Source organism: Streptomyces rimosus subsp. rimosus, from assembly GCF_000720725.1.
Lineage (GTDB): Bacteria > Actinomycetota > Actinomycetes > Streptomycetales > Streptomycetaceae > Streptomyces > Streptomyces rimosus_A.
Map to the genome: position 1 here is coordinate 1 of NZ_JOCQ01000010.1, position 115343 is coordinate 115343.

Here is a 115343-nt window from a genome sequence, read left to right on the forward strand (position 1 = left end):
CCGCTGCACCACCCCACCCGACACCAGCCCTCCGCTGCCCCTCGCCCACTCCCCGTTGCTCCTCCCCCGTTGCCCCGGGTGCCGGCGCCACTATCCCTACCGCACACCCCCACCGCGGGCAGCCCTCCGACTCCGCGTCCGGTCACCGTGCAACGGGCCCCGAACTCGGCCACCGGCGCGCTCACCGCCATGGCCGCGGCCACGGTGGCGGACACGCTGCCCCGGCTCCGGCCCCCGCGCCGGCCGGCCGCCCCCGGTGAGCCCCCGCCTGCCTACGAGCCCCCTCCCGCGTACGAGCCATCACCTGCGTACGAGCCGCCGCCTGCGTACCAGCCACCCCACCGGCAACAACTCCCGGCCAACCAGCGCATCCAGTCCGCGCAATCCGCCCAGCCCAACCAGACGCACCAGACGCACCAGCCCAACCAGTCCACCCAGCCGCCCCCACCCGCCTACACAGAAACCCCCGCCGGCGGATTCGACCCGCGCGCCCTCTCCGACTTCCAGCTCGACGAACTGGTCCACCGGATCATCGGCCGCGTCACCCGGCTCATCCGCACCGAACTGCGGCTGGACCGCGAGCGGATCGGCAGGCTCCGCGACCCCCGTCAGTAACCGGCCGACGGCCTCCCGCACCAGCCACCCGACACCACACCTCGGACCACCTCCAACCACCTCGAACCACCTCCAACCACCCAGCGCAGAAAGGCCTCCCGATGCCCCGCCAGGACCCGGGTTCCTCCCTCTGGTTCACCCTCTCCATCGACGGTGAGAGCCTCGGCTATTTCAACGGGTGCGACGGGCTGTCGTCGCAGGTGGAGACGGAGCAGCGGCAGGAGGGCGGCAACAACGGGTTCGTGTGGCAGCTGCCGACCCGGGTCACGTTCTCCACCATCCGGCTGACGCGGCCGCTCACTCCGGACACCGCGAAGGTCGCCAAGTGGATCTCTTCGGTCCAGACGGGCATCGAGCGGCCCACCGCCCAGATCACGGCGCTGCGCGCGGACGGTTCGCAGGTTGCGCGCTGGGGGCTGATCGATGTGCTGCCGGTCAGCTGGCAGGGGCCCTCGCTCGATCCGGCCAGTCCGGCCGTCGCCACGGAGGTCCTGGAGATCGCCCATCACGGGTTCACCGACTGAAGACCGCCGACCGCAGAACGACAGAGACGATCTCCATGCCCAAGAGCAGCAGCAAAGGCGCCGGCAAGAGCCTGGTCCGTGCCACCCTCGCCATCCACGAGCCCCCGCTCGGTACGGGCACCAGCCCGGGCGCGCTCATGAAGACGTTCGACTTCGACTTCAACCCGGCGCAGCTGTCCATCAGCCGTTCCGCGCAGTGGAAGGTGACGCCGACCGTCGCCGTACGCAAGGGCGCGCGGCCGGAGTTCATGGGGTCGGAGCCGCGTGCGATGGCGCTGGAGGTGTTCCTGGACTCCTCCGACCGGCCGACCGGCAACACGGTGCTCAAGAAGGTGGAGGCGCTGATGCGCTGCTGTGTGGTGACGGCCAGGAGCCTGGCGGCCAAGCAACCGTCGCCGCCCTGGGTGATCTTCCAGTGGGGGTCCTTCTCCACGGCCCGGTTCGCCGCGTACGTCGCCTCGGTCGACGCCTCGTACACACTGTTCGGGACCACCGGCGTCCCCCTGCGTGCCACCTGCCGGCTGCGGCTGCACGAGATCCCCCGTAAGACCAAGCGGCAGAACCCGACGTCGGGCGCGCTGACGGCGCAGCGGGTGCACCAGGTCGTCGCCGGTGACTCGCTCCAGTCCCTGGCCTGGCGGGAGTACGGGGACGCGGCCGCGTGGCGGGCGATCGCCGAGGCGAACGGCATCGACGACCCGTCCCGGCTGACCACGGGCACGGAACTCGTCCTGCCCGCCGCCGAGGAGGTGCGTCACTGATGCTCGGTCCCGCCACCTCCGCCGTCATCCAGGTGTCCATCGGCAGCGACCAGTTGCCGGACGACGCCCTGCACGCCCTGGTCGACGGCTGGGTCGACCAGGGCGCCGGGGTCCCCGCCGCCTTCCAGCTCACCTTCCGGGACCCCGAGCGGCTGCTGCTCGGCCGGCTGGGCGCCACGTTCGGCACCCCGGTCACCATCGCGACCGTGACCGACGGCCAGGGCGCCGGCGACACGCTGCTGACGGGTGAGATCACCGGTCTTGAGGCCGATTACGACGGCACCGGCACGTTCGCCGTCATCCGGGGCTACGACTTCGGGCACCGGCTGATGCGCCGGCGCCGGGTGGCGGCGTACCGGAACCAGACCGCTTCCGACATCGCCGGGAAGCTGGCCGCGGCGGACGGGGTGCCGATCGGCAGGATCCAGCCGACGAAGACGGTGTACGAGTTCATCAGCCAGTCCAACGTCAGCGACTGGGACTTCCTGGCGCGCCTGGCCGACGAGAACGAGACCGTCATGTCCATCGACGCCGAGGGACGGTTCCAGTTCGTCCGGCCGAAGCCGGCCTCGGGGGCGCCTCCGACGAGCGCGGAGGGCGAGCAGAATCCGCTCGCCCTCCAGGCCGGCGTCAACATTCTGCGGCTGCGGGCCGCCGTCACCGCCGCCGACCAGGTCGGCAAGGTGGAGACGCGCGGCTGGGACGTCACGCAGAAGAAGGCGCTCAGCTCCGTCTCGCCCGCCACGGACAACCCTGGTTTCGTGATCGGTGAGACGCCGGGCCGGGCCGCGGGGAAGTTCAAGGCGGGCAAACTGGTCGAGACCGCGGTCCCGTATGACAAGTCGGCCGAGGTGCGGCACGCCTCCGACGCCCTCGCCGAGGACGTGACCGGGGCCTTCGCCGAGGTGGAGGTCGTGGCGCTGGGCAACACGGAACTGCGGCCGGGGGTGCCGGTGACGCTCACCGGCACCGGCGCGCCCTTCGAGGGCAAGTACACGGCCACTTCCGTACGGCATGTCTTCGGCGACGGGAAGCACTACGAGTCGTGGGTGACGGTCAGCGGCCGGCAGTGGCGCTCGCTGTTCGGGCTGGCCTCCGGCGGAGGCGGGGCGGGCACCGGCACCACGCTGCCGAGCGTGGCCAACGCGCTGGTCACCGACGTGAACGATCCGCTCAAACAGGGCCGGGTGCGGCTGCGGTTCCCGTGGCTGGACGACAAGTACGTCAGCGACTGGACGCGGACGGTGCAGATGGGCGGCCTCGGCGGCGGCGGGGTGTTCCCGATGGACGTCAACGACGAGGTGCTGGTCGGGTTCGACCGGGGCGCCCTCGACCACCCGTTCGTGATCGGCGGTCTGTACAACGGCAAGGACAAACCGACCGTGGTCGGTGATGTGCCGCTGCACGACACCGTACGGAAGAAGGCCAGCCGGCACACCGTCTCCGACCGGGACGGCAACCGGATGGACCTGCTCAGTCAGAAGACCGGCGGCCGCAAGCAGGGTGTCCGGCTGACGTCCGGCGACAAGCAGCTGACCATCAGCCTGGACCGGACGAACACCGAGATCGTCGTGGACAGCAAGGGGTCGGTGACCATCAAGGGCAGCCGGTCGGTGTCCGTGCAGGCCGGTACCGACCTCACACTGCGGGCCCGGCGCCGGCTGTCCCTGGAGAGCGGCGGCCCGCTCAGCGTCAGGAGCGGCGGCCCGCTCACCGCCGACAGTGCCAGTGTGATCAACCTGAAGGCGCTGGGGCAGGCCGGAATCGTGGCGGGGGGCGCCCTGAACCTGTCCGCCGGCGGGGTGGCGACCCTTACCGCGGGCGGCAGCCTCCAGCTCACCTCGGTCGCGAACATGCTCAACGGCGCCAAGACCACCGTCACGTCACCGCTCTTCTTCTCCGTCACACCGCCCGTACCGCCGGTGGGGTGAGGGTCGCGTCCCGCCCCTGTCTCCGTACCTCTGCCGATTGTCCCTGCCCCTGTCCCCCTACTCCTGTCCGTGGAAAGCGGGTGTGTTCCGATGGCCGAACAGTTCGTCGGCTCCGGCTGGTCGTTCCCGCTGCGTATCGGGCCGACCGGCGGTATTGCGCTGGTCAGCGGCGAGCGGGAGGTCGAGGAGGCGATCCGGCTGGTCCTGGCGACCGCGCCGGGCGAGCGGCCGATGCGGCCGGAGTTCGGCTGCGCCATCCACGACCTGGTGTTTGCCCCGGTCAACGAGCAGACCGCGGGCCGCATCCAGCACGAGGTGTACGCCACCCTGGACCGCTGGGAGCCGCGCATCGAGGTCACCGACGTCCAGGTGACCACCGGCAGCGACCGCAGCGTCCTGTACATCGACATCCGCTACCAGATCCGCGGCACCAACAACCCGCGCAGCCTTGTCTTTCCCTTCTACGTCATCCCCTCCCACGAGTCCCCCGAGTCCCCCGAGGAGGACGGCCCCGGCGGCGGCCCCTTCGACGACGGCTCCGGCACTTCCTTCGAAAGCGACCGCTGATGTCCCTGCCCTCCCCCAACCTCGACGACCGCCGCTTCCAGCAGTTCGTCGACGACGCCAAGCGCTACATCCAGCAGCGCGCGCCGGAGTGGACCGACCACAACGTCTCCGATCCGGGCGTCACCCTCGTCGAGACCGTCGCCCACATGGCCGACCAGATCGTCTACCGCCTCAACCGGGTGCCCGAGAAGAACCACCTGGCGTTCCTCGATCTCGTCGGGGTCACCCTCTTCCCGCCGTCGGCGGCCCGTACGGAGGTCACCTTCTGGCTGTCCGCGCCCCAGGAGGAAGCCATACCGGTGCCGGCCGGTACCGAGGTGGCCACCTTGCGCACGGAGCAGGAGGAGGCGGTGGTCTTCGCCACCGAGCGCGAACTGGCCGTCGTACCCTGCACGTTGTGCCGCCTGGTGGTGCAGCACCGGGGCGCGCCCGTCACCGACCGTACCGACGCGCTGGCCGAGGGCACCGACATCCGGTGCTTCGCCGAGGCCCCCGCCCCCGGCGACTGCATGCTGATCGGCCTGACGGCGGCCGTCCCGCACTGCGCCGTCGCCCTGGAGCTCGACAGCCGGGTGGACGGTGTCGGCGTCGACCCGAGGCAGCCGCCGCTGGTGTGGGAGGCGTGGACCGAGGACGGCTGGCAGGCCTGCGAGGTCGACCGGGACGGCACCGGTGGCCTCAACCGGGCCGGCGATGTGGTCCTGCACGTCCCCGGCGGTCACGTGCTGTCCCGCAACAGCGGCCACGAGGCGGGCTGGCTGCGCTGCCGGGTCACCGATCCCCTGCCCGGCCAGCCCTTCTACACCACGTCACCGACCGTACGGTCCGCCGACGCCTGCACCATCGGCGGCACCACGCGCGCCGTCCACGCCGCCGCCGTGTACGACGAGGCGCTCGGCGAATCCAGCGGCCTGCCCGGGCAGCGGCGCCGGCTCGCCCACGCGCCCGTCGTCGGCGACGCCCCGCCCCTGCTCCTCCAGACCGCCGAACACGACGGCTGGCAGGACTGGCAGGTGGTCCCGCACTTCGCGGCGTCCCGGGCGGACGACCGCCACATCACCCTCGATGCCACGACCGGCGAGGTCGCCTTCGGCCCCGCCGTCCGCGAAGCCGACGGCACCCTGCGGCAGTACGGCATGGTCGCCCCCAAGGGCGCCGTCATCCGCGCCCGCCGGTACCGCACCGGCGGCGGCCGCACCGGCAACGTCACCCGGGGCTCCGTACGGGTGCTGCGTACGTCCATCCCGTACGTCTCCGAAGTCGTCAACCGGGAGGCCGCGCGCGGCGGCGTCGACGGGGAGACCGTCGAGGAGGCCAAGGTCCGGGCCCCGATCACGCTGCGCGCCCAGGAGCGCGCGGTCACCTTGCGCGACTACGAGGAACTCGCCCGCCGGGCCGCGCCCGAGACCGCCCGCATCACCTGCCTGGAAGGCGACCGGGACGAGCACGGGGCCTACGCGGTACGGGTGCTGGTCGTACCGCAGGCCGTGCCCGACCCCGGCGGCCGGCTGCGCTTCGAACAGCTCGTCCCCGGCGACCGGCTGCTGGACCGCATCACCCGCCACCTCGACGAGCGTCGGCTGATCGGCACCCGGCTCGCGGTCGGGCCGCCGTACTACCAGGGCGTCACGGTCGTCGCCACCGTCCACGCCTTCCGCGGTACGGACACCGACCGGGTACGCCGCCGGGCCCACGACGCGCTGTACCGGCACCTGGACCCGCTCACCGGCGGCGCGGAGGGCCGCGGCTGGCCCTTCGGCCGCCCGGTCCAGGCCGGTGAGATCTTCGCCGTGCTGCAACGCGTGCCCGGTGTGGAGCTGGTCGACGAGGTCGTGCTGCACCCCGCCGACCCGCTGACCGGCCGGCGCGGCGACCCGACCGACCGCATCGACCTGGAGCCGCCGGCCCTGGTCTTCTCCTTCGACCACCGTGTACGGGTGATCGGGGAGGGGACGTGACGCGCCCGCCCCACCCGGGGGGCCGCTCATGAGGGGCTCCGTCGACAACCTGGGCTCCTCCTCGCCCATCGGGATGATGCTCCCGGCCGTCTTCGCGGACGACGACCTCGCCCAGCGCTTCGTCGCGGGACTGGACGACGTGCTCGCGCCGATCCTGTGCGTCCTCGACTGCCTGGACACCTATTTCGACCCCGCGCTCACCCCGGCCGACTTCGCCCGGTGGCTCGGCACCTGGGTGGGCGCCGAGACCGACGGCACCGAACCCGAGCCGCGGCTGCGCGCCGCCGTGGCCGCCGCGGCCGGTCTGCACCGGGTCCGGGGGACCCGGCGCGGTCTGTCGGAAGCCGTACGCCTCGCGTTCGGCGTCGAACCGGAGATCACGGAGAGCGGCGGCGCCGCCTGGAGCGCGCGTCCACGCGGCGCCTTCCCCGGCGATGCCCGTCCCCACCTGCACGTCGTCCTGCGGCTGCCCGAGCCCACCACGGCCGACACCTACCGTCTCGACACGCTCGTGGCCGCGGCCCGTCCCGCGCACATGCCTTACACCGTCACTGTGACCACCACCGAAAGGACCTCGGAGAGATGACCACGCCGGACTGCGGTGAGTGCGGCACCCGCGCGGAACCGGGGCAGTCGTTCTGCGACGCCTGCGGAGCCGTCCTCCGCTGGGATGCTGCCGGAGGCCGTAGCGGCTCCCCCGCGGCTTCCTCCAACGCCGGTTCCGGCCGGGGTGTTTCCGCCCGCGCCGACGGTTCCGGCCCGGCCCGGAGCGCGTACGGCCCTCAGGGCGCGGAACCTGCCCGGGCATCGGCGCGGGGAACCGATACCGACGTGCACGGGAGCGGCCCGGCCCCAGGGCCTGACGTATCGGCGGTTCCTTCCGCCCCCGGCGGGCACCCCCTTTCGGGGACGGCCCCGGAGCACACCGAAAACCGCGAAGGCGCCGGAAACCGCGAGGGTGCCGCAACGACCGGCGCATCCCGCCCCGCGTCCGGCGCCCCGGACCTGGAGGACACCGACCCCCGCATCCCGCTGCCCACGCGGCAGGACGGGCCCCCTTCCGACGGCAGCACCACGACCGACCGCGCCCGCTCCCTCCTCGTGCCCGTCCCGGAGCAGCAGGCCGCCCCAGCCGTGGCCGCACCCGCCGTGGCCCCGGTGCTGCCCGGCCGCCCCGACACCGAACGGCCGCACGTACGCGTCCCGGGCCTCCAGGGGGCGATGCACGGCCCGCCCTGCTCCTGGTGCGCCAGGCCGAACCTCCCGGACCGCCACTTCTGCAACCACTGCGCAATGCCCCTCGCCGAGAGCAGCAGCTCCACGGCGCCCGGACCCCGCCCCTGGTGGCGCCGGCTCCTGGGTCCCGGCGGCCAGGAGGCCCCCTGGGCCGGCGACCGCCCGCGCCTGCGCCGCGCGTTCGACCGTATCGGCACCTGGATCACCCTGGCCGTCGTCGTGACGCTGGTCGTCTTCGGCGTGGTGTACCTCCCCGACGGCATCGACGCCACCCGCGACCACTTCGCCAAGCGGGCCCCGGTCGAGCCGGACGATATCCGGGCCTCGCGCTCCTATCCCGGCCACGAGCCGAAGCTGGCCTTCGACAAGCTCAGCAACACCTGGTGGGGGCCGGGGGTGGCGCAGTCGGGCCAGGGCGAGTGGGTCGAGGTGCGGTTCGCCCGCCCGGCGCGGCTGCTCGACGTGATCATCACGCCGGGGGTGTCCGCCCGCGCCGACCAGCTCGACAAGTCCGCGCTGCCGCACCGGGTCAAGGCGACGATCACGGGGAGGGACGGACGGATCACCACCCGCGAACTGACCCTGGACCCGGGAGCGGGCGGCCAGCGCCGGGCCTTCCGTGTCGGTGAGGCCACCGCGGTCCGCTTCACCATCGAGTCGGCGCACGCCGCGTCCGCCGAGAAGCAGGTGGCCATCGCCGAGATCGAGCTGTTCGGCCGGTCCGGTGAGGACCGGTCCTGATGCGCCCGGGGTGCACCAACTCATCGCCGGGGGCAGGGTGTTGACGTACCCCGGCGCCGGATCGTCACAGCGGCATCTCCCGCAGCTGGCGGCGCGAGGAGATGCCCAGCTTGCGGTACACGTTGCGCAGGTGGGTGTCGATGGTGCGGGGGCTGAGGAACAGCATCACGCCCACTTCCTTGGACGTCGCCCCGGCGGCGACCTTCCCGGCGATGAGCCGTTCCTGCGCGGTGAGCCGGCCCAGTGGGTCCTCGCCGTGCCGGCGGGGCTGTTCGCCGGTGGCGCGCAGTTCCCGGGCGGCGCGCTCGGCGAAGGCGCGGGCACCGACGCGCGACAGCATGTCGTGCGCCGCCCGCAGTTCGTCACGGGCCTCGGCCCGCCGGTTCTCGCGGCGCAGCCACTCCCCGTACGTCAGCCGGGCGCGCGCGTGCAGCACCCTGACCCGCGTCCGGGCGAAATGGTCGATGGCCTGCCGGTACAGCGCTTCGCAGTCCTCGCCCCACTCAAGAAGAGCCTGTGCCTGAAACCATTCGGCGACGGCCCACGGCACGGGATGCGTACGGGCCAGCGCCTCCAGGTGTTCCATGGCCGCGGCCGCGTCCGCACCGCGCCCGGCACGCGCGGCGGCTTCGATGAGCTCGGTGTAGACGGCCCAGATCGAGTACGAGCCGGCCTGGTGCCTGCGCTGGGCCGTCAGCGCGGCGTCCAGCGCCTCTTCGTAGTTGCCGAGCCCGTTGTGCAGGACCGCCCTGGCGTAGTGCTCGCCGGCGGCTTCGAACGGCCGCCCGTCACGGCCCAGGAGTTCCCGCAGTTCGGCGAACCGGTCCCGGTCACCGCGGAAGCCGGTGAGGACCAGCTCGGGCCCCAGGAGCGGCACCGTACCCGCCGCTTCGTCGAGGGCGCGGGCCTCGCTGAGGCTGACGGCCGCCTCGTCGAACCGGCCGACCGCGACCCTGGCGACCGCCTGGTAGCGCAGGGCCTGCGGCAGCGAGGCGAGGGAGCCCTGGCGGCGCGCCACCTCCACCTGGCGGTCCGCGATCTCCTCCATCGCCTCGTCGTCCCGCAGGTCGATGACGACCTGACAGAGCAGGTTCATCCGCCAGCTGCCCGACGAGCGGGCGTCCGTACGGCATGCCGTCACCGCGTCGCGCATCGCGGGCACCGCCCGCTCGACCGGCAGCACGGCCTGATCGAGCAGCGCGTCGAGCAGCAGATCAGCCGGGCGGACGGACGCCCGCCGTGGCGCCAGCTTGCGGATCCGGGCACCGAGCTCCTGGAGGCCGCCGTCCTGGTTGTCGTTGTACATGAACGACGCGAGGGCCTCCAGATAGGTCTCCCTCGCCTGCTCGGGAGCCAGCTCCGTGACGACGTCGACGAGCCTGGCGGTGGCCTGCGGGCTGTGCGAGATCTGGTAGTCGATCCGGGCCCGCAGCAGGCGTGCCGTGGCGCGGCCCTCGTCGTCCATCGGGCGCCGCTCCGCCCGGTGGACGAGTGCGCGAGCCTCGTTGGGCGCCCCGGCCTGCAACCGCAACTGGGCCGCGACGAGCAGCCGCCCGGCCTGGCGGTCGGGAGCGGGGGTCAGCTGCCCGGCCCGCTCCATGAACGCGGCGGCCGCGGCGAACCCGCCGCGCAGACGTGCCCGGTCGGCGGACCGTTCCAGCTCCGCGGCGACGTTCTCGTCGGCCTCGATGACCGCGTGGGCCCGGTGCCACGCCCGGCGGTCGAGGTCGGTCTCCGGGTCGGTCGCCGCCGCGAGAGCGCCGTGCACGCCGCGGCGCTTTTCCGGGGTGGCCGACGCGTAGACCGCGGAACGCACCAGCGGGTGCCGGAAGCGCAGCCGCGGCCCGAGGGTCAGCAGCCCGGCGTTCTCCGCGAGGGTGAGGTCCGCGGCCTCCAGCCCGAGGAGCTGCGCCGCGCGGCGCAGCATGTCGAGGTCGCCGACCGGCTCCGCCGCGGCGAGCACCACCAGCGGCCGTACCGCGTCCGGCAGCCGCTCGAAGCGGCGGACGAACTGCTCCTCCAGCGCGTCCACCACACTGGCCCGGAACCGCCGTGGGCCGAGGACCCCGAACGGTTCCGCGTGGTGGGCGAACTCCAGCAGGGCCAGGGGATTTCCGTGCGCCTCGGCCAGGATCCGGTCGACCACCTCGGCGTCCAGCCCCGCGTGCGTCGCCGCTCCCAGCAGGGCTCGGGCGTCCTCGTCGCCCAGGCCCGTGAGGGGCACGCGCGCGAACCCGGCGAGTCCGGACGGCGGGCCGACGTCGCGCGCGGCGAACACCATCGTGATCCGCTCGGCGGACACCCGCCGGGCCACGAACACCAGCACCCGCCGCGAAGCGTCGTCGATCCACTGGGCGTCGTCCACCACGCAGCAGACGGGCCCGTCCTTCGCCACCTCGTGCAGCAGCCCCAGGACGGCGAGGCCGACCGTCAGCGGATCGGGCGAGGGTTCCGCGCCGAGGCCGAACACCGCCTCCAGCGTCCGCTGCTGCACCGTGGGCAGTCTTCGCCGGTGGCCGAGGACCGGCGCGCACAGCTGGTGCAGCGTCGCGTAGAGAAGGTCCCGCTCGAACTCCGTACCGGCGGCCCGCAGCACCTCGAACCCGTCCAGCGTCCCCACCACGGCGTCGATGAGCGCGGACTTGCCGATCCCCGCCTCCCCCGCCACCACAACGGCCCCACCACGCCCGTCGGCCGTCGAGGTCACTAACCGATCGAACGCACGCCGCTCTGCGTGCCGGGCCACGAGCTGCACCGGAATCGTCCTCCGAGTCATTGCTAGAGGTCTTTCACGATCTTCTTCGTACGGAGCCGGAGTCAGGCCCGGGCCCTCCCCCACGGCGGGCACCGAGCAGGGCGGAGGAGCGGCTGTGGGCCGCCCGCTCACGAGATCACCGCAACCGGCGCCCTCCTGACCGATCTCACGTCAGGAGACGGTCGGTACGGCCGACAGGTTCTTCGCCGGAAGGGACATTTGGCAGCCGTGTGAACTCCTGAGGCTGCCGCGAGACGGCGGAAGCACCCGCTCCACCGCGTACTTCCTTCTCCGTACCCGCTGCCGTCGGCCGCCCGCGACGCTTCCTCTTGTGCACGCGGCCCGCGAGTAGCAAGCCGCGCACCACAGTTGGCATCTCAGAGCTACGGGGTGACCGGTGCCCGGTCGCCCCGCCCGCGCCGTCAGTCCATCCCTGCCACCGTCGGAGCAGGCGGTACCCAACGCTCGTTGCGGCGCTGCTGTGAGCGCACCCCGAAGTCGTTCTTGAGTTCCTCCGGGATCGCGTACTGCATGACCCGGCCGCGGGTGAGGGAGCCCAGTTCGAAGGCGGTGAGGAGGTTGCCCGCCTTGTCGAGGGCCCACTCGCCCAGCGGGCTGCTGTCCTCGATGGTCTCCAGTACGCCGAGGAGGACGGGTACGGCCTTGGCCGCCGTGTCCCAGGGGCTGTGGGGGATCTGCAGCCAGTCGGCGATGGTCGGGCCGACCAGGAAGCGGATGGTGGCGGGCACGATCGGGTCGAAGAGGGTGCCGGGGACGACGTCCTCGTACATCCGCATCAGCTGGTTGTTCAGCCGTACCCCGTCCTCGGACGGCCCCAGGTTACGGGTGAGGTAGACATCGGCGTACGCGCGGGCCTCGGTGAGGTTTTCCGGGGCCGCCTCCATGTCGCAGCCGAGAATCGACCCGACGACACGCCAGGCGTAGTAATACGCCTCCGCTCCCTCCTCGCTCATGTGGATGCCGAGGCGGTGCATCGCGTCCAGTACCAGGATCGAGAAGCAGATCTGCCCGCCGATCATGTCTTCCTGGCACAGCGGCGTGCCGTCGCGCTCCGCGTCCCAGCGGCCCGACGCGGTCAGGTGGTGGCGCACCGCGGCGTGCAGCAGACGGACCTTCTGGGCGGCCGGGATGAATTTGCTGCCTTCTTCGAAGGCGTTGGTCTGCATCAGGTACGTGACGAACTGGCCCGTATTCGCCATCCGGCGCGAGGGGTAGTCCATGGAGTGCGTCGAGGCGAGCAGTTTCGCGACGCGCGGTACGGCGTAGGTGGCGGGCATGGCCGCGAAGGAGAGCCCGGTGTTGATGTGTGCGGCGTTGTCCATGAAGAACAGCCGCGCCCGCTCCATGATGTCCCAGTCCACCCACTTGGGCGGCATGCCGGTCGCCTCCAGGTAGGAGGCCGCCGAGGACGGCAGGCCTTGCGGCAGTTTGTTGCCCGCGGTGGTGAAGAAGCGCATGAGGGTGTTGAAGTCGCGCACCTCTCCACGCTCGAACATCGCCGCGACGGTTGCGTCGGCGAGCGGATCGCCTTGCCTGCGCAGCTCGTCCAGCATCGTGTCGGTGTACCGCGCGGAGGTTTTGGTAGTGGTCTCAGTGGTCTCAGTGGTCTCAGTGGTCTCAGTGGTCTCAGTGGTCACGGGCTCCTCGTTTCTCTTGCTGTCACAGGGGCCGGCTGTCCGTGCCGTCACGGGGCCGGTCGCCCGTGCTGTCACAGGGACCGGTTGGTTGCCGAGTCCGCCAGCGTGCCGAGCGCCGTGCGGGCCTCCGGCGGCATCGCCACGGAGTCCAGTGCCGCGCGGGCCCGTGCGATCCGCTCCTGGATCATGTCCTCGATGCGCCGGCGGGCGCCGCTGTGCTCCATCCACCGGCGTACGAGGGCGGCGTCGGCCTCGTCCAGCGCGGGTTTGCCCAGCGCCTCGCGCAGCTGCCGTCCCTGGTCGGCGGACAGCAGCGAGGCGGTCACCGCCAGCAGCGCGGTGGGCTTCTTGTCCCGCAGGTCGTCGAGGTTCGACTTTCCCGTCTCGGCCGGGTCGCCGAAGACGCCCAGCAGGTCGTCGCGGAGCTGGAACGCCTCGCCCAGCGGCATCCCGTACCCGGTGAAGGCGGCGAGCACCCTCGGGGAGGCGCCGCCGAGCGTCGCTCCCATGTGGAGGGGCCGCTCCACGGTGTACTTGGCCGTTTTGTACCGGGCCACCTCCAGCGACTCGGCGACCTTCGGTACGACGCCTCCGGTCCGCAGCACCTCCAGGAATTCACCCGCGATGGTTTCGCGCAGCAGCGATGACCACAGGGGCACCGTCCGCGCCACGAAGGCCCCCGGCAGGCCGCAGGTGGCGAAGACCTGGCCCGCGTAGCCCATCAGCAGGTCGCCGAGCATCATGGCGAGCGCGGCGGAGCGTTCCTGGCGCCTCTCGTCGGAGCCACCGGCCGCGGTGCCCCAGGCGCCGGCGCCGCTCTCCGCGAAGGCGACATGGGCCGTCGGTGCGCCGTGCCGCAGGCGGCTGTCGTCGATGATGTCGTCGTGGGTGCACGCGGCCGCGTGCACCAGTTCCATGGCGGCCGCGGCCTTGATCACGCCCGCGCAGTCCGGCTGGCCGGCGGCGCGCCAGCCCCAGTACAGGAAGGCGGCGCGCAGCCGCTTGCCGCGCGTCAGCGACGCGCGCAACTGCACGCACAGCGGAGCCAGTTCGTCCGATACGCGGAGCAGTTCGGCCTCTTCCTCGTCGACCAGCCGGTGCAGGCACGCATCGATTCTGTTCTTCAGCTCATCGGTGTCACTCATGCGGCCTGCCGGACCGCTGCACGGCGCGGCAGGCCATCAGCTCCAGGTAGTTGTCGGTCTCCGGGGCGACGCGCCGGGTGGCCAGCTCGCCGCGGGTACGCAGTTCGCCGGCCCCGTCGGCGAGCAGCTCGCGCAGGTCGGAGCGGCGCAGCAGGCCCTGGCCGCGCTCGGCGGCCTGACGTACGTGGTCGAGCACGAGATCGGCGACGCCGACCGCGAGCAGAAGAGCCTGTTCCAGTCCGGCCGCGGCGTTTCGTCCGGCTGCGCCGACGGGGTCGGTGTCGTGTTGGTGTCCCTGTTCAGACATGTCCGGTGCTCCTGTGCGGATGGAGTCCTGCGGGGAGCTTTCAGTGAATCGGCGCGTTGCCGGAGCGCGGGGGCCTTTGGGCGCCCCATCCCCCCTGCGGGATCATCGTTTCCTGCGAAAGAGTGATGATCGGCTCACTGTTCGGTCATCATCGATGTGCCGCCGAGGCCCGCCGACTGCGGCGATCGGTGCCACGGCCGTCCCGGCGCGGTGCCCGCGCGGGCGGGAAGCGGGCAGCGGCTCGGGCAGGGCGGACACCGGTCCGCGCACTCCGGGCACCGCCACGCGCGCCCGGCCCGCCGTACGACACGTCGGCGTACGAAGCGGGCGCGGGCGGCCGCGCCAACTCGGGCACGCTGTCCGCCCACACGGACACCCCGGTCGTACTCCCGCGGCGTTACAACGTCTTCAGTGGCGCGTCCCGCGCGTGCCCAGGGCGAACGCCCCAGCTCACAGCACGTGATCGTGAGGAGTCACACCGTGGAGACACCGCTGCCGCTGATCGGGCGCGCCATGGATTCCCGTACCGTGCCGGCCCATTCGGCGCGGCAGGCCGAGGAGTTCCTCGACGCCCTCTACGAACGGCACGGGTCGGCCCTGCTGGGCTTCGCGGCCCGGCTGCTGGACGGCGACCGGCACCGTGCGGAGGACGTCTTGCAGGAGGTGGCGTTCCGCGCCTGGCAGCGCGCCGACGACCTCGATCCCACGACGAACGCGGTGCGCCCCTGGCTGTTCACCGTGGTCCGCAACCTGGTCATCGACGGCTACCGCTCGCGCAAAGCCCGGCCCGCCGAGGCCGGTGCCGCGGAGGTGCCCGTCACGTCCGTACCCGACGGGGTGGACCGTACTCTGACCCGGCGGGTGGTGGTCGAAGCCATACGGGAGCTGGCACCGAATCACCGCGAGGTCCTGGTCCACGTGTACTTCATGGGCCGCAGCCTCTCGCAGACGGCGGAGGTGCTGGGGGTGCCGACCGGTACGGTCAAGTCGCGCGTGTATTACGCGATGCGCGCGCTGCGCGACGGGCTCAGCAGCCGCGGACTGACCGCCGCCTGACGACCGGCCCTGTTCGCCGCCCCCGCCGGCCGGTCTCGTGGCGCGCCGTCACACGCGCAGAACCTGCGGGCCCAGCAGCGCGTAGCGGTGTGCTTCGCCCTGCGGCAGCCGGGTGTCGGTGACGATGGCCTCGAAGTCCGCCGGCTCGGCGAAGCGGCACAGGCTGACCGCCCCGAACTTGGTGTACACACCGGAGAAGATCCGTCGCCGGGATGCCCGTACGGCCTGCTGTTTGACCTGGCTGACCGCCGGGTCGGGGGTGGTGAGGCCGTACTCCCGGGAGATGCCGTTGGCGCCGATGTACGCCAGGTCGACGACGAATTCGGACAGCATGCCCGCCGCCCAGTGGTCGGCCGTGGCCACGGTGCCGCCGCGCACCCGACCGCCCAGCAGCACCACGGTGACGCTGGGCCGGGCGGCCAGCAGCGCCGCGGTGGCCAGGGAGGCCGTGATCACGGTGAGCGGGCGGTCGGCCGGCAGCGCCGCGGCGATGAGCTGCGGGGTGTAGCCCTCGTCGACGAAGACGCTCTCCGCGTCGCTGAGCATCGACGCCGCGGCGGCCGCGATCCGCGTCTTCTCCGGCAGGTGCATGGTGGTCCGGAAGGCCAGGGTGGACTCGTAGCCCGCGCTCTCCACCGGATACGCGCCGCCGTGCGTACGCCGTACCAGTCCGTGCTCCTCCAGCACCCGCAGGTCGCGCCGTACGGTCTCCTTGGCCACCCCGAGGTCGGCGGCGAGCTTGCCGACGTCCACCGATCCCGCCTCGCGGGCGGCCTCCACGATGCGGCGCCGGCGTTCCTCGGCCTCCACTGCGCACCCCCGGTCCCGGGCGCCGGCGACCGGGCGTTCTCCGCTCGCGCCGACTGCTCAACTGGTCTCTGGCATCCCGCCGTTCGCTTCCCCCGTACGGTCCTGGCCCCCACTTCTTACCGGCATACGAGCCGACCGGTCACGCCCGCCGCACCACTCATCATGCCCGTATGCGCCCGTTCTCGATCGGGCAGGGCCCGCTGTTGGCCCCGGACCGGGCACGGCCGGTCTGTACCGGGCGTGCCCGATTGCCCCGGGTGGGCGGCCGCTTGCTGCCCGACGGAGGCGAGCCGTCCGGCGCCCCCGTGGCGGGCCGGGGCGGCCGTCAGGCGGCGCGGCAGCGCAGCATCTCCAGTGGGCGGTTGGCGAGGAAGTCCGCCCAGTAGTCGGTGCCGAATGCGCGGACGCCGGCGTCGGACACCTCCAGCGGGACCCAGGTCACGTCGTCGAATCCGGCCGCCCGCAGGCACGTCTCGTAGACCTCGCGGCGCGGGCAGGTGCTGATGAACGAGATCGGCGGGTCGAGCAGCGCCGTGGTCCGCACTCGCGGCCCGGCCTCGGCCTCCTCACCGGTCAGTTCGGTGAGGAAGCCGTATGCGCGCGGGGACGGGCCGTCGAAGCGGTAGTCGGGTGTCTGGGCGAGGACGAAGAACTCGGCTCCGGGCGCCAGGCTGCGGTGCACGTTGCGGCACATCCGTTCCATGGCGGCGATGTCCTCGGCGTAGTTGAGCAGCTGGACCGCCGTGGCGACGTCGAAACGCTGCCCGAGGGGGCGCAGCCCGGAGACATCGCCCACCTCGTAGCGCACCCCCAGCGGATCGCGCTCCTCCGCCTTCCGGGCCGCGGCGACCATTTCCCCGGAGATGTCGATGCCCAGCACCTCCGTGGCGCCGCGCCGCTTGAACTCCCTGCTGTAGAAGCCGGTGCCGCAGGCCAGGTCGAGGACCGACTTTCCGCGTACGTCCCCGACCATGGCCAGGAACCCGGGCACCTCGGCGTAGTGCGCCAGCGGAAGGGACTTGAAGCCCTCGAACGCCTCGCCGATCTCGTCGTATTGCTGCACGCCCACCGTGTTGTCCTCTCGTGCGCTCCGTCATGTCCGCGGCCTCGGCCTTCGGGACGGGCCGCGGCCCGTGGCGGGCAGTCTTTCCGCACCCCGGCGAGCGGCCGTACTGGCAAAAGCCACGAAGATTCGGCCGGGCTCTCGGGCTCCTGTACGGCGGGCGTGCGCGATGTGGTGTCCCCACCGCGCTGAGCCGGGTTCGTCACACCCCTTGAGGAGGGCGGCGGACCAGGCATACCGTTTGAGGCCAAACAATGCACCGCGCCATCCCGATACCGCACCGAACGACACCCTCGAACACGGCCGGGAGCCCGGATGACCAAGCCCCACCCCCGTATGACGCTCGTACTGACCGAGAACTGGACCATGACGGGCGGGCGTTGCGACCTCGACGCCATGGTGCGCTGGGCCCGCGAGGCGGAGGACGCCGGGTTCGACTCGGTCATGCTCAGCGAGCACATCGTGCTCGGCCCGGATTCCTGGGCCGGCGGCCCGATGCCCAACCCGCGCGAGTACGCCGCGCCGGGCAATCAGGCCCCGGACACCCCGTGGCCCAGCTCCGTCGTCCTGCTCGCCGCCATGGCCGCCGTCACCGAACGGGTCCGGCTGGCCGCCGCTGCCGTGCTGGCGCCGCTGCGCCATCCGCTCCTGCTGGCCAAGGAGCTGGCCACACTGGACCTGCTGAGCAAGGGGCGCCTCGTCGTCCTTCCGACGGTGAGCTGGAGCGCGGACGAGTACGCCGCGCTCCAGGTGCCTTTCGCGCGGCGTGGCAGGCTGCTCGACGAGCATCTGGCCGCCTGGAAGCTGCTCTGGCGGCCCGGCCCCGCCGCCTTCGAGGGCGAGCACTACCGTTTCCGCGACGTCTGGCTGGAGCCGAAGCCGTACCGGCCGGGCGGTCCCGAGCTGTGGTTCGGCGGCTCGACGCTGCACGATGCGGTACTGCGGCGCCTGGTGACGTACGGCCACGGCTTCAACCCGCTGGGGCGGCCCGCGCCGGGCGAGCTGGAGAAGCTGCGCGCGGCGATGGCGGAGGCCGGGCGCGAGATGTCCGGCCTGGAAATGATCGGCGGCACGCGCGCCGCCTTCCCCGACGAGAGGTCGGTGGCCTGCCTGGAGCAGGCGCTGGAGGCCGTGCCGGAGCAGCTGGAGCAGGGCTTCACGACGTTCTGCATCAAACCGTCGCAGTTCACGGACGATTCGGACGGGGTCGGGGACTTCTGCCGCGAGGTGATGCGGCGGGTGGAGCGGCTGACCGGGTGAGGCGACGGCGACGCGGCGGCCACGGCTCGCGGCGGTGGGCGACCCGCGCCGGGAATTGCCGCAGCCCCCTTGCGCCGAGGACGGATTCCCAGCATAAGTTTGGGCCCAAACGACAACGGAGAGGGGTGGCGCTCCATGCCCAGGCCCGCAGACCTCGTGCTGGTCAACGGCACCGTGCTGACCGTTGACGCCGCGTTCCGCCGCACACAGGCCGTCGCCGTACGCGACGGCCTGATCGCGGCGACCGGGAGCACCGGCGAGATCCGCGCGCTCATCGGTCCCGGTACCGAGGTCGTCGACCTCGAAGGGCGCACCGCGCTCCCCGGGATCAACGACTCGCATCTGCACGCCGCCGCCTTCGGCGCCACCCGCCCGCCGCTCGCCCTCGACGTCGCCCCGCCCGCCGTGACGTCGATCGCCGGCGTACGCGAGGCGGTGCGCCGCAAGGCCGCCGGCCTGCCGCCCGGATCCTGGATCTTCGGCAACGGGTGGGACACCGGCTACCTCAAGGAGTGCCTGGCCGAGCCGGGCCGCACCCCGCGGCGCCAGGACCTGGACGAGGTGGCGCCGGAGCACCCGGTGCTGCTGTACGAGTTCTCCGGGCACACCTCCTGGCTCAACTCCCGCGCCCTGGAGATCGCGGGCATCACCGCCGCCACACCCGTCCCGCCCGGCGGTGTCATCGAGACCGGCGCCGACGGCGCCCCGACGGGCATCCTCCGGGAGGGCGCGCAGGATCTGGTGAACGCCGTGGTCCCGCTGATGGACGACCACGCGCGCGAGGCCGCCGTCCGCTCCGCCGTCGCCGTCTGCCACACCGAGGGAATCACCAGCTTCACCGAGCCGGGCCTCGGGCCCGGCGGCACCTCCCTCTTCCTGGGGGTGGCGGACACCGAAACGCTCAACGTGTACGCGCGGCTGGAGGCGGCCGGTGAACTCCGGGCGCGGGTCGGTGTGCTGCTGCTCCCCCTGGAGATGGGCGGCGCGGCGCGGCACCTGCCCGACCGGCTGGCGCAGCTGGAAGGGGTGTGCGCGGCGGCCGATCCGCGGCGGCTGCGCATCCTCGGCGTCAAGCTGTTCGCCGACGGCATCCCGCCGAGCCGTACGGCCTGGATGCACGAGGAGTACGAGGGCGGCGGACACGGCAGCCTCTGTCTGCACGGCCACAGCGACGCCCAGCGCGTCGAGGAGCTGAACACGATCGTGCGGTACGCCCACGCCGCGGGCCACCAGCTCGGTGTGCACATCACCGGGGACCACGGCATCGACGCGGTCGTGGAGGCCTTCGAGGCGGCGCAGGCCGAGACCCCGCGCCCCGACGCCCGCCACTACGTCATCCACGGCGACTTCGCCTCGGCCCGCTCCCTGGCCACGCTCGCCAGGCACGGCTGGGGCATCAACATGAACCCGGGGGTCAAGGACGCCACCGCGGACGCGATGGACGCGATCGTGGGGCCCGAGCGCTCCGCCTACCAGTGGCCCGTACGCAGCGCCGTGGAGGCCGGGATCCCGGTGACCGCCAGCTCGGACGCGCCCATCACCTATCCCGACTGGCGGCGGGGCGTGGCCTCGATGATGCTGCGGGAGGCGAAGGCGAGCGGACGGCAGAGCGGCCCCGAGCAGTGCGTCGACCTGGAGACCGCGATCCGCGCGTACACCTCGCACGCCGCGTGGCAGGACTTCGCGGAGAGCTGGAAGGGGTCGCTGGAGGCCGGCAAGGCGGCCGACATCTGCGTGGTGGACGGCGATCTCGCGCACGCGGACCCGCACGAGATCGCGGCGATGCCGGTGGCGATGACGGTCTTCGACGGGGAGGTCGTCCATGATGCCCGGTGACGGGCGGCCGGGCCCCGGGCCCGGGCGCTTCGCCCGCTGGGCCGTCGCCCTCTCCCCGCGGCGGAAGTGGGCGCTGTTCGGCTCCTGGTTCGCGCTCGATGCCGTACTGGCGCTGGCGCCGCCGGTGTACTGGGCCGCGGGTGATCCGCGGCTCCAGGGCGGATTCCCGTTCTCCGTCGGCTATTTCATCGTGCTCGGCGCGCACATCTCGGCAGGCGTCATCGCGCTGTACGGCGTCGAGGCGGCCCGCGGCGAGATCGACTGACACCTCCTCGCAACGGAGAGGGGCTTGCCCCAGTGAATCGCCAGTGAATGTGTTCCTCGGCTACGGCATGGTGGTGCTCTTCTTCGCCGGAGTGCTCCTCACGCTGTACGTGCACCGCCGGCGCGACGCCGACTTCACCGACTACGCCGTGGGCGGGCGCAGCTTCGGCAGCGGCTACCAGACCATGTCGATCCTCAACACCTGGTTCCCCGGCTCGGTCTTCATCGCCGACGCCGGCCTGGCGGCGGGCAGCGGGGTGATCGGCTTCCATCTGCTGATCTACGGCCTGTTCGCCTACGTGCTGATGTACCTGATGTCCCGGCGGGTGTGGATGTGGGGGGACCGGTACGGGCTGCGGACCCAGTCCGACCTGTTCGGGCTGCGGTACGGCGGCACGTCGTCGCGCACCGTGCCCGCGCTGATCCAGGCCCTGGTCAACTTCCCGATGACGGTGCTCGGGATGCAGGCCATGGGCCTGATCTTCTACTACATCTCCTTCGGGCACCTGAGCTACTCGCAGTCGGTGCTCGCGGGCGTGCTGGTCCTGGTGGCCCGCCAGTTCTGGACGGTGCGCATGGGCATGCGCGGCGTGGTCGTCACGGACTTCTACCAGGGCATGATCGCGTATGTCTTCGGTTCCATCCTGCTGGTGGGGCTCATCGTCCACCTCGCCGTGCACGGCCACGGGTTCGCGCGGCTGCCCCTGGAGCGGCTGACGCTGCCCGTGGACGGCGGCGGCAGCGGCGGGCTCTATCTCTTCGCGCTGACCTTCACCGGCTCGGTGGGCGGCTGGTGCCTGTCGGGCATGTTCGTCCGGCTCTTCACCGCGGACGGGGTACGCAGCGTCAAGCGCTCCGCCGTGTTCGTCATGCCGGCCTCGCTCGTCTTCTCGGGGCTGCTGCTGACCGCGGCCCTGCTGTCCGGGACGCTGCCCGGCGTCTCCGACAATCCCGACCGCGCCCTGTTCACCCTCGGTCAGCACATCGGCGGCCCGTGGATCGTCATCGCGATCGCCCTGTGCGTCCTGGCCGCGCAGATCGGCATGGCCGACGGGGTGCTCCAGTCCGTGGGCACGCTCATCTCGAACGACCTGGTGGCGGTGTACCGGCCGTTGGACGACAAGGGGCGGCTGCTGGCGGCGAAGGTCTCCATCGGCGTCTACACGGTGGCGTCCGCGCTGGTCGCCAACGTCGGGCTGAGCAACCTCATCACGCTGTCGATCATGGCGTACCAGGGAGTGGTACAGCTCGCCGTACCCCAGTTCCTCGGCCTCTTCTGGAAGCGCGGCAACCGGACCGGCACGGTCGCCGGGACCGTGGCGGGCTTCTGCACCGCCGCCGGGCTCTCGGCGGCCTACCCCACCTCCATCCCCTGGCTGGCCGGGCTCACCTCGGGCATCGTGGGCATGGCCCTCAACCTCGCGGTGTACGTCGCCTGCGCGTACCTCTTCCCGCAAGGCGCGGAGGAGAAGCGGCGGGTCTCCGAGCTGTTCGCCGCCACGGCCGTGTCCGGCACGCGGGCCGCGCCCGGGCGGACCGCGGCGGCGCCACCCGGGCCGACGCAGGCGTGACCGACGCAGACGTGATCGACACAGGCGAGATCGACATGACCTGACCGGACCTCAGCCCCGAGGAGGCGGCAGCAGATCAGCGTGCCGGACGGCGTACCCGCCCTTGGTGACAGAGACGTACGGGGCAGGCGCCATGCAGGTGCCCACCTCGGCCTCCGGCGGCTCGCCGGCGCCGCCCGGCCGCAGGTTCACCATCTCCCACGGGAATCCCACCCGGTCGCGGGAGCCGCCCTTGTCCGTGCCGCCGTCGTGGACGCTGAACCCCAGCCGCTTGCCCGCCCAGGGCGGTCCGCCAGGGCCGACCTTCTTGATGACGGCGGTCAGGGTCGCGGTGTTCGGGCCCGTGACCAGGCAGTCCACTGCGCCGCATCATCGTTGCTGGTCGGCGGCCGTCTCCCCATCCACCTGGAGTCGCGGCCACCGCGCACGCGTCTCCCCCGCCGGGCGCCACGCGATCATCCGCGGGTAGCACTCCGACGTCCGCGAAGCATCGGGAGGAGCTAGGACCGGCGAGGCGGGCGGACGCCGCGGTACTCCCAGTCGCCTCCGAAGGCCGTGGACAGGACCTCCTCCGAGGCCGTCGGCTGGGCCCCGCAGTCGTCCCGTACGGGCGTCGGGCCCGCCACGATGTGGTTGGTCAGCCGTCCCAGGCCCTCCACCTCGACGTCCACGACGTCGCCCGGCTGGACGGGGCGCGAGTTCGCGGGCGTGCCCGTGAGGAGGACGTCGCCGGGGACGAGGGTGATGGTGCGGGCGATGTCGGCGACGAGGTAGTGCATGTCCCAGGTCATCTCGTCGGTCGAACCGTCCTGTACGAGCCGGCCGTTGACGTACGTACGCAGGTATTTGCCGCGGAAGTCCCAGCCCGTCACCAGCCCGGGCCCCAGCGGGCAGAGCGTGTCGGAGCCCTTGACGCGCAGCATCGAACCGGCGTCGGTGTCGCGGAAGTCGTGCAGGCCGTAGTCGTTGGCGACGGTGTATCCGGCGATGTGGTGCCCGGCGTCGCGCGGCGCGACGTTGCGGCACACGCGGCCGATGACGAGCGCGATCTCGCCCTCGTAGTTGAGGTACCGGCAGCCCTCGGGGCGCACCACCGCTCCCCCGTGCGCGTTGAGCGCGGAAACGGGTTTGTGGAAGTAGGTGGGCGCGGACGGCAGGGAGGTGCGGAACTCCTCGACCCTGCTGCGGTGGTTGAGGTGTACGGCGATCACCTTGGAGGGCTGTACGGGCGGCAGGTGCGGTGCGGTGGCCGCCCGGGTGCGGCGGCCGTCGTCCGCCACGAGGTGGTCGCCGTCCCGTACGACGTGCACGGCGGTGCCGTCGAGGAGGATGCGGCGGTATTCACGGGTGCCGCCCGCGCCGGTGGAACCGGTCGTGTTCATGGCGCCTCCGTTTCGGTCCAGCCCCCCGCCGGCCGGTCGAACCACAGATGGATCTGCCCCGTCCCGACCGAGTTCTCGTACGCGCTGTAGGCGCGTGCGGGTGCGGTCAGGCGCTCCTCGCCCAGGGCGCCCGCCATCATGAGGTAGTGGCCGAAGCCCGCTTCGGGGCGGTGGGCGGCGAACTCCGGCATGGTGCGCAGCACGCGTGCGTGGTCGCCGTGCAGGAACCACTCGATCCGCTCCTCGTCGGCGGCGCGCGCCTCTGGGGTGCGCAGGTGTACGGGGTCGCTCGCTTCGTGGTCGCGCAGTTCGCGCAGGGGCCAGAAGGTGTGGGAGAGCGCGCCGGAGGCGATCAGCAGCACCTTGCGGTCCGGCAGTGCGGCGATGCCGTCGGCCAGCGCGCGGCCGAGCCGTCGGTGGTCCTCGGCGTCACCGGTCTGGCACACCCCGATCGAGAGCCAGCGTTTGCCGGGCAGCCCTTGCCCCAGGTACGTCCAGAGGTTGACGGTGGCGTAGTGGATGGGCAGGTACGGGTCGTCGATCGGTGTGATCCAGGAGCCGTGCTGCGCGGCGAACGCGGCGACGGACCGGGCGAGTTCGGGGTCGCCGGGGAAGTCGTACGGCATCCGGCACATACCGCGCGGCAGTTCGTCGGAGGTGAACAGCCCGGCCCGCCTGGACTGCGCGGCGACGACGAACTCGACGGTGGTCGCCCAGTGCGAGTCCAGGACGACGACCGTGTCGTAGTCGAGCGTTTCGAAGACGTCCCGGCGCAGCCTGCGCAGTCCCGGCACGAGGCTCACCTCCCGTCCCCCGTTCAGCGCCCGCCGGTCCGCCTCGGGCAGGACGATGGTGGGGACGTGGGCGAGGAGGCCGGCTCCGACGATCTCACCCATGGTGCTGCCACCCCTTCGGGGCCGTGACCGTGTTCTTGAGATCGCAGTAGAAATCGAAGCTCCAGTCGCCGCCCTCGCGCCCCGTGCCGGACTCGCGCGAGCCGCCGAAGGGCGCGGCGAGGTCGCGGACGAAGAAGCAGTTGATCCAGACCGTCCCGGCGACGAGCCGCGCGCCGACACGGGCCGCGCGCTCGCGGTCCCCGGTGGCGAGGGTGGCGGCCAGTCCGTAGCGGGTGTCGTTGGCCAGGGCGACGGCCTCGTCCTCGGTGGTGAAGGTCTGGAGGGTGAGGACGGGGCCGAAGACCTCCTCCTGCACGATTTCCGAGTCCTGTGCTACGTCGGTCAGCAGCGTCGGCCGGTAGTAGGTGCCGCCGGTCCGTTCATTCAGCTCGGTGTTCGGACCGCCTCCTAGGAGCGCGGTGGCGCCGTCCGCCAGCGCGCGCTGGACGAAGCCGTCGACCCGCGCCAGGTGCCGGGGGTGGATGGTGGGGCCGATGCCGGTGGACTCCTCGCGCGGGTCGCCCTGGACGAGAGCACGGGCGCGGCCCAGAAAGCGCTCCAGGAAGGCATCCCGTACGGAGTCCTCGACGAGCAGCCGGGTCGCGGCCAGACACACCTGCCCCGCGTTGTCGTACTGCTCGACGGCGAGGTCGGCGGCCAGGTCGAGGTCGGCGTCCGCGAAGACGAGCAGCGGCGACTTGCCGCCGAGTTCGAAGCTGGTGGGCACCAGGTGCGCGGCCGCCGCCCGGGCGATCCGCCGCGCCGTGGGCACGGACCCCGTGAAGCTGATGCGGCGTACGTCCGCGTCGGCCACCAGGGGCGCGCCGGCCTCGTCCCCGTACCCCTGGAGGACGTTGAGGACCCCTGGAGGCAGCCCCGCCCCGGCGGCGATGTCCGCGAAGAGCGAGGCGGTGAGCGGGGACCACTCGGCGGGCTTGAGGATCACCGGATCCCCGGCGGCCAGCGCGGGGCCGATCTTCCAGGTGGCCAGCATCAGCGGCGCGTTCCACGGTGTGATGAGCGCGGCGGGTCCTGCCGGGTCCCAGGTCACGTGGTGGGTGTGGCCGCGGGTCGTGAAGTCGTCGTGGCCGAGGGCGAGCAGGCGGTCGGCGAAGAAGCGGAGGTTGTGTGCCGCGCGGGGCATGACGCCGTGCCGGTGGGAGCGCAGCAGCGCGCCGTTGTCCGCCGTCTCGACGGCGGCGAGGTCTTCCAGGCGCGCCTCGACGCCGTCCGCGATGGCGTGCAGCAGCCGGGCGCGCTCCCGGTGCGGCGTCGCGGCCCAGCCGGGGAAGGCGGCGCGGGCCGCGGCGACGGCCGCCCGGGCCTCTTCGGCGCCGCCCCGGGCGATCTCGGCGAGCGGCGCCCCGTCGATCGGCGAGCGGTCGGTGAAGGTGACGGCGGAGGCGATGCGTTCGCCGCCGATCCAGTGGCGGGTGTCGACCGGGACGCCGGCCACCGTGGCGGTGTCAGGACGGTCCCGGCGCTCGCGCGCCGGGGCTGCCGGATGCGCCGGAGGGCCTGGTGCGGGCGCGGGGGGAGCCATCACAGCCTCCATTTCGTTTGAGGCCAAACAAAGTAGGCGGCCGCGCTCCAGGCGGTCAACCCCCTCCCCGCACAACGCCCCACGGCTATCATTTGGCCCCAAACGCAATCCCGGAGACGGACGCGCGCGGGAACGCACCGGACGCAGCAGCCCGTGCAGACGCAGGAGACACGCCCATGCCGGACAGCGACAGTGACAGCGACCACGCCGCGTGGCTGCGCCGGGCGGACCGGTGGGTGCCGCCCGCCCGCCACCGCATCGCGGGCGCGGACGGCTCCGGCGCGTCCTTCCGCGTCGTGCCACCGCGCGACGGCCGGGAGCCGGCGGCCGTCGCGGACGGGCCCTGCTCCGGCTCGCCGAGCTGATCGAGGAGCACCGGGCGGAACTCGCCCTGGCCGTCAGCCTGGGGAACGGCAAGCCGATCAGCGAGGCGTACGGCATCGAACTGCGCGCCGTGATAGCCGCGTTCCGCTGGTACGGACAGCTCGCGGACAAGCTGCACGACTGATGCATTCCTCGGTGGCGGAACGGGTCGTGGACACGGTGACGGAAGAGGAGGCGGTGGCCCCGGCCTCCGGCCCGGCGCCCGCGTCCGCCCCCTCAGCTCCGCGAAGGGCGGCGACCGCTGCGCCGCGGGCGGGGGTCGGCGCCGTCGAGGAGGGCGACCCGCCGCTCCTCCCCGTTCTCCTCCGTCTGCATCACGATCTTCCGCAGCAGATCGGCCAGCGTCCCGCACTCCTCGTCGGTCAGCCGCTCGGCGACGAACACCTCCTCCGCGTTGAACGCGGGGAAGACCTCGGCCATCAGCTGCTCGCCCTTGTCCGTCAGCCGCAGCAGCACCAGGCGGCCGTCGGAGGGGTGGCTGTTGCGTTCGAGGAGGCCCCGGCTCTGGAGCGTGCGGGAGACCCCCGTCAGGGTGCCCTTGGAGATGCCCGCCTCCTCCGCCACGTGGCGGGTCTCCATCTCGCCCCAGATCCATACGACCCACAGCACGACGAACGAGGTCCAGGTCAGTTCGGCGCCCCGCAGCACGGAGTTCTCGAAGTGCTGCCGCACCGCGGCGGCGGCGCGGTAGATGTTCGCCACCGCGACCATCTGCGCGTGCCGGATCGGTGTGTCGCCCAGTTTGGCCTGTACGGCCTTCTCGGTCTCCCGGATGGAACGGTGCACCGTCACGTCGTGTTCTCCCGCGTCTCTCGCCGTTTCCCGCAATCCCCCGCCGGGTTCCGTCCGCTCCCGTACGGCCGTTGCCGTTCGCGACCTTACGGACTCAAACGATAACCCGCCCCTCGCAGCTCCTCCCGATCTCCCCAGCGAAAGGAACCTCCGCATGAACCGGCCCACCCGGCCCGACCACTCCGCCGCCCCCGGACACCCCTCCGCCCCCGACCGCCCCGTCGTCCTCATAGCCGGGGCCAGCAGCGGCATCGGCGCGGCCATCGCCGTGCGCGGTGCGGACGAAGGGGCCCGCGTCGCCGTGTGCGCCCGGCGCGCCGACGCGCTGCGCAAGGTCGCGGACGCCTGCGGCGCGACGCCCTACGTCGCCGACGTGACCGTACGGAGCGAGGTCGACGACCTGATCGCGGCCGTGGTAAGCGACCACGGCCGTCTGGACGGCGTGGTCGCCAACGCCGGAGTCATTCGCCCCGGCGGCCTGCTCGAACTCAGCGACGAGGACTGGGACGCCACCCTGCGCACCAACCTCACCTCCGTCTTCCTGCTCGCCCGCGCTGCTCTGCCCCATCTGGCCGCCACGCGCGGCGCGTTCGTCACGGTGGGTTCCGTCGCCGGGCTGCGCGCGGCCGCGGGAGCGGGCGCGTACGCCGCGTCCAAGGCGGGCGCCGCCATGCTGACGAGCGTCATCGCCGCGGAGTTCGGCCCGCGCGGGGTACGCGCCAATACGGTGTGTCCGGGCTGGACGCGCACGGAGATGGCCGACGAGGAGATGCGGGAGTTCGGCGGCGAGCTCTCCCTGGACCTGGACGCGGCGTACGCGCGGGCCACGGCGCTGGTGCCGCAGCGGCGCGCGGCGACGGCCGAGGAGGTCGCGGACGCCGTGCTGTGGCTCCTCGGGCCGCGGTCGTCCTACGTCAACGGGGCGACGCTGACCGTGGACGGCGGCCTGACCTCGGTCGACGCGGGGCGCGTGCCCTTCGATTTCACGCTGACGCCGCGGTGACAGCGCGGTGCCCCCGCGGGCGTACGGCACGTACCGCTAAGCGCCCGCGCTCCGCTCCAGCACCGTACCGCCGTCCCAGCACACCCCCACCTGCCGGTAGTAGGCCGCGATCGGCTCCTCGACGGCGAGGGCCGCCAGCTCCTCCGTGGGGGACTCGAAGAGCTCCAGCTCCACGTCCGCCGCCCACGCCTGGCCTGCCTCGAAGGAGGCGGCTCCGCTCTCGACCAGTTCGTCCAGCGCGGGGCCGGTTCCGTCGATCGAGGGCATCCAGCGGTGGTGGGCCATCGGGTGGCCGTTGACGAAGCCGCCCGTCGCCGACGGCTCGCGCAGCGTGGCGACCGCCTGCGCCAGCCGCCGGTCCCCCGCCGCGAGCGTCGCGCCGAAGACGGCGCCGGGCTCGATGCGGGGCGCGGGGCCGTACGGATGAGGCCGGGTCAAGTGGATGGAGCCGAGCTTCTTCGGGTAGCCCTGGTGGATTCCGCGGGCGAGGGCGAAGTCCTTGTCGACCCAGATGTGGACGCACCGCGAGTACGTACGGCCGCGGTAGCCGCAGCGTACGACCGCGAAGCACTCCTTGTACTGGCCGCGCACCGGATCGAGCAGCTCCTCCTTCCCCGCGCCGCAGGACTGCCAGTCGGCCCAGATCAGCGCGACGGCGCCCGGGTCCTCGGCCGCCGGAACGAGCGGCGCGGGCAGGAGTGCGCGGACCCGCGCGGGGTCGGTGCGGTATTCGATGGTGAGCAGGTCGCCCGAGTAGTACCAGGGCGGGGCCGGGATCAGGGCGGCCCGCCCCGTGGCGGTCCTGGGCGGAAAGAAACCTCGGACGGTGGGCACGGTCGGCGCGGTCGGCACGGTGGGCACAGCGGACTCCTCGGATGCCTCGCTCGACAGTTCGTTTGGGCCCGTACGTTATGCCCTCACTGCCGCGTTGTCACGGGCGAGCCGAGCCCGCCGCCGACCCGCCGCCACGCCACCGGCACCGCGCCCCATCCGCCGCCAACCCGCCACCGATCCGCCACGACCCCTTGCACGGCCCGTACCCCCTTCCTATTGTTCGACCCCAAACGACATTCGGAGCGGCAGCCGGAGCGGCCCCGGAACGCCACCCCGAATGAGCCCCCAACAGGCCCCGCAGGAAGGCTGGACAGGGTGAGCGAAGAGAGCCCGGCACTCGCCGGCCAGGACCAGCAACAGGCCCAGGCCCAGGTGCAGCAGGCCGTCGCGGCGCTGCTGGCGCAGCACATCGATGTGGTCCGCGTCGTCTACCCCGATCTGACGGGTGCCGACCGCGCCCGCGACATCCTCGTCGACCACCTGCCGGCCGCCGCGCGCCACGGCCTCGCGTTCTGCCGCGCCGTCTACCACACCAGCCCGCAGAGCGACACCATTCCCATGCCCGGGGGTCTGGCCGCGGGCATGCCGGACATCTCCGTCCGTCCCGACCTGGACACCCTGCACCGGCTGCCGTGGGAACCTGGTGTCGCCTGGTGCCTGGGCGACGCCCTGGACCCGGCGACCGGGAACCCGGCTCCCGAATCCCCGCGCGACCTGCTGCGTGGCGTCCTCGGCCGGACCGGTGAAGAGCTGCACCCGGTGATCGGCCCGGAGCTGGAGTACTACCTGTGCGAACGGGACGAGGGCACGGTCACCGGCTGGTCGCCGTACGGGCAAGGGCCGGGCAACGTCTACAGCGCGGGGCTGCGCGGCGACCCCGACGGTCATCTGCTGCGCACCCTGCGGCACCTGAAGGAGCTGGAGATCGGGGTGACGGCCGGGAACCGGGAGTTCGGCAGCGGCCAGTTCGAGATCAACCTCGATCACTCCCCGGCGCTCGACGCCGCCGACCGCGCGTTCCGCTTCAAGTCGGCCGTCAAGGAGATCGCGCGCGCGGAAGGGCGGCTGGCGACCTTCATGGCCAGGCCCTTCAACGAGGAGGGCGGCTCCGGCTTCCATCTGCACCTGTCGCTGCTGGACGCGGACGGGCGCAACGTCTTCGCGGGCCGCGGCGGGGGCGACCCGTACGGCCTGTCCGCCGCCGCGCGGCACGCGATCGCCGGTGTCCTCGGCCACGCGCCCGCGCTCACCGCGCTGCTGAACCCGACCGTCAACTCCTACAAGCGCTTCGGCCCGGACAGCCTCGCCCCGTGGCTGATCGACTGGGGGCTGGACAACCGCAGCGCGATGGTGCGCATACCGCCCGAGCGCGGCGACGGCACCCGCCTGGAACTGCGCCTCGGCGACGCCACGGCCAATCCGTATCTCGCCGTCGCGGGCACGGTCGCCGCCGTGGGGCTCGGCCTGCGGGACAAGCGGGATCCGCCCGAGCCGCTGGAGGGTTACGGCTACCGGGAGGGCGCCGCCGCGCGGCTGCCGGGCACGCTCGGCGAGGCGCTGCACGCGCTGGAGACCGATACGGACCTGACCGACGTGCTGGGAGCCGGCTTCACCCGCTCCTTCCTCGCGTACAAGCGCAACGAGATCGAGCGGTTCCAGCAGTACGTCACCGACTGGGAGTTCAGGGAGTACGCCTTCCTCCTGTGACGGCCCAGAGCAGCGCTCTTTCTTCGCGCCCGCCACCCGCCCCCTCCCGAGGACAGCCCCATGACCCTCACCAGCCCCGCACGCAAACCGCTGCCCCTCGACGCGGTCGACCTCACCGACCACGACAACTTCACCGACGGCGAGCTGCCGTGGCGGATGTTCGACACGCTGCGCCGCGAGGACCCCGTCCACTGGCAGCCGGAGCCCGCGCCCGGCAGCGGCTTCTGGGCCGTCACCCGGCACGCCGACATCGTGCGCGCCGGCCGCGATCCCGAGACGTTCACCTCCACGGAGTTCACCAACCTCGAAGAGGTCGACGCGGAGCACCGCGAGATCCGCCGCTCCCTCCTGGAGACCGACGGCCCGCGCCACCGGGCCCTGCGCCGGCTTCTCCAGCAGCGGTTCACCCCGCGCGCCGTCGCCACGTACGAGGTGTTCCTGCGCGGCCTGACCGCGCGGACCCTCGACGCGGCGCTGGCCAAGGGCAGCTTCGACTTCGTACGCGAGATCGCGGCCGACTTCCCGATCAACGTCCTCGCCCGCATGCTCGGCGTCCCCGAGCACGACACCCGGCGGCTCATCGACTGGGGCAGCCGCCTCATCGGCAACACCGACCCCGACTACGCGGACGTCCTGCTCGGCACCGAGGCCAGCGAACGCTACCGCGACCTGCCCTTCCGCAGCCCCGCGGCGCTGGAGGTCTTCGCGTACGGGCGGGAGCTGGCGGCGCGGCGCAAGGGCGCCGGCGGCGGCGACCTCGTCAGCCGGCTCGTCAACCAGCCGCCGTCCGACGGAGTGCCCCTGTCCTCCCGGGACTTCGACAACTACTTCCTGCTCCTGGTCGTCGCGGGCAACGAGACCACCCGGCACGCCATCACCCACACCGTGCTCGCCCTGATCGACCACCCGGACCAGCGGGAGCGGCTGCGCCGGAACCCGTCCCTGATACCGGGCGCCGTCGAGGAGTTCCTGCGCTGGTCCTCCCCCGTCCACCACTTCCGCCGCACCGCCACCCGCGACACCGAACTGGGCGGCAGGCGCATATCCCGGGGCGAGAAGGTCGTCCTCTGGTTCTCCTCGGGCAACCGCGACGAGACGGTCTTCGACGCCCCCCACCGTTTCGACGTCACCCGCACCCCCAACGACCACCTCACCTTCGGCAAGGGCGGCCCCCACTTCTGCCTGGGCAGCTCCCTGGCCCGCCTCGAACTGCGCGTGCTGTTCGAAGAGCTCCTCCCCCGGCTCTCCGACATCCGCCGCACGTCCGAGCCCCGCTATGTCCGCTCCAACTTCGTCAACGGGGTCAAGGAGTTGGGGGTGGAGGTCACGTTGGCGTAGCCCCTGTGGCGCTGCCGGAGCGGATGCTTCAGGCCGCCGCGGCCGATACACCGTCAGCGGAAGACGCGCCCGGCCGCCTCCCGGATCTCCGCGGCCACTTCCTCGGGAGCGGTGAGGTGAGCCGTGTGCCCGTGCCCGGCGAGCGTGACGGTCCGCGCGTCGGGCAGGGCGGCCGCCAGGTCGGCCAGGCGCTCCCGCAGGTGGGCCGGGCTTCTGTCGCCCTGTACCAGGGTGGCCGGTACGTCGAGCCGCTGGAAGCGCTCGACGCCGACCCCCAGCGCGTCGAGCGCGCCGATGTCGGCGAACCCCGCCGCCGCCTTCGCGGTGAACGCGGCCAGCGCCTTCGGGTCCGCGGTCATCGTCTCGGCCAGGTCCGGAGGTTCGCGGACGATGTCCCGCAGATGGATCCGCATCGCCGCACGGGAATCCCCCGCGGCGAACGCCTCGCGAGCGCGCCGCGCCGCATCCCCTCCGGCCAAGGCCCTGGTGGCCACCGGCGGTTCGTAGAGGAACAGGCCCGCCGGTGTCCCGGGGGCGCGGACCGCGGCTTCGAGCGCGGCGACCGCTCCCGAGGAGTGCCCGACCAGCAGCGGGGGTGAGCCGAGGAGCCCGGCGATCGCCAGGATGTCCGCCGTTTCGACGGCCATCGAGTAGTGCGGCGGGACCGTCGCCCCGGGGACATAGATACGGCGGGCGATCCTGACCACCCGGAATTCGTCGGCCAGCGACCGCGTGACGCCGTCCCAGGACGCGGTGCCGCCACCGCCCCCGTGCACGAGGAGCAGCGCCGGCCCTTCCCCGTCGTCGAGAGCTGTGATCGGCATGCCGTCGGCGGACGTCGCAACAAGCTCGGTCATGCGTACCAGTCTGCGCTACGGCACGGCCCGTGCGCACCCTACGCTGACGGCATGGCGATCACATACGAGTGGCGGGGCGGCTTCGAGAACGCGGATGTCAACAGGCTGCACGCGGAAGGGTTCGGCCACCGGGTCCTGGACATCGACTGGTCGGCGCAGCTCCACCGGCACAGTCTCGGCTGGGTGTGCGCCCGGCGTGACCGTGACGGCGCACTCGTCGGCTTCGTCAACGTCGCGTGGGACGGCGGTGTCCACGCGTTCGTCCTGGACACCGTGGTCTCGGAGGATTCGCGCCGCTCCGGTGTCGGGGCCAGGCTCGTCGCGGCGGCCGTCCGGGGTGCCCGGGCGGCGCGGTGCGAATGGCTGCACGTCGACTTCGACGACGAACTGCGGGGGTTCTACTTCGACGCCTGTGGATTCCGGCCCACGCCCGCGGGTCTCATCGCGCTTTGAGAACGCCCGGCCGGGCGGAAAGACGCCCGGAGGAATGCGTTTTCCGGAAGACGGGATTCGGCGCGTGCCGCTTCGTCCGCGGGCTTACCGGCGGGAACACTAGGCGTTCTTCTAGAGCCTTCCGGTCATGATTGGCCCGTCTTTCCGTGCTCCCGCGGGGCGGGTTTTCCGGGGTTCTCCCCAGGGGCGCTCAAAGGGATTACGGGGAGGCAGTGACTCCTCACGCACGGAAATGGTGATCCAGCGGCCGGAGTCGCCTCGCCCATACCGCTGCATGTGCCGACCCGCCTTTTCCGGAGGCCCCCGTGAAGGAAATACTGACCGCGATTCAGGCGCCGGATGCCACGGCCGCCGACTTCGCCGCGCTGCCGCTGCCCGAGTCGTACCGCGCGATCACCGTCCACAAGGACGAGACCGACCTGTTCGAGGGGCTCGCGGGGTGCGACAAGGACCCCCGCAAGTCGCTGCACCTCGACGAGGTGGCCGTACCCGAACTCGGTCCGGGCGAGGCCCTGGTGGCCGTCATGGCCTCCTCGGTGAACTACAACAGCGTCTGGACCTCGATCTTCGAGCCGCTGCCGACGTTCGCGTTCCTGGAGCGGTACGGCAAGCGCAACGAACTCGCCAAGCGGCACGACCTGCCGTATCACGTCATCGGCTCCGATCTGTCGGGCGTCGTGCTGCGCACCGGTCCCGGCGTCAACGCCTGGAAGCCCGGTGACGAGGTCGTCGCGCACTGCCTGTCCGTCGAGCTGGAGAGCGCGGACGGCCACGACGACACGATGCTCGACCCCGAGCAGCGCATCTGGGGTTTCGAGACCAATTTCGGCGGTCTCGCCGAGCTCGCGCTGGTGAAGTCGAATCAGCTGATGCCCAAGCCCGGTCACCTCACCTGGGAGGAGGCGGCGGCCTCCGGTCTGGTGAATTCCACCGCGTACCGTCAGCTCGTGTCCCGCAACGGCGCGGGCATGAAGGTCGGTGACAATGTGCTGATCTGGGGCGCGAGCGGCGGACTCGGTTCGTACGCGACGCAGTTGGTGCTGGCCGGTGGCGGCACTCCCGTCTGCGTGGTTTCCAATGAGCAGAAGGCGGAGATCTGCCGTTCCATGGGCGCGGAAGCGGTCATCGACCGTAACGCCGAGGGTTACACGTTCTGGAAGGACGAGCACACGCAGGACCCCCGGGAGTGGAAGCGGTTCGGCAAGCGCATTCGCGAGCTGACCGGCGGCGAGGACGTGGACATCGTCTTCGAGCACCCGGGCCGCGAGACGTTCGGCGCGAGCGTGTACGTCACGCGCAAGGGCGGCACCGTCGTCACCTGCGCCTCCACCTCGGGTTACCAGCACCAGTACGACAACCGCTATCTGTGGATGTCCCTCAAGCGCATCGTGGGCTCGCACTTCGCCAACTACCGCGAGGCCTGGGAGGCCAACCGCCTGATCGCCAAGGGCAAGATCCACCCCACGCTGTCCCGGACCTACCCCCTGGCGGAGACCGGGCAGGCGGCGTACGACGTGCACCGCAACCTCCACCAGGGCAAGGTCGGCATTCTGGCGCTCGCTCCCGAGGAGGGCCTCGGTGTACGGGACGCCGAGTTCCGGGCGCGGCACGTCGACGCCCTCAACCGCTTCCGCGGGGTGCAGGAGGACTGATCCGCACCACGACTGACGCGACTGTGGGGCCGGTCCGCGGACCGGCCCCACAGTCGTGTCTCCGGACAACGGGTGGGTGCGGGTGCTCCGGAACGCACCCGCACCCGCCCGTCAGTGCTCCGCGTCCATCAGCCGGAACAGGTCCTCGTCGCTGGCCGACGTGAGGTCCAGGGGGCCGTCGGAACCGCTGTCCGTACCGCCGTCCCGCCCCGCCGTCATCGCCTTCAGCCGTGCCACCGCCTCCGCCGGGACCTCCGCGCCCGCCGTGAGCAGCGACTCCAGTTCGGCGACGACCGCGTTCACATCGCGTGCGGCGGTGGCGGGCCGCGCGAGGCGTTCGCGTACGAGGCGGACGACCGCGTTCGGCGTGGGGTGGTCGTAGACGAGCGTGGCGGGGAGCCGCAGGTCCGTGGCCGCGATGAGGCGGTTGCGGAGTTCGACGGCGTTCACCGAGTTGATGCCCATCTCCTTGAACGTGTGGCCGCCCTCGCCGTCGAGCGGTTCCCGGCCGCCGAGTACGGCCGAGGTCTCGGCGAGCACCAGGGACCGTACGTACGCGTCCTGTTCGGCGTCTTCGAGGCCGGACAGACGGGTCTCCAGCCCGGACGGCTCCTCGTCGGCCGCCGGCGCGCCCGCGTCGATCGCCGCACCCGCGAAACCGCCCCCGGCCGCCGCTCCCGCGCCCACCGGCCCCGCCGCAAGCCAGAACCGCCGCCGCTGGAACGCGTACGTCGGCAGGTCGGCGGGCCGGGCCCCGGGCAGTACCGCGTCCCAGTCGACGGGGGCGCCGTGGGCGTGCACCCGGGCGGCCGCGGTGAGCAGGGCCTGCCGGTCCGGCGTCCCGGTGCGCAGGCTCGGCACCACGGCGGTCCCGGGCTGCGGGCCGGCCGCCTCCAGGCACTCGTCGATCATGGGGGTGAGCGTCGGCTCGGCGCCCAGCTCCAGGAAGCCGGTGACGCGCTCGTCCCGGAGCCGGCCGATCGCGTCCTTGAACCGTACGGGCTGCCGCACGTGCCGTACCCAGTAATCCGGGTCGCGCGCCTCCTCGTCGGTCAGCGGGAGGCCGGTGACAGTGGAGACGAGGGGGATGGCGGGCGTGCCGTAGGACAGCGTACGGACGACCGCGCGGAACTCCTCCAGGATGGGCTCCATCAGCGGGGAGTGGGCCGCGACGCTCACCGGGATCCGGTGGGTCTTGTGACCGGCGGCCCGGAGGCGGTCCGTGAGGTCGATGAGCGGGGCCTCGACGCCGGACAGTACGAGGGAGTGCGGCCCGTTGACGGCCGCGACCGCCATGGAGCCCGTCGTCTCCTCCGTGAGCCACTCCCGTACCTCGTCCTCCGAGATGCGCACCGCCACCGTCGCGCCGCCGGGCGGCAGCGTGCCCATCAGCCGGCCCCGGGCGGCCACCAGGGTGGAGGCGTCCTGGAGAGAGAGGATGCCGGTCACATGCGCGGCGGCGATCTCGCCGGCCGAGTGGCCGGCCAGGAAGTCCGGGGCCATGCCCCAGGACTCGAACAGCCGGTACAGGGCGACCTGTAGGGCGAACAGCGCGGGCTGCGAGTAGACGATGTCGTTCAGGAGCGCCGCGTCCTCGGAATCGGGTTCCGCCCAGATCACCGAGGTCAGCGGACGGGCCAGCAGCGGGTCCAGTGCGGCGCAGACCTCGCGCAGGGCCTTGCCGAAGACCGGGAACGTCTCGGCCGCCGCGCGCCCCATGCCGGGGCGCTGGCCGCCCTGCCCGGAGAAGACGAAGGCCAGCCCGCCCGGCGCGGAGTCGTACGGGGTGACCTCCGCGGTCCGCTCCCCGCGCCCGAACGCGGCCAGCATCCGCGCCCGGTCGGAGCCGCTGACGACGGCCCGGTGCCGGTGCCGGGTACGGGTGGTGGCCAGGGCGTGGGCGATGTCCTGCGTACGCAGGCCGGGGTGGGCGGTCACGTGCTCGGCCAGACGGCGGGCCTGTCCGCGCAGCGCCGTCCGGCTCCGGGCGGACAGCACCCACGGTACGGCCGTGTCGTCGGCCGCTTCCGGGGCCGGAGCCGCCGTTGCGGGCGGGAGCTGCGCCTCGTCCGGGGCCTCCTCCAGGATCACGTGCGCGTTGGTGCCGGTGAGCCCGAAGGACGACACTCCCGCCCGGCGCGTGCGTCCGCTCTCCCGTGGCCAGGAGCGCGCCTCGGTCAGCAGCCGTACCGTTCCGGCGGACCAGTCCACCTTGGTCGAGGGGGCCTCCACGTGCAGCGTCCTGGGCAGGACGCCGCGGCCCAGCGCGAGGACCATCTTGATGACCCCGACGACCCCGGCGGCGGCCTGCGTGTGCCCGAGGTTCGACTTCACCGACCCCAGCCACAGCGGCCGTCCCTCCGGCCGCTCCCGGCCGTAGGTGGCCATCAGGGCCTGGGCCTCGATCGGGTCGCCGAGCGGAGTGCCGGTGCCGTGGCCCTCCACCGCGTCCACGTCCCGCGGCGTCAGCCGGGCGTCGGCCAGGGCCTGGCGGATGACGCGCTGCTGCGCGGGGCCGCTCGGAGCGGTGAGCCCGTTGGAGGCGCCGTCCTGGTTGACGGCGGAGCCGCGGACGAGCGCCAGCACGCGGTGTCCGTTGCGGCGGGCATCGCTCAGCCGCTCCAGCAGCAGCAGTCCCGCTCCTTCCGCCCACGCGGAGCCGTTGGCGGTGTCCGCGTACGCCTTGGAGCGCGAGTCGGGGGCGAGCGCGCGCAGCCGGGCGAAGTGGGTGAAGGGCGCCGGGGTCGCCATGACGGTGACGCCGCCGGCCAGTGCCAGGTCGGTCTCGCCCGACCGCAGGGAGCGGCAGGCCAGGTGCAGGGCGACGAGGGAGGACGAGGAGGCGGTGTCGACCGTGAGGGCGGGGCCTTCGAGCCCGTAGGTGTAGGCGATGCGCCCGGAGATCGCGCTGTTGGCGGCCCCGGTGCCGAGCATGCTCTCCCACTCGCTGGGCACGGCGGACGCGGTGGCGCCGTAACCGCGCTCCATCGCGCCGGTGAACACGCCCGTGCGGGTGCCCTTCAGGGACGCCGGGTCGATGCCCGCGCGCTCGAAGGTCTCCCAGGCCGCCTCCAGGAGCAGGCGCTGCTGCGGGTCGGTGGCCGTCGCCTCGTGGTCGGACAGGCCGAAGAAGCCCGCGTCGAAGTCGCCCGCGTCGGGCAGGAAGCCGCCTTCGCGTGCGTAGCAGGTGCCCGGGCGGTCGGGGTCCTCGTCGAAGAGGCGGTCCAGGTCCCAGCCGCGGTCGTCCGGGAAGGCGCGCATCGCGTCGGTCCCGTCGGCCAGCAGCTGCCACAGGGCGTCGGGAGAGTCGGCACCGCCCGGCAGCCGGCAGGCCATGCCGACGATCGCCACCGGGTCGGCCTCGCCGGCCGGGGACATCCGCGGCTCCTCCATCGTCCCCGGCGCCTCCGTCCTTCCCGACGCCTGCGCCGAGGACGGCTCGTCCTGGTCGGCCAGTACGTGCGCGACGGCCCGCGGGGTCGGGAAGTCGAAGGCCAGCGTGACCGGGAGGGACAGTCCGGTCTCCTCCCGCAGCAGGTTCCGCAGCCGTACCGCGAGGACGGAGTCGAGGCCGAGCCGGCGGAATTCGGTGTCGGGGAATTCGGTGTCGGGCAAAGGCGCGTCGGGAAGGGCGGGGCCGGTCGGGCCACCGCTGCTGCCGAGGACCTGGCCGACGCAGTCGCGTACGAGTTCCAGCGCGTCCTCCGCCGTGTCCGGCGGGACCGCGCCGAGGCGGGCCGCGACGGGCGCCGCCTCCAGGCCGGTGAGCAGCCGTTCCTTGAGCCCCCGGCGGTCGAGCTTCCCGGCGGGGGTGTGGGGCAGCTCGCGCACGGTGACCAGTTCGAGGGGGATCTTGTGGTCGGCGAGGCCCAGCCGGCGCAGGTAGGCGGTGACCTCGGTCAGCCCGATCGTGCGGTCGGCGCGGTCGGTCACGACCAGGCACGGGTACTCCCCGAGCCGGTCGTCCGGCGCGCCCGCCACGGCCAGCGGGCCCAGGCCCGCGAGGTCCGCGAGCAGGCTCTCGACCTCGGTGGCGCTGAACTTCCGGCCCCCGGTGTCGATCACCTCGGCCGCCCGGCCGTGCAGGACGACCACGCCGTCCGCGCCGATGGCCGCGATGTCGCCGGTCTTCAGCCAGCCGTCCCCGGTGAGGGCCGAGCGGGTCAGCTCCGGCTCGCGGAAATAGCCGCGGAACATCGCAGGACCCCGGTACTGGAGATCGCCCGTCTCCCCCGCCACACGCTCCTCGCCGTGCTCGTCCACCACCCGTACGCGCACGCCGCCGACCGGTTCTCCCACGCTGCCGTCGGGGTGGTGGGCCCGGGTGTGGGTGCCGGTGCCGATCTCGGACATGCCCCACACCACGACGAGTTCGCAGGCGAGGGCGGCGCGTACCTGTGCGGCGAGCGCGGGCGCGAGGGCGGCGCCCGCCGTGCGCACCTGGTGCGGCGCGAAGCCCGCCGGCTCGTCCGTCCGGGCGAGCCGCGCGACGATTTCCCGCAGTTGGGCGGGTACGGCGAAGACGACGCGGGGGTTGTGCTGCCGCGCCAGTGCCAGGAAGCGGTCCGCGTCCCAGCCGGTGAGCAGTACCTGCGTCCGGGCGGCGAACAGCGCCGTGTGCAGGGACTGGAGCCCGAACAGGTGGGTCATCGGGCAGGTGGTGAGGACCGTGCCGTCGAAGGCGTCGGCGGACTCGGCCACGACGGCCGCGGTGTTCGCCAGCAGGCCGTCGTGGGTGTGCACGCACAGCTTGGGCCGCGCCGAGGTGGTGCCCGAGGAGGGGATCAGGGCGAGTGGCATGTCGGGGGTGAGATGTACCTGCCGGGGCTCGCTGCCCGTCCAGGCCGTCAGCAGCCCGTGCAGCGTTCCGGTCTCCGGCTCTTCGGCCTCGTCCTCCGACGCCCCGGCCAGCAGCACGCCGCGCAGCGTCGGCACGCTCTCCAGCAGCGAGCGGGCCGTTGCCGTGCTCTCGCTGCCGGAGGCCGACAGGACGAGGAGTACGGGCTCCGCGCGGGTCAGCAGCGCCTGGACCTCCGCGGGCGGGGTGCCCTGGTGGACGGGCAGCAGTACTGCGCCGACGGCCGCGACGGCCAGGTGCAGGGTCTGGAACTCCCAGCTGTTCGGCAGCCGCGCCGCCACCACGTCACCGGGTCCGACGCCCGATTCCTGGAGGCCGCGGGCCAGCGCGCCGACATCCGCCCGCCACTGCGCCCACGTCCACGAACGGTCCCCGTCGACGACGGCCACCGCGCCGGGATCGGCCTCCGCGGCGGCCTCGAACACCTCGGGCAGCGTGTGGCCGCCCCGTACCTCCGTCGCGTCGGTGGGCGGCTGGATCACATAGTCAGCTGTGTGGACGGGCACCATCACTCCCGGATCGCTCTGAGCGCTTTCGTCTGTCGTGGGGGCGGGCCGGGGTTCACACGCGAGCTCCTGCCCGGTCGGGGGTCAGCCCTCGTGCACGGTGATGGCCCGGGACGGGCACAGGCCGCCGGCCAGCCGGGCGGCGGCCTCCTGGTCGGCGCCGGGCTCGGCGAGCAGGGTGACGATGCCGTCCTCGTCCTGGTCGAAGATCGCGGGCGCGTTCAGCACGCACTGGCCCGCCCCGACGCAGCGGTCGGAGTCAACGGTGATACGCATGTCGGGTTCTCTCCTGCGGTGGATGGGGGACGCCCGGCGGCCGGTGGTGCCGGGCCGCCGGGCGGGTGGGGCCGGGTCCGCTCACCAGCGGACGGGCAGCTCGTGCAGGCCGTAGAGCACGCCGTCGTACTTGATGTTCAGCCCGTCGTCGGGAAGGTCGAGCCGCAGATTCGGAATGCGCTCGAAGAGCTTGCGGTAAGCGACCTCCATCTCGACCCGCACCAGGTTCTGCCCCAGGCACTGGTGGACGCCGTAGCCGAAGGCCACATGGCCGCGGGCGGAGCGGGAAGGGTCGAAGGCGTGCGGGCACGCGAAGAGGTTCTCGTCGTAATTGGCCGCGGCGACCAGCGGCACGATGCCCTCGCCCGCCTTGATGCGCTGCCCGGCGATCTCCACGTCCTCGACGGCCACGCGCAGGGACACCAGGTCGGCGACCGAGTGGAAACGCAGGGTCTCCTCCACGGCCCGCTCGTCACCGATCCACTGGGGGTTCTTCAGCAGGGTGACGATGCCGAGCGCGATGTTGTTGGCCGTGGTCTCGTGGCCGGCGATGAGCAGCAGCATCAGCACGCCGGACATTTCATGGGCACCGATGGCGCCGGTGGCCAGCAGCCGGGTGACGATGTCGTCGCCGCCCCACTTCTGCTTGATGTCGATCAGCCGGTTGATGTACCGCAGGAGGTCCTTGGCGGCGGCCGAACGTTCCTCGTCGGAGAAGGCACGGAACGAGACCAGGACCCGGGTGCGGGACTCGAAGAATTCCCGGTCGGCGGGCGGCACGCCGAGCAGTGCCGAAATCACCAGGGACGGAATGGGCAGGGTGAAGTCGGCGACGAGATCGGCGGTGTTGCCGGCGGCCAGCATCGCGTCCAGCTGCGCGTCCACCGTGCGCTCGATCGCGGGCTTCATCGCGCGGACGCGCCGGACGGTGAACTCCGGGATGAGGGCCTTGCGGAACCGGTCGTGTTCGGGCGAGTCCATGCCCACGAACCAGCCGGGAACCTGGCTCTGCTTGGGTACGCCGATCGTCTCCCCGACATTGGGGAAGCCCGCGTGCTCGGGGTTGGAGCTGATACCCGGGTTGGTCAGGACGGCGCGTACGTCCTCGTGCCGGGTGACCAGCCATACCCGTTTGCCGTCGGGCAGATGCGAGAGCACCAGCCCTTTCCGGTCGCGGTAGTCGGCGTATTCGGGCGGCGGGAACGGTATGCCGGGAGCGCGCAGCGGGAAGTCGACGACCAGCGGGTCCGTGTCGGTGGCCGCGGCCGTCGCTCCCGTGACCGGGCAGGTGGCCTGCGTGGCCGGTTCGGTGTGCGTCATGGGTGGGAATCCCCTTTCGGACCGGCCGTCAGCCGGCGCCGTAGAACGCGCGGACCCGGTCGATGATGACGTCCTGGTCGGCGGCGGTCAGTCCGGTGTGGGTGGGCAGGTACAGGCCGTCCTCGGCGAAGGTGTTCGCCTTGAGCGAGGGCCAGTCGGGGTGGAAATACATGGGCTGCCGGCTCATCGGCTTGAAGAACAGCCGGGTCTCGATGGACTCCCCGGCCAGGAATTCCCGCAGCGCCTCGCGGCGTTCGGCACGCAGGTCGTACATCCACAGCACGTCCCGGGGCGGCATCAGCGTGATACCGGGGACATCGGCCAGCCCCTCGTCGTAGCGCTTCTCGATTCCGCGGCGCACTTCGAGGATCTCGTCCAGGCGCTCGGTCTGGGCGAGCGCGACGGCGGCCTGCATGGCCGTCATGCGGTAGTTGTACGCCACCTTCTTGTGCAGGAAGCTGTGGTCCTTGGTGAACGCCATGGCCCGCAGGTGCGCCATCTGCCCGGCGAGTTTCGGGTCGTCGGTGAGGCAGATGCCGCCCTCCCCCGCCGTGATGATTTTGTTGGCGAACAGCGAGTAGCAGGCGATGTCACCGACCGGGCGGATGCCGTGCGCTTCGGCGCTGTCCTCCACGACCCGCAGGTTGTACTGGTACGCGATGTCCATCACCGCGTCCATGTCGCACCGCCGGCCGTAGATGTGCACCGGCATCACGGCCTTCGTGCGCGCCGTGATCTTCTCCTCGATACGGGTGACATCGATGTTGAGGTCGTCACCGCAGTCCACGAACACGGGCGTGGCGCCGGTGTACGTGACCGCCCACGCCGAGGCGATCATCGTGAACTCCGGGACGATCACCTCGTCGCCCGGGCCGATGCCCAGCGCCCGCAGCGCGAGGGTGAGCGCCGCCGTTCCCGAGGAACAGGAAACGCCGTGCGCGATGCCGTTGTAGTCGGCGAAGGCACGCTCGAACCGCCCGACCATCGGGCCCTGGGACGAAATCCATCCGTCCTCGACGGCGCCGGTCAGATACGCCAGCTCGTTGCCCTCCAGAGCGGGCCTGGACACGGGATACTTGAACGACATCCGCTGTCTCTTCCTTGCCTTTTCATGGTCCACGGACAGATATGCGTGCGGTGTTACGCGCGGGCCAGGGCCGGATGCCCGAGGATCACCTCGGCAGCGGTCTCACGGCCGCCCGCCGCACGCTGCAGGGCGCCGAGCCGCTCCGCGTTCTCGCGGAAGGAGGGGGTGTCGAGCACCCGCGTGAGCTTGTCGACCACATCCTCGACATTGAGGTCCCGCGGCCGGTCGAGCGTCAGGCTGATGCCGAAGTCCCGGCCGCGCACGGCCTGGTCGTAGCAGTCCACCCACAGCGGCCGTACCACGAGCGGCTTGCCGAAATACACGCCTTCGTTGTAGCCGTTGCCGCCGGCGTGGGTGAAGAACAGCTTCACGTTCGGGTGCGCGAGGACATCGAGCTGGGACGGTACCCAGTTCTCGATACGGAGATTGTCCGGCAGGGATTCCTTCGGCGGCAGCAGATGCTGCTGTCCCGAGGGCAGTTTCCACAGCACCTGGTGCCGTCCCTGGAGGCGGCGGGTCACTTCCACCATGGAATGGACCTGCTCGCGGGTGAGCCGGGTGATGGTGCCGAATCCCACGTAGACGACGGAGGACTGGGCGTCCAGCCATCGCGAGAGTTCGTCCTCCTGGGAAACCTCCGGGAGGGGCGGCACCATCGTGCCGACCATCCGGAACTTCTCCGGAATGTCGAAGGGGTAGTCCAGCTCGGCGATCGAATTGCACAGCACCAGGTCGGCGTGGTCGATCCGGGCCATCGGGCTGAGCTGCCCGAGGCCGTGCGCCTTGCGCCGCCGGCTGTCCTCGGCCAGCACCCTGCTCATCGTGGGCGTGCAGAACATCGCGAAAGTCCGCAGCTTGAAGAGGATGTTGCGCACCCGCTGCGGAAGGTTCATCGGATACGGCAGCCCGGTGTGCGGTACGGGGAAGTCCCGCGGTGTGTAGCCCTTGGCGAAGGGGGTGAACGCCGTCAGCACGTTGCTCGGGGTGAACGGCACGCTGAGCACGTACGGGATCTTCCGCGCCATGGCCAGTTCGACGCCGAACGAGCTGATGCAGTCGACGACGATCAAAGCGGGCTCGACCTCGTCGACAATGGCCGCGAGCTTCTGGAACTTCTCCTCCTGCGCGCCGGGCACGAACGAATGCCGGATCACCGCGCGGTGCGCCTTGAACCGCGACGACTGGGTGACTTCCCGGTACACCTTGTCTTCCCAGGTCACGGCCGACAGTTCGGAGACGACCTCGCCCAGGGAGGCGAATTCCACCGGGGATCCCACCGAGATCTTCTTCACGTCCTCGCGCCGCGGCTCGTCGGTGGCGAACCAGAGATCCGGCACGTCCCGGCGGGAGAGCTCCTCGGCCAGGACGAGCAGCGGATTGGCCAGCCCGGCCTCCGGAAGACTGACGAAGAGGATCGGCCGTCGGGCGGATTCCATGGATTCCCTTTCACGATGATGAACGGGGTTCGGCGAGCACACCCCGTGCGGATCGACCGGCCGCACCGTCCATTGATCTCACGCCGTGCACCGGAAAATCCTTAGAGCCTGCGCGGTGGTTTCCGGGGCAGCGCGAACCGGCCCTCCGCACGGGTGGAGGGCCGGGATCGCGGGTGCGCGCCGGGGCGGGCCGTCACCGGAGCACGGTTACGCGGCCTTGACGTCCTCGGCGATGATCCGCTCGATGTTGCGCTCGGCCAGCGCCGTGATGGTCACGAAGGGGTTGACGCCGATGGAGCCCGGCACCAGCGAGCCGTCCATGACGTAGAGGTTGGGATAGCCCGCGACGCGGCCGTAGAGGTCGGTGGCCTTGCCCAGGACACAGCCGCCGAGCGGGTGGTAGCTGAAGTCGTCGGAGAAGTTCTTCAGCTGCGACCCGAACAGGTCGTAGCGGTACATCGTGGTGTTGGCCTTGTTGATGCGGTCGAAGAGCGACTTCGCGGCCTCGACGGCGGGTGTGTTCTGGTCCCGGGTCCAGCGCAGTTTCGCGCGGTCGGTGGCCTTGTCGTAGACGAAGGTGCCGCGTTCGGGGTTCTTGGTGATCGCCAGGTAGAGGCTGACCCAGGTCTCCAGGCCGGCCGGCATCGGCGCGATCTCCGCGAAGACCGGGGCGGCGGGGTTGTCCCAGTCGTCGATGCCCAGGGCGGGGATGGAGGACTGGTTGGCCCCGGTGGGGTTCCAGATGTGGTTGGCGCGGCCGGTCATGATGTTGCCGTTGGGGCCCCAGCCCGCGCCGACCTCGGCGTTCAGGTCGGGCAGGGTGCCGGTGTCGCGGGCGCGCACCAGCAGTTCGGTGGAGCCGAGACTGCCCGCGCCGAGGAACAGGTGGCGGCAGCCGATCTCCTTCTGGGCGACGGTCTTGCCGTCGGCGTCGATCTGGGCCACGGACAGCACATAGCTGCCGTCCGGCTGCCGGCGGATCGCCTTGACCTGGTGCAGCGTCTCGATGGTGACCTTGCCGGTGCCCAGCGCGGCGGCCAGGTAGGTCTTGTCCAGGCTCTGCTTGCCGTGGTTGTTGCCGTAGATCACCTCGCCGGCCAGCGCCGACTTGGGCGCCGTGCCGTCGGCCTCGCGCCGCATGTGGTCGAAGTCGTAGACGTTGGGGACGAAGGTGGTGCTCAGCCCGGCCTTGCCCGCCTGGTCGCGCGAGACCCGCGCGTACTTGTACCACTCCGTGTCCTCGAACCACTTCTTGTCGATGTGGTTCACCTTGAGCATGGAGTTGGCGCGCGGGAAGTACCGGTCGTACATCTGGGCGGCGTCCACCCGCGGCAGGACCTCTTCGAAGTACGAGCGCTTCGGTACGACGGCCATGCCGCCGTTGACCAGCGAGCCGCCGCCGACGCCCCGGCCCACGTACACCGACATCTCGTCGAAGTGCACCTTGTCGAGCACGCCCGCGTACGGGTCGATGTTCCGGTTGATGACATCCAGCCACAGGAACGAGCCCAGCGGTGCCTCGGTGCGCGACTTGAACCAGCTGGACCGGCGGTCGGGCTTGAGCATTCCGCAGAAGATGTTGCCGTCGTCGGCCGGCTTGTTCCACAGCTGGCCCATTTCGAGCATGAGCGTGGGAATTCCCGCCTCGCCGAGCCGCAGCGCGGAAACGGCGGCGCCGTAACCGGTGCCGATCACCACCGCCGGTACGAATGAGCCGTCAGCGGCCCGCGGGCTCGTCCGATCGGCGGCCGCGGCGCGCGGGGCGGCGGAAATCGTGGTCATTCCGGCGACGGCGGCGCCGCCGAGGGCGGCCAGTCCGAGCAGACGGCGCCGTGACAGATGCTGGTTCTCGATCACGCTGGTAATACCCAACCTTCGCCACAGGATTTTTCCCCGCAGGGCTGTTCGCGGCGCCGTCCGCGAAGGAATGCGGGCCTGGTCCACCGGCCCCGGGCAGCCGCGCGCCCCCATCTTGATCGCGAAAAACTAAGGGAAATGTTAGAGGTACGGCCCGCGCGGGTTGCCCTGCGGCCCCGGCGCGGTCCGCCTCGCCCGCTCTAGGTGATTCCGCGCTGTTTCCGGCCGTACGGTCCCGGCTATGAACTCACCATCCACGGCGGCCGTGCTGACCGCCCGCCGCATCGCCGTGTCGTTCGTCGCCACCGTTTCGGCCGTGGGGGTCACCGCGTCCTTCGCCTCGGCCGAGCCGCTTGCCGCGCCGGGCCCCGAGGCGGGCCGGCACGCGGCGCGGCCGGCGCCGGCCGCGCGCGGGATTCCGTTCACCCACGCCACGGTGGTCCAGCAGCAGGACGGTTCTTCCACCGTGTCCTGGAAGGCTCCCGGCGCCGGTTCGGTGACCGTCTACGCCGACGGCAAGGTCGTGGCGTACGGCGGGTCAGAGGCCACCGTCACCGTACGCCGGCTGCCCGCCGCCGACCGCCGGTGGTTCCGCCTGGTGCCGGACGAGGGCGACCCGCTCACCCTCGCCGACCGCTCGCTGCACCTGGAGGGCGCCGCCAACTTCCGTGACGCGGGCGGCTACCGCACCGCGGACGGCCGGTGGGTGAAGATGGGCGTGCTGTACCGCGCCGACGCCCTGCACGCGCTCACCGACGCCGACCTGGCCAAGCTGCGACGGCTGGGCATCCGCACGGACTTCGACCTGCGCACGCCGGGCGAGCGGGCCAAGGCCCCGGACCGGGTACCGGCGGGCGCGCGCTATGTCGTCGCCAATGTCATCGGCGAGGAGAACTCCGCCGAACTGCCCCCCACGGCCGAGGCGTCCGAGCGGCTGATGGCCGAATCCTACCGGCAGTTCATCATCAGGCCCGCGGCCGCCAAGGCCTACCGTTCACTGTTCCGCACGGCCGCCGAGCCCGGCTCGTACGCGCTGGTCCATCACTGCTCCAGCGGCAAGGACCGCACGGGCTGGGCAACGGCCGTCCTTCTCACGGCCCTCGGCGTGGACCGCGATACGGTCATGCGCGACTACCTGGCCAGCAACGACTACCTCGCCGCGCGCAACGCCGCCGAACTCGCCCAGCAGCCGCCCGAGGTCGCCGCCCGGCTCAAGCCGGTCCTGGACACCAGGGTCCCGTATCTGAACGCCGCCTTCGACGAGGTCGAGGCGCGCTTCGGCACCTTCGGCGCCTATCTGCGGGAGGGGCTGGGGCTGAGCGGACAGGAACTGGAGCGGCTGCGGGCGGAGCTGCTCACCGACTGACCGGCCGGTCGGCTGCCGGAACAGAAACGCCCCCTCCCCGACACCTCGTCGGGGAGGGGGCGTTCTCTCAGTTCAGACCGAGCTCGTTGTCGAGGAGATCGAAGACCTCATCGTCGGAGGCGGACTCGAAGTCGAAGTCCTCCTCGGCCGGGGATCCGTCGCGCCCGGCCGCCGGGGCGGTGTCCCGCAGGGCGTGCCACTTCGCCCTGAGGACTTCCAGGCGGCCGGCTATCTGTTCGTGCACCTCCTCGGTGACGGCAAGTCCGCCGAAGCTCTTCTCCAGCCTTTCGAGTTCGCCCAGGAGCGCTTCCGGGCCGGAGGACGGCTCGGGTGCGATGCGGGCGTGCAGGTGGTCGACGAGTTCCGCCGGGGTCGGGTAGTCGAAGAGCAGGGTCGCCGGAAGGCGGATTCCGGTGAGGGCGCTCAGGCGGTTGCGGAGTTCGACCGCGGTGAGGGAGTCGAAGCCGATGTCCAGGAAGGCGCGGTCCTCGTCGATCTCCGTGGCTCCGCTGTGCCCGAGGACGGCCGCGACCTGGCCGCGTACGGCGTCGAGTACGACCTCGCGGCCCTCCGCCGCCGACAGGCCGGTCAGACGCTGGGCGAAGGCGGCCGTGGTGTCGCCGTCGGTCGCGGTTGCCGCCGTACGCCGGCCCGAGGTCCTGATCAGACCGCGCAGCAGCGGGGGCACCTCGCCCTGCCGGCGCAGGGCCGCGAGGTCGAGGCGGGCGGGGACGGTCGTGGGTTCGGTACTGGCGAGGGCGGCGTCGAAGAGGGCCACGCCCTCCTCGGCCGACAGGGGCGGCATGCCCGAACGGGTCATGCGCTGGACATCGGCGTCGGTGAGGGTGCCGGTCATGCCGCTGTCCTGGGACCAGGGGCCCCAGGCCAGGGACACGGCCGGGAGACCTGCCGTGCGACGGTGGTGGGCCAGCGCGTCCAGGAAGGCGTTGCCCGCCGCGTAGTTGGCCTGCCCCGCGCTGCCGAAGGTTCCGGCCACGGACGAGAAGACGACAAACGCGTTCAGGTCCAGTCCCTTGGTGGCTTCGTGCAGGTTCCAGGCCGCGTCCACCTTCGGACGCAGTACGGCCGCCAGCCGCTCCGGGGACAGGGACTCCACCACACCGTCATCCAGCACGCCTGCCGTGTGCACGACAGCGGCCGGCGCATGACGCGCAACCAGCTCGGCCACGGCAGCCGCGTCGGTCACATCGCACGCCTCGACCACCGCCTGCGCACCCGACTGCTCCAGTTCGGCCACCAACTCCTTGGCGCCATCGGCGGCCGGGCCCCGGCGGCTGACCAGCAGCAGGCTCCGTACGCCGTGCTCCGCCACCAGATGCCGGGCCACGATCCGGCCGAGACCGCCCGTACCACCGGTGATCAACACCGTGCTCCACATCCAGCAGCCCGAAACGACCCGGATGCTCCGACTGTGCCGACCGCACCAGGCCCCACACGGCAGCACCCGCGAGATCCGTACCCGACACCGCGCCCCGCGTCACGAACACCAGGCGCGAAGCGGCGAACCGGTCGTCCGCCAGCCACGACTGGACCATGTCCAGCGCCTCGGCCGCCGCGGCGTGCACGGACTCCACCGTCCCGGCGGCCCCGGTCGTCGGCGGGACGAGCACGGTGTCGTGGCCGCCTGCCTCCGCGAGGTCGTCGAGATCGGTGCGGGGCTGGAGCGCGAGTCCGTCGAGGAGGGCCGCGGTGTCCTTGCCGAGCAGGGCGAGGGAGTCCGCGGGCTCGCCCGTGCGGGGCACGCCGGTCCAGTCGACCTTGAAGAGGGCGTCGCGGTCGCCGGTCCGGAGCTGTCCGGTGGTGATCGGGCGTACGGTCAGGGACCGTACGGAGGCCACCGGGGCGCCGGCCGGGTCCGCGACGGCGATCGAGCTGCCGTCCTCGGTGGGGCGGATGCGTACCCGCACCCGGGAGGCGCCGGTGGCGTGGAGTGTCACGCCATTCCATGAGAAGGGGACGGCTCCTTCGTCCGCTCCCCCGGCGCTCACCAGTGACGCGTGCAGCGCGGCGTCGAAGAGGGCGGGGTGCAGGCCGTACGCGTCGCCGTCGGTGCCCTCGGGGAGCGCCACCTCGGCGTAGATGTCCTCGCCCGCCGCCCTGCGGGGGCCACACGGCGGCATCGAACGGCACCGCCTCGGCGGGGGCCGGGGTCAGGGCGCCATTGGCATGCAGCGTCCACGGGCCTTCCCCTTCGCGCGAATGGACCGACACCGGTCGGCGTCCGTCGTCGTCGGGTTCGCCCACCCATACCTGTACCTGGACCGCGCCACCCGAGGCAGGCAGCACCAAGGGCGCAGCGAGCGTCAGCTCCTCCACCGCACCGCAGTCCACCTCGTCGGCCGCCCGCAGCACCAGTTCGACCAGCGCCGTACCGGGGACCAGGACAGACCCCAGCACCACATGATCCGCCAGCCACGGATGCGACGACGCTGGAACGCATACGTCGGCAGATCCACCCACCGCGCACCCGAACCCGCGAAGACGGCCGACCAGTCGACCGGCTTGCCGCAGGCGTGCAGTCGCGCCAGGGCCGTGAGGAGTGCCGGTGCCTCGGGCCGGTCCTTGCGCAGGACGGGGGCCAGCACCGATTCGTCCGCCGCGGACTCCGCGGCCAGCCCGGAGAGGGCTCCGTCGGGGCCGAGCTCCAGGAAGGCCCCGACGCCCTGCGCGTGCAGCGTGCCGATTCCGTCGGCGAACCGTACGGCCTCGCGGACATGGCGGACCCAGTACCGCGCGGAGCACAGCTGTTCCGCGGTGGCGGGTTCGCCGGTGACGTTGGAGATCACGGGGATGCGTGGCGTTCCGTACGTCATGCCGTCGGCGACGGCCTGGAAGTCGGCCAGCATCGGTTCCATGAGGGGCGAGTGGAAGGCGTGCGAGACCCGCAGGCGGGTGGTCTTGCGGCCCTCGTTCTCGAAGTGCTGCGCGATGGCGAGTACGGCGTCCTCCGCGCCCGAGACCACGACCGACGACGGACCGTTGATGGCCGCGATCGACACGCCTTCCGCCAGGTGCGGAAGGACTTCGTCCTCCGTGGCACGGATCGCCACCATCGCCCCGCCGCCGGGCAGCGCCTGCATCAGCCGGCCGCGTGCCGTCACCAGCGCACAGGCGTCGCCCAGCGAGAACACTCCGGCAACGTGTGCCGCGGCGATCTCGCCGATGGAGTGCCCCAGCAGCTGGTCCGGGTGTACGCCCCACGACTCCAGCAGGCGGAACAGGGCCACCTCGATGGCGAACAGGGACGTCTGGGTGTAGGCGGTCTGGTTCAGCAGTTCCGTGTCCTCGCCCCAGACGACCTCCCGCAGGGGACGGTCCAGGTGCTCGTTCGACGCGGCGCACACCGCGTCGAACGCCTCCGCGAAGGCCGGGTAACGGCCGTACAACTCCCGCCCCATGCCCAGGCGTTGCGAGCCCTGTCCCGAGAACAGGAACGCCAGCTTGCCCGTGCGGGCCCGGTCCTGTGCGACGACGGCCGCTTCGTCGTGGCCCTCGGCCAGGGCGGACAGCGAGCGCAGCAGTTCCTCCCGGTCCGCGGCCAGGATCACCGCGCGGTGCTGGAACGCCGAGCGGCCGGTCGCGAGCGAGTAGGCGACATCCGTGACCCGCGGGCCCGGCTCGCCGTCCAGACGGGACAGCAGCCGTGCTGCCTGGGCCCGCAGGGCCGGTTCGCTCCGGCCGGACAGGAGCACCGGCACCGGTGCCTCGAAGCCGATCGTCCGGTTTTCGGCGTTGTCCGGTTCGGCGTTGTCCGATTCGGTGACGGGCGTGACCGGTTCGGGCTGCTCCAGGATCACGTGCGCGTTCGTCCCGCTGATCCCGAAGGAGGAGACACCCGCACGGCGCGGCCCGTCGCCCTGCGGCCACTCGGCCGCGGAGGTCAGCAGCTCGACGGCGCCGGCGCTCCAGTCCACGTGCGTCGAGGGCGCATCGACGTGCAGCGTCCGGGGAAGGACGCCGTGGCGCATGGCCTGCACCATCTTCACGATGCCCGCGACACCGGCGGCCGCCTGCGCATGGCCGATGTTGGACTTCACCGACCCCAGCAGCAGGGGACGGCCCTCGGGCCGCTCCTGGCCGTAGGTGGCCATCAGCGCCTGCGCCTCGATCGGGTCGCCGAGCGTCGTTCCCGTACCGTGCGCTTCCACCGCGTCGACATCCGCCGCGGACAGTCCCGCGCTGGCCAGCGCCTGCCGGATCACCCGCTGCTGCGACGGGCCGTTGGGCGCCGTCAGGCCGTTGGACGCGCCGTCCTGGTTCACGGCGGAACCGCGGACGACGGCCAGGACCTGATGCCCGTTGCGGCGCGCGTCCGACAGTCGCTCCAGCACCAGGAATCCGGCGCCTTCGGCCCAGCCGACGCCGTCGGCGGCGTCGGCGAACGCCTTGCAGCGCCCGTCCGGGGAGAGCCCGCCCTGGCGGGTGAATTCCACGAAGGTCAGCGGCGTCGACATCACCGTCACACCGCCCGCGAGCGCCAGCGAGCACTCCCCCTGGCGCAGCGACTGCGCGGCCAGGTGCAGCGCCACCAGCGACGACGAGCACGCCGTGTCCACGGTGACCGCGGGTCCTTCGAACCCGAAGGTGTACGACACCCGGCCCGAGGCGACGCTGCCCGCGCTGCCGCTGCCCTGGTAGCCCTCGAACTCGCGCCCGGAGAGCAGCGTCGAGTAGTCGTGGTACATGACGCCCGCGAAGACGCCCGTACGGCTGCCGCGCAGCGTGGCCGGGTCCATACCCGCGCGCTCCAGCGCCTCCCAGGACGTCTCCAGCAGCAGCCGCTGCTGGGCGTCGGTGGTCAGCGCCTCGCGGGGGCTCATGCCGAAGAACTCGGGGTCGAAGTCCGCCGCGTCGTGGAGGAATCCGCCGGAGCGGGTGGCGATGGCGCCCTCGCGGTCGGGGTCGTAGGTGTCGTCCACCTCCCAGCCGCGGTCGGTGGGGAAGCCGGAGACCGCGTCCGTCCCTTCGGACACCAGGTTCCACAGGTCCTCGGGCGAGGTGACGCCGCCGGGGAAGCGGCAGCTCATGCCGACGATCACGACCGGGTCGTCCGTCAGGGACGGGAGGGCGGACACCGGCAGCGGCGTCCCGGCCTCCGCGCCGAACAGCTCGTCCAGGAGGTGGTCCGCCAGGGCCCCGGCCGTCGGGTAGTCGAACACGGTCGTCGCCGGGAGCCGCAGGCCGGTGGCCTTGCCCAGCAGGTTGCGGAGTTCGATCGCGGTCAGGGAGTCGAATCCGAGGTCCTGGAAGGCCCGGTCCGGGGCGACCGTCTGCGGGCTCGCGTGGCCCAGGACGGTCGCGATCTGCGTCCGTACGACATCGAGTAGCGCCTCGCGCCGCTCCGCCGGGGTCAGCCCGTTCAGGCGCTGCGCGATGCCGGAGGCCGCGACGGCGCCGGTACGGCGGGTCCTCGTACGGATCAGGCCGCGCAGCAGCGGGAGCACCTCGCCCTGCTCGCGCAGGACCGCCAGGTCCAGGCGGACGGGGAGCGCCAAGGGCTCCGGGCCGGCGAGGGCGGCGTCGAAGAGCGCCACGCCCTCCTCGGCCGACAACGGGGGCATGCCCTGACGGGCGATGCGCTGCACGTCGGCGTCGGTGAGAGTGCCGGTCATGCCGCTGTCCTGCGCCCAGGGGCCCCAGGCCAGGGACACCGCAGGAAGACCTTCCGTACGGCGGTGGCGGGCCAGCGCGTCCAAGAAGGAGTTACCGGCCGCGTAGTTCGCCTGCCCCGCACTGCCGAAGGTTCCGGCCACGGACGAGAAGACCACGAACGCTTCCAGGTCCAGAGCCTTGGTGGCTTCGTGCAGGTTCCACGCCGCGTCCACCTTCGGACGCAGTACGGCCGCCAGCCGCTCCGGGGTCAGCGACTCCACCACGCCGTCGTCCAGCACACCTGCCGTATGCACGACGGCGGTAGGCACATGACGGGCCATCAGGTGCGTCACGGCAGCCGCGTCGGTCACGTCGCACGCCTCGACCACCGCCTCGGCACCCAGGTCCCGCAGTTCGGCCACGAGATCCTGTACGCCATCGGCGGCCGGGCCCCGGCGGCTGACCAGCAGCAGACTCCGTACGCCGTGCTCCGCCACCAGGTGCCGGGCGATGACCTGGCCCAGACCACCCGTGCCTCCAGTGATCAGCACCGTGCCGGACGGGTCCCACGCCATCGCCTGCCGCTGCGTCTGCGACCGGACCAGCCGTGCCGCCAGCACCTCTCCCTCGCGCACCAGCAGGTCGGGCTCGTCGGTCGCCAGCGCCTGCGGCAAGTCCGTCACATCGGCGTCGTCCGCCAGGTCCACCAGGCCGAAGCGGCCCGGGTTCTCCGACTGCGCCGACCGCACCAGACCGCGTACGGCGGCGCCCGCGAGATCCGCGCCGGCGACCGCCCCGCGCGTCACGAACACCAGGCGCGAGGTGGCGAACCGGTCGTCGGCCAGCCACGACCGGACCATGTCCAGCGCCCATGCGGCCGCCGCGTGGACGGCGTCCACCGTCGCGGCGGTGCCGGCGGGCGGCGCGACCAGGACGGTCCCGGGCACGGCCGTGCCGGTCAGGGACTCCAGGTCCGCGTACGTCCGCAGCGGCTCGCCCTCCGGGCCGGTGCCCGGCTCGACGCGCTCGTCCGTGAGCACGACGGGGGCCCATTCGACCGTGAAGAGGGCGTCACGGTCCGCGGTCCGCAGTTGCTCGGTCGAGAGCGGACGTATCACCAGCGAATCCACGGAGGCGACCGGCGCGCCGGAGGTGTCCGCGATCGCGACCGACATCGCGCCGGCCGCGCCGCGGATGCGGACGCGCAGGTGGGAGGCGCCGGTGGCGTGCAGCGTCACGCCGTTCCACGAGAACGGGACGGCGCCCGCCTCGCCACCGCCCAGGGCCGCCGCGTGCAGCGCGGCGTCGAAGAGGGCGGGGTGCAGGCCGTACGCGTCGCCGTCGGTGCCCTCGGGGAGCGCCACCTCGGCGTAGATGTCCTCGCCCGCCGGAGGCCATACGGCAGCGTCGAAGGAGGCCGTGGTGGTACCGGTGGTGACCGCGCCCTCGGCGTGCAGCGTCCAGGGGGCCTCGCCCTCGCGGGAATGCACCGACACCGGTCGGCGTCCGTCGTCGTCTGGCTCGCCCACCCATACCTGTACCTGGACCGCGCCGCCTGAAGCAGGCAGCACCAAGGGCGCGGCCAGGGTCAGCTCCTCCAGCAGGTCGCAGCCAACCTCGTCGGCCGCCCGCAGCACCAGTTCGACCAGCGCCGTACCGGGGACCAGGACAGACCCCAGCACCACATGATCCGCCAGCCACGGATGCGACGACCGCCAGCTCCACCGCCGCACCCAGCAACGGATGCCCCGCCGAACCCAGCCCCGCCGACCGCACATCACCCGCACGCGCCGCACCACCCGACGGCCAGAACCGCTCATGCTGGAACGCATACGTCGGCAGATCCACCCACCGCGCACCCGAACCCGCGAACTGCACCGTCCAGTCCACGTCGGCGCCCCGGACGTACAGCTGGGCCAGGGCGCCCAGCAGCGTCGTTTCCTCGGGCCGGTCCTTGCGCAGGACGGGGGCGAGTACGGCCTCGTCCGGTGCCGACTCCCGGGCCATCGCCGTCAGCACACTGTCGGGGCCGAGTTCCAGGAACCGCGTCGCCCCTGCCGCCCACAGCGCCCCGATCCCGTCCGCGAAGCGCACTGCCTCGCGGACGTGCCGGACCCAGTAGTCGGCGTGGGCGAGCTGGCCGGGTTCGGCGAGTTCACCCGTCAGGTTGGAGACGACGGGGATCGCCGGCGTGCCGAACGACAGCCGTGCCACGACCGTACGGAAGTCCTCCAGCATCGGCTCCATGAGGGGCGAGTGGAAGGCGTGCGAGACCCGCAGGCGGGTGGCTTTGCGGCCCTCGTTCTCGAAGTGCTGAGCGATGGTGAGTACGGCGTCCTCCGCGCCCGAGACCACGACCGACGACGGACCGTTGATGGCCGCGATCGACACGCCCTCCGTCAGGTACGGAAGAATCTCGTCCTCCGTCGCCCGGATCGCCACCATCGCCCCGCCGCCGGGCAGCGCCTGCATCAGCCGGCCACGTGCCGCCACCAGCGCACAGGCGTCGCCCAACGAGAACACCCCGGCGACATGCGCCGCCGCGACCTCACCGATCGAATGCCCGGCCACGAAATCCGCGTGGACGCCCCACGATTCCGCCAGCCGGTACAGCGCCACCTCGATGGCGAACAGTCCCGCCTGCGCGTACGCGGTCTGGTTCAGCAGCTCCGCGTCCTCGCCCCAGACGACCTCCCGCAGGGGACGGTCCAGGTGCTCGTCCAACGCGGCGCACACCGCGTCGAACGCCTCCGCGAAGACGGGGTAACGGCCGTACAACTCCTGCCCCATGCCCAGGCGTTGCGAGCCCTGGCCGGAGAACAGGAAGGCCGTCTTCCCCACACCGGCCGGGCCTTCCGCCAGGCCGGGGTCGGTCTCGCCCACCACGAGTGCGGACAGGGCCCGCACCAGTGCGTCGCGGTCCTGGCCCCACACCACGGCACGGTGGGAGAACTTCGTCCGTCCCGTCACCAGCGAGTGGCCGATGTCCCGGGTGGACAGCGAGTCGTGGCCGGTGACCAGGGGCAGCAGGCGTGCCGCCTGGCCGCGCAGCGCGGCCTCGTTCCTCCCGGACAGCACCCACGCCAGCGCGCCGGGCTCGGTCAACGGGATGTCCGTTCCGGCGTCGGCCGGGACCAGCTCGGGCTGTTCCAGGATGACGTGCGCGTTGGTGCCGCTGATGCCGAAGGAGGAGACACCCGCACGGCGCGGCCCGTCGCCCTGCGGCCACTCGGCCGCGGAGGTCAGCAGCTCAACGGCGCCCGCGCCCCAGTCCACATGGGTCGAGGGCGCATCGACGTGCAGCGTCTGCGGGAGTACGCCGTGGTGCATGGCCTGCACCATCTTGATCACGCCCGCGACGCCCGCGGCCGCCTGCGAGTGGCCGATGTTGGACTTCACCGAGCCCAGCAGCAGGGGGCGGTCCTCGGGCCGCTCCTGGCCGTACGTGGCCAGCAGCGCCTGGGCCTCGATCGGGTCGCCCAGGGCCGTCCCCGTACCGTGGCCCTCGACCACGTCCACATCCGCCGCGGACAGTCCCGCGCTCGCCAGCGCCTGCCGGATGACCCGCTGCTGCGACGGGCCGTTGGGCGCCGTCAGGCCGTTGGACGCGCCGTCCTGGTTCACCGCGGAACCCCGTACCACCGCGAGCACCCGGTGGCCGTTGCGGCGCGCGTCCGACAGTCGCTCCAGCACCAGCATGCCGACACCCTCGCCCCAGCCGACACCGTCGGCCGCCTCGGCGAACGCCTTGCAGCGGCCGTCCGCCGACAGGCCCCGCTGCCGCGAGAAGTCCACGAACGTCGTGGGCGTCGACATCACCGTCACACCGCCCGCCATGGCCAGCGAGCACTCACCGGAGCGCAGCGCCTGTGCGGCCAGGTGCAGGGCGACCAGCGACGACGAGCACGCCGTGTCGACCGTGACCGCGGGGCCTTCGAAGCCGAACGTGTACGACACGCGGCCGGAGGCGATGCTGGCCGCGCTGCCGTTGCCCCGGTAGCCCTCGTACTGGTCGCCGACCATGATCTCGCTGTAGTCGGTGTACATCACGCCCGCGAAGACGCCCGTACGGCTGCCCCGGAGCGTGGCCGGGTCCATACCCGCGCGCTCCAGCGCCTCCCAGGTCGTCTCCAGCAGCAGCCGCTGCTGCGCGTCCGTCGCCAGGGCTTCCCGGGGGCTCATCCCGAAGAACTCGGGGTCGAAGTCCCCTGCCTCGTGCAGGAATCCACCGGAGCGGGTGTAGGAGGTGCCGAGCGTTTCGGGGTCGGGGTTGTAGAGCGCGTCCACGTCCCAGCCGCGGTCGGCCGGGAAGTCCGATACGGCGTCCACGCCGTCCGACACCAGCCGCCACAGGTCCTCGGGCGAGGTGACCCCGCCCGGGTAACGGCAGCTCATCCCGACGATCACCACCGGATCGTCGGCCGCGGCCGTCGGCAGCTGCGCCGGCACCGCCTCGTCGGCCGCCGTCCGCGCGCTGAACAGCTCGTCCAGCAGGAAGTCGACGAGCGTACCGGCCGTGGGGTAGTCGAAGACGGTGGTCGCCGAGAGGCGCATGCCCGTCGCCTTGTTGAGCCGGTTGCGCAGCTCGACGCCGGTCAGCGAGTCGAAGCCGAGCTCCTGGAAGGCGCGGTCGGGGTCGACCGTGTCCGGGCTCGCGTGGCCCAGGACCGTCGCCACCTGCGTCCGTACGACATCCAGCAGTGCCTCGCGCCGCTCCGCCGGGGACAGCCCGGACAGGCGCTCCACCAGCCCGGCGACCGCGGCCGATCCGGCGACCGCCGAACGCCGCGCGCGGGTCCTGATCAGGCTGCGCAGCAGCGGGGACACCTCGCCCTGCTCGCGCAGGGTCGCCAGGTCGAGCCGGACGGGGAGCGCCATGGGCTCGGGCCCGCCGACGGCTGCGTCGAAGAGGGCCATGCCCTCTTCGGCCGACAACGGGGGCATGCCCTGACGGGCGATGCGCTGCACGTCGGCGTCGGTGAGGGTGCCGGTCATGCCGCTGTCCTGCGCCCAGGGGCCCCAGGCGAGCGACGTGGCCGGAAGGCCCTGTGTCCGGCGGTGGTGGGCCAGCGCGTCCAGGAAGGCGTTGCCCGCCGCGTAGTTCGCCTGCCCCGCACTGCCGATCGTCCCGGCAACGGAGGAGAAGACCACGAATGCTTGCAGGTCCAGGTCCTTGGTGGCCTCGTGCAGGTTCCAGGCCGCGTCCACCTTCGGGCGCAGTACGGCCGCCAGCCGCTCCGGGGACAGGGACTCCACCACACCGTCGTCCAGCACGCCTGCCGTGTGTACGACGGCGGTGGGCGTGTGACGGGCGATCAGGTCGGTCACGGCTGCCGCGTCGGTCACGTCGCATGCCTCGACCACCGCCTCGGCGCCGCTCTCCCGCAGTTCGGCTACGAGATCCTGTACGCCATCGGCGGCCGGGCCGCTCCGGCTGACCAGCAGCAGGCTCCGTACGCCGTGCTCCGCCACCAGATGCCGGGCCACGATCCGGCCGAGACCGCCCGTACCACCGGTGATCAACACCGTGCTGCGGCTCGTCCGACAGCAACGCCGACGTCGCCGGCACCACATCGGCGTCGTCCTCCACGTCCAGCAGCCCGAAGCGCCCCGGATGCTCCGACTGCGCCGACCGCACCAGACCCCACACCGCAGCACCCGCGAGATCCGCACCCGACACCGCACCCCGCGTCACAAACACCAGGCGCGAAGCGGCGAACCGGTCGTCCGCCAGCCACGACCGGACCATGCCCAGCGCCTCGGCCGCCGCGGCGTGCACCGACTCCACCGTCCCGGCGGCGCCGATCGTCGACGCGAACAGCACCGCGCCCGGCACGGTTCCGCCCGCGGCCAGGGCCTCCAGGTCCGCGTACTGCTCGAACGACGGGTCCGCGAGGGAGCCGACCACCGCGATGGTCTCCCCAGCCGGATCGGCGGAAAGCCGTACGGGATTCCACCGGAGCCGGAACAGGGCGTCGCGGCCGACCGTGTTCGTACCGCTTTCCCACTGGTCCGCGGAGACCGCCCGTACGGCGAGAGCGCCGATGGTGGCGACGGGCCCGCCCGTGGTGTCGGCGACGTCCACGGACACCGTGTCGCCGCCGTGCCGGGTGATCCGCACCCGTACCGCCGCGGCGCCGGAGGCGTGGAGCGAGACGCCTTCCCAGGAGAAGGGCACGACCTGCCCGTGGGTTCCCTCGACGTTGACGATGTGCAGGGCCGCGTCGAGCAGCGCCGGGTGCAGGCCGTAGTCGGGCGCGTCGCCCTCGGCCTCGTCGGGCAGGGCGACCTCGGCGAAGACCTCGTCGCCCCGGCGCCATGCGGCGCGCAGGCCCTGGAAGTGCGGGCCGTAGTCGAATCCGCGGTCCGCCAGGCCCGGGTAGAGGCCGGTCAGGTCGACGGGCTCGGCGTCGGCGGGCGGCCAGGCAGCGGCGAAGTCGATGTCGGTCGCGGCCGGCTGCGGGCCGGTGGCGAGTGTGCCGGTGGCGTGCTGCACCCACGGATGAGCGCCGTCGCCCTCCATCCTGGAGCGCGCGCCGAATGTGCGGCGGCCCGTCTCGTCGGCGGGCCCCACGCGCAGTTGGAGGTGCACTCCGCCGTGCTCGGGCAGGACGAGCGGGGCGGCCAGGGTCAGTTCGTCCACGCGGTCGCAGCCCGCCTCGTCGGCGGCGCGGATCGCGAGTTCGACGAAGGCCGTGCCCGGCAGCAGCACCGAGCCCATGACGGCGTGTCCGGCCAGCCAGGGGTGGGTGGCGAGTGACAGGCGTGTGGTGAACAGCAGGCCGTCGCCGTCGGGCAGTTCCAGGGCGGCGCTGAGCAGGGGGTGTCCGGTGGCTTCGAGGCCGGCGGCGCCGAGGTCTCCGGTCCGGGCGAGGTCGGGGGTCGGCCAGAACCGCTGGTGCTGGAAGGCATACGTCGGCAGGTCGACGGCGTGCGCGTCCCGGCCGGCGAGGTACGCGGGCCAGTCGATCGCGGTGCCGTGTACGTGCAGTTCCGTCAGGGCCGCGAGGAGCGTCGTCTCCTCGGGGCGGTCCTTGCGCAGTACGGGGACGAGCACGGTCTCCTCGGGAGCGTTCCCGTCGGCGGCGCCGTCCGGCAGCGACTCGCGTGCCATCGCCGAGAGCGTGCCGTCGGGCCCCAGCTCCAGGAAGCGCGTCACGCCCTGCGCGCGCAGGGCGCGGACGCCGTCGGCGAACCGTACCGCCGAGCGGACGTGGGTCACCCAGTACTCGGCGGTGCGCAGCTGGTCGGGGGTGGCGGGTTCGCCGGTGACGTTCGAGACGACGGTCAGCGACGGCTCGCCGTAGGACAGTCCCTCGGCGACGGCGCGGAAGTCCTCCAGCATGGGGTCCATCAGGGGCGAGTGGAAGGCGTGCGAGACCCGCAGCCTGCTGGTCTTGCGGCCATCCGCCGTGAAATGCGCCGCTATCGCGAGGACAGCGTCCTCCGCGCCCGAGATCACGACCGACGACGGACCGTTGATGGCCGCGATCGACACACCGTCCGTCAGGTGCGGAAGGATCTCGTCCTCCGTCGCGCGGATCGCCACCATGGCCCCGCCGCCGGGCAGCGCCTGCATCAGCCGGCCGCGTGCCGCCACCAGCGCACAGGCGTCGTCCAGCGAGAACACCCCGGCGACATGTGCCGCGGCGATCTCGCCGACGGAGTGCCCGGCCACGTACTGCGGCCGTACGCCCCAGGACTCCACGAGCCGGAAGAGGGCCACCTCGATGGCGAACAGCCCGGCCTGTGCGTACGCGGTCTGGTTCAGCAGCTCCGCGTCCTCGCCCCAGACGACCTCCCGCAGGGGGCGGTCCAGATGCTCGTCCAACGCGGCGCACACCGCGTCGAACGCCTCCGTGAAAACGGGGTAACGTCCGCACAACCCCCGCCCCATACCCAAGCGTTGGGATCCCTGGCCGGAGAAGAGGACGGCGTCCGGGCCTGGCCGGGCGGTGCCGGTGGCCGTGGCGGGGTCGGGCTCGCCCTCGGCCAGTGCGGTCAGGGCGCGCAGCGCGGTGCCGTGGTCGTCGGCGCGGACGGCCGCGCGGTGGGTGAAGGCCGTACGGCGCGTCATCAGCGTGTACGCGGTGTCCGCGAGCCCGGGCGCGGAAGCGCGGTCGAGGTGGGCGCGCAGTCGGGCCGCCTGGGCACGCAGGGCGCTCTCGCTCTTGGCGGAGAGCAGCAGCGGTACCGGCCCGTCGGGGGCGGTGGCGGCGGGCGTCGCGGGTTCCGTGACCGGGTCCGGTTCGGGCAGCTCCAGGACCACGTGCGCGTTGGTGCCGCTGATGCCGAACGCGGAGACGGCGCTGCGCCGGGGGTGGCCGGTCGCGGGCCAGTCGGTGTTCTCGGTGAGCAGTTCGACGGCGCCCGCGGTCCAGTCGACGTGGCCGGTGGGCTCGTCGAGGTGGAGGGTGCGCGGCAGTACGCCGTGCCGCATCGCCAGGACCATCTTCATCACGCCCGCCGCACCGGCGGCGGCCTGGGTGTGGCCGAGGTTGGACTTCACCGCGCCCAGCAGCAGCGGCTGCCCGTCCGGCCGTCCCTGGCCGTAGGTGGCGAGCAGCGCCTGGGCCTCGATCGGGTCGCCGAGGGTGGTGCCGGTGCCGTGCGCCTCCACGGCGTCGACCTCGGAGGCGTCCAGCCGGGCGTTGGCCAGGGCCTGGCGGATCACCCGCTGCTGGGACGGGCCGCTGGGGGCGCTCAGGCCGTTGGACGCGCCGTCCTGGTTGACGGCGGAGCCGCGTACGACGGCGAGGACCTGGTGGCCGTTGCGGCGGGCGTCGCTGAGCCGTTCCACCAGCAGCAGGCCGACGCCCTCACTCCAGCCGGTGCCGTCGGCGGCGGCCGCGAACGGCTTGCAGCGGCCGTCGGGGGACAGTCCGCGCTGCCGGGCGAACTCCACGAAGGAGGACGGCGTGGACATCACCGTCACGCCGCCGGCGACCGCCAGGGTGCACTCGCCCTGGCGCAGCGCCTGCGCGGCCATGTGCAGGGCCACCAGCGCGGAGGAGCACGCCGTGTCCACCGTGACGGCCGGTCCTTCGAAGCCGAAGGTGTAGGAGACGCGGCCGGAGACGACGCTCATCGCGTTGCCGGTGATCCGGTGGCCGCCGGAGTCGTCCTGTGCCGCGTCCAGGACCGTGCCGTAGTCCTGGGTGTTGGTGCCCGCGAAGACACCGGTGCTGCTGCCGCGCAGCGTCTCCGGGTCGATGCCGGCCTGTTCGAGGACTTCCCAGGTGGTCTCCAGGAGCAGCCGCTGCTGCGGGTCCATGGTGAGGGCCTCGCGCGGCGAGATGCCGAAGAAGTCCGCGTCGAAGCCGGCCACGCCGTCCAGGAAGCCGCCGTCGCGGGTGTAGCTGGTGCCCTGGTGGTCGGGGTCGGGGTGGTAGATCCGGTCCAGGTCCCAGCCGCGGTCGGCGGGCATCCGGGTGATGGCGTCGCCGCCCTCGGCGAGCAGGCGCCACAGGGCCTCGGGCGAGTCCACGCCGCCGGGGAAGCGGCAGGCCATGCCGACGATCGCCACGGGTTCGTCGAGGGCGGCGGCCGACGCCCGTACGGCCGTGGCGGGGCCCGCGGCGCCCAGGACCTCGGAGCGCAGGTACGCGGCGACCGCGACGGTCGAGGGGTGGTCGTACAGCAGGGTGGCGGGCAGCCGCAGGCCGGTGGCGGCGGAGAGCCGGTTGCGCAGGTCGACCGACATCAGCGAGTCGAAGCCCTGCTCGCGGAAGGCGCGCTGGGCGTCGACGGTGTCCGGTGTGGGGTGTCCGAGGACCTTCGCGGCCTCTTCCCTGACCATGGCCGCGAGCGCCTGTTCCTGCTCGGCGGGCGGCAGGGAGCCGATCCGGTCGCGCAGCGGGGAGCGTTCGCGGCGCGGGCCGTCCGCGGGGCCGAGCGCGCGGCGGGCCTCGGGCAGGTCGCCGATGAGGGGGCTGGGGCGGACGGCGGTCAGGGCCGGGGCGTACGCGCTCCAGTCGATGTCCGCCACGGTCACGTGCGTCATGTCCTGGGCGAGGGCCTGGCGCAGGGCGGCGAGCGCGGGGGCCGCGGCCATGGGCAGCAGTCCGTCGCGGCTCAGCCGGTCGGCCGCGTCGCTGTCCGTGGCCATGCCCTCGCCCGCCCAGGGGCCCCAGGACACGGAGGTGGCCGTCAGGCCTTGGCGGCGGCGGTGTGCGGCGAGGGCGTCCAGGTGGGCGTTGGCGGCGGCGTAGCCGGCCTGTCCGGCGTTGCCCAGGACGCCGACGATCGAGGAGAACAGCACGAAAAGGTCCAGGTCCAGGCCCTGGGTGAGGTCGTGCAGGTTGTGGGCGGCGGTGGCCTTGGGGCGCAGCACGGTCTCGAAGCGCTCGGGGGTGAGCGCGGCCAGTACGCCGTCGTCCAGGACGCCCGCGGCGTGGACGACGCCGGTCAGCGGCAGCTCCGGCGGGATGTCCGCGAGGACGGCCGCCAGCGCTTCGCGGTCGGCGGCGTCGCAGGCGGCGAGGGTGACCTTGACGCCCCGGTCGGTGAGCGCGGCGGCGAGTTCCTGGGCGCCGGGTGCCTGCGGGCCGCGGCGGCCGGTGAGCACGAGGTGTTCGGCTCCGGCGTCGGCCAGCCAGTGGGCGAGGTGGCCGCCGAGGGCGCCGGTGCCGCCGGTGACCAGGACGGTGCCGTGGATGCTCCACCGGGCGCCGGCGTCGCCGCCGGGGGTGATCCGCTCCAGGCGGCGGGCGAAGGTCCCGGCCGGGCGGATCGCGACCTGGTCCTCTTCCGAGGCGAGGGTGTGCAGCAGCGCGGAGACGGCGCGCCGGTCCACATTCTCGGGGAGGTCGACGAGGCCGCCCCAGCTCTGCGGTGCCTCCAGTGCGGCCACCCGGCCCAGGCCCCAGGTCTGTGCCTGTACGGGGCTGTCGAGCGCGTCGTGCCGGTCGACGGCGACGGCGCCACGGGTGACGCACCACAGCGGCGCCTGGACGCCCGCGCTTTCCAGGGCGTGCAGCAGAGCGGTAGTGGCGGCCAGGCCGCGGGGCACGGAGGGCAGGTCCGGGTGGGGCCGCTCGTCCAGGGCCAGGAGGGAGAGGACGCCGTCGACCGGGGTGTCGGGCCAGGCGAAGGGGTCGTCGGGTGCGTGGTCGGCGGGCAGTTCGCGTACGTCGGTGTGCAGGCCCTGGTCGTGCAGTGCGTCCAGGAGGCGGGCGGTCCACGGGTCGTCGGTGCCGCCTTCGGGCAGGACGACGAGCCAGTGGCCGGTGGCTGCGGGACCGCCCGAGGCGGTGCGCGGTGTCCAGTGGACGCGGTAGCTGAAGCGGTCCGCGGCGGCCTGCGTCCTGCGCTGCCGGTGCCAGGAGGAGAGGGTGGGCAGGAGATTGCCGAGGGAGTCCGCCTCGCTGCCGTCGATGGCCAGGACCGCCGACAGTTCCTGGAGGTCCCCGCGTTCAACGGCGTCCCAGAATCCGGCCTCGCCCGCTTCGGCGGCGGCCGTCCGCTCCTCGTCGCGGCCGGCCGGGTCCAGCCAGTACCACTGGCGCTGGAAGGCGTACGTGGGCAGTTCGACGTGGGAGGTGCCCGGCGCGCCCAGGCGGGCGGACCAGTCGACGTGGTGGCCGTGCGCGAAGGCGGTGGCGACGGCCTCGGTGAGGGCGGCTGCTTCGGGGCGTCCGGTGCGCAGCAGCGGGACGAGCACGGGCGCTTCGAGGGTGGTCAGGCTGTCCTGGACCATGGGCGTGAGGACGCCGCCGGGGCCGATCTCCACGTACGTGGTGACGCCTTCGGCTTCGAGGGTGCGTACGGCGGCGCAGAAGCGCACTCCTTCGCGGACCTGCCGTACCCAGTAGTCGGGCGAGCGCAGGTCCTCCTCGGCGGCGAGCGCGCCGGTCACCGTGGACACCACGGGGATACGGGGTGCGTGGAAGGCCAGGCCGCGCGCGACGCGCCGGAAGTCCTCCAGCATGCCGTCCATGTGCGGGGAGTGGAAGGCGTGGCTGACCCGCAGCCGCTTGGTGCGGCGGCCCTGTGCCGCCCAGTGCTCCGCGATCTCGGTCACGGCCTGTTCATCGCCCGAAATCACGGAGGAATCAGGCCCGTTGGCGGCTGCCAGGGCGACGTCCTCGCGGCCCGCGAGCTGATCGCGTATCTCCTCCTCGGTCGCCTGGACCGCCACCATCGCGCCGCCTTCGGGCAGCGCCTGCATGAGGGTGCCGCGCGCGGCGACCAGCCGTGCGGCGTCCTGGAGGGTCAGTACGCCGCTGACGTGGGCGGCGGTCAGCTCGCCGATGGAATGCCCGGCGACGAACCGGGGCGCCATGCCCCAGGACTCGGCCAGCCGGAACAGGGCGGTTTCCAGGGCGAAGAGGGCGGCCTGGGTGTAGGCGGTGCGGTCGAGCAGGGCGGCCTCGGCGCTGCCTTCCCCGGCGAAGACGATGTCGCGCAGCGGCCGGTCCAGGTGGGGGTCGAGTTCCGCGCACACCGCGTCGAAGGCCGTGGCGAATTCGGGGTGGGCCGCGTACAGCTCGCGTCCCATGCCGGCGCGCTGCGAGCCCTGTCCGGCGAAGAGGAAGGCCGTGGGGGCGGTGGTGGCGACGCCGCTGACCAGGCCGGTTGCGGTGCGGCCCGCGGCCAGCGCGCCCAGGCCGCCGAGCAGCGCCTCCCGGTCGTCCGCGACGACGACCGCGCGGTGCTCCATGAGCGTACGGCTGTCCGCGAGGGCGTGCGCGACCGCAGCCGGTTCGAGGTCGGCCCGGTCCCGTACGTGGCGGCCGAGGCGTTCGGCCTGGGCGCGCAGGGCCTCTTCGGTGCGGGCGGACAGGATCCAGGGCAACGCGCCCGGCAGGGCGGCCGGTTCGGGGGACGCTTCGGTCTCCTGCGCGGGCGCCTGTTCCAGGATGACGTGGGCGTTGGTGCCGCTGATGCCGAAGGAGGAGACGGCGGCGCGGCGGGGCCGGTCGGCGCCCGGCCAGGGCTCGGGCTCCGCGAGGAGCCGGGCGTTGCCCTCGCTCCAGTCGACGTGCCCGGTGGGCTCGTCCAGGTGCAGGGTCTTGGGCAGCTGCCCGTGCCGCATCGCCAGGACCATCTTCATCACGCCCGCGATGCCGGCGGCGGCCTGGGTGTGCCCGATGTTGGACTTCATGGCGCCGATCAGCACGGGCCGGTCGGCGGGGCGCTGCTGTCCGTACGTGGCCAGCAGGGCGTGTGCCTCGACGGGGTCGCCGAGCGTCGTGCCGGTGCCGTGCGCCTCCACGGCGTCGATGTCCGCGGCGGTCAGCCCGGCGCCGGTCAGCGCCTGGCGGATGACGCGCTGCTGGGAGGGGCCGTTGGGGGCGGTCAGGCCGTTGGACGCGCCGTCCTGGTTGACGGCCGAGCCCTTCAGTACGGCGAGTACGGGATGCCCGTGGCGTACGGCGTCGGAGAGCCGCTCGACGAGCAGCATCCCGACGCCCTCGCTCCAGCCGGTGCCGTCGGCGGCGGCAGCGAACGGCTTGCAGCGGCCGTCGGGGGCCAGGCCGCGCTGGCGGGAGAACTCCACGAAGATCTTCGGCGTGGACATCACGGTCGCGCCGCCCACCAGGGCCATCGAGCACTCGCCGCGCCGCAGCGCGTGCGCGGCCAGGTGCAGGGCGACCAGCGAGGAGGAGCAGGCCGTGTCCACGGTCAGCGCGGGGCCCTCCAGGCCCAGCACGTAGGAGATCCGGCCGGAGGCGATGCTGATGTGGTTGCCGGTCAGCAGGTGTCCGCCGACCTCGTCGGCGCGCCGGCCGCCCTCGGTGTCGTACTCGCCGTGGCCGGTGCCGACGAACACGCCGGTGCGGCTGCCCGCGAGGGATTCCGGGTCGAGGCCGGCGCGTTCGACGGCTTCCCACGCGGTCTCCAGCAGCAGCCGCTGCTGAGGATCCATGGCCAGCGCCTCCCGCGGGGAGATCCCGAAGAAGCCGGGGTCGAACTCCCCTGCCTCGTGCAGGAACCCGCCCTCGCGGGCGTAGGTGGTGCCCTGGTGGGACGGCTCGGGGTGGTAGAGCGTGTCCAGGTCCCAGCCGCGGTTGCGGGGGAAGGAGGAGATCGCGTCGACGCCGTCCCGCAGCAGGTCCCAGAGGTCTTCCGGGGAACGGACGCCGCCGGGGAAGCGGCAGGCCATCGAGACGATCGCGATGGGCTCGCGCTGCTTCGCCTCGGTCTCGTCCAACTGCTGACGGGTCTCGTGGAGGTCCGCGATCGCGCGCTTGAGGTACTCGCGCAGCTTCTCCTCGTTCGACATCAGGACGCCAATCTTTCGGTGGGATGCCGGCCCGGGGACCCGACACGCACGTTTGACCGTTGCCCCGCCATCTTCGCCGCGGTGGACTGCGGGTTTCCCTAGATGAGTGCGCGGATACGCCGCGGCGGGCGGCCGGATGGCCGCCCGCCGGGGCGCTGGTCACCGCTGCCGAGTCACTCCTGGCCGAGGGTGTCCAGCCAGTCCTTGACGATCCGCGCGGTCTGCGGGGCCTCGTCGCGCATCATCGAGAAGTGGTCCGCGTCCACGATGCGCACCTGGGCCGTCGGGAACGCCTTGCTCTTCTCGTCCTCGCTCGCGGCGGCCGCGATGTCCTCCAAGCCGGAGGTCTCCTTGGTGGCGCGGACGACCAGTACGGGAGCGGTCGTGTGGGCCACGTCGAGCCGGGCGAGCAGGTTCATCCACCGCCCCATGCCGGAGAGCCTGGAGTTCGTGATCCGCACCGGCGATTCCTCGTCGGCCAGGAAGTTGCGGTGCATCAGCCGGTCGTAGTCGATCTGCTCCTTGTCGTCGTGCCGGATGCTGACGGAGTCCAGCAGCACCACGGCTTCGGGCCTGATGCCCCAGGTGGCCTCCAGCAGCCCGGCGGCGGCGTAGGCGTACGTACCGCCGGAGGAGTGCCCGGCCAGGATGAAGCGGTTGCCGTCGCTCGCGCGCAGGGCGCTCTCCGCGATGGTCCGGACCGCGGTCGTCACCGTGTCCGGCAGCCGTTCCCCGGCGGCGAAGCCGACCAGCGGCACCGCGCTGACGTGCCGTTCGCCACGGAAGGGCGCGGCGAACCTGGCGTACTCGTGGATGCCGCCGTTGGCGGTGGGGGTGCTGACGCAGATGATCCGCGGTTCGGCGGGGCCTTCGGCGAGCGTGGTCGGCAGCGGCAGCTCCTCCAGCTCGGCCGTGTTCTCGAAGGTCTCGCGCAGGCCGGTCAGCGCCCGCAGCATCAGCCTGACCTCCGGGAAGCGCCCGTGGTCCATGGCGTCGAGGAACATCCGCTCCAGCGAGTCGGGTTCCGGCCCGGCCAGGAGGAGGCCCCCCTCGGACGCGGAGCCGGCGAGTCCGGGCTGTGCGGCGAATTCGCCGCGCAGCCGTGCGCCGAGGTCGGCGGGGGTCTTGGTGTCGAAGACCACCGTCGCGGGCAGTTGCAGCCCGGTGGCCACGGTGAGCCGGTTGCGCAGTTCGATCGAGGTCAGCGAGTCGAGACCGAGCTCGTAGAAGTCCCGGCGGGGCTCGATGTCCAGCGGGGACGCGTAGCCGAGGATGAGGGCGGCCTCGCCGCGGACGAGGTCGACGAGGTGGCCGACGCGCTCCCCTTCCGGCATTTCCAGCAGCTTCTGGGTGAAGGTGGCCGGGGTGCCGGACGTGCTCGTGGCGTTCGAGGCGGTCCGCCTGCTCTGGCGGACCAGCCCGCGGAACATCGGAGGAATCTCGGCCTGCGACGACCGGGGGCCGGTGATCAGGCTGACCGCCATCAGGACAGGGTCGGCACAGCCGCGCGCGGCCTCGAAGAACTCCATGCCCTCCTCGACGGTGACCGGCGCCATGCCGTTGACCCGCATGCGCTGCACGAGGGCCGGGTTCAGGCTCCCGGCCATGCTGCTGTTGTGCACGTCCCAGTGGCCCCACTGGAGCGACTGACCCGGCAGGCCCAGGGCGGCGCGGTGCTGGACCAGGCCGTCGAGGAAGGCGTTCGCGGCGGCGTAGTTGGCCGTGCCCGCGGCGCCCAGCGTTCCGGAGACGGAGGAGAACATGATGAACGCGGCGAGGCCGGAGTCCTTGGTGGCCTCGTGCAGATGCCAGGCGGCGTCCACCTTCGGCCGCAGCACCGGTGTCAGGCGCTCGGGGGTCAAGGTGGTGACCACGCCGTCGTCGAGGGTGCCGGCGAGGTGGACGACCGCGGTCAGCGGGTGCTCCGCCGGGATAGCGGCCAGGAGGCCGGCGAGCGCGTCCGGGTCCGCCGTGTCGCAGGCCGCGATGGTGGGCTCGGCGCCCAGGGACCGCAGTTCACCGGCCAGTTCGTCCGCGCCGTGTGCCGCCGGGCCGCTACGGCTGACCAGCAGCAGGTGCCGGGTGCCGGTGGTGGCCAGGTGACGGGCGAGCTCGACGCCCAGGCCGCCGGTGGCACCGGTGATCAGTACGGTCCCTTCGGGGTCCCAGTCCGGCGACCGGCTCTCGGAGTCGGCGGGCAGCCAGGCCAGCCGGCCCATGCGCACCGTCTTGTCGCGGACGACGAACTGGGCCTCTCCCGTGGGCAGCAGGTGCGGCAGGGTGGCGAGGAGCAGGTCCACGTCGGCGCCGTTGCCGTACTCGTCGGCGTCCTCGACATCGGCCAGGACGAAGCGGCCGGGGTGCTCCGCCATGGTGGAGCGCACCAGGCCCCACAGGGCGGAGCCGGTCAGGTCGCCGCCCTCGACCGCGCCCTTGGTCAGGAACACCAGTTGCGAGGTGGCGAAGCGGGCGTCGGCGAGCCATTCCTGGATCAGGAGCAGGGCCTGGGTCGTCAGCTCGTGCACGGACTGCGGGAATCCGTTCTCCGCCCGGCGTACGGGGACCAGGACCAGGTCGGGGCTGCCCGTCACCTCGGCGAGCGCGGTGGCCCCCAGGGGGGCGAGGACCGTGCTCCGGGTGTCGTGCGCGGCCTCCGTCTGCGGCGCCTCGATCCATTCCAGGCGCAGCAGCTTCTCGCGAGCGCTGCGGGCAGCGCGCTTCGGGGCGTCGGCGAGGGCGCGCAGCGTCAGGCCCTCCGCCGACAGTACGGGTTCTCCCGCGGCGTCGACCGCGGTGAGGCTGACGCGGTTCTCACCGGTCCTGGTGATCCGTGCCCGGACCGCCGAGGCGCCGGCGGCGTGCAGCGACACATTGCTCCAGGAGGCGGCGTACGGGAGGTGTTCCCCGTCGGTCGCGCCGCTGAAGGCGGTGCCGTGCAGGGCCGCTTCGAGCAGGGCGGGGTGCAGGCCGAAGGACGCGGCGTCGGAGGCCGGGCCGTCCGGGAGCGCGGCTTCGACGTAGGTGTCGTCGCCGCGGACCCAGGCCGCCTGCAGCCCGCGGAAGGCGGCGCCGTACTCCGTCCCCTCGTAGAAGCCGTCCACGTCGGCCTCGGTGGCGTCACCGGGCGGCCAGGCGGACGCGTCGAAGTCCGCGGTGTGCTCGCCGGTGGCGAGGGTGCCGGTGGCGTGCCGGGTCCAGGGCTCGTCCGGCTTGGCCTGGGGCCGTGTGAAGAACTGGATCTGCCGGTTGCCCTCGTCATCGGGGGCGCCGACCGACACCTGGAGCACCAGGGCCGCGCCGTCGGTGAGGTGCAGCGGTGTGTCGAGGGTCAGCTCGGCGATCCGGTCGCAGTCGAACCGGTCCCCGGCGCTGACGGCCAGCTCGATGAACCCGGCGGCCGGGAAGACGGTCGCGCCGCCTGCCACGTGGTCCTTGAGCCAGGGGTGGGTCTCCGCCGACAGCCGGCTGGTGAACAGCGTGCCGCCGCCGTCCGCCAGCGGCACCGCGGCGCCGAGCAGCGGGTGTTCGGTGGGCAGCAGGCCCGCCGAGGTGACGTCGCCTGCCAGGGCCCGGCGCTTCGGCCAGTACCGCTGACGCTGGAACGGGTAGGTGGGCAGGTCGGCGCGGCGGGCTCCGGTGCCGTCGAAGATCCGGGCCCAGTCCGCTTCGACCCCGGCGACGTGCAGCTGCGCCAGGGTGGTGAGCAGGGCCGTCTCTTCGGGGTGGTCCTTGCGCAGGGCGCTGACGGTGACGGGGGCGCCGTCCACGTTGTGCGGGACCATGCCCGTCAGCGCTCCGTCGAGGCCCAGCTCCAGGAAGGCCGAGACGTCCTCGTCGGCCAGGGTGCGGACCGCGTCGGCGAAGCGGACGGGCTCGCGGACGTTGCGGACCCAGTAGTCGGCGGAGCGCATCAGCTCCTCCGGGGCGCGCCCGCCGGTCACGGTCGAGACGAGCGGGATGCGCGGCTCCTGGTAGGACAGGCCCTCGGCGACCTGGCGGAACTCGTCCAGGATCGGGTCCATCAGCGGGCAGTGGCCGGCGACCTGCACCGCCACCTGCCGCGTCTTGCGGCCCTCGGCGGCGAACGCGTCGGTGAGACGCTGGGTGGCGGGCCCGTCGCCGGCGATGACGACGGACTCCGGTCCGTTGACCGCCGCGATCGAGACACCGTCGGTCAGCCGCGCGGTCACGTCCTTCTCGCTCGCCTGGACCGCCACCATGATGGCGCCCCGGCCCTCCAGGGTGCCCATCAGCCGCCCGCGGGCGGCCACCAGGGTGCAGGCGTCCTTGAGCGAAAGGACCCCGGCGACGTGTGCGGCGGCGATCTCGCCGAACGAGTGCCCGCCGACGAAGTCGGGCCGTACGCCCCAGGATTCGACCAGGCGGAACAGCGCCACCTGGATGGCGAACATGGCCGGCTGGGTGAACCGGGTTTGGTCCAGCCGCTCCGCGTCGGTGCGGATCACCTCGCGCAGCTCGTCGTCGAAGTGGGCCAGTACCGCGTCCAGGGCCTCGGCGAACACCGGGAACCGGTCGTACAGTTCGCGGCCCATTCCGACCCGCTGTCCGCCCTGGCCCGGGAAGAGCATCGCCAGCGAGCGGTCCTCGGCGGTGCCGCGGGCGATCTCCTGGCCGTCCAGCAGCACCGCGCGGTGCGCGAACAGCGGCCGCCCGGTGGCCAGCGAGAAGCCCACGTCAACGGGCGCGAGTTCGGGCCTCTCGGCGACCCATTCCCGGAGCTGTTCGATCCCGTCGTCCAGTGCCTGGGACGACTTGCCCGAGACGAGCCACGGGACGGCCTGCGGCTCGACGGGCCGGGTCTCCGGGACCGGCCGCCCGGCGCCCGCCGGTGCCTGTTCGAGGATGGCGTGGGCGTTGGTGCCGCTCATGCCGAACGAGGAGACCGCGCCGCGGCGCGGGCGTCCGGTGTCCGGCCAGTCGGTCTGCTCGGTCAGGAGCTTGACGTCTCCCGCCGTCCAGTCGACGTGCGAGGAGGGCGTGTCGATGTGCAGGGAGCGCGGCAGTACGCCGTGCCGCAGCGCCATGACCATCTTGATGACGCCGGAGACACCGGCCGCCGCCATGGTGTGGCCGATATTCGACTTCAGCGAGCCGAGCAGCAGCGGCTGCCCCTCGGGCCGGTCCTGGCCGTAGGTGGCGAGCAGCGCCTGCGCCTCGATCGGGTCGCCGAGCGAGGTGCCGGTGCCGTGCGCCTCGACCGCGTCCACCTCGTCCGTGGACAGCCCGGCGTTCGCCAGGGCCTGGCCGATGACGCGCTGCTGGGAGGGGCCGTTGGGCGCGGTCAGGCCGTTGGAGGCGCCGTCCTGGTTGACGGCGGAGCCGCGGACGACGGCCAGGATCTCGTGGCCGTTGCGGAGGGCGTCGGACTGCCGCTCCAGTACGAGGACGCCCACGCCCTCGGCCCAGCTCGTGCCGTCGGCGTCGTCGGAGAACGCCTTGCACCGGCCGTCCGTCGCCAGCGCGCCCTGCCGGCTGAACCCGGCGATGCTCATCGGCGTGGACAGCAGCGTCACACCGCCGGCCAGCGCGAGCGAGCACTCGCCGTTGCGCAGGGCGTGGGTCGCCAGGTGGAGGGAGACCAGCGAGGACGAGCACGCGGTGTCGACGGTGACGGCCGGGCCCTCCAGGCCGAAGGTGTAGGACAGCCGCCCGGACAGGACGCTGCCCGCGAGCCCGGTGCTGGCGTGGGCCTCCACGTCCTCGGCGGAGTTCATCAGGATGCTGGCGTAGTCGGAGCCGCTGGTGCCGACGAAGACGCCGGTCTCGGTGCCCCGCAGGGACACCGGGTCGATGCCGGCCCGTTCGACGGCCTCCCAGGAGGTCTCCAGCATCAGCCGCTGCTGCGGGTCCATCGCCATGGCCTCGCGCGGGGAGATGCCGAAGAACGGGGCGTCGAAGTCGCCGAGGCCGTCCAGGAAGCCGCCCCTGGACGCGGAGCTGCGGCCCTGGTCGCCCTCGGCCCCGCCGAGCAGGGTCTCCAGGTCCCAGCCGCGGTCGGTCGGGAAGGCGGAGATGCCGTCGCGCCCGTCGGTGACGAGCCGCCACAGGTCCTCGGGGGACCGCACGCCGCCGGGCAGCCGGCAGGACATGCCGACGATGACGACCGGGTCGTCGGCGGACGCCGTGCTGACCGCGGTGGCGGGGCGGGCCTCGCCCTGCTCGTCGAGCAGGACGGCGATGAGGTGGTCGGCGAGTACGACGGGGTTCGGGTAGTCGAAGACGAGGGTGGCGGGCAGCCGCAGGCCGGTGGCGGTGGACAGACGGTTACGGAGTTCGACGGCGGTCAGCGAGTCGAAGCCCAGGTCGTTGAAGTCGCGCCGGGTGTCGATGGCCTTGGCGGAGGCGTGCCCGAGCACGGCGGCGGCCTCGGTGCGTACGAGGTCGACCGTGAAGGCGCTCCGCTCGTCCCGGCCCAGCTCCGTCAGCCGTCGGGTGAGCCGCGCCGCCGCGGCGGCACCGCCCGCGGAGCCCGCTGCCGTACGGCGGGCGCCCTTGACCAGGCCGCGCAGCACCGGCGGTACGACGCCGCGGCCCCGGGCGCCGGTGGCGAGGGGGCCGACCGGGGCGAGGTGCGCCGCGTCGGTCGCGGTGGCGGCGTCGAACAGCGCCACTCCCCGCTCGGCCGACAGCGGCGGCACGTCCAGCGACGGGATCCGCTCCGGGTCGGACGGCGTCCGGGTGGCCCCGTCCGCCGCCCAGGCGCCCCACGCGAGGGACTGGGCGGGCAGGCCGAGGGCCGTACGGTGCCGGGCGAGCGCGTCGAGGAAGACGTTGCCCGCGGCGTGGTTGCCGTGAACGGCGCTGCCCATGACGCCCGAGACGGACGAATACAGCACGAACGCGGCGAGGTCGAGGTCCTTGGTGGCCTCGTGCAGGTGCCAGGCCGCGTCCGCCTTCGGGCGCAGCACGGCCGACAGCCGCTCGGGCGTCAGCGAGGACACCTCGGCACCGTCGAGGGTGCCGGTGGTGTGGACGACGGCGGTCAGCGGGTGCGCGGCGGGCACCGCGTCGAGCGCGGCGGCCACCGCGGCGCGGTCGGCCGGGTCGCAGGCGGTGATGGTCACTTCGGCGCCGTGTGCGGCGAGTTCCGCGTGCAGTTCGATGGCGCCGGGCGCGTCCGGGCCGCTGGGGCCGGTCAGCAGCAGGTGCCGTACGCCCCGCTCGGCCACCAGGTGCCGGGCCAGCTCGGCGCCCGGGCCCTCCGTACCGCCCGTGATCAGGACCGTGCCGTCCGGGTTCCACGCCCGGGGCAGCGTCAGCACGATCTTCCCTACGTGCTGCGCCCGGCTCATGAACCGGAACGCCTCGGGGGCCCGTCGCACGTCCCACGTCGTCACCGGCAGCGGGCGGATCTTCTCGGCGGCGAACAGCTCCAGCAGTTCGCCGAGCATGTCCCGGGTGCGCTCCGGACCCGCCTCCGCGAGGTCGAAGGCGCGGTAGCGCACTCCGGCGGCGGACCCGGGGTCACGGAGGTCCGTCTGGCCCATCTCCAGGAAGTGGCCGCCGGGGGCGGTCAGCCGCAGGGAGGCGTCGATGAATTCGCCCGTGAGGGCGTTCAGCACGACGTCCACGCCGCGGCCTTCGGTGACCGCCCGGAACCGCTCCTCGAAGTCGGTGGTCCGGGAGGAGGCGATGTGGTCGTCGGCGACGCCCAGTTCGCGCAGCGTGTCCCACTTGCCCTCACTGGCCGTGGCGAACACCTCGGCACCGAAGTGCCGGGCCAGCTGGATCGCCGCCATGCCCACGCCGCCGGCTCCGGCGTGCACCAGGACCGACTGGCCGGGGCGGAGACCGGCGAGGTCCTTGAGGGCGTAGTACGCGGTCAGGAAGACCATCGGCACGGAGGCGGCCTCGGTGGCCGACCAGCCCTCGGGGATGCGGGCCAGCAGTCGCGCGTCGGCGACGGCCTCCGGGCCGAAGCCGCCGAAGACCAGGCCCGTCACGCGGTCCCCGGGGTGCAGGTCCTGCACGCCGGGTCCGGTCTCGGTCACCACGCCGGCGGCCTCGGCGCCCAGCACCCCGGCGTCGCCCGGGTACATGTCCAGGGCGTCCAGCACGTCGCGGAAGTTGACGCCCGCGGCCTGGACCTGGATGCGGACCCGGCCCTCGGTGAGCGGTTCCCGGACCTCCGGGCAGGGGGCGAGGGTGAGGTTGTCCAGGCTGCCCTTGGCCGTACTGGCCAGCCGCCACGGTGCCTTGAGGGGCGGGAGCAGGCCGGCGCCGCTGCCGAGGGGAGCCAGCCGCGGCACTCGAACGGCGCCGTCGCGGACCACAAACTGGGCGTCGTCGGTGGCCAGCAGCCCCGGGAGCGCCGCGAGCACTCCGGCCGGGTCGCCGTCTTCGAGGTCCAGGAGGACGAAGCGTCCGGGGTTCTCGGTCTGCGCCGAGCGCACCAGACCCCACACCGCGGCTGCCGCCACATCCCGTACGGGCTCGCCCTCGTCGGCGGAGACGGCGCCGCGCGTGACGAACACCAGGCGCGTGGTGTCGGAGTCCTCCCGGCCCGCCCACTCGTGGAGCAGGCCCAGGACCCGGGCGGTGAGTTCGTGCGCCGCGGCGGGCACGTCGTCGCCCGTGCCGCCGGACACGGAGGCCAGTACGAAGTCCTCGTCCCCGGTGAGATCCGCGAGGGAGGCTACCGACGCGCCCACCGCGAGTGCGTCGTCGCCCAGGGACACGCACCGGGTCTCGGCGGGCTGTACCTCGGGCGCCGCCACCCAGTCGAGCGACAGCAGCCCGTCGTACTCCACGCCCGGACGCGTCGCCAACGCCCCGCCGAAGCCGTCGGCTCGACCGCGCAGGACAAGCGCCTCGGCGGACAGGACGGGTGCGCCCTCGACGTCGACGGCCGCGACGGACACCGTGTCGTCACCGGTCTTCACCACGCGGGCCCGCAGCACCGACGCTCCCCCGGCGTGCAGCGACACACCGCGCCAGGCGGACGGCAGGAGGAGTTCGTTCTCGCCGACCCCGGCCATGCGGTGGGACTGGAGCACCGCGTCCAGCAGTGCGGGGTGGATCCCGAACGATCCGGCCTCCTCGGCCACCTGGCCGGGCAGCGCCGCCTCGACGAAGATCTCGTCGCCGCGCCGCCATACCGAGCGCAGGCCCTGGAAGGCCGGGCCGTAGCCGGTCCCGTCGTAGAAGCCCTCCAGGTCCACGACCACGGCGCCCTCCGGCGGCCAGGCCGCGGAGCCGATGTCCGCGATCCGTTCGCCGCTGGTCAGGGTGCCCTGGGCGTGCTGCGTCCACGGCTCGTCGGCCGCGGCGCCCTCGGCCCGCGAGTACACCGAGACCGTACGGGCGCCCGCCTCGTCGGGAGCGCCGACCAGCACCTGGACCTGGGCGGCGCTCTCCTCGGTGAGCTCCAGCGGGGCGAGCAGGGCGAACTCCTCGATCCGGTCGCAGCCGGCCTGGTCACCGGCGCGCAGGGCCAGTTCCAGGAAGCCGGTGGCCGGGAAGAGGACGCTGCCGCCCAGGACGTGGTCGGTCAGCCACGGGTACGTCTGCGTCGACAGCCGGCCGGTGAACAGCACCTCGCCGGAGTCGGCGAGGGTGAGGGTCACGCCCAGCAGCGGGTGCTCCGCCGGAAGGAGCCCGGCGCCCGTCACGTCCCCGGAGAGCGCGGCGGGGCGGGGCCAGTACCGCTCGTGCTGGAAGGGGTACGTGGGCAGCTCCACGCGGCGCGCGCCGGTGCCGGCGAACCACGTCGCCCAGTCCACCGTCACACCCGTGACGTGCAGCCGCGCCAGCGCGGTCAGCAGTGCCGACTCCTCGGAGCGGTCCTTGCGCAGGGCGCTGACGAAGACCGCGGCCTCGTCCGCACCGTGCTGGGCCATCGCCGTCAGCACGCCGTCCGGCCCCAGCTCCAGGAAGACGGACGCTCCTTCGGCCTCCAGGGCGCGGACGCCGTCCGCGAAGCGCACCGTCTCGCGTACGTGGCGGACCCAGTACCCGGGCGAGCACACCAGCTCGTCGTCGGCGAGGTCCCCGGTCACGTTCGAGACGAGCGGGATCTGCGGAGCCTTGAACGACAGGCCCTCGGCCACCTGCCGGAAGTCTTCCAGCATCGGGTCCATCAGCGGCGAGTGGAAGGCGTGGCTCACCGACAGGCGCTGCGTCTTACGGCCCTCGGCCGCCAGCCCCTCGGCGATCCGCAGAACCCCGGACTCCTCCCCCGCGAGCACCACTGCCTGCGGGCCGTTGACCGCGGCGATCGACACCCCGTCGACCAGCCGCCCGGTCACCTCGTCCTCGGTGGCCTGCACGGCCACCATGGCGCCGCCCGCGGGCAGCGCCTGCATCAGCCGTGCCCGCGCCGCGACGAGCGCACACGCGTCTTCGAGCGACAGCACCCCGGCCACGTGTGCGGCGACGATCTCGCCGATGGAGTGACCGGCCACGAAGTCGGGGCGGAGGCCCAGGGACTCGGCCAGGCGGAACAGCGCCACCTCGACGGCGAACAGCGCCGGCTCGCGCCCTGGCCCGAGAACAGCACCGCCAGCTTCCCGTCGGTCTCCTGGGCGAAGCCCTTCGCCGCCTCGACGGTTTCGCCGTCCTCGGACAGCAGGACCGCGCGGTGCTCCAGGTGCGCCCGGGTGGTCGCCAGGGAGAATCCCAGGTCGACGGGCGACAGGCCGGTCAGCGCGGTGATCTGCTCGCGCTGTGCGGCCAGGGCTTCCTCGGACCTGGCGGAGACCAGCCACGGCACGACCTCCGGTACGACCGTCACGGCCTCCGGAGCGGCTTCCGCGACGGTGTCCGCAGCGGTCTTCGGCTCGCTCCCGTCCTGCTCGCCGGAGTCCTCGGCCGATGCCTCGGCGGACTCTTCGGCGACCGGTGCCGGGGCCTGCTCAAGGATGACGTGGGCGTTGGTGCCGCTGATGCCGAACGACGACACACCGGCCCGCCGCGGACGGCCGGCCTCGGGCCACGCGCGGGACTCCGTCAGCAGCTCGACCGCGCCGGACGCCCAGTCCACGTGCGACGACGGCACATCGGCGTACAGCGTCTTCGGCAGGACGCCGTGCCGCAGCGCCAGGACCATCTTGATGAGTCCCGCCGCACCGGCCGCGGCCTGCGTGTGGCCGAGGTTGGACTTCACCGAGCCCAGCAGCAGCGGCCGTTCCGGGTCGCGGTCCTGGCCGTACGCGGCCAGCAGGGCCTGCGCCTCGATCGGGTCGCCCAGGGTGGTGCCGGTGCCGTGCGCCTCGACGGCGTCCACGTCCGCGGGGGTGAGGCCGGCGCTCGCCAGCGCCTGCTGGATCACCCGCTGCTGGGAGGGGCCGTTGGGCGCCATCAGACCGTTGGAGGCGCCGTCCTGGTTGACGGCCGAACCGCGGACGACGGCCAGGATCTCGTGGCCGTTGCGGCGGGCGTCGGAAAGGCGCTCGACCACGACGATGCCCACGCCCTCGGACCATCCGGTGCCGTCGGCGTCGTCGGAGAACGCCTTGCACCGGCCGTCGGACGCCAGCCCGCCCTGCCGGGTGAATCCGGCGAAGCTCATCGGCGTCGACATCACCGTGACACCGCCGGCCAGCGCCAGCGTGCACTCGCCGTTGCGCAGCGCGTGGGCCGCCAGGTGCAGCGAGACGAGGGAGGAGGAGCAGGCGGTGTCGACGGTGAGGGCCGGGCCTTCCAGGCCGAAGCTGTAGGCGAGCCGGCCGGACAGGATGCTGCCCGCGAGGCCGGTGCTGCCGTGGCCCTCGATGTCCTCGCGGGAGTTCAGCACCGCGTTGATGTAGTCGACGCCGCTGGTGCCGACGAAGACGCCGGTGCGGCTGCCGCGCAGGGACACCGGGTCGATGCCGGCGCGTTCGAACGCCTCCCAGGAGGTCTCCAGCAGGATGCGCTGCTGGGGGTCCATCGCCACGGCCTCGCGGGGCGAGATGCCGAAGAAGGCCGCGTCGAACGAGGCGGCGTCCACGAAGCCGCCTTCGGCGGTGGCGCTGCTGCCGCCGCCCTCACCGCTGAGAATGTCGAGGTTCCAGCCACGGTCCGCCGGGAAGGCCGAGATGCCGTCACGGCCGTCGTCCAGCATCCGCCAGAGCTCTTCCGGCGACCGCACGCCCCCCGGCAGCCGGCAGGACATGCCGACGATGGCTATCGGCTCCTGCTTGGCGGACTCTGCCTCCCGAAGCCGTTGGCGGGTCTGGTGCAAGTCGTTCGTGACCCACTTGAGGTAGTCAACGAGCTTCTTGTCGTTCGGCATGACTGGAACCTTCCGTGTATGTGCTGGGGGCCGGATTCAGCGAGCGCTGTGCCGGCCGAGCTCGTTGTCGATGAAGGCGAAGATCTCGTCGGTGCTGGCGGCCTCGATCCGCTCGGCGACCTGCTCCCCGTCCTCCTCCGCCGGGGCTCCGCGCCAGGTGTCCAGGAGCTGCGCCAGGCGCCCGGCGACGGCGGCCCTGGTGCGGGCGTCGGGCTCGCCGGCGGCGAGTGCGGCGTCGAGCCGGTCGAGCTCCGCGAGGAGGTCCGGGCCCGCGTCGGACTCGTCCACGAGCTGCGAGACGAGGTGGCCGGCGAGTGCGAGGGGGTTGGGGTAGTCGAAGACGAGGGTGGCGGTCAGCCGCAGACCGGTGGCGGTGGACAGCCGGTTGCGGAGCTCGACCGAGGTCAGCGAGTCGAAGCCCAGGTCGTTGAACTCCCGCCGGGTGTCGACGGCCTTGGCCGAGGCGTGCCCGAGCACGGCCGCCGCCTCGGTCCGTACGAGGTCGGTCAGCATCCGCGTGCGCTCCTCCGGGCGCGCCTCGCGCAGCCGCTGGGCGAGTGTCGCGGCCGCTTCGGTGCCGCCCGCGCCGCCTGCCGCCGTACGGCGGGCGCCCTTGATCAGGTTCCGCAGGACCGGCGGTACGGCACCGCGGTCCCGGGCGCCGGTGGCGAGGGGGCCGACCGTGATGAGGTGCGCCGCGTCGGTCGTGGTGGCGGCGTCGAACAGGGCCAGTCCCTGCTCGACGGTCAGGGGCGCGGCTCCGGAGGAGGCGATCCGCTGGACGTCGGCGTCCGAGAGGGTGGCGGTCATGCCTCCGCTCGGGGCCCAGGCGCCCCAGGCCAGGGAGTGGGCGGGCAGGCCCTGGGCCGTACGGTGCCGGGCGAGCGCGTCGAGGAAGACGTTGCCCGCGGCGTAGTTGCCCTGGCCCGCGCCGCCGAGGATGCCCGAGACGGACGAGTACATGACGAACGCGGCGAGACCGAGATCCTTGGTGGCCTCGTGCAGATGCCATGCCGCGTCCACCTTCGGGCGCAGGACGGCCGACAGGCGCTCGGGCGTCAAGGACGCCACCACGCCGTCGTCCAGGACACCGGCGGTGTGGACCACCGCGGTCAGCGGGTGCGCGGCGGGCACCGAAGCCACCATCTCCGCGGCCGCTTCCCGGTCGGCGACGTCGCCCGCGACGATGGTCACCTCGGCGCCGTGGGCGGCCAGTTCCGCACGCAGTTCCTGCGCGCCCGCCGCCTCGGGGCCGCTGCGGCTGGCCAGCAGCAGGTGCCGTACGCCCCGCTCGGCCACCAGGTGCCGGGCCAGCTCGCCGCCCAGGCCGCCCGTACCGCCGGTGATCAGCACCGTGCCGTCCGGGTCCCAGGCGCGCGGCAGCGTCAGCACGATCTTCCCGACGTGCTGCGCCCGGCTCATGAACCGGAACGCCTCCGGCGCACGCCGGACGTCCCAGGTCACCACCGGCAGCGGGCGGATGGTGTCCGCCGCGAACAGCTCCAGCAGTTCGTTCAGCATCCCCTGTACGCGGTCGGGGCCCGCGTCGGCGAGGTCGAACGCCTTGTAGTTCACCGGGGCGGCGGACTCGGGGTCGCGGATGTCCGTCTTGCCCATCTCCAGGAAGTGGCCGCCGGGGGCGGTCAGCCGCAGGGAGGCGTCGACGAATTCACCCGCCAGGGCGTTGAGCACCACGTCCACGCCACGGCCACCGGTGACCGCCCGGAACCGCTCCTCGAAGTCCGTGGTCCGGGAGGAGGCGATGTGGTCGTCGGCGACACCCAGCTCGCGCAGCGTGTCCCACTTGCCCTCACTGGCCGTGGCGAACACCTCGGCCCCGAAGTGCCGGGCCAGCTGGATCGCCGCCATACCGACGCCGCCGGCTCCGGCGTGCACGAGAATCGACTGGCCGGGCTGAAGGCCGGCGAGGTCCTTCAAGGCGTAGAGCGCGGTCAGGAAGACCAGCGGTACCGATGCCGCGTCCTCGGGTGTCCAGCCCTCGGGGATACGGGTCAGCAGCCGCTGATCGGTCACCCCGACCGGTCCGTAACCGCCGAAGACCATGCCCATCACGCGGTCTCCCGGGCGCAGTCCGTGCACACCGGGACCTGTTCCGGTCACCACACCGGCGGCCTCGGCGCCCAGCAGCCCGGCCTCGCCCGGGTACATGCCCAGGGCGTTCAGGACGTCGCGGAAGTTGACGCCCGCGGCCTGGACATCGATGCGGACCTGGCCCTCGGTGAGCGGGTCCAGGATGTCCGGGCACGGCGCGAGGACCAGGTTGTCCAGACTGCCCTTGGCCGCGCTGTCCAGCCGCCACGGCACGTCGGCGGGCGGCAGCAGGCCCGCGCCGCCGCTGAGGGAGGCCAGCCGTGCCACCCGGACAGCGCCGTCGCGGACCACGAACTGTGCGTCGTCGGTGGCCAGCAGCCCCGGGAGTTCCGCGAGAACGTCCGTCAGACCGCCGTCTTCGAGGTCGTCGCCGTCGTCGAGATCCAGGAGGACGAAGCGTCCGGGGTTCTCGGTCTGCGCCGAGCGCACCAGGCCCCACACCGCGGCCGCAGCCATATCCCGTACGGGCTCGCCCTCGTCGGCGGATACGGCGCCGCGCGTGACGAACACCAGGCGCGTGGCGCCGGATTCCTCCCGGCCGAGCCAGTCCTGGAGCACGCCCAGGGCCCGGGCCGTCACCTCGTGGGCCATGGCGGGCACGTCGTCGTCCGTACCGCCGGACACGGGGACCAGCACCAGGTCCTCGTCCCCCGTCAGGTCCGCGAGGGATGCGACCGACGCGCCCACTCGGAGGTCGTCGTCGCCCAGGGACACGCACCGGATATCGGCGGGCTGCACCTCGGGCGCCGCCACCCAGTCCAGCGACAGGAGCGTTCCGTGTTCCGTGCCGCGCTGTCCCGCCGGCCGGCCGGCTCCGGGGTTCTGGTAGGCCCGTATCACCATCGCCTCGGCGGACAGGACGGGCGCGCCCTCGACATCGACGGCCGTGATGGACACCGAGTCCTCACCGGTCTTCGCGACCCGGGCCCGCAGCACCGACGCTCCCCCGGCGTGCAGGGAGACGCCCCGCCAGGCGAACGGCAGGGCGTCCTCGTGCTCGCTGCCGACTCCGGCCATCCGGTGGGACTGGAGCACCGCGTCCAGCAGCGCGGGGTGGAGCCCGAAGGATCCGGCGTCCTCGGCCACCTGGGCCGGGAGCGCCACCTCCACGTAGGCCCCGTCCTCGTACTGCCACACCGAGCGCAGGCCCTGGAAGGCCGGGCCGTAGCCGGTCCCGTCGTAGAAGCCCTCCAGGTCGGCGGCCACCGCGTCCCGCGGGGGCCAGGTCCGGTCGCCGAAGTCCGCGATGCGCTCCCCGCTGGTCAGGGTGCCCTCGGCGTGCTGCGTCCACGGCTCGTCGGCAGCACCGTCGGTACGCGAGTGCACCGAGACCCTGCGGGCGCCCGTCTCGTCGGGCGCGCCGACCACCACCTGTACTTGTGCGGCGCTCTCGTCCGCGAGCACCAGAGGAGTCAGCAGCAGGAACTCCTCGACGCGGTCGCAGCCGATCTGGTCACCGGCGCGCATCGCCAGCTCCAGGAAGCCGGTGGCCGGGAAGAGGACGCTGCCGCCCATCTTGTGGTCGGTCAGCCACGGGTGCGTCTGCAGCGACAGCCGGCCGGTGAAGACGACCTGGCCCGAGTCCGCGACGGTCAGCGTCGCGCCCAGCAGCGGGTGTCCGGCAGGCTGAAGGCCCGCTCCGGTCACGTCTCCGGAGAGCGCGGCGGGGCGGGGCCAGTACCGCTCGTGCTGGAAGGGGTACGTGGGCAGCTCGACGCGGCGGGCGCCGGTGCCGTCGAAGATCCCGGACCAGTCGATGCCGACGCCCGTGACGTGCAGCCGCGCCAGCGCGGTGAGCAGGGCGGCCTCTTCGGGGCGGTCCTTGCGGAGGGCGGGGACGGTCACGGCCGTCTCGTTCAGGGTGTGCTGGGCCATCGCCGTCAGCACACCGTCCGGCCCCAGCTCCAGGAAGACCGAGGCGCCCTCGGCCGCCAGCGCGCGTACGCCGTCGCCGAAGCGCACCGTCTCCCGTACGTGCCGCACCCAGTACTCGGGCGAGCACACCAGCTCGTCGTCGGCGACCTCTCCGGTCACGTTCGAGACGATGGGGATCTGCGGAGCCTCGTACGACAGTTCCTCGGCCACCTGCCGGAAGTCCGCCAGCATGGGGTCCATCAGCGGCGAGTGGAAGGCGTGGCTCACCGGCAGGCGCCGGGTCTTGCGGCCCTCGTCGGCGAACTCCGCCGCGATCCGCAGCACCTGGAATTCCTCCCCGGCGAGCACCACCGCTCCGGGGCCGTTGACCGCCGCGATCGACACCCCGTCGACCAGCCGCCCGGTCACCTCGTCCTCGGTGGCCTGCACGGCCACCATCGCGCCGCCCTCCGGCAGGGCCTGCATCAGCCGTGCCCGCGCCGCCACCAGCACACACGCGTCTTCCAGCGAGAACACCCCGGCCACGTGCGCGGCGGCGATCTCACCGATCGAGTGCCCGGCCACGAAGTCCGGGCGAACGCCCCAGGACTCCACCAGCCGGAAGAGCGCCACCTCGACGGCGAACAGCGCCGGCTGCGTGCACCCGGTCTCGTCCAGGCCCTCCGCCTCGCCGAAGATCACGTCCCGCAGTCCGGCGTCGAAGTGCTTCAGTACGGCGTCCAGCGCCTCGGCGAACACCGGGAACCGGCCGTACAGTTCCCGGCCCATCCCGGCGCGCTGCGCGCCCTGGCCCGAGAACAGCACCGCGAGCGAGCGGCCCGTCTCCGCGCGGCCCCGGGCCGCCTCGGACAGTTCGCCGTCGGAGCACTGCGCGAGCAGCACCGCGCGGTGCTCGAAGACCGAACGGCCGTTGGCGAGCGAGAACCCCACGTCGGCCGGGGACGACGCGCCCCGCAGCGCCGAGATCCGTTCGATCTGCGCCGCCAGGGCCTCCTCGGACCTGCCCGACACCAGCCAGGGCACCACGGCCGGTGCCACCTCGGATTCCGGGGCCGGCTCGTCGGCCGGTGCCGCCTGTTCCACGATCACATGGGCGTTGGTGCCGCTGATGCCGAACGACGACACGCCCGCCCGCCACGGCCGGTCGGCCGCGGGCCACTCGCGCGGCCCCGTGCCCAGGAGTTCCACCGCGCCGGACGCCCAGTCCACGTGCGACGACGGCGTGTCCACGTGCAGCGTCTGCGGCAGCACGCCGTGCCGCATCGCCAGGACCATCTTGATGATCCCGGCCACCCCGGCAGCGGCCTGCGTGTGGCCGAGGTTGGACTTCACCGAGCCGAGCAGCAGCGGCCGCTCGGGGTCGCGGTCCTGGCCGTACGTGGCCAGCAGCGCCTGGGCCTCGATCGGGTCGCCGAGCGGCGTGCCCGTGCCGTGGGCCTCGACCGCGTCCACGTCCGAGGCGGACAGGCCCGCGCTCGCCAGCGCCTGGCGGATCACCCGCTGCTGGGACGGGCCGCTGGGCGCGGTGAAGCCGTTGGAGGCGCCGTCCTGGTTGACGGCCGAGCCCCGTACGACGGCGAGCACGGGGTGCCCGTTGCGGCGGGCGTCGGAAAGCCGCTCGACGAGGAGCACGCCGACGCCTTCCGACCAGCCGGTGCCGTCGGCGGCCTCGGAGAACGCCTTGCACCGGCCGTCCGCCGCGAGGCCGCCCTGCCGGCTGAACTCCATCAGGGAGCCGGGGGACGACATGACGTTCACGCCGCCGACCAGGGCGAGCGAGCACTCACCGGCACGCAGGGCGTGGGCCGCCGAGTGCAGGGCCACGAGCGAGGAGGAGCACGCCGTGTCGACCGTCACCGCCGGGCCTTCGAGGCCCAGCGTGTAGGACAGCCGCCCGGAGGTGGCGCTGGCGGCGATCCCGGTGCCGATGTCGCCGGTGGCGTCGGACAGCGAGCGCACCAGCAGGTAGGCGTAGTCCTGGCCGTTGGTGCCGACGAACACGCCGGTGCGGCTGCCGCGCAGCGACACCGGGTCGATGCCGGCCCGCTCGATCGCCTCCCAGGAGGTCTCCAGCAGGAGCCGCTGCTGCGGGTCCATGGTGAGGGATTCGCGGGGCGAGATCCCGAAGAAGTCCGCGTCGAAGTCGGCCACGCCGTCGAGGAAGCCGCCTTCCTGGCTGACGGCGTTGCCGCGCTGGTCGACCCCGGCGTCCCGCAGGGCGTCGAGGTCCCAGCCGCGGTCCGTGGGGAACGCGCCGATCGCGTCCTTGCCGGAGGCCAGCAGTTCCCACAGGTCCTCGGGCGAGTTCACGCCGCCGGGGTAGCGGCAGCTCATCGCCACGATCGCGAGCGGTTCGGTGGCCGCGGCGACGAGGGTGCGGTTCTGCCGGCGCAGGTGCTCGGCTTCCTTCAGCGAGGCGCGGAGGGCCGCGACGATCTGCTCACTGGATGTGGACATGGTCCCTCTTTCAGCGCTCTTGGGGGGAATTGCCGTCGAGTGCCGCCTGCACCAGGTCGGCTACGTCCATGGCGTCGATCGACTCCTCGTAGGCGTCCGCCGCCGTCGCGGCATCGGCCTCGCCGCCCGCCGCCCCGGACTGTTCGGCGGCGAGCTTCATCAGGGGTTCGAGTACGCCGATCTCCCGCAGCTGGTGCAGGGATACGGAGGCGAGCAGGGCCCTGATGCCCGCCGCGTCCGGGTCGCCGTCGCCGGTCCCCTCCCCCGGCCCCTCGTCGGGGACGAGCCGGCTCAGCAGGTGAGCCGCCAGGCCGGCGGGGCTGGGGTGGTCGAAGACGAGCGTGGCGGCCAGGTTCAGTCCGGTCGCGGCGCCGAGCTGGTTGCGCAGTTCGACGGCGCTGAGGGAGTCGAAGCCGAGGTCGCGGAACGCCCGGTCGGCGCCCACCGCGTCGGCCGTGGGGTGGCCCAGTACGGCCGCGGCCCGGGTGCGGACCAGGTCCAGTACGGCTTCGGAGCGCTTGGCGGGCGGCAGGCCCGTCAGCTTCTCGCGCAGCGCGTCGCCGGTGGTCTCCTCGCCGGTGCCGTCCGCCGTGTGCCCGTCGGCGGCCGGCTCGCCGAGGAGCGGGCTGGGCCGTACGGCGGTGAAGGAGCGGACGAACCGGTCGCGTTCGATGTCGGCGACGACCTCGGTGGGCCGCCCGTCCAGCACGGCCCGGCGCAGCGCCACGACGGCGAGGTCCGGGTCGAGCGGGCGGATTCCGGTGCGCCGGGCCACGTCCGCCGCCCGCTGGTCGGCGGCCATCCCGTCGCCGCCCCACACGCCCCAGGCGATCGAGGTGGCGGCCAGGCCCTGGGCGCGGCGCTGTTCGGCGAGCGCGTCCAGGAAGGCGTTGGCGGCGGCGTAGTTGGCCTGGCCGGCGTTGCCGACCGCGCCGGAGGACGAGGAGAACAGGGCGAAGACGGCCAGGTCCAGGTCCCGGGTGAGGTCGTGCAGGGCCAGGGCCGAGGCGGCCTTGGCGTGGTAGACGGCCTCGTAGCGGTCCGGGGTGAGGCTGTCGAGGACACCGTCGTCCAGGACGCCCGCCGTGTGGATCACGCCGGTCAGCGGGGCTTCCCCGGGGATGCCCGCCAGGACCTCCGCGAGCGCGTCGCGGTCGGCGGCGTCGCAGGCGGTGAGGGTGACTTCGGCGCCGAGGGCGGCGAGTTCGGCCCGCAGTTCGTCCGCGCCGGGCGCGTCCGGGCCCCGGCGGCTGAGGAGCAGCAGGTGCCGGGCGCCCGCCTCGGCGAGGCGGCGTGCCACGTGGGCCCCCAGGGCCCCGGTGCCGCCGGTGATCAGGACGGTTCCGGTGGGGTCCCACTCCGCCGTACCGCGCCCGGCCGGTACGGGTACCAGCCGGCGGCCGAGGGCGGCGGAGGGCCGGACCGCGATCTGGTCCTCGCCTCCGGGGGCCGCGAGGATGTCGGCGAAGCGGGCCGTGGACCGTTCGTCGAGGGTGTCGGGCAGGTCGACCATGCCGCCCCAGCGCTGCGGGTGCTCCAGCGCGGCGACCCGGCCCAGGCCCCATACGGCGGCCTGGGCGAGCCCGGGTACCGGCTCGGAGGGCGCGGCGGCGACCGCGCCGCGGGTGACGCACCACAGGGGTGCGGCCAGGTCCGCGTCGCCGAGCGCCTGGATCAGGGCGGTGGTCAGGGCCAGTGCCGCGGGGGCGTCCGCGCCGGGCGCGGGTGCGGTGGCGAGGGCGAGCAGGGACACCACTCCGGTGAACGCGAACCCGTCGGCGGCCAGGTCGCGCAGCCGCTCGGCCAGCGCCGCGCGGTCGGGCTCCGCCACTTCCAGGCGTACGGTGTCCGGGCCCAGCGCGGCGACGGCGTCGGCGGCCCAGGGGTCGTCGGCGTGCCCGGCCGGGAGTACGGCGAGCCAGGCGCCTGCCGGAGTGGGGGCGGGCCGCGGGCTCAGCGGCTGCCAGGTGATCTGCTGCCGCCAGCCGTCGACGGTGTTCTCCTCGCCGCGCCGGCGGCGCCAGTCCGCGAGCGCGGGGAGCACCTTGGCCAGTGCGTCGCCGTCGACGTTCAGCGTCGTCTCCAGCGAGGCGAAGTCGGCCTCGCGCACCGCCGTCCAGAAGCCGTCGTCCGCGCCCTCCGGCGCGGCGGAAGCGTCACCCGGCTGGGTGGCTGGCCAGTACCGCTGGTGCTGGAAGGGGTAGGTGGGCAGGTCGGTACGGAGGGGCCCGGTCGCGGTGCCCGCGAGCAGGGCGTCCCAGTCCAGGGCCGTTCCGTCGGTGTGGAGCCGGGCGAGTGCGGTGACCGCGGATTCCTGTTCGCCGCGGTCCTTGCGCAGGACCGGTACGGCCAGGGCCGTCGACGCCAGGGCGTCGAGGGTGTCCTGGGCCATGGCGCACAGCCCGCCGTCGGGGCCGAGCTCCAGGAAGGCGGTCACGCCGCTTTCGGCGAGGGTGCGGACGCCGTCGCCGAAGCGGACCGCCTCGCGGACGTGGCGCACCCAGTAGTCCGGGGAGCACACCTGCTCCTCGGTGGCCGCCTCGCCGGTGACGTTGGACACCAGCGGGATCCGCGGGGCGTGGTAGTCCACGCTGCGGGTGACCCGTCGGAAGTCTTCGAGGATGGCGTCCATGTGCAGTGAGTGAAATGCATGGCTGACCCGCAAACGCCTAGTCTTGCGCCCGTCAGCGGTGAGTTTGTCCGCGATGTCCAGAACGGCGCTCTCGTCGCCGGAGAGGACCACCGACCGCGGCCCGTTGACCGCGGCGAGCGACACCCCCGCGGTCAGCAGCGCCGTCACCTCCTCTTCGGTGGCCTGGACGGCGACCATGGCGCCGCCGGTCGGCAGGGAGTTCATCAGCCGGGCCCGCGCGGCCACGACCTTGCAGGCGTCCTCCAGGGAGAAGACCCCGGCCACGTGCGCGGCCGCGATCTCACCGATCGAGTGCCCGGCGGCGAAGTCCGGGCGGACGCCCCAGGACTCGACCAGGCGGAACAGCGCCACCTCGACGGCGAACAGCGCGGGCTGGGTGAAGCCGGTCTCGTTCAGCCGCTCCGCGTCCTCGGACATCACCTCCCGCAGGGGGCGGTCCAGCTCGGCGTCCAGGTGCGCGGTCACCGCGTCGAACGCCTCGGCGAACACCGTGAAGCGGGCGTACAGCTCGCGTCCCATGCCCAGGCGCTGGGTGCCCTGGCCGGAGAACAGCACCGCGAGCTTGCCCCGGCGGGCTGCTGCCTCGCCCTGTACGACCTGCGGCGTGGTGCGGCCGTCGGCGAGTGCGGCCAGACCGGCCAGCAGCTCGTCGCGGTCGCCGGCGAGGACGGCGGCGCGGTGGGTGAAGACCGAGCGGGTGGTGGCCAGCGCGCGGGCCAGGTCCGCGGTGGTGAGTCCGGGCCGGGCGGTCACGTAGGAGTGCAGCTGCCGGGCCTGGGCCCGCAGTGCCTCCGGCGCGGCGGCCGACACGGGCACCGGCAGCGGGCCGTGGGCCTCCACCGGTGCGGGTTCGGCCGCCGGCTCGGGCTGCTCGAACTGCTCGATGATCACGTGGGAGTTGGTGCCGCTGGCGCCGAAGGCCGAGATACCGGCCCGCCGGGCGCGGCCCGTCCGCGGCCAGTCGGCCGCTTCGGTCAGCAGCTCCACCGCGCCGGAGGTCCAGTCGACGTGCGCCGACGGCGCGTCGACGTGCAGGGTCCTGGGCAGTACGCCGTGCCGCATGGCCTGCACCATCTTGATCACACCGGCGACACCGGCGGCGGCCTGGGTGTGGCCGATGTTGGACTTCAACGACCCGAGCAGCAGCGGCAGTTCGCGGTCCTGGCCGTAGGTGGCCAGCAGCGCCTGCGCCTCGATGGGGTCGCCCAGGGTGGTGCCGGTGCCGTGCGCCTCCACCGCGTCCACGTCGCCCGGTGCCAGCCCGGCGTCGGCCAGGGCGCGCCGGATGACACGGCGCTGCGAGGGGCCGTTGGGCGCGGTGATGCCGTTGCTGGCGCCGTCCTGGTTGATGGCCGAGCCGCGCAGCACGGCCAGGATCTCGTGGCCGTTGCGGCGGGCGTCCGAGAGGCGCTCCAGGACGAGGACGCCCACGCCCTCGGACCAGCCGGTGCCGCTCGCGGAGTCGGCGAAGGCGCGGCAGCGGCCGTCGGGCGCGAGGGCGCCCAACTCGCCGAACTCGACGAAGTTCACCGGGCTGGACATCACCGTCACACCGCCGGTCAGCGCGACGGAGCACTCCCCGTTGCGCAGGGCCTGGGCGGCCAGGTGGAGGGCCACCAGGGACGACGAGCAGGCCGTGTCGACGCTGACGGTCGGGCCCTCCAGGCCGAGGTGGTAGGCCACCCGACCGGAGAGCAGGCTGGCCGACTGCGCGGTCTGCGCGTGGCCGAGCTGGCCCGCCTCGGGCCGGTAGTCGCCCGAGCCGCCGCCGATGAACACGCCGGTGTCACCGCCGCGCAGCCCGGCCGGGTCGATGCCGGTGCGCTCCAGCGCCTCCCAGGCCGCCTCCAGCAGGATGCGCTGCTGCGGGTCCATGACCATGGCTTCGCGCGGCGCGATCCCGAAGAATCCGGGGTCGAAGTCGGCCACGTCGTAGAGGAACCCACCCTCGCGGACGGCGGTCCGGCCGCGGCCGTCCCGGTCGCCGTTGAGCAGCCGGTCCAGGTCCCAGCCCCGGTCCACGGGGAAGCCGCCGATGGCGTCCACCCCGCCCATGGCGAGCTCCCACAGGTCCTCGGGCGAGCGGACCCCGCCCGGGTAGCGGCAGCTCATGCCGACGATGACGACCGGGTCGTCGGCCGTGCCCCGGGCCCGTACCGACGCGGCGGCGGGCAGTGCGTCGCTGTCCTCGCCGAAGAGTTCGGTCCGCAGGTGGCCGGCCAGCGCCTCCGCCGTCGGGTAGTCGAAGACGAGGGTGGCGGGCAGGGTCAGGCCGGTCGCGGTGGCGAGCTGGTTGCGCAGGTCGACCGCGGTCAGGGAGTCGAAGCCGAGGTCCTTGAAGGCCGGTCCGGACGGGACGGCGTCGGCGTCGGCGAAGCCGAGCACCGTGGCCACCTCGCCACGGATCAGGGTCAGCAGCGCCTCGGTCCGCTCCTCGGCGGAGCTGTCGGCGAGCCGGGCCCGCAGGCCCGTCGCGGTGCCCTGTTCGGCGCTCGCGGGTTCCGTGAGCGCGGTCCGGGCCTCGGGCAGGTCGGTGAACAGGTTGCCGCGCCGGTTACGGGTGAAGGCCGGCGCGAACCGGTCCCACCGTACGTCGGCGACCGTCACCGAAGCCGTGCCGGCGCCGACGGAGCGGGTCAGCGCGGACAGGGCCCGGTCGGCGTCCATCACCGGCAGGCCGTTGACCCGCAGGTGCGCGGCCAGGCTGTCGTCGGTGGTGTCCGCCCAGGCGCCCCAGGCGACGGACAGGGCACGCAGTCCGCGTGCGCGGTACCGCCGGGCCAGGGCGTCCAGCAGGGCTCCGGCCGCCGCCTCCGCGCCCCGGCCGCCGGCACCCCAGGTCCCGGCGATCGAGGAGCACAGGACGAACGCGTCCAGAGGACGTTCTCCGGCCGCCGCTTCGGCCACGGCCGCCAGGTTTTCCACGGCCGTGTGCAGTGCGGTCAGAGCAGCGCCCGGCTCACCGTCGCCGGAGAGCGCTTCGGTGTCGGCGTAGACCACGGCGGTCAGCGGTGCCGTGGACGGGAGCGCGGTGAGGGCGGTCAGCAGCGCCTCGCCGTCGGACGGGTCGCAGACGACCTGCGTCAGCTCCGCGTCCAGGCCGTCGAACTCGGTACGCAGGCTGTCCGCATCGGGCGCGGCGGGCCCGGCCAGCAGGATGTGCCGGGCGCCCTGTCCGGCGAGCCAGCGGGCGCAGTGCCCGCCGGTGCCGGACGCGCCGCCGACGACCAGGACCGTGCCGGACGGCTGCCACGGGGCCGACGGGCTGTCGGCCGTGGCGCGCACCAGCCGGCGCCCGAAGAGGCCGGAGGACCGCAGTGCCACCTGGTCCTCGCCGCCCGTACCGGACAGCACGGCACGGAACCGGTCCGCCGAGCGCCGGTCGAGTACGTCGGTGATGTCGACGAGGCCGCCCCAGCGGTCCGGGTGGTCCAGGGCCGCGACCCGGCCCGCTCCCCACACCACCGCCTGGGCGACGTCCACCTCCGTCTCCGAGCGGCCTGTCGCGACGGCGCCACGGGTGACGTACCAGAGGCGGGCGTCGATACCGGCGTCGGCCAGTGCCTGCACGGCCTCGTCCGGCCAGATCGCCCCGGCAGGAGCGACGCCTTCGGCGGCCCGGGTGGCCAGCAGTGAGACGACGCCCGCGAACTCGACGCCTTGAGCTGCGAGTTCAGCCAGCCGGGCCGTCAGCGCGGGTGTGTCGGCCGGGTCGGCCTCGACGCGCACGGCGTCGTCGCCGAGGGCCGCGACCACGGAGGCGGTCCACTCCTCGTCGGTACCGCCCGCCGGGACGAGCGCCAGCCACGGCCCGGAAAGCGTGCTCGCCGAGGTGCCGGTGAGCGGCTTCCACGTCACCTGGTAGCGCCAGCCGTCGACGGTCGAGCGCTCGACGCGCTTGCGGCGCCAGGTGGACAGGGCGGGTACGAGGGCGCCCAGCGCCGCGTCGTCCAGGTCGAGGTCGGCGGAGAGCGACGTCAGGTCCGCGCGCTCCACCGCGTCCCAGAACTCGGCGTCCACCGGGGCCTGCGTACCGTCCGGCCGGCTCGCCGCAGGCGCCATCTCCGGCCAGAACCACTCCTGCTGGAAGGGGTACGTGGGCAGGTCCACGCGGCGCGCGCCGGTGCCGTCGAAGATCCCGGACCAGTCGATGCCCACACCGGCGACATACAGCTGTGCCAGCGCGGTGAGCAGTGCGGCCTCCTCGGGGCGGTCCTTGCGCAGGGCGGGGACGGCCACGGCCGCCTCGTCCAGGCAGTGCTGGGCCATCGCCGTCAGCACACCGTCCGGGCCCACCTCCAGGAAGACCGAGGCACCCTCGGCCTCCAGCGCGCGGACACCGTCGGCGAACCGCACCGTCTCCCGCACGTGCTGCACCCAGTACCCGGGTGTGCGGACCAGTTTCCCGGTGGCGAGTTCGCCCGTCAGGTTGGACACGAGCGGGATACGCGGGGCCTCGTACGCCAGCCCCTCGGCCACCTGCCGGAAGTCCGCCAGCATCGGGTCCATCAGCGGCGAGTGGAAGGCGTGGCTCACCGACAGGCGCCGGGTCTTGCGGCCCTCGTCGGCGAACTCCGCCGCGATCCGCAGGACTTCGTCCTCCGCTCCGGAGATCACCACCGACTCCGGGCCGTTGAGCGCCGCGATCGACACGCCGTCGACCAGCCGCGGCCCGACCTCGCTCTCGGTGGCCTGGACGGCGACCATCGCGCCGCCCGCGGGCAGCGCCTGCATCAGCCGCGCCCGGGCCGCCACCAGCGCACACGCGTCCGCCAGCGAGAACACTCCGGCCACGTGCGCGGCGGCGATCTCGCCGATGGAGTGACCGGCCACGAAGTCGGGGCGGAGGCCCAGGGACTCGGCCAGGCGGAACAGCGCCACCTCGACGGCGAACAGCGCCGGCTCCCGGCCCATCCCGGCCCGCTGCGCGCCCTGCCCCGAGAACAGTACCGCCAGCTTCCCGTCGGTCTCCTGGGCGATGCCGCGGGCGAGTTCCCGTACGCCCGCTCCGTCGGCCGCGAGGACCGCGCGGTGGGCGAACGCCGACCTGCCGGTGGCGAGGGAGTGGCCCACGTCGGTGGGCGAGAGGCCGGTCAGCGCGGTGACCCGCTCGATCTGTGCCGCCAGCGCGGCCTCGGACCTGCCCGACACCGGCCAGGGCACGACGCCCGGCACCGTGACGGGCGCGGCGGGCTCGTCCGCCTCGGGCTCCATCTGCGGCGCCTGCTCGATGATCACGTGGGCGTTGGTGCCGCTCACGCCGAAGGCGGAGACACCGGCCCGCCGGGCGTGGCCGGTCTCCGGCCACTGCTGCTCCTCGGTGACGAGCGAGACCGTGCCGTCCGACCAGTCGACGTGCGAGGACGGGGCGTTGACGTGCAGGGTCTTGGGCAGTACGCCGTGGCGCATCGCCAGGAGCATCTTGATGGTGCCCGCGACGCCCGCGGCGGCCTGGGTGTGGCCCAGGTTCGACTTGACGGCGCCGAGCAGCAGCGGGCGCTCCCGGTCCGGCCCGTAGGCGGAGATGAGGGCGTGTGCCTCGATGGGGTCGCCGAGGGTGGTGCCGGTGCCGTGCGCCTCGACGACATCGACGTCGGCGGGGGCGAGGTCGGCGTCGGCGAGGGCCTGCCGGATGGCGCGCTGCTGGGCCCGTCCGCTGGGCGCGGTCAGCCCGTTGGAGGCGCCGTCCTGGTTGACGGCGGTGCCGCGCACGATGCCCCACACCTCGTGGCCGTTGCGGCGGGCGTCGGAGAGCCGTTCCAGGACGAGGACGCCCACGCCCTCGGACCAGCTGGTGCCGTCGGCCGCGTCGGCGAAGGGCTTGCAGCGGCCGTCGGGGGCGAGCCCGCCCTGGACCGTGAACTCGGTGAAGGAGTCAGGGCTCGACATGACCGAGACGCCGCCGGCCAGGGCGAGGGTGCACTCGCCGCTGCGCAGGGCGTTGGCGGCCATGTGCAGGGCCACCAGCGCGGAGGAGCAGGCGGTGTCGACGGTGACGGCCGGGCCCTCCAGGCCGAAGGCGTAGGACAGGCGGCCGGACAGGACGCTGGCGGTGTTGCCGGTGGCGACGTGGCCGCGGATGTCGGCGGTGCCGGTGCCCCGGCGCAGCAGCGTGGCGTAGTCCTGGCCGTTGGTGCCGACGAAGACGCCGGTGCGGCTGCCGCGCAGGGTGGCCGGGTCGATGCCGGCGCGCTCGAAGACCTCCCAGGAGGTCTCCAGCAGCAGGCGCTGCTGGGGGTCCATGGCCAGGGCCTCGCGGGGCGAGATCCCGAAGAAGGCGGCGTCGAAGAGGCCGACGCCGTCGAGGAATCCGCCTTCGAGGGTCGCGGAGGCGCCCTGGGCGAGGGCGTCCAGGTCCCAGCCGCGGTCCGCGGGGAAGCCGGAGATGGCGTCCTCGCCCCGGCTGAGCAGCTGCCACAGGTCCTCGGGCGACCGGACGCCGCCGGGGAAGCGGCAGTTGAGGCCGACGACGGCGATCGGGTCGTCGTCGGCGGCGCGGCCTCCGGGGGCCGGGGCGAGCCGGTCGGTCTCGGGCAGGGTGCCCTGGAGTTCGGCGAGCAGGAAGTCGGCGAGGGCGGTCGGGGTCGGGTAGTCGTAGACGAGGGTCGCGGGCAGTTTCAGGCCGGTGGCGGCCGTGAGGGTGTTGCGCAGTTCGACGGTGGTCAGCGAGTCGAAACCGAGGTCGCTGAAGGCGCGGTCGGCGCCGATGCCGGAGGTGCCGTTGTGGCCGAGGACCGCGGCGACCCGGGTGCGTACGAGGTCCAGGACGAAGCGCGGGCGGGCGGCCGGGGAGAGCCCGGCGAGCCGCTGCCGCAGGGCCGGTTCCCGCAGGGCGGCTTCCGGCGTCCCGGCGGACGCGGTGGCCTGGCGCAGTTCGGGCAGGTCGCCGACGAGGGGGCTGGGGCGCGTCGCGGTGAAGACCTCCGCGTAGCGCTGCCAGTCGATGTCCGCGAGGGTCGGCGTCGTGACGCCGTGCTCGATCGCGCGCCGCAGGGCGGCGAGGGCGAGCTGTGGCGGCAGGGGGATGTAGCCGCCGCGGCGGATGCGTGCCTGGACGTCGGTGCCGTCGGCCGCCATGCCGTCCTCGGCCCAGGGGCCCCAGGCGACCGAGGTCGCGGGCAGGCCGTGGGCGCGGCGGTGTTCGGCGAAGGCGTCGAGGTAGGCGTTGGCGGCGGCGTAGTTGCCCTGGCCGGGTGCGCCGAGGGTGCCGGCGACGGAGGAGAAGAGCACGAAGGCGCTCAGGTCCAGGTCGCGGGTCGCCTCGTGCAAGACGCGGGTGGCGGTGACCTTGGCGTGCAGGACGGAGGTGAACTGCTCGGGGGTGAGCGTGTCCAGGGTGCCGTCGTCCACGGTCCCGGCGGTGTGGAACACCGCGGTGAGCGGGTGCTCGTCGGGGATCGCGGCCAGTACGGCGTCGAGCGCCTCGCGGTCGGCGATGTCGCACGCCGCGAGGGTGACGCGTACACCCGTCTCCTCGATCTCCGCGACCAGTTCGTCCGCGCCGGGCGCGTCGGCGCCGCGGCGGCTGACCAGCAGCAGGTGCTGTGCGCCCGCTTCGGCGAGCCACCGGGCGACGTGCCTGCCGAGGGCGCCGGTGCCGCCGGTGACGAGCACGGTGCCGGTGGGGCTGAACGTGCCCGTCTCGGTGTCCGGTGCCGCCCGGTGGTGCGCCAGGCGGCGGGCGTAGGCCGCGGTGGTGCGTACGGCGATCTGGTCCTCGCCGCCGCTGTCGGCGAGGACGGTGGCCAGGCGGCGCAGGGTGGTGCCGTCCAGCTCGTCCGGAAGGTCGACGAGGCCGCCCCAGCGCTGCGGGTGCTCCAGCGCGGCCACCCTGCCCAGGCCCCAGACGGCGGCCTGGGCGGGGCGGGCCGGGTGCTCGGCGCGGTCGACGGCCACGGCGGTGCGGGTCACGCACCACAGCGGCGCCTCGATTCCGGCGTCTCCCAGGGCCTGGACGGCGGTCGCCGTCAGCAGCAGGCCCTCGGTCGCGGTGTCCGCGTCGCCTTCGCCGGCTGTTGCCGGCAGGGACAGGACGCCCGCGAATCCGCCGTGTTCGGCGGACAGTTCACGCACCCGCTGGGCCAGGTCCTGGCGCTGCGGTGCGGTGACGTCGATGCGTACGGTGTCGGTGCCCAGGGCACCGACGACCGCCTCGGTCCACTCCCCCGCGCCGTCGGCCGGTACGAGCACCAGCCAGGTGCCGGATGGGCGTCCGCCGGCGGCCGGGCCGGTGAGGGCCTTCCAGGTGGTCCGGTAGCGCCAGCCGTCGATCGTGGAGCGTTCGCGGCTCTTGCGCCGCCAGGAGGAGAGGGCGGGCACGACGGTGGTGAGGGTGTCGTCGTCCAGGTCCAGCGAGGAGCCGAGGGACTGGAGGTCCGCGCGCTCCACGGCCGACCAGAACTCGGCGTCCGCCTCGTCGGCGGGCTGTGCGGGAGCGGCGGCTCCGGCGGTTGCCTCGGGCCAGAAGCGCTCGCGCTGGAAGGGGTAGGTGGGCAGGTCGGTCCGGCGGGCACCGCTGCCCGCGAACACGGCGTCCCAGTCCACGCGTACGCCGTGGAGGTGGAGCCGGGCCAGCGCCGTGGTCAGCGCCGGGGCCTCCGGCCGGTCGCGGCGCAGGGCCGGTACGGCGGTGACCCGGTCCTGCTCGCCCGCGCCCTGGCGTACCGCACCGCTGAGGACGGCGTCCGGCCCCAGCTCGAAGAAGGTCGTCACGCCGTGCTCGGTGAGGTGCCGTACGGCGTCGGCGAAGCGGACGGTGCCGCGGACCTGTCCGGTCCAGTACTCCGGCGCGGCCAGCTCCTCGTGGGTGAGGAGTGCGCCGGTGACGGTGGACACCAGGGGCACGGCGGGCGCGTGGCAGGTGACGGAAGCGACGGCGCGGGCGAAGTCCGCGAGCATCGGGTCCATGTGCGGCGAGTGGAAGGCGTGGCTGACGCGCAGCCGCTTGGTGCGGCGGCCGAGTTCCTTGAAGTGCGCCGCCACGGCCAGGACCGCGTCCTCGTCGCCCGAGACGGTCAGGGAGCCCGGGGTGTTGACGGCGGCGATCGCGGCCCGTCCCTCGTACGCGGTGAGCACGGCGGCCACCTCGTCCTCGGTGGCCTCGACGGACGCCATGGCACCGCCCGGGGGCAGGGCCGCCATCAGGCGTCCGCGGGCCGCGACCAGGGTGCAGGCGTCCTCCAGGGAGAGGACCCCGGCGGCGTGCGCGGCGGCGAACTCGCCGATGGAGTGGCCCGCCACGTAGTCGGGGCGCAGGCCCCAGGACTCGGCGAGGCGGAACAGGGCCACTTCGAGGGCGAACAGGGCGGGCTGGGTGTAGCCGGTGTCGTCCAGCAGCGCGGCCTCGGGGGTGCCCGGTTCCGCGAACAGGATCTCCCGCAGCGGGCGGTCGAGTTCGAGGTCGAAGCGGGCCAGTACGGCGTCCAGGGCCTGGGCGTAGACGGGGTGGGTGTCGTAGAGCTCGCGTCCCATGCCGGGACGCTGGCTGCCCTGGCCGGTGAACAGGAAGGCCAGCCGGCCGCGGTCCGGGCTGCCGGTGAGCAGCGCGCCGTCGGCGTCCGCGTCGCGCAGCGCGGTCAGGGCCCGGGTGAGGGCATCAGGGTCGTCGGTGACGACGGCCGCGCGGTGCTCCAGGGCGGAGCGGGAGGTGGCGAGGGAGAACGCGAGGTCGGTGAGCGGCAGGCCGGGGTGGTCGGCGAGGTGGGACAGCAGCCGCCCGGCCTGGGCGCGCAGGCCCTCCTCCGTACGTCCGGACAGGACCAGGGGTACGGGTGCGGGGTCGCCCGTACGGACCGGCGCGGTGTCGGTGCCGTCCTCAGCCGGCTCTTCCGGGGCCTGTTCGAGGATGGTGTGGACGTTGGTGCCGCTGAGCCCGAAGGAGGAGACGCCCGCGCGGCGCGGGTGGCCGGTGCTCGGCCAGTCCAGCGGCTCGGTGAGCAGCCGGATGGCGCCGGAGCTCCAGTCGACGTGCGTCGAGGGCCGGTCGATGTGCAGGCTCTGCGGCACGGCGCCGTGGCGCATGGCCATGACCATCTTGATGACGCTGGCCACGCCGGACGCCATCTGGGTGTGCCCGATGTTGGACTTGACGGAGCCCAGGAGCAGCGGGTGCTCGGGGTCGCGGCCCTGGCCGTAGGTGGCGAGCAGGGCCTGTGCCTCGATGGGGTCGCCGAGGGCGGTGCCGGTGCCGTGGCCGTCCACGACGTCGATGCCGTCGGGGTCCACCTTGGCGTTGGCCAGGGCCTGCCGGATGACACGCTGCTGGGACGGGCCGTTGGGCGCGGTCAGGCCGTTGGAGGCGCCGTCCTGGTTGACGGCGGAGCCCCGGATGACGGCGAGGACCTGGTGTCCGTTGCGGCGGGCGTCGGAGAGCCGTTCGACGAGGACCAGGCCGACGCCTTCGGCCAGGCTCATGCCGTCGGCCTGGTCGGAGTACGCCTTGCAGCGGCCGTCGGCGGCCATCGCGCGCTGCCGGCTGAAGCCGACGAACGCGCCGGGCGTGGACATGATGCTGACGCCGCCCGCGAGGGCCAGGGAGCTCTCGCCGTTGCGCAGCGACTGGCAGGCCAGGTGCAGCGCGACCAGCGAGGAGGAGCAGGCGGTGTCGAGGGAGACGGCCGGGCCCTCGAAGCCGTAGGTGTAGGAGAGCCGGCCGGACAGGACGCTGGAGATGGTGCCGGTGATCAGGTGGCCCTCGGCGTTCTCCGGGCTGCCGGCCCCGGCGCCGTAGTCCTGGTAGCTGGCGCCGATGAACGTACCGGTGCTGCTGCCGCGCAGGGCGGCGGGGTCGATCCCGGCGCGCTCCATCGCCTCCCAGGAGGTCTCCAGCAGCAGGCGCTGCTGGGGGTCCATGGCCAGGGCCTCGCGGGGCGAGATGCCGAAGAAGGAGGCGTCGAAGTCGGGGGCGTCGTGGAGGAAACCGCCCCGGGTCGAGTAGGTGTGGCCGGCCCGGTCGGGGTCGGGGTCGTACAGGCCCTCGGCGTCCCAGCCGCGGTTGGTGGGGAATTCGCCGGTGGCGTCGCCGCCCTCGGTGACCAGGCGCCACAGTTCCTCCGGCGAGCCGACGCCGCCGGGGTAGCGGCAGCTCATGCCGATGATGGCGATGGGCTCGTCGTCCGCGGCGGTGGCGGTGCCGGTGGCCGTGGCGGTGGTGCCGGTGGCGGACCCGGCGAGGGACTCGCGCAGGAAGGCGACCAGGGCGAGCGGGTTGGGGTAGTCGAAGACCATGGTGCTCGGCAGGGCGAGCCCGGTCACGCCCGCGATCCGGTTGCGCAGGTCGACGGCGGTCAGCGAGTCGAAGCCGACATCGCGGAAGGCGCGCTGTTCGGACAGGACGTCCGGCGAGGCGTGGCCGAGCGCGGTGGCCGCCTCGGTGCGCACCAGGTCCAGCAGGAGCCGGTCCTGTTCGACCGGGGCCAGCCCGACGAGCCGGGCGGCGAACTCGTTGCCGGTGTCCGTGGCCTCGGCGGTGTCCTCGTCGAGCCGCTGGACCTCGGGCACGTCCTCGAAGAGCCGGGTGGGCCGGGCGGCGGTGAAGACGGGGTGGTAGCGCTCCCAGTCCACGTCCGCGACGGCCAGCACCGTCTCGTCGCCGTCCAGGGCCTGCCGCAGGCCGGTGAGGGCCAGCTGCGGGTCCATGAAGACCAGTCCGCTGCGGCGGATCTGGCCGGGGTCGACGCGGCCGAGCTTGAGGTCGTCGGCCCAGATGCCCCAGGAGACGGCGGTGGCGTGGGCGCCGCGGGCGCGGCGGTGCTCCGCCAGGGCGTTGAGGTAGGCGTTGCCCGCCACATAGGCGGCGTGCGCGCCGCTGCCCCACATGCCGGCGGTGGACGAGTAGAGCACGAAGGCGTCGAGGTCGTCGCCGAGCAGTTCGTCCAGGTGCCGGGCGCCGGTGACCTTGGCGTCCATGACCTTGGCGAACGCGTCGTGGGTCGTCTCCTCCAGCGTCGCCAGCTCGATGGTGACGGCGGTGTGCACGACGGTGCGTACGGTACGGCCCTCGGCGGCCAGACCGTCGAGCATCCGCGCGACCGCGTCGCGGTCGGTCAGGTCGCAGGCGACGACACCGGCCTCGCAGCCCAGCCCGGCGAGTTCCTGGACGAGTTCGTCCATGCCGGGGGCTTCCGGGCCGCGGCGGCTGGTGAGGACGATGTGCTCGGCGCCCTGTCCGGCGAGCCAGCGGGCCAGGTGCGGGGCGAGGGTGCCGGTGCCGCCGGTGACGAGGGTGGTGCCGCGCGGCGTCCACGGCCGGGCCGGAGTGGCGTCCGCGGGGGTGGCGCGTACGACGCGGCGGGCGAGGACGCCCGAGGCGCGCAGGGCGAGCTGGTCCTCCCCCGTACGGCCGGACAGGACGGCGGCCAGGCGCTCACCGGCCCGCTGGTCCAGTTCCTCGGGCAGGTCGACCAGGCCGCCCCAGCGCTGCGGGTGTTCGAGGGCGGCGGTCCAGCCGAGGCCGAGGATCTGGGCCTGGACGGGGCGGGTCAGCCGGTCCGCGCGGCCGGTGGAGACGGCGCCCCGGGTCAGGCACCACAGGGGCGCGTCGGTCCCGGCGTCGCCGAGTGCCTGGACGAGCGCGAGGGTGAGGGCGATGCCGCGGGTGAGCGCGGGGTGCGTCGCGCTCTCCTCCTCGGCCTCGGCCAACAGGGACACCACGCCTGTCACATCGTCCAGGCCGGTCAGGCGCTCGGCGAGGGTCGCGCGGTCGGCGCAGGCGTCGTCCAGGACGAGGGTGCGCGGGTCGGCGCCGTGGGCAGCGAGGATGCCGGTGAGGGCGTCGGTGTCGGTCCCTTCGGGGGCGACGACGAGCCAGCTGCCGGTCAGGGCCGCCGTGGGCAGGCTGGTCAGCGGCTTCCAGGTGGCGCGGTAGCGCCAGGAGTCCACGGTGGACAGGTCGCGGCGGTGCTTGCGCCAGTGCGAAAGGGCCGGGAGAACCGGGGCCAGGGCGGCCTGGTCGAGGTGCAGGCTGGAGGCGAGGGCATCGACGTCCTCCTGCTCGACCGCCGTCCAGAACTCCGCGTCCGCGGGGTCCGTTTCGGCCCTGGCCCCGGTCCGTTCGGGGATCGCCCACAGGTGTTCACGCTGGAAGGCGTAGGTGGGCAGCGGTACGCGGCGGGCGCCGGTACCGGTGAGGACAGCGGCCCAGTCGGCGTCCGCGCCGCGTACGAAGGCCTCGGCGAGCGAGGTCAGGAAGCGGTCGGTGCCGCCGGTGTCGCGCCGGAGCGTGCCGAGCACCGCGGCCGCGCCGCCGGCTTCCTCGACGGTCTCCTGGATGCCGATGGACAGGACGGGGTGGGAGCTGACCTCGATGAAGAAGTGGTGGCCCTGGGCGAGGAGTTCGCTGATGCCGTGCTGGAAGCGGACGGTCTGGCGCAGGTTGGTGTGCCAGTAGCCGGCGTCCATGACGGTGGTGTCCAGCCAGTCGCCGGTGACGGTCGAGAAGAAGGGCACCTGCGACGGGCGCGGGCGTACCGGCGCGAGGACGGTGTGCAGTTCGTCCCGCACCATCTCGACCTGCGCGGAGTGCGAGGCGTAGTCCACGGCGATGCGCCGGGCGCGGATGTCCTCGCCGACCAGCTCGGCCTGGAGGGCGTCCAGCGGCGCGGTGGCGCCGGAGACGACGGTGGAGCGGGGGCCGTTGACGGCGGCGACCGACAGGTCCTCGTAAGCGGCGAGTCGCTGTTCGACCTCGGCCACGGGCAGCGGGACCGACATCATGCCGCCGGATCCGGCGAGCCCGCGGGCGATGGCCTGGCTGCGCAGCGCGACGACCCGGGCCGCGTCCTCCAGGGAGAGCGCCCCGGCGACGGCCGCCGCGGCGATCTCGCCCTGCGAGTGGCCGACCACGGCGTCGGGGGTGATGCCGTGGGCGGACCACAGCGCGGCCAGGGAGACCATGACGGCGAACGAGGCGGGCTGGACGACGTCGACGCGGTCCAGGGTCGGCGCGCCTTCGGCCTGGCGCAGCACGTCGAGCAGGGACCAGTCCACGAACTCCGACAGGGCGGTGGCGCACTCGGTCAGGCGCTCGGCGAAGACCGGGGACTCCTCCAGGAGGCGCGCGCCCATGCCGGCCCATTGGGAGCCCTGGCCGGGGAAGACGAAGACGGTCTTGCCGTCGGTGTCGGCCGTGCCCTGGACGACGCCGGGCGCGGAGCCGCCGGTGGCGAGGGCGTCCAGGGCCGCCCGGCGGGTGGCGTCGTCGGTGCCGACGACGACGGCGCGGTGGTCGAAGAGCGTGCGCGAGGCCACCAGGCTGTGGGCGACGTCCAGCGCGCCGGGTGCCTGCTCGCCGTCGAGGTGGGCGGCGAGGCCGACCGCCTGCGCGCGCAGTGCGCCCGGGGTACGGGCGGACAGCACCCAGGGCACGGCGTCACCGGCCGGGGGCACCGTCGGCTCGGGGGCGGCCTCGTCCGGGCGGGGGGCCTCTTCGAGGATGGTGTGGGCGTTGGTGCCGCTGATGCCGAAGGAGGAGACCGCGCAGCGGCGGGGGCGCTCGCCCTCGGACCACTCGGCGGGCTCGTTCAGCAGGGCGAGGGTGCCGGGTGTCCAGTCGATGTGGCGGGAGGGGGTGTCCGCGTGCAGGGTGCGCGGCAGCACTCCCTCGCGCAGGGCCATCACCATCTTGATGACACCGGCGACGCCGGCCGCCGACTGGGTGTGGCCGATGTTGGTCTTGACGGAGCCGAGCAGCAGCGGGTGCTCGCGGTCGCGGTCCCGGCCGTAGGTGTTGAGCAGGGCCTGCGCCTCGATGGGGTCGCCGAGGGCGGTGCCGGTGCCGTGGGCCTCGACGGCGTCGATGTCCGCCGGGTCGAGCCCGGAGTTGGCCAGGGCCTGGCGGATGACGCGCTGCTGGGAGGGGCCGTTGGGGGCGGACAGGCCGTTGGAGGCGCCGTCCTGGTTGATGGCGGAGCCGCGGACGACGGCGAGGATGTCGTGCCCGTTGCGCTGCGCGTCCGACAGGCGCTCCAGTACGAGGATGCCGACGCCCTCGGCGAGGGTCATGCCGTCGGCGCCGTCGGCGAACGCCTTGCAGCGGCCGTCGCCGGCCAGGGCCCGCTGGCGGCTGAAGGCGACGAACGGGTTGGGGTTCGTCATGACGGTCGCGCCGCCGGCCAGGGCCAGGGAGCTCTCGCCGTTGCGCAGCGACTGGCAGGCCAGGTGCAGGGCGACCAGGGAGGAGGAGCAGGCGGTGTCGACGGTGACCGCCGGTCCTTCGAGGCCGAAGAGGTAGGCCAGGCGCCCGGACAGGACGCTGGGGCTGGTGCCGGTCACCAGGTGGCCGGCGGAGCCGTCCTCGATGCCGAGTCCGTACTCCTGGTAGGTGGAGCCGATGAAGGTGCCGGTCGTGCTGCCGTGGACGGTGGTGGGGTCGATGCCGGCGTACTCGAACGCCTCCCAGGTGGTCTCCAGCAGCAGCCGCTGCTGGGGGTCCATCGACAGCGCCTCGCGCGGCGAGATGCCGAAGAAGGAGGCGTCGAACTCGCCCGCGTCGTGCAGGAAGCCGCCCTGGCTGGAGTAGGTGGTGCCGGGGTGGTCCGGGTCGGGGTGGTGGAGGCCGGTGTCCCAGCCGCGGTTGACGGGGAAGTCGCTGATCGCGTCGACGCCGTCGGAGATCAGCTCCCAGAACTGCCGCGGGGAGCGGACGCCGCCGGGGAAGCGGCAGCTCATGCCGACGATGGCGATGGGCTCGTCGAAGCCGCCGGACGAGGCGGCCACGGCCGCGGCCTGCGCGCCGCCGGTGCCCAGGATCTCCTCGCGCAGGTGGCGGGCGAGGACGGTGGGCGTCGGGTAGTCGAAGACGAGGGTGGCGGGCAGGTTGAGGCCGGTGAGAGCGGCCAGCCGCTTGCGCAGTTCGACGGCGGTCAGCGAGTCGAACCCGGCGTCGCGGAAGGCCCGCCGCTCCGGGATGGCGTCCGCGGAGTCGTGGCCGAGGGCGACGGCCGCCTCGGCGCGCACCAGGTCGGCCAGCAGCCGCTCCTGCTCGTCCTCGGTCAGGCCCCTGAGGCGGGCGGCGAACTCCGGCGCGGCGCTCTCGGCGGTGCTCTCGGCGCGTGCCAGGGCCTGGACCTCGCCCAGCTCGTCGAAGAGGACGTTGCGGCGGGTGGAGGTGAAGACGGGGTGGTAGCGCTCCCAGTCGATGTCGGCGACCGTGACCGTGACGTCCCGCTGGACGACGGCGCGCCGCAGTTCGGTCATGGCGGTCGCGGGCACGAGGAAGCGCAGACCGCGCCTGCGCAGGTCCTCGGTGACGGCCTCGTGGGTGGCCATGCCGGCCTCGGCCCAGGGGCCCCAGGCGACGGAGGTGGCGGGCAGGCCGCGGGCCGCGCGGTGCTCGGCGAGGGCGTCGAGGTAGGCGTTGGCGGCGCTGTACGCGCTCTGCCCGGCGCTGCCCCACACACCGGCGATCGAGGAGACGAGGACGAAGAAGTCCAGGTCGTGGCCGTCCAGGAGGCTGTCGAGGTGGGCCGCGCCGAGCATCTTGGCGGCCATCGCCGCCGCGGCCTCGTCCAGCGGGGTGTCGGCGAGGGCGGCGTTCTGGCCGACGCCGGCCGCGTGCACGACGCCGGTCAGCGGGTGCTCGGCGGGTACGGAGGCCAGGACGGCGGCGAGCGCGTCGCGGTCGGCGGTGTCGCAGGCCGCGATGGTGACCCGGGCCCCCAGGCCCTCGATCTCCGCCGCCAGTTCATCGGCGCCGGGAGCGTCGGGGCCCCGGCGGCTGGTGAGGATCAGGTGCTCGGCGCCGCTGCGGGCGAGCCAGCGGGCGGCCTCGGCGCCGAGGGCTCCCGTACCGCCGGTGACGAGCACGGTGCCGCGCGCGGTGAACGCGTCGGCCGGGGGCAGTTCGGCCTGCGGGTGGCGTACCAGGCGCCGGCCGAGCGCCCCGGTGGCGCGGACCGCGAGCTGGTCCTCGCCGCCCTGCGCGGCCAGCGCGCTGACGAGGTGCTGGGTGGCGGGCGCGTCGAGCGTGGCCGGCAGGTCGATCAGGCCGCTCCACAGCTGCGGGTGCTCCAGGGCGGCGACGCGTCCCAGGCCCCAGACCGTTGCCTGGAGCGGGTTGGTGAGCGGGTCGCCCGGGCCGGTGGTGACGGCGCCGCGGGTCAGGGTCCACAGGGGCGCGTCGAGCGGGGTGTCGGTAAGGGCCTGGGTCAGTACGAGGCTGAGCGCGAGTCCGGCCGGCGGTTCAGCCCCCGGCCGGTGCCCGGGCCCGTCGGCCAGCGGGAGCAGGGACAGGATGCCGGAGAAGGCGCGCTCCTCCGTACGTACGGCGTCGAGCCGGGCGGCGAGTTCCGCGCGGTCGCGGCAGGCGGCGTCCAGTACGAGGGTTTCGAACTGGGCGCCGTGGCCGCGCAGCGCGTCCAGGATCTCGTCGCTGTCGATGCCGTCGGTGGTGACGAGCAGCCAGGAGCCTTCGAGAACGGGCGCGGCGGCCGCTCGTACCGGCCGCCAGGCGACGCGGTAGCGGGTGGAGTCCAGCAGTGCCTTCTCGTGCCGCTGCTGGCGCCAGGAGGACAGTGCGGGCAGCAGCGCGTACAGGGAGGCGTGCTGTTCGTCGCGCAGCCCCAGGAGGGCGGCCAGTTCGGCGGCGTCGCCGCGTTCGACGGAGCCCCACAGCTCGGCGTCGGCCGGGTCGGGTGCGCCCTGTACGGGATTCACCGGGGCCGGCTCGGGCCAGTAGCGCTCGTGCTGGAAGGCGTAGGTGGGCAGGCCGACCGTACGGGCCCCGGTGCCGGCGAGGTACGCGGGCCAGTCGACGGCCGTACCGCGTACGTGCAGGCGGGCCAGCGCGGTGGCCGCGCAGCGCTCCTCGCCGCGCCCGGCGCGCAGCAGCGGGAGGAAGTCGGCGTCCGCGTCGTCGCCCAGGGCGTCCTGGGCGGGGGCGGACAGGGTGCTGTCGGGGCCGAGTTCGAGGAAGGTGCCGGCGCCGGAGGCGTGCGCGGCGCGGACGGTGTCGGCGAAGCGGACGGTGCCGCGGGCGTGCGCGGCCCAGTAGTCCGGGGAGCGCAGTTCTTCGTCGGTGACCGGCCGCCCGGTCAGCCCGGAGATGATGGTCACCTCCGGCGCGCCGTAGGTGAGCTGGGCGGCGACCTCGCGCAGGCCGTCGAGCACGGGCTCCATGAGCGGCGAGTGGAAGGCGTGGCTGACCTTCAGGCGCTTGGTCTTGCGGCCCTGCGCCGCGAAGTGGGCGGCGATCTCCTCGGCGGCGGCCTCGTCCCCGGCGACGACGACGGAGCGGGACCCGTTGACGGCGGCGAGCGACACCTCGTGCTCGCGCCCGGCGAGCAGCGGCGCGGCCTCGTCCTCGGTGGCCTCCAGGGAGATCATCGCGCCGCCCGCGGGCAGCTGCTGCATCAGCCGTCCCCGCGCGGCGGCCAGGCGGGCCGCGTCGGGCAGCGAGAGGACGCCCGCGACGTGCGCGGCGGCGATCTCGCCGACGGAGTGGCCCAGGAGGACGTCGGGGCGTATCCCCCAGGTGCCGAGCAGCCGGTGGAGGGCGACCTGGAAGGCGAACAGGGCGGGCTGGGTCCACTCGGTGCGGTCCAGCAGCTCCGCCTCGGGGCTGCCCTCCGGGGCGAACAGGACGTCCTTGAGGGGGCGTTCCAGGTGCGGGGCGAGGGCTTCGGCCACCTCGTCCAGGGCTCGGTCGAACGCGGGGAAGCGGGTGGCGAGTTCCCGGCCCGCTCCGGCGCGCTGGCTGCCCTGCCCGGAGAACAGCACGGCCAGCTTGCCCGCGCCGCCGGTCTCGCCCTCGGTGAGCGCGGAGTCGGGGCGGTCGGCGGCCAGATTGGCCAGCGCGCGCAGCAGTTCCTCGCGGTCGCCGGTGACGACGGCGCGCTGGTCGAAGGCCGAGCGGGTGGTGGCGAGGGAGAGCGCGATGTCGGCCGGGTCGGCGGCGGGGCGCTCGTCGAGGAAGGAGAGCAGGCGGGCGGCCTGGTCCCGCAGCGCGGCCCGGTTCTTGCCGGACAGCGTCCAGGGCAGCACGGCCGGGGTCAGCGCGGGCTGTTCGCGCTGCTCGGGCGCGGCCGGGGGCTCCTCGACGATGAGGTGCGCGTTGGTACCGCTGAAGCCGAAGGAGGAGACGGCGGCGCGGCGCGGCCGGCCGGCCTGCGGCCAGGGGGTCTCCTCGGTGAGCAGGCGCACCGCCCCGGAGTCCCACTCCACGTGCGAGGACGGTTCGTCGGCGTGCAGGGTGCGGGGCAGCACGCCGTGTTCCATGGCCATGACCATCTTGATGACACCGGCGACACCGGCCGCGGCCTGGGTGTGGCCGATGTTGGACTTGACGGAGCCCAGCAGCAGCGGGCTGTCCTCGTCGCGGTCCTGGCCGTAGGCGGCGAGCAGGGCCTGGGCCTCGATGGGGTCGCCCAGGGTGGTGCCGGTGCCGTGGCCCTCGACGGCGTCGATGTCCGCGGCGGCCAGGCCGGCGGCGGCCAGGGCCTGGCGGATGACGCGCTGCTGGGAGGGGCCGTTGGGCGCGGTCAGGCCGTTGGAGGCGCCGTCCTGGTTGACGGCGGAGCCGCGGACGACGGCCAGGATGTCGTGCCCGTTGCGGAGGGCGTCGGACTGCCGCTCCAGGACGAGGACACCGACGCCCTCGGACCAGCCGACGCCGTCGGCGCCGTCGGAGAACGCCTTGCAGCGGCCGTCCGGGGACAGGCCGCGCTGCCGGGAGAACTCGATGAGGGCGCCCGGCGTCGACATGACCGTCACACCGCCGGCCAGCGCGAGCGAGCACTCCCCCGCACGCAGCGCCTGCATCGCCCAGTGCATGGCGACCAGCGAGGACGAGCACGCGGTGTCGACGGTGACGGCGGGGCCTTCGAGGCCGAGGGTGTACGAGATGCGTCCGGAGGCGACGCTCGGGGCGGTGCCGCTGCCCTGGTGGCCCTCGAACTGCCCGCCGGCGAGCACCGTGCCGTAGTCGTTGTACATGACGCCCGCGAACACGCCGGTCTGGCTGCCGCGCAGGGACACCGGGTCGATGCCCGCCCGCTCGACGGCCTCCCAGGACGCTTCGAGGAGCAGCCGCTGCTGGGAGTCGGTGGCCAGCGCCTCACGGGGGCTCATGCCGAAGAAGGCGGGGTCGAAGTCGGCGGCGTCGTGCAGGAAGCCGCCGAAGCGGGAGTACGAGGTGCCGGTGCGGTCCGGGTCCGGGTCGTAGAGCGCGTCCAGGTCCCAGCCGCGGTCGGCGGGCAGGCCCGAGATGGCGTCGGTGCCCTCGCTGACCAGCCGCCACAGGTCCTCGGGCGAGGCGACGCCGCCCGGGTAGCGGCAGCTCATGCCGACGATGACGATGGGGTCGTCGTCGGTGGCGGCGCGGGGGGCCTGGACCGCCGTGGCGGCCTCGGAGCCCAGGAGCCCGTCGAGGATGTGGGTGGCGAGGGCGTCGACGGTCGGGTGGTCGAAGATGACCGTCGCCGCGGTGCGCAGGCCGGTGGCGGCGCTGAGCCGGTTGCGCAGTTCCACCGCGGTCAGCGAGTCGAAGCCCAGCTCGCGCAGCGGGCGCCGCGGGTCGATGTCGGCGGTGCCGGCATGGCCGAGCACGGCGGCCACCTGACCGGCCACCAGGTCGAGCACGACCTCGCGGCGGTCGGTCTCCGGCAGCCGGGACAGCCGCTGTACGAGGGTGACGGCGGCCTCCGAGCCCGAGACCACCGCGCGGCGGGCCGGGGTGCGGATCAGGCCGCGCCACAGCGGCGGCAGCTGGTCCTGGAGGCGCAGGACGGACAGGTCGAGCCGGGTCGGCAGCAGGACGGCGGCGTCCGTCGCGGTGGCCGCGTCGAACAGGGCGGTGCCCTGGTCCTCGGTGAGCGCGGGCGTGCCCATCCGGGCCAGCCGGTCGAGGTCGTCGTCCGTGAGGCCGCCGGTCATCCCGGCGGTGGGTGCCCACGGGCCCCAGGCCAGGGAGAGGCCCGGCAGGCCCTGGGCGCGGCGCAGCTGGGCGACGGCGTCGAGGAAGGCGTTGGCGGCGGCGTAGTTGCCCTGGCCCGCGGCGCCCACGGTGCCGGACAGGGAGGAGAAGACGACGAAGGCGGCCAGGTCCAGATCGCGGGTGGCCTCGTGGAGGTGCCACACGGCGTCGGCCTTGGGCCGCAGCACCGCGCTGATCCGCTCGGGGGTGAGCGAGGCGAGCACACCGTCGTCGAGGGTGCCGGCGCTGTGCACGACGGCGGTGACGGGGTGTCCGGCGGGCACACCGGCCAGCAGCCGGTCCACGGCGGCGCGGTCGGCCAGGTCGCAGGCCGTGATGGCCACCTGCGCGCCGAGTCCGGTCAGTTCGGCCACGAGCTCTCCGGCGCCGTCGGCGTCGGCGCCGCGGCGGCTGGCGAGCAGCAGGTGCCGTACGCCGCGCTCGGCGACCAGGTGCCGGGCCAGTACGCGGCCCAGGCCGCCGGTGGCCCCGGTGAGGATCACGGTGCCCTCGGGGTCCCACTCCGCGGTGGTCCGCGGCGCCTGGGCGCGGGCGAGCCGCGCGGTGCGCACGGCGGCGCCGCGTACGGCGGTCTGCGGCTCGTCGGCGGACAGTGCCAGGGCCCGCGACAGCGGCTCGGCGGCGGGTTCGGTGGTGCTGGGGTCGAGGTCGAGCAGCGCGAAGCGGCCGGGGTGCTCGCTCTGCGCGGCCCGTACGAGGCCCCAGACGGCGGCGGCCACCGGGTCCGGCGCCTGCTCGCCGTCGGTGGCGACCGCGCCACGGGTGACGAGGACCAGCCGGGACCCGTCGTACCGCTCGTCCGCCAGCCAGGTCTGCAGGAGCTCCAGGGCGTGGGCGGTACGGGCGTGGACGGCGGCGGTGACCTCGTCGCCGTCCGTACCCGCGACGGGGGCGAGAACCACGTCCGGTACGTCGGTGATGGCGTCCAGGCCGGGCAGCGCCGTCACCGTACGGTCCGGCGAGGCAAGGGCCTGCTCCAGGCCGAAGACGTCCGTGCCGAGGACGGCGACCGTGGCGGGCGCCGCCTGGGCGGCCTGGCGGGCCTCGGTCCAGCGCAGCTCGAACAGGGCGTCGCGGACGAGGGCGTCGGCGGCGGCGAGCTGTTCGTCGGGCACGGTGCGCAGGACCAGCGAGCCGATGGAGGCGACCGGGGCGCCGGTGGTGTCGGCGACGGCGATCGCCACAGCGTCGTCGTCGGCCGGGGTCAGCCGCACGCGGACCGTGCTCGCCCCGCTCGCGTGCAGGGTCACGTCCTGCCACGCGAAGGGCAGGCCGCCGCGGGCCTGTTCGCCGAGGTCGGCGAAGGCGGCGGCGTGCAGCGCGGCGTCCAGCAGGGCCGGGTGGATCCCGAACGAGGTGGCGGACGCGGCGTCGGCGCCGTCGGCCCCGGGCAGCGTCACCTCGGCGTAGACGGCGTCACCGCTGCGCCAGGCGGCGCTCAGGCCCTGGAACAGCGGCCCGTAGCCGAAGCCGCTGTCGGCCATGCGGTCGTAGAAGCCGTCGAGGTCCAGCGGTTGCGCGTCGGCGGGCGGCCAGACCGTGGCGTCGAAGTCGGCGCGGTGCTCACCGGCGACGAGGATGCCGGCGGCGTGCTGGGTCCACGGCAGCTCCTCCGGCCCGTCGGGGCGGGAGTGGACGCTCACGGCGCGGCGGCCCGACTCGTCCGGGCTGCCCACCCACACCTGCACCTGGACGCCGCCCTCTTCGGGCAGGACCAGCGGGGCGGCCAGGGTGAGTTCTTCGACGCGGCCGCAGCCGGCCTCGTCCCCGGCGCGTACGGCCAGCTCCAGGAAGGCGGTGCCCGGCAGCAGCACGGTGCCGCGTACGGCGTGGTCGGCGAGCCAGGGGTGGGTGCGCAGCGACAGGCGGCCGGTCAGCAGCAGGCCGTCGGAGTTGGCGACCGACACGGCCGCGGCCAGCAGCGGGTGGTGGGCCGCGCCCAGGCCTGCGGCGCGCACGTCACCGCCCGTGCCGGGCAGGCTCTTGGGCCAGTAGCGGCGGCGCTGGAAGGCGTACGTGGGCAGGTCGGCGCGCTGGGCGCCGGTGCCCTGGAAGTAGGGCTCCCACTGGACGGCGATGCCGCGGGTGTGCAGGCCGGCCAGCGCGGCGGTGAGGGTTTCGGCCTCGGGGCGGCCGGACCGCAGGGCGGCGAGCGTCGCGGGGGCGCCGTCGGCGGGGTCGGCGGTGTCGTCGGCCGCGGCCAGGCAGGTCTGGGCCATGGCGGACAGGACGCCGTCGGGGCCCAGTTCCAGGAAGGTGGCGGCGCCGTGGCCGTCGAGCCAGGTGAGGGTGTCGGCGAACCGTACGGTGTGCCGGGCGTGGTCCGCCCAGTAGTCCGGGGAGGTGAGCTGCTCGACCGTGGCGAGGGTGCCGGTCAGGCCGGAGACGACCGGGATGACGGGCGCCTGCGGCGTGAGCCGGGCGACGGCCGTACGGAACTCCGCCAGCATGGGTTCCATCAGCGGGGAGTGGAACGCGTGCGAGACGCGCAGCCGCTTGGTCTTGCGCCCCAGCTCGGCGAAGTGCTGAGCAACCGTCTCGACTTCCTCCGCATCTCCCGCGACCACGACGGCGGCGGGCCCGTTGACCGCGGCGATCGACACACGGTCCTGCCGGTCCGCCAGGAGGGGCAGGACCTCCTCCTCGGTGGCCTCCAGGGAGATCATGGCGCCGCCTTCGGGCAGCGCCTGCATGAGGCGGCCGCGGGCGGTCACCAGGGCCGCGGCGTCGGCCAGCGAGAAGGCCCCGGCCACGTGCGCGGCGGCGATCTCGCCGATGGAGTGCCCGGCGAGGTAGTCGGGCTTGATGCCGAAGGACTCGGCGAGCCGGTAGAGCGCGACCTCGATGGCGAACAGCGCGGGCTGGGCGTAGCCGGTCCGGTCGAGCAGAGCCGCCTCGGGCGTGCCCTCCTCGGCGAACAGCAGCTCCTTCAGCGGCCGGTCGAGGCCCTGGTCGAGGTGGGTGAGGGCCTCGTCGAGGGCCGCGGCGAAGACGGGGAAGCGGGCGGCGAGTTCACGGCCCATGCCCGGCCGCTGGGAGCCCTGCCCGGTGAAGAGGAAGGCGAGCTTCGAGCGGGACCGTGCGGTGTCCTGTACGAGGCCCGGGTCCGGCGTGCCGTCGGCCAGCGCGGTGAGGGCCGCGCGGGCCCGGACCAGGTCGGCCGCGGTGAACGCGGCCCGGTGCTCCATGCCGGAGCGGGCGGTGGCCAGGGAGTACGCCACGTCCGCCGGTGCGGGAGCGGAGTCGGAGGTGAGGTGTTCGAGGAGCTGCGCCGCCTGGGCGCGCAGCGCCTCGCGGGTACGGCCGGAAACGAGCCACGGGACGGCGCCCGCCGCCACGGGCTCGGGCGCGGCCGGCTGCTCCGCGTCCTCCTCGGGGTCGGCCGGGGCCTCTTCCAGGATCGTGTGCGCGTTGGTGCCGCTGAGCCCGAACGAGGAGACACCGGCCCGGCGCGGCCGTTCGCCCTGCGGCCAGGGGACCTGCTCGGTGAGCAGGCGTACGGCTCCCTGCGACCAGTCGACGTGCGAGGACGGCGCGTCCACGTGGAGCGTGCGCGGGAGCATGCCGTGCCGCAGGGCCAGCACCATCTTGATGACGCCGGCCAGGCCGGCCGCCGCCTGGGTGTGGCCGAGGTTCGACTTGACGGAGCCCAGCAGCAGCGGGCGGTCGGCGTCGCGGCCCTGGCCGTAGGTCGCCAGCAGCGCCTGGGCCTCGACCGGGTCGCCCAGCGTGGTGCCGGTGCCGTGCGCCTCGACGGCGTCGATCTCGTCGGCCGAGAGCCGCGCGCTGACCAGCGCCTGCTCGATGACCCGCCGCTGCGAGGGGCCGTTGGGCGCGGTCAGCCCGTTGGAGGCGCCGTCCTGGTTGACGGCGGAGCCGCGGACCACGGCCAGGATCTCGTGCCCGTTGCGGCGGGCGTCGGAAAGGCGTTCCAGGACCAGGACGCCGACGCCCTCGGCCCAGCCGGTGCCGTTGGCGGAGTCGGCGAAGGAGCGGCAGCGCCCGTCGGGGGAGAGTCCGCCCTGACGGCTGAACTCCACGAAAGTGGTGGGGCTGGACATCACGGTCACACCGGCGGCCAGCGCGAGGGAGCACTCGCCCTGGCGCAACGAGTGGGCGGCCAGGTGCAGGGCCACGAGGGAGGAGGAGCAGGCGGTGTCGATGGTGACCGCCGGGCCCACGGCTCCGAAGAAGTACGCGAGCCGGCCCGAGATGACGCTGGTGGTGGTGCCGGTCAGGGCGAAGCCCTGGACGTCGTCGTCCGGGCCCACCCGGTACTCCTGGGGCATCGCACCGACGAACATGCCCGTCCTGGTGCCGCGGACCGCCGCCGGGTCGATGCCGGCCCGCTCGAAGGCCTCCCAGGAGGACTCCATCAGGAGCCGCTGCTGCGGGTCCATGGCGAGCGCCTCACGCGGGGAGATCCCGAAGAAGGAGGCGTCGAAGTCGGCCGCGTCGTGCAGGAAGCCGCCGGAGAAGTCTCCCGCGTCCTCGGCCGCCAGTTCCCAGCCGCGGTCGGTGGGGGACGCGGTGATGCCGTCCCCGTCGGCGGCGAGCAGGGACCAGAGCTCCTCGGGGCTGCGCACGCCTCCCGGGAAGCGGCAGCTCATGCCCACGATCGCGATCGGCTCGCGGGCGGCCGCCTCCAGCTCGCCCACCCGCTGCCGGGAGCGCCGCAGATCGGCACTGGCCCGCTTCAGGTAGTCGCGGAGTTTCTGTTCCTGGTCCATGTTCGCCACGTTCAACCCAACCCATCTCAAGACCGGCGGACAGCAGAGGATTTCGTTGTGGACATCCGGCACTGGGGACGGCTGTTCCACAGCGACTGATGAGTTATCTGCGTGCCCGGCACGAGGCAGCTCGACTTCCCGCACGCCACCTGCCCAGTCTCGACAAGGGCGGCCATGGAATTCCCTAGAATCCGCCGGGCCCCGGGAGGGGCCGCACGCGCAGGCGCCGGGGTACCGCGGATGCTCCGCGGTACCCCGGCGCCTTGTGTCCCTTCGGCTCGCATTCGGACCGGGGCCGGACACCGGGCGGGGACCGGCCCGCGAGTCCGCGCTCGGCGGGCCCCGGGATTGCGAGTATGTTGCGTACGCGTTACTTGATGAAGCCCTCCACGACACGGGGCGGCCAGGTGCCCACCGTCAGCACCCCCATCGCATACGCGCGGGACACCAGCGCCGCGCGGTTGGGGACCTTGAGTTTCCGCAGCAGTCCGGTGACGTGATACTCCACTCCCTGCCGGCTGAGATACAGCCGGGAGGCCAGCGGAATCGTGGACAGGCCCGCCGCTATTCCCTCCAGGATTCTCGCGTCGATCTCACTGAGTAATTTCTTGCGGGGCGCCACCACCGCGTCGCCCTCCGCCTGCTGTCCGGGCCGCATCAGCACGAGCACCGCGGCCGGGTCGGGGGCGTAGCCGCTCACCGCGGTGGCCGTGAGGTTGCCGGTGAACGCGTCGCCCTCCGAGCGCAGCGCCACGACGTGCGCGGAGAACCGGTCGCAGCGGCCGCTGAGCAGCCGTTCGAACTGCCGCATGAGCGGCTGCCGCACGCTGGGGTGCACCAGCTCGCGGAAGTCACGGCCGCAGACGTCGGGGGCCGTGGTCGAGGAATCGGAGGGGGCACCGGCGAG

General features: G+C 73.4%; 43 protein-coding genes and 3 pseudogenes (1 of these 46 running past the window's edge). 20 read left to right on the plus strand and 26 right to left on the minus strand.

The features are described 5' to 3' along the window. Positions 1 to 147: 147 nt before the first annotated feature. The 8 genes from IH45_RS01000000143230 (at position 148) to IH45_RS0107435 (ending at position 8333) form a co-directional block, all read left to right on the plus strand. Complete coding sequence (locus IH45_RS01000000143230) at positions 148 to 615, plus strand: hypothetical protein (protein WP_032916958.1); 468 nt, start codon at positions 148 to 150, stop codon at positions 613 to 615. 101 nt (positions 616 to 716) lie between these two features. Then, positions 717 to 1139, plus strand: coding sequence for a phage tail protein (locus tag IH45_RS0107405; RefSeq protein WP_030663267.1), 423 nt, complete (start codon positions 717 to 719; stop codon positions 1137 to 1139). A 35-nt stretch (positions 1140 to 1174) separates the two neighbouring features. Then, positions 1175 to 1900: a CIS tube protein gene (locus tag IH45_RS0107410; protein WP_030663270.1), complete on the plus strand. Its 726-nt coding sequence runs from the start codon at positions 1175 to 1177 to the stop codon at positions 1898 to 1900. Continuing rightward, entirely contained in the window at positions 1900 to 3831 is a 1932-nt protein-coding gene (locus tag IH45_RS0107415) for a VgrG-related protein (protein ID WP_030663273.1), read from the plus strand. Before IH45_RS0107410 ends, IH45_RS0107415 begins: the two co-directional genes overlap by 1 nt. Before the next feature lie 90 nt (positions 3832 to 3921). After that, positions 3922 to 4398, plus strand: coding sequence for a GPW/gp25 family protein (locus IH45_RS0107420; protein WP_030663277.1), 477 nt, complete (start codon positions 3922 to 3924; stop codon positions 4396 to 4398). Further along, on the plus strand, positions 4398 to 6356 hold the full coding sequence (locus IH45_RS0107425) for a putative baseplate assembly protein (protein ID WP_030663279.1): 1959 nt from the start codon (positions 4398 to 4400) through the stop codon (positions 6354 to 6356). Before IH45_RS0107420 ends, IH45_RS0107425 begins: the two co-directional genes overlap by 1 nt. 28 nt (positions 6357 to 6384) lie before the next feature. Then, a complete protein-coding gene (locus IH45_RS0107430) occupies positions 6385 to 6942 on the plus strand; it encodes a phage tail protein (RefSeq protein WP_030663282.1) in 558 nt (185 codons plus the stop codon). Then, the gene (locus tag IH45_RS0107435; RefSeq protein WP_030663286.1) at positions 6939 to 8333 is read left to right on the plus strand and encodes an NADase-type glycan-binding domain-containing protein; all 1395 of its coding nucleotides are present in this window, start codon (positions 6939 to 6941) and stop codon (positions 8331 to 8333) included. Before IH45_RS0107430 ends, IH45_RS0107435 begins: the two co-directional genes overlap by 4 nt. 64 nt (positions 8334 to 8397) lie before the next feature. Here the strand turns inward: IH45_RS0107435 and IH45_RS0107440 are convergent, their stop codons facing one another. From IH45_RS0107440 to IH45_RS0107455, 4 genes are all read right to left on the minus strand, one after another. Continuing rightward, a complete protein-coding gene (locus IH45_RS0107440) occupies positions 8398 to 11109 on the minus strand; it encodes a helix-turn-helix transcriptional regulator (RefSeq protein ID WP_030663288.1) in 2712 nt (903 codons plus the stop codon). Between the two features lie 401 nt (positions 11110 to 11510). Continuing rightward, positions 11511 to 12662 carry an oxygenase MpaB family protein gene (locus IH45_RS0107445; RefSeq protein WP_032916959.1) on the minus strand — a complete coding sequence of 384 codons (1152 nt, stop codon included), beginning with the start codon at positions 12660 to 12662 and terminating at the stop codon, positions 11511 to 11513. Between the two features lie 155 nt (positions 12663 to 12817). Further along, positions 12818 to 13891, minus strand: a complete 1074-nt coding sequence (locus tag IH45_RS0107450; protein WP_030663295.1) for a polyprenyl synthetase family protein — start codon at positions 13889 to 13891, stop codon at positions 12818 to 12820. Then, a complete protein-coding gene (locus IH45_RS0107455) occupies positions 13884 to 14198 on the minus strand; it encodes a hypothetical protein (protein ID WP_050514616.1) in 315 nt (104 codons plus the stop codon). Before IH45_RS0107455 ends, IH45_RS0107450 begins: the two co-directional genes overlap by 8 nt. Before the next feature lie 480 nt (positions 14199 to 14678). On the opposite strand from IH45_RS0107455, the gene IH45_RS0107460 reads away from it, so the two are divergent. Continuing rightward, on the plus strand, positions 14679 to 15254 hold the full coding sequence (locus tag IH45_RS0107460; RefSeq protein WP_078897324.1) for a sigma-70 family RNA polymerase sigma factor: 576 nt from the start codon (positions 14679 to 14681) through the stop codon (positions 15252 to 15254). A 48-nt stretch (positions 15255 to 15302) separates the two neighbouring features. On the opposite strand, the gene IH45_RS0107465 is transcribed toward IH45_RS0107460, so the two are convergent. Both IH45_RS0107465 and IH45_RS0107470 read right to left on the minus strand, forming a co-directional pair. Further along, entirely contained in the window at positions 15303 to 16064 is a 762-nt protein-coding gene (locus IH45_RS0107465) for a DeoR/GlpR family DNA-binding transcription regulator (RefSeq protein WP_030663301.1), read from the minus strand. Positions 16065 to 16389: 325 nt separating this feature from the next. After that, positions 16390 to 17133, minus strand: coding sequence for a class I SAM-dependent methyltransferase (locus IH45_RS0107470; protein ID WP_030663303.1), 744 nt, complete (start codon positions 17131 to 17133; stop codon positions 16390 to 16392). Between the two features lie 309 nt (positions 17134 to 17442). Here IH45_RS0107470 and IH45_RS0107475 point away from each other — a divergent pair, with 309 nt between their 5' ends. The 4 genes from IH45_RS0107475 to IH45_RS0107490 all read left to right on the plus strand — a co-directional run bounded on the left by IH45_RS0107475 (position 17443) and on the right by IH45_RS0107490 (position 22058). Continuing rightward, a complete protein-coding gene (locus IH45_RS0107475; RefSeq protein ID WP_030663305.1) occupies positions 17443 to 18387 on the plus strand; it encodes a TIGR03619 family F420-dependent LLM class oxidoreductase in 945 nt (314 codons plus the stop codon). A 135-nt stretch (positions 18388 to 18522) separates the two neighbouring features. Next, positions 18523 to 20223 (plus strand): amidohydrolase, encoded by a 1701-nt coding sequence (locus IH45_RS0107480; protein ID WP_030663307.1) that lies wholly within the window; start codon positions 18523 to 18525, stop codon positions 20221 to 20223. After that, the gene (locus IH45_RS1000000148610) at positions 20210 to 20488 is read left to right on the plus strand and encodes a hypothetical protein (RefSeq protein ID WP_158812959.1); all 279 of its coding nucleotides are present in this window, start codon (positions 20210 to 20212) and stop codon (positions 20486 to 20488) included. Before IH45_RS0107480 ends, IH45_RS1000000148610 begins: the two co-directional genes overlap by 14 nt. A 43-nt stretch (positions 20489 to 20531) precedes the next feature. Next, positions 20532 to 22058 carry a sodium:solute symporter family protein gene (locus tag IH45_RS0107490; RefSeq protein WP_050514617.1) on the plus strand — a complete coding sequence of 509 codons (1527 nt, stop codon included), beginning with the start codon at positions 20532 to 20534 and terminating at the stop codon, positions 22056 to 22058. A gap of 51 nt (positions 22059 to 22109) precedes the next feature. On the opposite strand, the gene IH45_RS0107495 is transcribed toward IH45_RS0107490, so the two are convergent. The 4 genes from IH45_RS0107495 to IH45_RS0107510 form a co-directional block, all read right to left on the minus strand. After that, complete coding sequence (locus IH45_RS0107495) at positions 22110 to 22418, minus strand: hypothetical protein (protein WP_234440447.1); 309 nt, start codon at positions 22416 to 22418, stop codon at positions 22110 to 22112. Between the two features lie 140 nt (positions 22419 to 22558). Further along, on the minus strand, positions 22559 to 23440 hold the full coding sequence (locus IH45_RS0107500; RefSeq protein ID WP_050514618.1) for a fumarylacetoacetate hydrolase family protein: 882 nt from the start codon (positions 23438 to 23440) through the stop codon (positions 22559 to 22561). Next, positions 23437 to 24336 (minus strand): 3,4-dihydroxyphenylacetate 2,3-dioxygenase, encoded by a 900-nt coding sequence (locus tag IH45_RS0107505; RefSeq protein WP_030663320.1) that lies wholly within the window; start codon positions 24334 to 24336, stop codon positions 23437 to 23439. The genes IH45_RS0107500 and IH45_RS0107505 overlap by 4 nt, the downstream gene beginning before the upstream one ends. Next, positions 24329 to 25879 (minus strand): aldehyde dehydrogenase, encoded by a 1551-nt coding sequence (locus IH45_RS0107510; protein WP_078897328.1) that lies wholly within the window; start codon positions 25877 to 25879, stop codon positions 24329 to 24331. Before IH45_RS0107510 ends, IH45_RS0107505 begins: the two co-directional genes overlap by 8 nt. 232 nt (positions 25880 to 26111) lie before the next feature. Between IH45_RS0107510 and IH45_RS0107515 the strand changes: the two genes are divergently transcribed. Beyond that, positions 26112 to 26387, plus strand: coding sequence for an aldehyde dehydrogenase family protein (locus IH45_RS0107515; protein WP_030663326.1), 276 nt, complete (start codon positions 26112 to 26114; stop codon positions 26385 to 26387). 92 nt (positions 26388 to 26479) lie between these two features. Here IH45_RS0107515 and IH45_RS0107520 read toward each other — a convergent pair whose 3' ends face one another. Further along, a complete protein-coding gene (locus tag IH45_RS0107520; protein ID WP_030663330.1) occupies positions 26480 to 27055 on the minus strand; it encodes a MarR family winged helix-turn-helix transcriptional regulator in 576 nt (191 codons plus the stop codon). Between the two features lie 154 nt (positions 27056 to 27209). On the opposite strand from IH45_RS0107520, the gene IH45_RS0107525 reads away from it, so the two are divergent. Then, positions 27210 to 28058, plus strand: a complete 849-nt coding sequence (locus tag IH45_RS0107525) for an SDR family NAD(P)-dependent oxidoreductase (RefSeq protein WP_050514619.1) — start codon at positions 27210 to 27212, stop codon at positions 28056 to 28058. Between the two features lie 36 nt (positions 28059 to 28094). On the opposite strand, the gene IH45_RS0107530 is transcribed toward IH45_RS0107525, so the two are convergent. Next, on the minus strand, positions 28095 to 28892 hold the full coding sequence (locus IH45_RS0107530) for an acetoacetate decarboxylase family protein (RefSeq protein WP_030663335.1): 798 nt from the start codon (positions 28890 to 28892) through the stop codon (positions 28095 to 28097). A 372-nt stretch (positions 28893 to 29264) separates the two neighbouring features. On the opposite strand from IH45_RS0107530, the gene IH45_RS0107535 reads away from it, so the two are divergent. Further along, positions 29265 to 30599, plus strand: a complete 1335-nt coding sequence (locus IH45_RS0107535) for a glutamine synthetase family protein (protein WP_030663339.1) — start codon at positions 29265 to 29267, stop codon at positions 30597 to 30599. A gap of 60 nt (positions 30600 to 30659) precedes the next feature. Further along, positions 30660 to 31937 (plus strand): cytochrome P450, encoded by a 1278-nt coding sequence (locus IH45_RS0107540; protein WP_030663342.1) that lies wholly within the window; start codon positions 30660 to 30662, stop codon positions 31935 to 31937. 53 nt (positions 31938 to 31990) lie between these two features. On the opposite strand, the gene IH45_RS0107545 is transcribed toward IH45_RS0107540, so the two are convergent. Further along, positions 31991 to 32794, minus strand: coding sequence for an alpha/beta fold hydrolase (locus tag IH45_RS0107545; RefSeq protein WP_030663345.1), 804 nt, complete (start codon positions 32792 to 32794; stop codon positions 31991 to 31993). Between the two features lie 51 nt (positions 32795 to 32845). Between IH45_RS0107545 and IH45_RS0107550 the strand changes: the two genes are divergently transcribed. Together IH45_RS0107550 and ccrA are read left to right on the plus strand one after the other, a co-directional pair. Beyond that, a complete protein-coding gene (locus IH45_RS0107550) occupies positions 32846 to 33247 on the plus strand; it encodes a GNAT family N-acetyltransferase (RefSeq protein WP_030663348.1) in 402 nt (133 codons plus the stop codon). 305 nt (positions 33248 to 33552) lie between these two features. Beyond that, on the plus strand, positions 33553 to 34899 hold the full coding sequence (gene ccrA, locus IH45_RS0107555; protein WP_030663351.1) for a crotonyl-CoA carboxylase/reductase: 1347 nt from the start codon (positions 33553 to 33555) through the stop codon (positions 34897 to 34899). Positions 34900 to 35010: 111 nt separating this feature from the next. Here the strand turns inward: ccrA and IH45_RS0107560 are convergent, their stop codons facing one another. From IH45_RS0107560 to IH45_RS0107585, 6 genes are all read right to left on the minus strand, one after another. After that, on the minus strand, positions 35011 to 40266 hold the full coding sequence (locus tag IH45_RS0107560) for a type I polyketide synthase (protein ID WP_030663354.1): 5256 nt from the start codon (positions 40264 to 40266) through the stop codon (positions 35011 to 35013). Positions 40267 to 40347: 81 nt separating this feature from the next. Beyond that, positions 40348 to 40539, minus strand: coding sequence for a ferredoxin (locus IH45_RS0107565; protein WP_030663357.1), 192 nt, complete (start codon positions 40537 to 40539; stop codon positions 40348 to 40350). 81 nt (positions 40540 to 40620) lie between these two features. Next, positions 40621 to 41859 carry a cytochrome P450 gene (locus IH45_RS0107570; protein WP_234440448.1) on the minus strand — a complete coding sequence of 413 codons (1239 nt, stop codon included), beginning with the start codon at positions 41857 to 41859 and terminating at the stop codon, positions 40621 to 40623. A gap of 28 nt (positions 41860 to 41887) precedes the next feature. Then, positions 41888 to 42946, minus strand: a complete 1059-nt coding sequence (locus tag IH45_RS0107575; protein ID WP_030663363.1) for a DegT/DnrJ/EryC1/StrS family aminotransferase — start codon at positions 42944 to 42946, stop codon at positions 41888 to 41890. Positions 42947 to 42999: 53 nt separating this feature from the next. Continuing rightward, positions 43000 to 44382 (minus strand): glycosyltransferase, encoded by a 1383-nt coding sequence (locus tag IH45_RS0107580; protein ID WP_030663366.1) that lies wholly within the window; start codon positions 44380 to 44382, stop codon positions 43000 to 43002. Positions 44383 to 44589: 207 nt separating this feature from the next. Next, positions 44590 to 46239, minus strand: coding sequence for a GMC oxidoreductase (locus IH45_RS0107585; protein ID WP_030663369.1), 1650 nt, complete (start codon positions 46237 to 46239; stop codon positions 44590 to 44592). A gap of 241 nt (positions 46240 to 46480) precedes the next feature. Here IH45_RS0107585 and IH45_RS0107590 point away from each other — a divergent pair, with 241 nt between their 5' ends. Then, positions 46481 to 47605 carry a tyrosine-protein phosphatase gene (locus IH45_RS0107590; RefSeq protein ID WP_063762954.1) on the plus strand — a complete coding sequence of 375 codons (1125 nt, stop codon included), beginning with the start codon at positions 46481 to 46483 and terminating at the stop codon, positions 47603 to 47605. 67 nt (positions 47606 to 47672) lie between these two features. On the opposite strand, the pseudogene IH45_RS1000000149710 reads toward IH45_RS0107590, so the two are convergent. From IH45_RS1000000149710 to IH45_RS0107620, 7 genes and pseudogenes are all read right to left on the minus strand, one after another. After that, positions 47673 to 67448 (minus strand): annotated as a pseudogene (locus tag IH45_RS1000000149710) (type I polyketide synthase). 170 nt (positions 67449 to 67618) lie between these two features. Beyond that, on the minus strand, positions 67619 to 77917 hold the full coding sequence (locus IH45_RS1000000148620) for a type I polyketide synthase (RefSeq protein WP_050514622.1): 10299 nt from the start codon (positions 77915 to 77917) through the stop codon (positions 67619 to 67621). A 266-nt stretch (positions 77918 to 78183) separates the two neighbouring features. After that, a pseudogene (locus IH45_RS1000000150950) lies at positions 78184 to 79560 on the minus strand (type I polyketide synthase); the annotation flags it as partial. Between the two features lie 69 nt (positions 79561 to 79629). Continuing rightward, positions 79630 to 79680: pseudogene (locus IH45_RS1000000150955) on the minus strand (polyketide synthase docking domain-containing protein); the annotation flags it as partial. A 36-nt stretch (positions 79681 to 79716) separates the two neighbouring features. Then, a complete protein-coding gene (locus IH45_RS0107610) occupies positions 79717 to 86124 on the minus strand; it encodes an SDR family NAD(P)-dependent oxidoreductase (RefSeq protein WP_050514623.1) in 6408 nt (2135 codons plus the stop codon). Between the two features lie 10 nt (positions 86125 to 86134). Beyond that, a complete protein-coding gene (locus tag IH45_RS0107615; RefSeq protein WP_030663376.1) occupies positions 86135 to 114436 on the minus strand; it encodes a type I polyketide synthase in 28302 nt (9433 codons plus the stop codon). A gap of 370 nt (positions 114437 to 114806) precedes the next feature. Continuing rightward, positions 114807 to 115343: the 3' portion of a LuxR C-terminal-related transcriptional regulator gene (locus IH45_RS0107620; protein WP_078897330.1), read on the minus strand. 222 nt of this gene lie beyond the right edge of the window; the window shows 537 of its 759 coding nt (coding positions 223-759); the start codon falls outside the window, past its right edge; its stop codon occupies positions 114807 to 114809.

What these genes read in the sequence shown, in the direction of transcription:
- IH45_RS0107450 (WP_030663295.1), bottom strand. Translation starts at nt 13,891, where the DNA reads ATGAGTGACACCGATGAGCTGAAGAACAGAATCGATGCGTGCCTGCAC.
- IH45_RS0107435 (WP_030663286.1), top strand. Translation starts at nt 6,939, where the DNA reads ATGACCACGCCGGACTGCGGTGAGTGCGGCACCCGCGCGGAACCGGGG.
- IH45_RS0107410 (WP_030663270.1), top strand. Translation starts at nt 1,175, where the DNA reads ATGCCCAAGAGCAGCAGCAAAGGCGCCGGCAAGAGCCTGGTCCGTGCC.
- IH45_RS0107560 (WP_030663354.1), bottom strand. Translation starts at nt 40,266, where the DNA reads ATGGTGCCCGTCCACACAGCTGACTATGTGATCCAGCCGCCCACCGAC.
- IH45_RS0107540 (WP_030663342.1), top strand. Translation starts at nt 30,660, where the DNA reads ATGACCCTCACCAGCCCCGCACGCAAACCGCTGCCCCTCGACGCGGTC.
- IH45_RS0107550 (WP_030663348.1), top strand. Translation starts at nt 32,846, where the DNA reads ATGGCGATCACATACGAGTGGCGGGGCGGCTTCGAGAACGCGGATGTC.
- IH45_RS0107510 (WP_078897328.1), bottom strand. Translation starts at nt 25,879, where the DNA reads ATGGCTCCCCCCGCGCCCGCACCAGGCCCTCCGGCGCATCCGGCAGCC.
- IH45_RS0107565 (WP_030663357.1), bottom strand. Translation starts at nt 40,539, where the DNA reads ATGCGTATCACCGTTGACTCCGACCGCTGCGTCGGGGCGGGCCAGTGC.
- IH45_RS0107420 (WP_030663277.1), top strand. Translation starts at nt 3,922, where the DNA reads ATGGCCGAACAGTTCGTCGGCTCCGGCTGGTCGTTCCCGCTGCGTATC.
- IH45_RS0107500 (WP_050514618.1), bottom strand. Translation starts at nt 23,440, where the DNA reads ATGAACACGACCGGTTCCACCGGCGCGGGCGGCACCCGTGAATACCGC.
- IH45_RS0107480 (WP_030663307.1), top strand. Translation starts at nt 18,523, where the DNA reads ATGCCCAGGCCCGCAGACCTCGTGCTGGTCAACGGCACCGTGCTGACC.
- IH45_RS0107580 (WP_030663366.1), bottom strand. Translation starts at nt 44,382, where the DNA reads ATGGAATCCGCCCGACGGCCGATCCTCTTCGTCAGTCTTCCGGAGGCC.
- IH45_RS0107590 (WP_063762954.1), top strand. Translation starts at nt 46,481, where the DNA reads ATGAACTCACCATCCACGGCGGCCGTGCTGACCGCCCGCCGCATCGCC.
- IH45_RS0107475 (WP_030663305.1), top strand. Translation starts at nt 17,443, where the DNA reads ATGACCAAGCCCCACCCCCGTATGACGCTCGTACTGACCGAGAACTGG.
- IH45_RS0107425 (WP_030663279.1), top strand. Translation starts at nt 4,398, where the DNA reads ATGTCCCTGCCCTCCCCCAACCTCGACGACCGCCGCTTCCAGCAGTTC.
- IH45_RS0107575 (WP_030663363.1), bottom strand. Translation starts at nt 42,946, where the DNA reads ATGTCGTTCAAGTATCCCGTGTCCAGGCCCGCTCTGGAGGGCAACGAG.
- IH45_RS0107505 (WP_030663320.1), bottom strand. Translation starts at nt 24,336, where the DNA reads ATGGGTGAGATCGTCGGAGCCGGCCTCCTCGCCCACGTCCCCACCATC.
- IH45_RS0107415 (WP_030663273.1), top strand. Translation starts at nt 1,900, where the DNA reads ATGCTCGGTCCCGCCACCTCCGCCGTCATCCAGGTGTCCATCGGCAGC.
- IH45_RS0107445 (WP_032916959.1), bottom strand. Translation starts at nt 12,662, where the DNA reads ATGCTGGACGAGCTGCGCAGGCAAGGCGATCCGCTCGCCGACGCAACC.
- IH45_RS0107405 (WP_030663267.1), top strand. Translation starts at nt 717, where the DNA reads ATGCCCCGCCAGGACCCGGGTTCCTCCCTCTGGTTCACCCTCTCCATC.
- IH45_RS0107440 (WP_030663288.1), bottom strand. Translation starts at nt 11,109, where the DNA reads ATGACTCGGAGGACGATTCCGGTGCAGCTCGTGGCCCGGCACGCAGAG.
- IH45_RS0107455 (WP_050514616.1), bottom strand. Translation starts at nt 14,198, where the DNA reads ATGTCTGAACAGGGACACCAACACGACACCGACCCCGTCGGCGCAGCC.
- IH45_RS0107610 (WP_050514623.1), bottom strand. Translation starts at nt 86,124, where the DNA reads ATGTCCACATCCAGTGAGCAGATCGTCGCGGCCCTCCGCGCCTCGCTG.
- IH45_RS0107545 (WP_030663345.1), bottom strand. Translation starts at nt 32,794, where the DNA reads ATGACCGAGCTTGTTGCGACGTCCGCCGACGGCATGCCGATCACAGCT.
- IH45_RS0107430 (WP_030663282.1), top strand. Translation starts at nt 6,385, where the DNA reads ATGAGGGGCTCCGTCGACAACCTGGGCTCCTCCTCGCCCATCGGGATG.
- IH45_RS1000000148610 (WP_158812959.1), top strand. Translation starts at nt 20,210, where the DNA reads ATGATGCCCGGTGACGGGCGGCCGGGCCCCGGGCCCGGGCGCTTCGCC.
- IH45_RS0107570 (WP_234440448.1), bottom strand. Translation starts at nt 41,859, where the DNA reads ATGACGCACACCGAACCGGCCACGCAGGCCACCTGCCCGGTCACGGGA.
- IH45_RS0107525 (WP_050514619.1), top strand. Translation starts at nt 27,210, where the DNA reads ATGAACCGGCCCACCCGGCCCGACCACTCCGCCGCCCCCGGACACCCC.
- IH45_RS0107615 (WP_030663376.1), bottom strand. Translation starts at nt 114,436, where the DNA reads ATGGACCAGGAACAGAAACTCCGCGACTACCTGAAGCGGGCCAGTGCC.